The following is a 115,343-nucleotide window of genomic DNA, read 5'->3' on the forward strand; positions in this document are numbered from 1 at the left end:
CATTTTACCGTAGGTAATAATTTGCGCAACTTGGTTTGCTCCGTATTTATTAATTACATAATCCATAACGCGTCCGCGTCCTTCATCATCAAAATCAATATCAATATCGGGCATGGAAACACGATCGGGATTTAAAAAACGCTCAAAAAGTAAATCGTACTGAATAGGATCTAAATTGGTAATCCATAAACAATAAGCAACGGCAGAGCCTGCTGCGGAGCCACGGCCCGGACCAACAGAAACGCCCATGCTGCGTGCGGCAGCAATAAAATCTTGCACGATCAAGAAATAGCCCGGGTAGCCTGAATTGGCAATAATTTGCAATTCAAAATCTAAACGTTCTTTAATTTCGTCGGTAATTTCTGCGTATCTTTTTTCGGCTCCTTTATAGGTTAAATAACGTAAATATGCATTTTCACCACGTTTACCACCATCTTGATCGTCTAACGGGTCAACAAATTCTTCAGGAATATCAAATTTTGGTAATAAAATATCACGAGCTAAATCGTAAACTTCAATTTTATCTACAATTTCCTGAATATTTATTATAGCTTCTGGAATGTCGGCAAATAGTGCTTTCATTTCGTCTTGCGTTTTAAAATAATATTCAGAATTTGGTAAGCCGTAACGGTAACCTCGGCCTTTGCCAATTGGCGTTGCTTGTTTTTCTCCGTCTTTTACACAAAGCAAAATATCGTGCGCATTGGCGTCAGATTTGTTCATGTAATACGTATTGTTTGTTGCCACCAATTTAACCTGATGTTTGTGCGCCAATTCGATTAAACTTATGTTGGCACGATTTTCATCTTCTTGGTTGTGGCGCATAATTTCGACATATAAATCATCTTGAAAATGCGTTTTCCACCACAATAAAGCTTCTTCAGCTTGTTTTAAACCGGTGTTTAAAATTTTATTCGGAATTTCACCCATTAAGTTTCCGGTTAGTACAATTACATCTTCTTTGTACTGCAATAAAATTTCTTTATCAATACGCGGAACGTAATAAAAACCGTCAATGAATGCAATGGATGAAAGCTTGGCTAAGTTATGGTAGCCTTTTTTGGTTTTAGCAAGCAAAACAACTTGGTACCCGTTATCTTTTTTGGTTTTATCTTTATGGTTTTCGCATATATTAAATTCGCAACCTACAATGGGTTTTATTTCGGTTTCGGTTGGTTCTTCACCATTTTCTTTAGCTGTTTTAATGCTATTTGCTACCGATTTGTTATGTCCTAAAATGGCGCTTACAAATTTAAAAGCTCCCATCATGTTACCATGATCGGTCATGGCAATTGCTGGCATTTTATCGGCAGCTGCTTGTTTTACCAACGCACCAATATCAATGGTTGATTGTAAAACCGAAAATTGGGTGTGGTTGTGCAAGTGCGCAAAAGCATGTGTGCTTAAATCAACTTTTGTAGTTTGGCTTGGTTCTTTCTTTTTTTGTAAAGCTTCAATTTCTTTTCTAATTTCTTCTGAAGCTTTTTTAAGATTGATGTGCTTTAAGCCAATTAACTCAAAAGGTTTTGGGTTTTGGGTTTTAAATTGTTTTAAATAGGATGCATCTTCTAGTAATTCGTCAGCTGTAAAAACATCTTTTCTAATCAATTCAAAAAAACAACGCGTAGTTGCCTCAACATCGGCTGTTGCATTGTGGGCTTCAGCAAATGGCTGATTGAATAAAAATTGATGCAACTCGGTTAAAGTTGGTAATTTAAAACGTCCACCACGTCCTCCAGGTAGTTTTAATAAATTAGCTGTTGTTTCGGTACAGGTATCTAAAACAGGAAGTTCGTTTAAATCAGTATCTAAATTGGCGCGGTAAAATTCGGCACCCATAATTTTTAAATCGAAGCCAACATTTTGACCAACTACAAATTTGGTTTTAGATAAGGCAATATTAAAATGCTCTAAAACTTGTTGTAAAGCTGCTCCTTTTTGTTGTGCCAAAGCTGTTGAAATACCGTGAATTCTTTCAGAATCATACGGAATGTCAAAACCATTAGGTTGTACTAAATAATCCTGATGCTCAATTAAATTACCCATTTCGTCATGCAATTGCCAAGCAATTTGTATGCATCTTGGCCAATTGTCTGTATCTGTAATAGGGGCATTATAATCGCGAGGTAATCCCGTTGTTTCTGTATCAAAAATTAAGTACATGAATTTAAATTTATGTGTAAAAGTAAGTAGGTAAAGATAATAAATTATTGGCTAATGCGGTCTTAAAGAAAGCTTGTTAAAAATACAAAATACTACAGACGAACTAAGGCTTTGGCTTTTATAAATTTTGATTTTTAATTGTATGTAATTCAGTTGTTTGTGGTTTTTGAAATAGATGTAAAAAATGTTGTAATAATTAGGTTAAAAGTATTATATTTGCAACCTATATTTATAAACGAGGTCGGGTACCTCAAATTTAATCACAAAGATTATGTCAGTAAAAATTAGATTACAAAGACACGGTAAAAAAGGAAAACCTTTTTATTGGGTAGTTGCTGCAGATGCACGCGCTAAAAGAGATGGTAAATTCTTAGAAAAAATCGGAACTTACAATCCAAACACTAACCCTGCAACTGTTGAATTAAACATGGATTCAGCTGTTAAATGGTTATTTAACGGTGCTCAGCCAACTGACACAGCAAGAGGAATTCTTTCTCAACAAGGTGTGTTGTTAAAACACCACTTAGAAACTGGAGTGCGTAAAGGTGCTATTACAGCTGAAACTGCTGAAGCTAAATTTACTGCTTGGGTTGAAGAAAAAAACAACAGAGTTGCTGCAAAAGTTTCAGGTTTAGCTGATACTAAAGCTGCTGCTAAAGCTGCTGCTTTAAAAGCTGAAAAAGAAACTAGCGCTAAACGTGCTGCTGCTATTGCTGAAAAAGCTGCTGCTGCCTACGGCTGCTGCTGCATCAGAAGAAGCTCCTGCAACAGAAGAAACTGCTGAAGGTACTGAAGCATAATTTATTGAGCGATTATGCGTAAAAAAGATTGTTTTTATTTAGGTAAAATCGCGAAAAAATTTAGTTTCAAAGGTGAGGTTCTGGCGTATTTAGATACTGATGAACCTTATTTATACGAAAATTTGGAATCAGTCTTTGTTGAAAGAAACAAAGACTTGGTTCCTTTTTTTATAGAAAGATCTTCAATTCATAAAAATGATTTTTTACGAATTAAGTTTGAAGATATTGATTCTGAAGAAGAAGCCGATCAAGTGATGGGCTGCGCGATATATTTGCCATTATCTTTATTACCTAAATTAGAAGGCAATAAGTTTTATTTCCATGAAATTGTTGGATTTAAAGCTGTTGATGAACGTTTAGGTGAAATTGGGATAATGCAAGGAGTAAACGATAGCAATGCACAACCGTTATTCGAAATTTTAAATGGAGAAAAGCAAATTTTAGTGCCAATGGTTGATGAGTTTCTTGTTAAAGTTGACCGAGAAAATAAACAAATCATTTTAAAAACCCCACCGGGATTAGTAGATTTGTATTTAGAAGATTAAGAGAGATTGAGGCAACTTAATCTCTTTTTTATTTACCATTTATTTTATACTTATGTTTCAGTTTAAGCAATTCAGCATTCAACAACAACGTACCGCAATGAAAGTAGGTACAGATGGTGTTTTGTTAGGGGCTTGGGTTCCGTTAATTAATAATCCTTACACCGTTTTAGATATTGGTGCCGGTACCGGAGTAATTTCGCTAATGGTTGCACAACGCGCGCCTGAAGCGCAAATTGATGCAGTAGAAATTGATGAAGCAGCTTACGAAGAATGTGTAGACAATTTTGAAAATTCTCCGTGGAAAGATCGTGTGTTTTGTTATCATGCCGATTTAGAAGAATTTGCTGATGAATTTTACGAGGAAGAAGAAGAAGAATACGATTTAATTGTATCTAATCCGCCTTTTTACAGCGAAAATTATTCGTCAGGCGATGCGCAACGTGATCAAGCTCGTTTTCAAGAAGCGATGCCGTTTGATTTGCTTATCGAAAGTGCACAAGCTTTACTATCCGATAACGGTATTTTAGCCGTTGTTATTCCGCATAAAGAAGAAGAAAATTTTATAGCCTTATGTGCCAGCGTGAATCTATTTCCTTTAAAAATTACTCGTGTAAAAGGTACGCCTACCGCCGAAATTAAACGATCTTTATTGGCTTTTACCCGAATTGATCAACAACCGTTGGTTGATGAATTGGTTATTGAATTAGAACGTCATGTTTACACCGATGCATACAAAGCTTTAACCCACGAATTTTATTTAAAAATGTAGATAATTATTTGAAATAGCTTAGTTTAGCATTACTTTTTTTTTACCTTTAGTATTAAACTAACAAACTAAAATATATTATGAAACAGGATTTATTTCAAGCTCCAGATTATTACTTATTAGACGATTTATTGACTGAAGAACATAAGTTAATTCGTGAATCTGTTAGAACTTGGGTTAAAAAAGAAGTTACTCCTATTATAGAAGATTATGCACAACGTGCAGAATTTCCACAACATTTGGTAAAAGGATTGGGCGAAGTAGGTGGTTTTGGTTGCTATATTCCTGAAGAATATGGTGGGGCAGGGCTAGATCAAATTTCTTACGGATTAATCATGCAAGAAATTGAACGTGGCGATTCGGGTATTCGTTCAACATCATCAGTACAAACTTCATTAGTTATGTATCCGATTTGGAAGTACGGAACCGAAGAACAACGTAAAAAATACCTACCTAAATTAGCTTCTGGCGAATGGTTGGGAAGCTTTGGATTAACCGAACCTGATTTTGGATCTAATCCAGGCGGAATGATTACCAATTATAAAGATATGGGCGATTATTATTTGCTAAACGGAGCTAAAATGTGGATTTCTAACGCACCATTTTGCGATTTAGCTGTTGTTTGGGCTAAAAATGAAGAAGGACGTATTCATGGTTTAATAGTTGAACGCGGTATGGAAGGTTTTACTACGCCAGAAACGCACAACAAATGGTCGTTACGTGCATCCGCAACGGGCGAATTAATTTTTGATAATGTAAAAGTGCCTAAAGCTAATTTATTACCTAACAAATCGGGCTTAGGTGCACCGCTTGGCTGTTTAGATTCTGCTCGTTATGGCATTGCTTGGGGCGCTATTGGTGCAGCAATGGATTGTTATGATACAGCTTTACGTTACAGCAAAGAGCGCATTCAGTTCGGAAAACCAATCGGAGCTTTCCAGTTACAGCAAAAAAATTAGCCGAAATGATTACAGAAATAACCAAAGCTCAATTTTTAACTTGGCGCTTAGGTGTTTTACGTAACGAAGGGCGTGCAACATCCGCTCAAATATCTATGGCAAAACGTAACAATGTAGATATGGCAATTAATATTGCTCGCGAAGCCAGACAAATGTTAGGCGGAATGGGTATTACAGGTGATTATTCACTAATGCGCCATAGCATGAATTTAGAATCGGTAATTACTTACGAAGGTACACACGATATTCATTTATTAATTACCGGAATGGATGTAACCGGTTTTTCTGCCTTTTCATAGAAATTGTAATCTTTTAAGATATTTATTAAAAAAGCTTCGTTAATTAAACGAAGCTTTTTTAATTTTACAATATTAATTAAATGCTGTTTTATGAGTTCTATTCAAGCGGTTAACCAAGCGATTTCTGGTTACAAAAGTGCGTTATTAAAACACCCGTTATATAACGAAATTACTAATATTCAAGATTTACATGCTTTTACCGAAGGACATGTTTATGCCGTTTGGGATTTCATGTCGCTTTTAAAAGCTTTACAAATAAAGTTAACCTGCGTACAAACACCCTGGTTTGCAAGCGAACATACTGAATTGCGTTATTTAATCAATGCAATTGTTTTGGGCGAAGAATCTGACGAAACTTTAAGCGGATCGCATCAAAGTCATTTTGAAATGTATTTAGATGCCATGCAAGCTTGTGGTGCTTCTACCCAAAAAATAACCGCTTTTTTGCAAGAAGTTGTTCAAACTCAAAACATATTTGTGGCCATTAAAACGGCAAACTTGCATCCAAACATTAAACGTTTTTTAGATTTTACTTTTAATGTAATTGAACACGGTAAAACACACGAAATTGCTGCAGCTTTTACCTTTGGTCGCGAAGATTTGATTCCGAAAATGTTTACCGAAATTTTAAAAGAGTTTAAAGTAAATTTTCCGAACCACGATTTATCTAAATTGATTTATTATTTTGAACGTCATATTGAATTGGATGCCGATGAACATGGCCCAATGGCATTTAAAATGTTAGAAGTTTTATGTGGAACTGATAATCAAAAATGGAAAGAAGTTGAGGCGGTTGCTATTGAAGCTTTAGAATGCCGTATGGAACTTTGGGATGCCATTTTAGAAAATATTACTGCCGAAACCATGGCATAAAAAAATCGACCATAAGGTCGATTTTTTTTTATAATTATTTCTATTTAAAAGAAAAGATGATTTTCTAGAAAAATTTATAATTCTTCTGCTCCGTTACCCATGTAGTCAACAATAAACTGCTTGTTTTGGCAAAACGCAGCAAGTTCGGTTTCAATAAAATGCAAAACCGTTTCTTTGTTTGCTTCAGGGTATAAAACATGTACGTTAGCACCAGCATCTAAAGTAAAACAAACCGGTGTGTTGGTTGCTTTTCTAAATTCCCATATTTTATTAATAATTTGTAAGGTATTTGGTTTCATTAAAATAAAATACGGCATTGAGGTTAACATCATGGCATGCAAGGTTAAAGCTTCGCTTTCTACCAAGGCAATAAACTCGGTTAAATTACCCGTTTCTAAAATGTTTTTTAGTTGGGTTAAGTTTACGTGTGCCTGTTCAAAGCGTTGTGCTGCAAACGGATGATTGTGCATCAAATCGTGACCAAGGGTGCTAGAAACTTGTTTTTCACCTTTATCTACTAATAAAATGGTATCCTGAAAGTTATTAAAAACAGGATGCATTGGGAAAGGAAATGATACTCCGAATAAATCTGAACTTTCTGGAATATCTTGTTGTTTACCCCAAACTACCACATTGCCTTTTACGCTTCGGCAAGCCGAGCCCGAACCTAAACGCGCTAAAAAAGATGCTTTTTCATAAAAATAAGCATCACTCATGTTTGGGTTTAGTCGTTTTTCTAAACTCATAATATTCATAGCCAAGGCGCTCATGCCTGATGCAGATGATGCAATGCCCGAGCTATGCGGAAATGTGTTTTGTGAGTTTATAGTAAAATGAAAGTTTTTTAAATACGGGCAATAGCTTTCTATGCGTTTAAAAAACGTGTTTATTTTAGGTTTAAAATCTTCTTTAGGTTTGTTTTCGAATAAAAAATCAAATTGAAAAGTACCATTATCTGTTGTAGGTTCGTATGCAACCGATGTTATGGTTTTACAATTGTTTAATGTAAAACTTAACGATGGGTTTGCCGGAATTTGATTTTCTTTTTTTCCCCAATATTTTACTAAGGCAATGTTGCTGGGTGCACTCCAAGTGCTTTTTCCGGCTGCTGTAGTAAGTTGGTTGTGTGTGTAAATAAAATAATTGTTTGTAATCATTTTTTTTATTTTGTGTGCTACGTTGGCTTTTAGCCCTGATAGAGCCGATATCCTTTTATTTTTAAGCTGAGATTACGAGGCTAAAAATAAAAGATTAAGGCGAAAGCAGGAAATGCGATTATTTTATGCCCGAAATATTACTGCTACAAATATAAAAATTAATTGTTTGCAATATGGGTTGCTGCCAGGTAACTGGTTGTCCATGCGTTTTGAAAGTTGAATCCGCCCGTAATGGCATCAATATTTACAACTTCGCCTGCAAAATATACGTTAGGTAAAATTTTGCTTTGCATGGTTTTAAAATTTATTTCTTTTAAATCTACGCCGCCTGCGGTTACAAATTCATCTTTAAATGTGCTTTTACCATTTACTTGGTATTCATCTTGGGTTAAAATTTGTGCTAACGCTTGCATTTGTTTTTTAGATAAATCTGCCCATTTTGCATCGGCATCAATTTCGGCTTTGTTTAAAAAATAATGCCAAAGGCGCGTAGGAAAATTGAATTTATTTTTTTTGTAAATGTTTTGTTTGGCGCTTTCGGTCTTACATTCTTTCAGCTCATTTTCTATTTCATTGGTTTCGTATTCTTGCATCCAATTTAATTGTAAGGTAAAATTGTAGTTTAACTGCGCCAAATCACGAGCGCCCCAAGCCGATAAACGTAAAATAGCTGGCCCGCTAACGCCCCAATGTGTAATAAGTAATGGTCCGCTGGCTACAAGCTTTGTGTTTTTTATGCTTACCGTTGCCGGATGGGCAATGCCCATTAGCTCGGTTAATTTTTTGTTTTTGATGTTGAAAGTAAATAACGACGGAACGGGAGGTACAATTTTATGCTCAAAACTTTGTAATAAATCCCACATTTTTGGGTTTGATCCGGTGGTAAAAACAATTTTTTGCGCTAAATACTTTTGATTTTGCGTATCTAATTTCCAACCTTTTTCGCTTTGAAATACGTTTTGAACGGTTTGCGAAGTTATAATTTGAATGTTGTACTTTTTACTTAGGTTTATAAAACAATCAATTATGGTTTGCGAGCTATCTGATTCTGGAAACATGCGCCCGTCTTCTTCAATTTTTAAATTAACCTTGTGTTTTTCAAACCAAGCAATGGTATCGCCCGAGCAAAATTGATTAAATGGTCCTTTTAGTTCTTTTTCACCACGAGGGTAAAATTTAACCAAATCGTTTGGTATAAAACAAGCATGGGTAACGTTGCATCGGCCACCGCCAGAAATTTTTACCTTGGTTAAAACTTCTTTACCACGTTCTAAAATAGCAATAGTAAGTTTTGGATTTTGTTCGGCAATGTTAAGGGCTGTAAAAAATCCTGCTGCACCGCCTCCAATTATTATAATATCAAAGCTTTGAATCATTTTTTGCATTCTTGAATTGCAAAGTTACTATTTTTGTATAGTTTTATAGTTTTAATGTTAGTATTTTGTAATAATTAACGTTATTTGATAGTTTATTTACTAATCAAACAAATATTTAAATTATGAGTTTTGAAAAAAGGAAACTAATTAAAATTGTTGCATGGACCTTTGGGAGCATTATTGCTTTGGTTTTGCTGGTAAATGCTGTTTTTTTCTACTTGTTGCATTCTAAAATTCCTGAATCTTTAGCTAAAAACGATTTAGATTATAGCATTACTTATTCTGATTTATCTGTTTCTTTTTTTAGTAATGAAATTGTGTTGAAAAATTTGGTAATTCATCCTTTAGATACAACCGCTCGAGAAAAAACCGGAATTTATGCAACAATTGATAAAGTAAAATTATACGACGTTTCGTTATTAAATATTGTGCGTACCAACCAAATTAAAGTTGGTGGTTTTGATATTGAAACACCAGATATTAGGTTATATCCGTTAAAAAAAGATTCGGTTAAAGTTAAAGATCAGTTTGACAAAATTTTAAAGCTTGAGGTTTTTAACATGAACAATGGCAATTTAAAAGTTTATAAAGATTATGCTGCGCATCCCTTTTTTACGGTTGCTAATTTTAATTTTAAGTTGAATGATATTGGCATTTCTAAGCAAAGCTTGACTGATAAAATTCCGTTTACGTTTTCGGATTATAACATTACAGCCGATTCATTTACGTTTGTTATGAATCGTTTTTATACCATTACCACGGGTGCGTTTAAAACCGACTTTTCTACCTTAAAATTAAACGATATTCATTTAAAACCCAATTATACCGAAAAAGAGTTTTTAAGCCGTGTTAACCATCAGGTTGATATTTACAACGTTGCCGTAAAAGAAGTTAAGTTAGACAGCTTAAATTGGGGATACAATAAAGACCGTGAATTGTTTGTTGATATTGCTAGCGTAACTTTAGATCAGATTGATGCGCGAATTTCGCGCGATAAAGGATTACCGCCCGATACGTCGTTCAAACCTTTGTACAGCCAAATGCTGCGTGAAATACCATTCTATTTATCGGTAAATAATATAGCAATTAACAACTCGAACATTGTTTATAAAGAAGAGCAAGATGCGCGCCCGTTGTACGGAGCTGTTTCGTTCGGTAATTTTAACGCAACCATACAAAATTTAGCTTCTGGATTTAAACAAACGCATTTACCCGATGTGTTAATTGATGTGGATTGTTTGTTTTATGAAGTTGCTCCTTTGCATGTGACTTGGAATTTTAATGTTTTAAATCGCAATGACGATTTTAATATTCAAGGTGTTTTAGAAAACTTACCGGCCAATCGCGTAGATAAATTTATCGAACCAAGTTTTAACGTTACCACGCAAGGTAATTTTAAAGAGCTTAAATTTAATTATTCTGGAAATAATGAGTTAGCCAAAGGTGAGTTTGCGATTGATTATTCAGAATTACAAGTAATTTTTTTGCGAAAAGATGGTAAGAAAAATCACTTTTTATCTTTTGTAGGAAATTTATTGGTAAAAAAAGATACCGATGATCGATTTAAACATACGTACGTGAAGTTCGATAGAATCAAGGATAAGAGCTTTTTTAATTTAGTTTGGAAAACTACTGCTCAAGGCTTAGAGCATACTTTATTAGTTATTTAACATTTGAAGCCGTTTTTTATGTTTATTTTTAAAATAAAAAAACATGAGAAAATTATATTATTTTTTTGTAGGATGCCTTTTACTTGCAAGTTGTTCTACAACTAAAACGGTTACCATACAAAAAAATGGTAAGGAAGAAACGGTTGAGGTAGTACCAAGCAATGTTCAGTTTTTGGATGATTTTAGACATGTGCCTGAAGCTACAAAAGAAGCTTTTTTAAAGAAAAATAAGGCATTAAGTGATAAAACTTCGATTCTGTTTTTAACCTTAGGTTATAAAGGCGAAGTTGTAAAAGTTTACAATGCATCAAAAAATATTTACAACGGTACAACATATACGCTAAAATCTAACGGAGTTGCGGGTTACATGACGGTGCCAAATACTGAAGATATTTTAATTACTGATGATTATACCAAAGCAACAGCTTTGCTAGAAGCGAAGTATTTAGAAAAATATAAGTTTGTTTATGTTAAAAAAGATAACAATAAAAAAGACGAACCTTATACGATTTCTTACAGCAATAAGTTAAGACCATTATAAAATAAAAAAACCTCAGATTATATCTGAGGTTTTTTTATACGAAGCAAGTAAAGTCAATAAAAAAAGCTTAACCAGTAGATTAAGCTTTTTGTGTGCGTAAAAGGACTCGAACCTTCACACCTTGCGGCACCAGATCCTAAGTCTGGCGTGTCTACCAATTTCACCATACGCGATTTGGTGCGAAACAAGCTTAAACATTGTTATTCTTGTTCCTTTAAGACGTTGCAAATATACAAGCATTTTTATTTTCTGCAAACTTTAATTTAAAAAAATAGTAACTTTTATTTCAAGTTTTTTCTAACGTTTTGTAAGTAAATCAATTAAATGTTTTTAAAAAGTAGATTATTTGTTTCCTTTTTATAAAAATTAGTTATTTTTATATTTCATTACAACAAAAATTGGGTTTACCTTATAATTATACGGGGTTATCTAGTTTTTATTATCTTTACAACTTTCTATTCAATATAAATATGAACAACATAAAACAATACGTTCAGGAAAATAAAGAACGTTTTTTAAATGAATTAATTGACCTGTTAAAAATTCCATCAGTAAGTGCTGATAGCGCTTATTCACAAGATGTAATTGATGCTGCAAATGCTGTTAAAGCAAGCTTGTTGGATGCAGGATGCGATTTTGCAGAATTGTGTGAAACGCCAGGTTATCCAATTGTTTACGGAGAAAAAACAATTGATCCGGATTTACCAACCGTTTTAGTTTACGGGCATTATGATGTACAACCGGCTGATCCTATTAACTTATGGGATTCGCCACCGTTCGAACCGGTCATTAAACCAACAGCAATTCATCCTGAAGGTGCAATTTTTGCTCGTGGTGCATGCGACGATAAAGGGCAAATGTTTATGCACGTAAAAGCTTTAGAATATATGGTTCGTACTAACAACTTACCATGTAACGTAAAGTTTATGATTGAAGGAGAAGAAGAAGTAGGATCTGCATCTTTAGCTTGGTTTGTAGAACGCAATCAAGAAAAATTAAAAAATGATGTGATTTTAATTTCTGATACCGGCATGATTTCTAACGAACAACCTTCTATAACAACAGGTTTACGTGGATTAAGTTATGTTGAGGTTGAAGTTACAGGACCAAACCGCGATTTACATTCAGGTTTATACGGTGGTGCAGTAGCAAACCCAATCAATATTTTATCTAAAATGATTGCTTCGTTACATGACGAAAACAATCACATTACCATTCCTGGTTTTTATGATAAAGTTGAAGAGCTGTCTCAAGAAGAAAGAGATGAAATGGCGAAACGCCCATTTTCATTAGATAAATATAAAGAAGCTTTAGATATTGCTGATGTTAGTGGTGAAGCTGGTTATACAACCAACGAGCGCAACTCAATCCGTCCAACATTAGATGTTAATGGTATTTGGGGTGGTTATACGGGCGAAGGCGCAAAAACAGTTATTGCATCAAAAGCTTTTGCTAAAATTTCTATGCGATTAGTTCCTGGACAAGATTGGGAAGAAATTACAGATTTATTTGCCAAGCATTTTGAAGCTATTGCTCCAAAATCGGTTAAAGTTGTTGTAAAACCACATCACGGCGGACAAGGTTATGTTACACCAATTGATTCTATTGGATATCAAGCAGCAGCAAAAGCTTATACCGAATCTTTTGGAGTTACACCAATTCCGGTTCGTTCAGGAGGATCAATTCCGATTGTTGCTTTGTTTGAGAAAGAATTAAAATCAAAAACAATTATGATGGGCTTCGGGTTAGATTCTGATGCAATTCACTCTCCAAACGAACATTTTGGAGTATTTAATTACTTAAAAGGTATTGAAACGATTCCGTTATTCTATAAAAACTTTGTAGAATTATCTAAATAAAACAAAACCCCGTTACAAAACGGGGTTTTTTATTTTAAGGCATAAAGCCATTGCTTGCATTGGGCGGTGTTATTTGATTGTACAGTACTTGTTGCTCTAAAGTACTTACATTTATAAAAGGCGGTATGTGTTTTTTAATTTCTGCCTGATTCTCGGTTAAAACATTTTTAACAAAAAAAACTTCATAGCAGGTTACGCAACTTTCTAAAGTTTTTAAAACTACTAAAATAGAAGTATTTGCTACCAAATGAATGCTTTCTATTTGGCAATGCGTTTTTTCGGCAATATTAAAAAGTAAATTTTCTAAATCGTTACCAAAAAATGTTTTTAAAATGGCTGAATAATTGTTGGCACCAAGCGGAAAAGCTTCTTCTTGCGTACTAAACTTAATAATGCTTTCAATTTCTGCGGTTGATTTATTAGATAACGAATATAGGATTGAAGTAATGCAGGCTCTTAAACCTTCTTCAATTTTATACCTTTCTTCCCCAGTAAGGGTGCACAAATTTTGTATCGTATTTTCGCAAACTATTTCGTTTATTTTCTTTAATATTCGCATAACAAACCAAGTTTAGTAATAAAATTAACATTTTTTGCGAAATAAAGAATGCTTTAACTTACAAAATTTGATATAAAATGGGTTTGCTTGGAGATGCATCATTCTCAAACGATGCAATTTGTAAGTTTAAAACGTAAGTACCGTCAGGAATTTGGTTGCTAACAAAAATAAGTTCGGTTATGGTACAATCCCAACGGGCATCGCTATTTACAGCAATAACATTGGTTAAGTTCCAAAAAGCTTTGTGCGCAACTAACGCCCCGTTATCTTTTTCTTTATCTACGCTGGGTAAATCAATCAATAAATGGCTAACGTTAATTTCTTTAATATATTGAGCGGCAGCCTCAGATAAATAGGGCGGATTGGTGTTAGAATAATTTTTATGCTTTTTTTCTGATAAGTTTGGTAAGGTTCTAATTATTAAAGCTTCGGGCTTTTTTCCGTTTAAAGCTTTTTGAATTTGATTCGCTGTTAGTACATAATCTCTGTTTTGTAATTCTGGAGTTATAGAAATTAACTCGGCTACAAATACAAATTTTTTTAAGGTTTGGTTTATAGAATAAAAGTTTTGTGTAATATGTCCTAAACATTCGGTATGCGTACCGTGTCCATGCGGATTAAATAAAATGTTGTTAAAGTTGGTTGCCGATTTTCCTGAACGAACGCTGCCCACAAAATCTCCCATAACAACCGGGGTAATTTCGGGCTGGCTCAAATACCAAGCAATTGGGTTTTTGGCTGTATTTTCAATCGGTAATGAAATATCTAGCGGGTTAGCTAAATCAATTACTAATTTTTGGTTTTGATGTTCAAGTGTTGCTTTCATTATTCGTTAATTCTAAAAAGTTCTGAGGCAATGCCATCGCAAAAAAACTTGCCTTGTAAGGTAGTTTTTAAAACATTATTTTCTATAACTAATTTATTTTGCGCAATAAACGGTGCTGCGTTTGTTTTTACATACGCTAAATAATCAGCACCAAATTCGGCTTCAATTCGAGGTAAATCAACGCCCCAAATGGTGCGCAAGCCCGTCATAATATATTCGTTGTACCGATCTTGTTTGGTTAAAACTTCAACTTCGTTTGGTAAAATGTTTGCTTGTATTTGCTGAATATATAAAGAATTGTTGGCAACATTCCACGAACGATCCGTTCCGTTAAAGCTATGCGCCGATGGACCAATAGCTAAATATTTTTTACCCAACCAATAAGCCGAATTGTTTTTAGAAAAATAATCAGGTTTACTAAAATTAGATAATTCGTAATGAATATAACCTTGGTTTTCTAAGGTTTTTACTAAATGTAAAAAATGCTCGTGCGCAACGGCATCATCTGTGTTGTCAATTTTACCTTTTTTAATTAAGGTTGCTAGTGCCGTTCTTGGTTCTACAGTTAAGGCATAGCTAGAAATATGCGGAATGTTTAAGCTTAAGGCTGTTTGTACGTTTGCATCCCATTTTTCTAGGCTCATGTTTGGAATGCCGTAAATTAAATCAATCGAAATGTTATTAAAATACTGCGTTGCAATTTGTAAACATTGTAAAGCTTCGGCAGCATTATGCGCCCGATTCATCAGCTTTAAATCATCTTCAAAAAAAGATTGAATGCCAATGCTTAATCGGTTTATTTTAGATTGTGCTAAGCTGATAATGCGTTTCTCGTTTAAATCGTCCGGATTAGCTTCTAAAGTAATTTCGGGGTTGGGAACAACAGTAAATAAATTAAAAATTTGAGCTAATATTTTATCTATTTCGGCATTGGTTAATACGCTCGGCGTTCCTCCTCCAAAATAAATAGTTTCTACCGGTTCCTGAATTTCGTTTTTGCGTAATTCAATTTCACGAATGAGCGCATCAATCATCTCATCTTTCTTTTTTAAAGAAGTAGAAAAATGAAAATCGCAATAATGACAAGCTTGTTTGCAAAACGGAATATGAATATAAATACCTGCCATATTTATTTTTTTACGCGTTCTTGGTTTTGACTTACAAACGATGCCCAACCGGAATACGATTTGCCTACTACTTGGGTTTTACCAGTATTAAAATAATGGCAAACTGCTGCAGCTAAGCCATCGGTTGAATCTAGGTTTTTGGGTAGTTCTTTTAAACCGGTTAACAATTGTTGCAACATTTTGGCAACTTGTTCTTTGCTGGCATTACCGTTACCGGTAATGGCCATTTTTATTTTTTTGGGTTCGTACTCGGTAATCGGAATATCGCGCGATAATCCGGCAGCCATAGCTACGCCCTGAGCACGCCCTAATTTTAACATAGATTGTACATTTTTACCAAAAAATGGTGCTTCAATAGCAATTTCGTCGGGGTTGTATGTGTCAATTAGTTCAATGGTTCGGTTAAAAATAATTTGCAAACGTTTGTAGTGATTGTCGTATTTAGAAAGTTGCAGCTCGTTAAGTTGCAAAAATTCCATTTTGTTATTAATCACTTTAATTAACCCAAAACCCATAATGGTTGTTCCGGGATCAATTCCTAAAATAATGCGTTCGTTTGCCAAAATAATTGTTTTAATTGATGATGCGATGTGAGATAACTCAAAAAATTGCATCTTTGCATCATGACATTTTTATCTCCCAAAATTAAGCATTTATTAGTTCTAATAGCAAAAATCGTTATTGTTGTCGGGGCGTTTTATTTTATATACAACCAATTGATGTATAACGAGCAAATTGATTGGAATGAATTTAAAAAAATAGTTGTTGCCAAACAATCGTTTGGAGTAATTGCTTTGTTGTTGGTGCTTACTTTTTTAAATCGATTTTTAGAGATTTTAAAATGGCAAAATTTAATTCAGTTGGTAAAAAAAATAACCGTTTGGCAAGCTACGCAACAAGTTTTGTCTGCTATTACGGTTGCTATTTTTACGCCGAATGGCATTGGCGAATATGCGGGCAAAGCGCTTTATTACGATAAAAAAGATTCGGGACGCGTTATTTTTTTAAACTTGATTTGCAACGGAATTCAGATGGTTTTAAGCATAACTATTGGTTTTGCTGGGTTGTTATATTTAAATGCACATTATAAAATTATTGGTTGGGACAAAATTTTTATTGGCTTTTGTATGTTATCCTTACTAATAGGAATTATTTTGTTTACCAAACAAATTACCGTACGTGGTTATTCTTTACAAATGTTGTTTCAAAAAATTAATGAAATACCTAAACGTATTCATCGCAAAAATATATTTTTAGCTTTATGTCGTTATGCCTGTTTTTCGCATCAATATTTTATATTGTACCGTGTGTTTGATGTAGAGGTGCCTTATTTGTTATTAATGTCGGCTATAACAAGCGTTTATTTGTTATCTTCATCGTTACCAACCTTTCAAATTTTTGATTTTGCTGTAAAAGGCAGCGTTGCTGTTTTTATGTTAGGCATTATTGGCGTGAACGATTGGATTGTTATTTTTATTACTACCATTATTTGGTTTTTAAATATTGTTTTACCGGTAAGCATTGGTAGCATTTTTGTTTTTAAATACAAACCGCAATGGAAATAGTTGTTTATTTTATAGCAGTTGTACTGGTTTATTATAGCATTCAGCTGGGGCTATTAATTTATGGTGTTTTAAAAGCTAAAAAGTTTGCATATTCAACTTTTCCCGAAGTTGCTATAAAATTTACTATTGTTATTCCTTTTAAAAATGAAGCTAACAATTTACCGCATTTGCTTGCTTCTATAACAAACTTAAATTACGATAAAAACAATTTTGAAATTATTTTAGTAGATGATGCAAGTACCGATGCATCTGTACAAGTAATTGCTGATTGGCGGTTAGCAAACCCATTTATTCAAACTACCATATTAACCAATGTTGTAGTAAGTAAATCTTCTAAAAAAGATGCTATATCGCGTGCAGTTTCTGTAGCCAAAAACGATTGGATTATTACTACGGATGCCGATTGCATTTTACCTGCTAACTTTTTAGCTTGTTATGCTGCTTATGTTTTTCAAAATTCTGAACAATCTTTTATTATTGGTGGAGTAGGGGTGGAACCATCCCACAAATTTTTATTTCAATATCAAGCTTTAGATTTTGCTTCGTTGCAAGCAGTAACTTTAGGCAGTTGTTTTATTGATGAAACTTTTATGTGTAATGGTGCAAATTTGGCTTTTACAAAGCAGTTTTTTGCAAAAGTGAAGGGTTATGATGGGGTAAATCATATTGCAAGCGGAGATGATGTTTTTTTGCTGCAAAAAGCATTGCAGTACAAATCAAACTGCGTGGGGTATCTTTTACATCAGGATGCTACGATAATAACAGAACCTGTTTTAAGTTGGAGTGCTTTAGTAAAACAACGTGCCCGTTGGGGAGCAAAAGCTACGGCTTATCAAAGTGCTTATCCTAAAGTTTTAGGCATTATTACCTTGCTTGCTAATTTTAGCGTTATTTTTTTATTGGTTGCTTTATTTATTCCGAGCTATTTTGCAATTAGTTTGTTGTTACTAACTATTAAGTTTGTTTGTGAACTTGCGTTGCTTACATGTTTTAAAAAACATACCGAATGGGTAAGTTTACGTTATTTTCCCATTTCATTTTTACTTTATCCGTTTTTTACCTTGTTAGTAACCTTACGTATGCTTTTTTTTACGCCACGTTGGAAATAATTATTCCTTAACAAAAGTAATTGGGATGTTAATCTGGGTTCTAACCGGAATTCCTCTTTTAATTGCGGGATATGCCGCAGGTAATTCAGTTATTAACTGATTTACGGCTGTTGTAATGTTTTGTCGCGTTTCAGCGTTCGAAATTGTGGTAACGTCGGTTATAACGCTGTAGCTTGAATCTGGGTTAATGGTTAAGGCCAACCAAATTTCATTTACGTTTAAATCAATCGTTTTAATGGTTTGACTATTTAAGTTGGTTTGCAGTTGGCTTTGCAGGGTTTCTTGTAAGCAATTTGTTTTCGCATCTTCAGTAAAAAGGCTATCACAAAGCACTAAACCTGCAGGTTCATCTACTTCATTCCAATTAATTTTAGAAATTTCTTCGTTATATAAATCATTTGCATCTGGGCTCTTTTTTAAAAACTCATTACATGAAGTTGTTGTTACCCCCAAACAAAATGCATAAATTAGATATTTCATAGATTGATTAAGTTTTACTAAATATACAAAATATATTATTTAATGGATTATATACTATTAACAATTTCTTTGGTTTTAATGTTGGCAGGAATAGCTGGCAGTTTATTACCGGCTTTGCCTGGTCCGCCTTTATCGTGGTTAGGTATTTTGGTTTTTTATAGCATTCCAGAAGTTCCGTTTAATTATTATGTTGTATTTATCAGCTTGTTTTTAACGCTTGTTATCACTGTTTTAGATTATACCATCCCTGCACAAGGCACTAAGCGTTTTGGTGGTTCTAAACACGGTATTTGGGGTACTAATATTGGATTGGTTGTTGGAATTTTTGCACCCATTCCTTTTGGTTTTATTATTGGCCCTTTTGTAGGTGCTTTATTGGGAGAATTGTTGTTTGATAAAAAGGGAATTACACATTCGCTTAAAGCAGCATCTGGTTCTTTTTTAGGTTTTTTAGCGTCAACCTTTATGAAGTTTGTTTTTACCATGTGCTTTTTGGGGTATTTTGTTTACCTGGTTATTAGTTACCGAAGCATCTGGTTTTAAATAGATACAAATAAAAAAAGCTTTGAACCAAATCAAAGCTTTTTTGTTTTACTGTGCGGTCTGGACGGGACTCGAACCCGCGACCCCATGCGTGACAGGCATGTATTCTAACCAACTGAACTACCAAACCAGTAAAAAAATATAAAATAATGTAACTTGCTTAAAATTTAGCGGTCTGGACGGGACTCGAACCCGCGACCCCATGCGTGACAGGCATGTATTCTAACCAACTGAACTACCAAACCAAAGGTTTACAATAAAATTTAAGCAAGCTTAGCTTGCGGTCTGGACGGGACTCGAACCCGCGACCCCATGCGTGACAGGCATGTATTCTAACCAACTGAACTACCAAACCAATTTGCAATCAGATAACCGTTTAATCTTAGAAAAGATTTAGCGGTCTGGACGGGACTCGAACCCGCGACCCCATGCGTGACAGGCATGTATTCTAACCAACTGAACTACCAAACCCTTAATCTGATTGCGGTGCAAATATAGTAAGTTTTTTCAACTCTAAAAACATTTTTTTACTTTGTTTGTAAAGTTTTTTATAAGTGTTTGATTCTTAGTTTGTATGTTTTATTATTTCTTTTTAAATAGCTGTTTTACCTAGTAAATAACCGCTACGAAACCTATAAAAATCAAAAAAGCTCTCCAATTTAGAAATGGAAAGCTTTTCATTGGTCTAACTACTAAACCTTTTGGCACCAACGTGCCTAAACAACACAACTAATTTTAAATATTTTAAGACAAAAGAATTGTTTAGATTCTTGATCCTTGTTGCGGTCTGGACGGGACTCGAACCCGCGACCCCATGCGTGACAGGCATGTATTCTAACCAACTGAACTACCAAACCAACGTGTAAAACTTATATCCGTTGGGATAAAAGCCGAATGCAAAGATACGCCCGAAAATGAAACTACCAAACAAAATGTGTTTTTTTTGTGTAAATAAAATGTAATTTTATTTAAATTTTTGTTTTTCAATAAGATACGTAACTAAGTTTTTTTGCATATTTTCATTTATATCGCTCATTATGTAATCTATTTGATATTGTTTACATAATTCTATTGTTTTTTGCACCTGTTTTTGTGCTAGGGTTTTGTACGTTTCTTGCAGCAGATCGGTATGAATATTTATAACTTCTCCAGTTTCTAAATCAACAAATTTTTTTGCTTCGGCCTCAAAATTAAAATCCATTTCTGTTTTTTTATCTAAAACGTGAAATAAAACTACCTTGTGTTTGTTGTGTTTTAAATGTTGTAATGCTTGCAGTAAAGCTTGTGTTTGTGTATTTGCGCTAAACATATCACTAAAAATAATTATTAAGCTGCGTTTGTGAATTTTTTCGGCAATTAAATGTAATGTTTCTGCAATATTGGTTTGAGCTTTTTTAGGAGTTGAAAAGCAAACTAGATTTAATTGTTCTATTAAAAGATTATGATGCCTTTCGTTGCCTTGTTCTTTTGTTGTAAAATCTATTTTATCACTAAAAATGGTTAAGCCGGCTGCATCACGTTGTTTTTTAATCAATTTTAATAAAGCTGCTGCCATTAAGGCTGCGTACTGAATTTTGTTGGCCGGAAATACTTGGTTTGCATTTGTTTTAGGATAATGCATGGATGAAGAATTATCAAAAATGATATGGCATCTTAAATTGGTTTCGTCATCGTAAGTTTTTACATATAATTTGTCGGTTTTGGCGTAAACTTTCCAATCTATATTTTTAGTGCTTTCGCCGGGGTTGTATATTTTGTGCTCTGCAAATTCGGACGAAAAGCCATGAAACGGACTTTTATGAATACCCGAAATAAAACCTTCAACCACTTGATTGGCTAGTAAATTAAAATGATTTAAAAAATCGAGCGCTTCGGTTTGCGTTTGTAGGTTTTTCATGCGTAGGTTTTTATTAAAAATAAAAAAAGGATTTCAATTGCTGAAATCCTTTTTGGTAATTCTTATTTTAAACCACGTTTTTTACGTAATGCGTCTGTTTTAGGTTCGAAACCACGGAATTTTTTGTACAATTCCATTGAATCTTCACTTCCGCCTTTTTCTAATACGTTTTCGCGGAAAAGTTTTGCTTTTTCTGGGTTGAATAAATCTCCCGTTTCAACAAACGCTTCAAATGCATCCGTATCTAAAACTCCTGACCAAATGTAGCTGTAATATCCTGCTGAATATCCGCCTGAGAAAATATGGCTGAAATAGGTTGATTTGTAACGAGGAATAATTTCATCCATTAAATTCATGTTTTTAGTAGATTGTGCTTCGAATGTTTCAGCATCAACAACAATAGGTTGTTTTGTTGTGTGATAATCCATATCTAATTTAGAAGCAGCTAAATATTCTACCGTTTGGAATCCTTGATCAAAAGTTCCTGTGTTTTGAATTTTAGTGATTAATTCGTCAGAAATAACTTCGCCTGTTTTGTAATGTTTTGCATACGTTTTTAAAACTTCTGGTTCTAAAGCCCAGTTTTCCATAACTTGAGATGGTAGCTCAACAAAATCGCGTGAAACGCTTGTTCCTGCAATACTTTGGTAGTTTACGTTAGATAATAATCCGTGTAACGCGTGCCCAAACTCGTGGAAAAATGTTGTTACTTCATCTGTTGTTAATAATGCTGGAGCATCACCCGATGGTTTTGTAAAGTTACAAACAATAGAAATTACTGGAATTTCACGTTTACCATCTTTAATGTATTGCGCGCGGTATGATGTCATCCAAGCACCGCTGCGTTTTGATTCGCGGGTGGAAATCCATATATAAAATCCCAACTAAATCACCATTTTTTTCGTAAACTTCCCAAGCAGTTGCATCTTTGTGGTAAACCGGAATATTTTTGTTTTCTTTGTACGTTAAACCAAATAAGTTGTTGGTTACGTTAAAAATTCCTTGACGTACGCTTTCGATGCTGAAATACGGTTTTAATTCTTCTTCAGATAAATCGTATTTTGCTTTTCTGATTTTTTCGGTGTAATATCTCCAATCCCATGGCTCAACAGTTTTAATACCGTCTTTTGCAGCTAGTTCTTGAATATCTTTTAATTCTTCACCTGCTTTTGTTAACGCTGGCGTCCACAATTCATTTAATAAATTGTTTACGTTTGTTGCGTTTTTAGCCATTGTGTTTTCTAGGGCATAAGCAGCGTGCGAATCGTAACCTAAGATTTTAGCTTTTTCTAAACGTAGGTTTGCAATTTCGATAGCGATTTTTTTGTTATCGAATTCGTTATTGTTGTTTCCTTTGTTTTGAAAAGCAGTCCAAATTTCTTTTCTTAATTCGCGGTTGTCAGCAAATTGTAAAAACGGAATTACGCTTGGGTTTTGTAAGGTAAAAATGTATGTACCTGGTTTGTTGTTTGCAATTCCTGTTAATCTTGCTTCTTCAATTAATTCTGGAGATAAACCTTTTAAATCGTTTACGTTAGTAACTTCTAGTTTATATCCGTTAACTTCTTTTAATAAATTGCTTCCGTATTGTAAGCTTAGTAATGAAAGTTTAGAATTGATTTCTGATAATTTTGCGCGATCGGCAGCGTTTAATTTCGCACCGTTTCTTACAAATGCATTGTAAGTTCTTTCTAATAAAACAGCTTCTTCAGATGTGTATTCTCTTTGTCCTTTGTTGTTCCAAACCGTTTCTACACGTTCAAACAAATCGTCGTTCATGTAAATTTTGTCGTTGTGTTTAGACATGGTTGGTGCTAACTTTTTAGACAAATCTTGTAATTCCTGATTTGTGTTTGCACTTGTTAAGTTGTAAAACACAGAAGAAACGCGTTTTAAATCTTTACCAGAATTTTCTAAAGCAACAATAGTGTTTTCAAAAGTTGCTTCTTCTGGATTAGCAGTAATAGTTTCGATTTCTACAACCTGATCATCTAAACCTTTTAAAATAGCTGGTTCAAAATGACTGTTTTGGATTAAGTGAAAAGGTGGAACTTGGTACGGTGTGTTCCAATCTGCTAATAACGGGTTGGTTTCAGCAGTTTTCTTTTCTGTTTCTTTTTGCGTTCCGCAAGAAACAGCTCCTAATCCAACGGTAGTTAAAATAATGATACTTTTTGTGTTCATCTTTTTAATTTGTGTTAGTGAGAATTTTATATCCTAGCAAGTTACTAATATTTTTTATGTATCAAAATACTAACGCAAAAAAAGCCCAAACAAAAGTTTGGGCTTTATGTGGTACCTCCAGGAATCGAACCAGGGACACACGGATTTTCAGTCCGTTGCTCTACCAACTGAGCTAAGGTACCAGTAATAGGTTTATTTCAAAAAAAAGTGGTACCTCCAGGAATCGAACCAGGGACACACGGATTTTCAGTCCGTTGCTCTACCAACTGAGCTAAGGTACCAGTAATAGGTTTGTTTCAAAAAAAAGTGGTACCTCCAGGAATCGAACCAGGGACACACGGATTTTCAGTCCGTTGCTCTACCAACTGAGCTAAGGTACCAGTAATAGGTTTGTTTCAAAAAAAGTGGTACCTCCAGGAATCGAACCAGGGACACACGGATTTTCAGTCCGTTGCTCTACCAACTGAGCTAAGGTACCAGTAAGTTTTGCACAACTACTTTGTTAATGCGAGTGCAAATATAGTACGAAATTTCATTTCTACAAACATACCGAAATAAAAAAATCTATTTATATCTTTGAGTTACCTAATTTTGAATTATGTTGTTAGTTATTGATGTTGGAAATACACGTGTCAAACTATTTGTATATGAGGATAATGAGTTGATTTCACAACAAGCCTTATTGCATGATAATTTTTATGAAAATTTTTTAATTTTTTTTAAACAAAATGCTACAATCAGCCACGTTATTCTTTCTTCTGTCGGAAATTTAGATCTAAAAGTGATTGAATTTCTGAAAAAGCACACTGCTTTTACTCAGGTAACCTATCAATCAGCATTACCTTTTGTAAACGATTACGCTACGCCTGCAACTTTAGGTGTTGATCGTATTGTTTTAGCGGCTGGTGCAGTTTTAGATTATCCAAACCAAAATAGATTGGTGATTGATTTAGGGACTTGTATTACCTATGATTTTATTACGGCTGATAACCATTATAAAGGTGGTGCTATATCGCCCGGATTACAAATGCGTTACCAAGCTTTAGCTCATTTTACGGCTAAATTACCTTTGTTGTCGTTTGAAGAACCTGATTATTTAATAGGAAACACCACAAACCAATCTATACAGAGCGGGGTTTTTAATGGTTTTGTGAATGAAATTAATGGATTTATAGCCGATTATGAAAAACATTTTACTAATTTAGCCGTAATTTTAACTGGCGGTGATTGTGAGGTGTTGTCTAAAAAAATAAAAAGCAACATATTTGTTACCCCAAACTTTTTAACCGATAGTTTAAAAAAATTACACGATTATATAGCAACAACTCAATGATTAAAAAAATAATTTTTAGCGCAAGCATCCTATTTTCAACGGTTGCCTTAGCACAAACAGATGCCGGATCGCCTTATTCATTTTTTGGTTTAGGAGATCAAAAATTTATCGGAACAAACGAACACAGAGCCATGGGTGGTTTAAGCGTTATTGGAGATAGTATTCACTTAAATTTAAACAATCCTGCTTCGTACGCCGATCTTGCGCTTACTACGTTTTCTTTTGGAGGTAGTAATAAAAGTTACAGCTTACAATCGGATCAAGGAAAAGAAAGTATTAACCGCACAGCATTAGATTATTTAGCTATTGGGTTACCTATTACTAAAAAATCTGGGGTTAGTTTTGGCTTAATGCCGGTAACATCGGTTGGATATAAAATTCAGAATCAAGGCGTTTTTGACGGATTAGCGCAATCTGTGCAATATTCTGGATCAGGTGGGTTAAATAAAGTTTATGTTGGTTTTGGTTACAAAATAACAAAAGAACTTAGTGTTGGTGCAGATGCACAATATTACTTTGGTAGTGCAGATACCAAAACATTATTGGCTACGCAAGGCGTGCAATATTTAAGCCGCTCTACAAACGTAAACGAAAACCGTGGGGTAGCATTTAATGTTGGGGCAATGTATCAAACAAAAATTAAAAAATACGATTTTCACTCAAGCGCAACTTTTACGCCGCAATCTAACTTAACATCAACGCATGTACGTAATATTGGTACAGTAATTTTAGGTAACGATTTAAGTGAATTTTTAATTGAAGAACGTCGTATTGATGTGCCAGATAGCAAATTTAAATTACCTGCAACTTATAGTGTTGGTACTTCTTTCGGGTTAATCCGCAAATGGATGATTGGCGCGCAAGCAACTTTTTCTGATTCAAAAGGAATTGTTGATGGTGTTTCGTTATCTAATTTAAAATACAACAATTCAAGCCGTTTTACTTTAGGTGGCTATTATGTGCCTAAGTACAATTCTTTTAATAGCTATTTTAGTCGTGTAACCTACCGTGCTGGTATTCGTTATGAAGATACTGGAATGGAACTTAACAATCAAAAAATTAATGATTTTGCAGTTTCTGCTGGTTTAGGTTTACCTTTAGGATTAAGTTTTTCTAACCTAAACTTAGGTTTTGAATACGGAACGCGCGGTACACAATCAGCCGGATTAATTAAAGAAAATTATTTTATGATAACCCTAGGTTTATCATTTAACGACAGATGGTTCCAAAAAGTTAAATACAACTAATAGTGAATTTTCCTTTTACACAAATCAAAAACATTTTAGTCATGGCTAGCGCTATGACTGTGTTTTTTTCATGTACTAACGATTTTAAAGAGATACAGCAATTAAATGCCACAACTTTTGAACCGCAAACCGAAGCCGAAAATATACATTTAAAATATACGGATTCAGGAGCGGTACGTGCCATTTTAATTAGCCCGTTAATGTTAGATTATTCTAACGCAAAGTTTCCGTTTTCAGAATTTCCTGAAGGAATAGATTTAACTGTTTTTGATAGCGATAATAAAGAAAACTACGTAACCTCTAAATACGCAATATCGCATTCTAAAAATGAATTGATTGAATTGCTAGATAGCGTAGTTATTACAACGCATGACGGAAAGAAATTATTAACCGATCAGTTGTTTTACGATCAAAAAAGAGAATGGTTTTATACCGAAAAGCATTTTACTTTTATTGATGAAACAGGAAATTACATTCAAGGACCAGGAATAGATTTTAGTAAAGATTTTAAAATATTTAATACCCAGAAAAATTCTGGTGAATACCTAAACACACAAAATACCAATTTATGATCAAAGTAGCCCAAATTATACCTTACGTATATTTAGTACTTGCCGTATTATTTATATATGATGCGGTTGATAAATACTTAACCGACCAAAATTATATTTTATCTGTTGCCTTTGCGGCGGTTGGTATATTTATGTTTTTCTTTAGATTACGTTTTTTAAAGAAATTAAAAGAAGAACAACAACAAGGTTCTAAAAATAAATAATATAACATAATCAAAAATCTTAGGTCGAAAATTTTATTATTTAACAGATAATTGTATTTTCGCTACCTGAAAAAAATAATACACATAATTATAAATGGCAGTTTTATCGAAAATTAGAAAAAATTCTGTTTTACTTGTAGGTGCTATAGGAGTTGGTTTGTTTGCTTTTGTAATCGGTGACGTATTTCAAAGTGGCGGATTTGACCAGAACTCAAGATACATCGGGAGTGTAAATGGTACTGATATTTTAGCACAAAACTTTTTAGCTAAAGTAAATAACTTAGAAAGCAACGGACAAGGATCATTGTCTCAAGTTTCTAATCAAGTTTGGAATCAAGAAGTTAAATCTATCATTTTAGACGAACAATTTGAAAAAATTGGTATCGTAGTAGGTAAAGACCAATTGTTACAATACATTGTAAATTCTCCAGAATTTAGCCAAAATCCTCAGTTTTTAAACAGCGCTGGTGTTTTTGATATTAATAAGTTTAAAGAATTTTTAGCTACCATTCGTAAAACTTCGCCAGAACAATGGCAAGCTTGGTTAGGTTACGAAGCACAATTAGAGCAATTTGCAAAAGAGCAAATGTACAATTCGTTAATCTCAGCTTCAATTTATACTACTAAATTTGATGCGCAAACCGTTAATTTCCGCGAAGCAACTTTCGTAGATTTTGATTATGTAACTTTACAGTATTCTACTGTAGCTGATGATCAAGCACAGGTATCGGATGCAGAAATTACAGCTTATGTAAAAAAACATGCTAAATTATTTAAAACGGTACCAACACGCAGTTTTGAATATGTTTTTGTTGAAAACAAACCATCTGAAAACGACATTAAAGATGTAAACGCAGAAATGATGGATTTGTTAAACGGTAAAGTTGTTTACAACGCAGAAACCGGACAAAACGAAAATCAAGAATCATTTAAAACAACAACAAATGTTGCTGAATTTGTAAACGCAAATTCTGAAATGCCATTCGATTCTTCATACGTTACTAAAGCTTTATTGCCTTTAGAATATCAAGAACAATTAGCAAACTTACCAGTAGGTGAAGTTTTCGGACCATATGATTTTGACGAATATGCATTACTTACTCGTAAATTAGAAGCTAAGAAAAATGCAAGTGCAAAAGTAAGCCACATTTTAATTTCTCACGCTGAAGCAAATTCTCCTATTGGTTCTACACGTACTAAAGAAGAAGCAAAAGTTTTAGCAGATAGCTTATTAAACCAAGTGCGTACAAACCCAGCAGCTTTAGGTATTTTAGCAATGCAATACACAGACGATCCGGGTTCTAAACAAACAGGTGGTGTTTACGATAATGTACAACGCGGACAAATGGTTCCAGAATTTGATAAATTTTTATTTAATAATGCAGTAGGAGCAACCGGTGTTGTAGAAACTGATTTTGGTTACCACGTAATGCGCGTAGATGAGTTTTATGATGGAATGAAGTTGGCAACTATCGTACGTCGCGTTCAACCATCTGCAGAAACACAAGACGAATTATTTAAAACAGCTAATTTAGTTTTTGCTGAAGCTTCAGAAGGTGCTAATTTAGCAGATGTTGCTAAAAAACATCAAGTTGTTGCAATGCCTACCGTTGTTGGTAAAAACGATGATCAAATTAACGGATTAGGTTCAAGCCGTGAAATTGTACAATGGGCTTTTAACAAAGCAACAAAAGTTGACGAAGTTAAAAAGTTTGATATTGCTACTGGGCAAGTAATTGTAAAAGTTACTGAGAAAAATGATAGCGATTTAATGACTGCTTCTCAAGCAAAAGCTTATGTAGAACCAATTTTACGTAACGAGAAAAAAGCAGCTATTTTAAAAGCTAAATTAACAGGATCTACTTTAGCAGATATGGCTAAAAACGCTCAAACTGCAGTTTCTGTTGCAAACAACATTACTTTAGCTAATCCAAACATTGCTGGTTTAGGTATTGAACAAGAAGTTGTTGGTGCAGCTATTGGTTTAGGAGTTGATAAAATTTCTCCGGTAATTGCTGGTAACACTGGTGTTTTTGTAGTACAAGCAAAAGCTATTAAACCTGCAACTCCGTTAGTTAATCCATTATCTAAAACAATGCAAATTAACCAACAAGTTCGTGGTACTGCTGCTGCAAGAGTTTATCAATCTTTAGAAAATAAAGCTAAGATTGAAGATAATAGATACATTTTTAGATAGTAATCTAATTCAAATATATAAAAAAGCTCAATCGTTAGATTGAGCTTTTTTTATTCTATAAAATCATATCTTGATAGCTAAGTATGGTTTTGTAACCTTTTGCTTTAAAATAGGCTGTAGGATCGGTTTCAGAGGCAACTAAAACAAAATCTCCGCCCCAACCACCTAAGCTTTTTACAACGCCATTAAAATCACTAAATAATTGCTGTTGTATGGTTGGTGTTTCTAAAACCAAACTTAAGTTATTTTCGTACTCGGTTAATAAGTTAGTAAAAGCAGTAAAATTTGTAAGCTGTAAAAGCTGATCGGTTTGTTTAGAAACTTCTTGCACTTCGGTAGTTAAATTTTTTTGTTTCTTTTTAAAATTAGCAATCGCTTCTTTACTGTCTTTTTTCTGATTTAAATAAATAAAATAAATTTTATTTGTAAATTCTGGATTGAAAGAAACCGGATGAACCAATGGTAAATTTGCTGTCATTTGATACGTTATTGGTGTGTTGTTTTGGGCACAAGCAATATCATAACCGCTACCACCAAACGATTGTTTAAGCAAAACAAAAGCATTAATTGCAAACCACTGTGCAATGTTGTTTATTAAGGTTGATGACGAACCTAATCCCCAATTTCTCGGAAAAGTAAGTTTGGTTTCAACCGTCCAGCCGTTTTTTAAAATTTCAGGATTTAGTTGATGTGCATGATATAAAATATCAATTAACGTATTGGATACGTGGTTAGCAAAAGTTTGTTTGCGTTGTAAAACATCGTAAACTGTAAAGCTTTCTTGGTACCAAACGGTTGCATCTGCATCGTAACTAACCCAATGTATTGTTGCATCGCTATTTTTTGTAACATGCAAATATTGTCCAAATTTTGTAGGTAAGGCAAAAACTTTTGCACCTTCAAGCACGTAATATTCGCCTAAAATAAAAAGCTTTCCGTTGCTGTAAAAAGTTTCCATAGCAAGCTATTTTCTTAAGTTTTCTAAAAAACGTACTACGCCGGCATGGGTTACCGTTTCGGTTTCAAAATGCTTAATGGCTTTTTTTTTTTCGGTTTCAGTTGCTTCAAACTGATTTAAAATATTCATTAAATGCATTTTCATGTGCCCTTGCTGAATTCCGGTTGTAGTTAACGAATTAAGCGCGGCAAAGTTTTGTGCTAAACCAGCAACTGCAATTATTTCCATCAATTCTTTAGCATTTGGTTTGCCTAAAATTTCTAAAGCAATTTTTACCATAGGGTGTAAAGAAGTTAATCCACCAACGGTTCCTAAAGCTAATGGAATATCCATCCAAAATGTAAAAATTCCATTTTCTACGCTGGCATGCGAAAGGCTGCTGTACATGCCGTTTTTAGCTGCATAAGCATGTGCTCCGGCTTCAATAGCTCTAAAATCATTACCGGTAGCAATTACAACCGCATCCACTCCGTTCATAATTCCTTTATTGTGGGTTACCGCGCGGTAGGTTTCTACTTCGGCAATTTTTACTGCGTTTACAAATTTCTCTGCATATTCTTGCGGATTGCTGATTTTTTTATCGGCCAAATCTTCTACCGGGCACGAAACTTTAGCACGAACCAAACAATTAGGCACATAATTGCTTAAAATGCTCATAATAATTTGAATGTTTTTTTCTTCTTCCGTAAAAGAAGTTTCTTGTTCGGCTAAAGCAACCAACGTTTTGGCAAATTGCTCTAAGCAGGTATTTATAAAATTAGCACCCATGCTGTCAACTGTATTAAAAGTTGCATGCAATTGGTAGTAATTAGGTAATTTGTGAGATTGATTTAGTAGTTGAATATCAATAATTCCCCCACTACGCTTTTGCATGTTTTGGGTAATATGCAACGTATCTTCAAAAAAACGTGATTTGTAGGTGTCAAACAACAATTCTAATTTATTAAAGGCACCATAAAAATTAAAATGTACCTGACCAATTTTTTCAGTATCGATTACTTGAGCCGTAAATCCGCCACGTTTTGCCCAAAATTTGGCTGCTTTACTTGCAGCGGCAACAACAGAACTTTCTTCAATGGCCATCGGAATGGTGTATGTTTTGCCGTTAATTAAAAAGTTGGGTGCAATACCAATTGGTAAGTAATAATTAGAAATAGTATTTTCTATAAATTCATCATGCAGGTTTTGTAACTGCAAATCTGAGTTCCAATATTTTTTTAAGGTTGCAATACCATCTTCAGGATTACTGAAATGTTGTGTGGCAAGCCATTCAATTTTTTCTTCTTTCGATAATTTAGAGAAACCGTTTATTGACATTTTGTATTTTTTTAGCAAAGATAACTAAATATACATGTTTTTAGTTTTGAAATTCAATAATCAGAAAAGGTTAAAATGTAAGATTTTAAGTAAGAAATGTTTTTAGTAGATTATTTTTTTTATTTTTAGCCATTCGTTTTTAGAACATTACCTCAATTTTGTATTCAAATAAAAAAACTATAAAAAAAACCCCACTATGCGTCAAACTATTTTTATTTTTATTGCTTTACTAACAAGCTATTTTAGCTTGGCACAGCAGCAAATTACTTTAGAAGAAATTTGGTCTGGTCAGTTTAGCAACAAACGTTTAAATGCGATTAACTCGTTAAACAACAGCAACGAATATGCTGTTTTAGAATATGATCGTGGTACAAACAGTGCAAATATTACTTTGTACGATTTTGTAAACCAACAACCCACACGTACCGCTTTTTCTGGTAAAGATGTGCCAGAAATTAAAGGATTACATTCTTACACATTTGATAAGGCAGAAAAGCAATTGCTTTTAGCAAGGAATTCTAAACCTATTTTCAGACGTTCATCAACCGCGTTGTTTTATGTGTACAACATTGCAACTAAAAAACTTACTCCGGTAGCTAATTATCCCATTCAAGAACCAACTTTTTCTAACGACGGAAAAAAGGTAGCTTACGTATATCAAAACAATATTTATATTTTTGACGTTGCATCACAACAACGTACGCAAGTTACTACGGACGGAAAAGTTAACGAAGTAATTAACGGGGTTACCGATTGGGTTTATGAAGAAGAATTTGGTTTTGTGCGTGCTTTTGATTGGAGCGCTGACGATACCTATTTGGCTTACATTCGTTTTGATGAAACCGATGTGCCACGTTTTTCTATGGATATGTTTAACCAACAACTTTATCCGTCGCAACACGTTTTTAAATACCCAAAAGCGGGCGAAAAAAATGCAGATGTATCTTTACACATTTATCAAGTAAACGATAAAAAAACAACCAATATCAACTTATCTCAATATCATGATTTTTACATTGCACGCATGCAATGGACAAATGATAATAACATTTTATCTGCTCAGGTTTTAAATCGCCATCAAAACAATTTAGATTTATTATTTGTTGATGCTAAAACAGGCACAACAAAAGTTGTTTTAAACGAAACGGATAAAGCTTATGTTGATGTTACGGATGATTTAACTTTTTTAGCTGATAATAGCTTTATTTGGACCAGCGAAAAAAACGGCTACAACCATATTTATCATTACGATAAAAACGGAAAGCTAAAAAAACAGTTAACCAATGGCAAATGGGATGTAACCAAATATTACGGGTACAATCCAAAATCACAAACTATTTACTACCAATCGGTAGAAAACGGATCTACCAACCGCGATGTTTATAGCGTTGGTTTAAATGGAAAAAACAAAAAGCGTTTGTCTAAAAAAGCCGGAACCAACAACGCAACGTTTAGCCCGGATTTTGAAAACTTTATCTTATCGTATTCATCGGCACAAAATGCGCCAGAATGGGTAATGGTTGAAACAAAAACTACAAACCCAATTAAAACCTTAGTAGAAAATTCTGCTTTAGAAAATAAATTGGCTGCTTATAATTTACCAAAAAAAGAATTTTTTGAGGTAGAAACCGAATCAGGAAACAAATTAAATGCTTGGATGATTAAACCTGCTGATTTTGATCCGAATAAAGAATATCCGGTTTTTATGTACCAATATTCCGGACCAGGTTCACAACAAGTTGCAAATACATGGAATTCTACTAACGATTATTGGTTTATGATGTTGGCACAAAACGGTTATATTGTTGCTTGTGTTGATGGGCGTGGAACTGGTTTTAAAGGTGCGGATTTTAAAAAATCGACTTATTTAGAATTAGGAAAATTAGAAGTACAAGACCAAATCGAGGCAGCTAAAGCTTTAGGTAAATTACCTTATGTAGATGCCAATCGTTTCGGAATTTTTGGTTGGTCGTACGGTGGTTTCATGTCATCTAACGTTTTATTTCAAGGCAATGATGTGTTTAAAATGGCTATTGCTGTTGCTCCGGTAACATCATGGCGCTATTATGATTCTATTTATACCGAACGTTACATGCGCACGCCGCAAGAAAATGCTTCGGGGTACGATAACAATTCACCAATTAACCACGTAGATAAGTTAAAAGGTAAATTTTTACTAGTACACGGAACGGCAGATGATAATGTGCACGCACAAAATGCATACGAAATGGTAGAAGCCTTAGTTCAAGCCAATAAACAATTTGATTGGGCCATGTATCCAGATAAAAATCATGGCATTTATGGCGGAAATACACGTTTGCACTTATACCAAAAGATGACAGATTACATAAAAGATAATTTATAATTTTATATAAAAAGCTCTCTCTAAGTATTAGTTGAGAGCTTTTTTTTGTTAGAATGGTATTATAGCTAAACTTGAGTTACTTTTAATTTTAGCATTAAAAAATTGTTAAGTTCCTTTTTTTTAGTAAATTTCCGACACCAAAAAAATAGCTTTTCTAAAAAGCAAACAAAAAACTGTACATTAAACTTCAACAATAACATAAATTTTTAACAATGAGTAATAAAATTACTTTAGAACAAATTCAGAATTTCGAAGGGAAATATCCTAAGCAATTGTGGTATTTGTTTTTAGTAGAAATGTGGGAACGTTTCTGTTTTTACGGCATGCGTGGTGTTTTGGCCATTTTTATGGTAGATATGCTATTGCTTTCTAATAAAGAAGCCAATTTAAAATACGGTGCCATTCAGGCCTTTGTTTACGCTTTTACCTTTATTGGTGGAGTTTTTGCTGACAAAATTTTAGGTTTCAAAAAATCTTTAGTTTTTGGCGGTATTGTTATGATATTAGGAAACTTGTTAATAGGTATTAATCCAGAACAATTTTTTTATTACGGAATTGTATTAACCATTATTGGTACCGGATTCTTTAAACCAAATATTTCATCAATGGTGGGTGAATTGTATAAAGAAGGAGATCCACGTCGTGATGCTGGTTTCAGTTTGTTTTATTCAGGTATTAATATTGGTGCTTTATTAGGTGGTGCTTTATGTGTGTACTTAGGTAAATTTCACGGTTGGAACTTAGCATTTTTAGCTGCATCTTTTGTAATGGTAATTGGGGTTGTACTTTTCTTAGCCATCCAAAAACAATTAGGACCAATTGGTAACTCTCCATTATTACACTTAGAACCAAAAAAACGTTCAACTCGCGAAATTGCTGTTTACGTAGGTTCTTTTCTATGTATTCCACTAATTTATGCCATGATTAAAAATACCGAGTACACCGATTACTTTATGTACACGATTGGGCCGGTTGCTTTAATTTACTTTTTTTATGAGTTAACAAAACAAAAAAGCGAAGCAGTTAAGAAAAAATTAATCGCGGCTTTATTATTTATTTTATTTGCCATTATCTTCTTTGCGTTTTTCGAACAAAGTGGTGGTTCATTAGCTTTATTTGCTAAAGATAACTTAAATGATAAATTGTTGTTCTTCACTATAGATCCAAACATTGTAAATAACATTTCAAATGCCTTTTTCGTAATTTTATTTGCACCAATAGTTGGATTAATTTGGGTAGCTTTAAGTAAAAAGAAACTAGAACCAAATACTGTGGTAAAATTCGGATTCGGATTTTTATTCTTAGCAGGTTCATTCTTTATTTTATATGCAACTAAGTTTTTTGCTGGTCCAGACGGAATCACATCATTAAACGTATTTACATCTGCTTATTTAATTATGACTTTAGGAGAATTGTGTTTATCTCCAATTGGTTTATCAATCATTACCAAATTATCTCCAAACCGTTTAGTGGGAATGATGATGGGGTTATGGTTTTTAGCAAGTGCGTACGGACAATATGTTGCTGGTTTATTAGGTGCAGGTATGTCATCACCAAGTGAAAGTGCAACCAACCTACAAAAATTAGATTTGTACACCGAAGGATATTTTCAATTAGCGGTTTACGCATTAATTGCTGGAGTATTATTAATTGTTATTTCTCCTATAATTCGCAAATTAATGCAAGAAGTAAAATAAGATTTCTTAGTATATTTGTTTAAAAGCGACTGAAAGGTCGCTTTTAATTTTTTAAACGTTTATTTATGTTAACAAATTTAAAAGGCATGTTTGCCACGGTTAGCTCATTTAACAAAAACTTCTGGGTTGGAAGTTTTATGGAGCTAATGGAACGCTGGGCTTGGTACGGTATTTATACGCTTTTCGGACTTTATTTGGTAGGTTCTACCGATATGGGCGGATTAGGTTTTGATCACGTACAAAAAGGAAGCATTATGGGAAACATTGTAGGAATTTTATATTTCTTGCCGTTGTTTTTTGGGGTTATAGCCGACCGCATTGGTTATAAAATATCTCTAGCCATTGCTTTTATAATTATGATTTGTGGGTATTATTTGCTAGGTCAAGTAACATCTTATGGCAATGTATATTTAGTTTTCTTACTTGTTGCAATTGGTGCAGCTTTTTTTAAGCCCGTAGCGTCTGCAATTATTGCACGTAATACTGACGAAAGAACCGGAACCATGGGCTTCGGTATTTTTTATATGATGGTTAATATTGGTGGATTTATTGGTCCTGCTATGTCATCAGGTTTGCGTACAACCTACGGTTGGAAAATTATTTTTATTCAAGCAGCGGCTGTTATTGCAATCAACTTAGTGGTTTTACTATTGTTTTATAAAGAACCTAAAGTTAAAAAACCAAAAGAATCTGCTGGCAAAGCTATTTTGAATTCGATTAAAGGAATTTACGAAGCTTTAAAAGATGTTCGCTTAGGTATTTTGTTAATTTTAATGATTGGCTTCTGGACTATGTTTAATCAGTTATTTAATACCTTACCAAACTTTATTGAAGATTGGGTAAACTCAGCTGTATTAAGTAATTGGCTGAATCAAAATCTTCCTTTTTTAGGTACCTTATTAACGCAAGACGGGCAAGTTAAGCCAGAGTGGTTTACCAATATCGATTCGTTAATGATTATTTTATTACAGGTTCCGGTTTCGTTTGCTGTAATCAAAATGCGTCATATTAATGCTGTTATACGTGGGGCATTAATTGCTTCTATTGGTATTGCCTTAACTTTTTATTCGGGTAACGTTTGGTTTACCATTATTGGGACCATGATTTTTGCAGTTGGAGAAATGATGTCAAGCCCAACCGTATCTTCGTTTATTGCTTTAATTACGCCAAAAGGTAAAGAAGCTCTGTACCAAGGAACGTACTTTTTACCCGTTGCCGCAAGTTATTTTGCAACAAGTTTTATTTCTGGCGGATTGTACCAATCGTGGTCTGATAAATTATCATTACTTAAAAAAGAAATGGCAACTCGAAATATTGCGATGCCCGAGGTAGTAACCAAAGAACAATTTATTGAAGAAGGAGCAAAAGCTTTAAATATGCCAATTGCAGCATTCGAAAAGCAATTTAATTTAAAAGCAGATGCTATTGATTGGCAAACCGTTTCAACTTCTTTAAACGATTATGCATTGGCACATAATATTGATATTTCGCAAGTGCATTTACCGTTTTCAAAAAACGAATATTTTGCTTTAGCCGAACAAAAATTGCAAATGGGCCATTGGGAATTGACTGATATGTTATGGAATACATACAGCCCCAACAAAATTTGGTTCGTTATTTTTGCAATTGGAATTGTTTCGGTTGTGTCTTTAATAATTTATGACCGCGTGGTTGTAAGACCATTAGAAAAAAAGTAAAATAAAGTGCGAAAATTTTTATTTACTATAATTATAGCAGATAAATTCTTATAAAAATTGACGCAATGTCTTTTTTTATAAGAATTTGTTTTATTTTAGCGAATCTCAAACTATACTTAATCAATTATTACTAACAAATGAGTAACTCAGTTTCTAATCACAAGTTTTTAGATACAAAAGTTCTGGGGCATCCTTCTGGTCTTTTTGTATTGTTTTTTACTGAAATGTGGGAGCGTTTTTCGTTTTACGGAATGCGTGTTTTATTAATTCAGTTTTTAACAGCCCAAGTTATTTTTGGTGATTCATTTTCAGGTTGGGGATGGACAGCAGAACAAGCTGGTGCTTTATATGGTACGTATGCCATGATGCTTTATTTAACTCCAATTTTAGGAGGTATTATTGCTGACAAATATATGGGCTCACGTATGGCCGTAATTATTGGTGCGCTTATTATGACGTTAGGTCACGCTGCCATGGCTATCGATTCACCAATTATGTTCTACATCGGTTTAGCCGGTTTAGTTATTGGTACAGGTTTCTTTAAACCAAACATGCCATCTATTTTAGGAGAAATGTACAAATCACTTCCAGATAAAAAAGACGGTGCATATACCATATTTTATATGGGCGTAAACGCAGGTGCCTTTTTTGGTATGATGCTTTGTGGTTATGTTGCAGAAACGCAAGGTTGGCATTACGGATTTGGATTAGCAGGTATTTTTATGTTATTAGGAACTATTCAGTTCTGGGCTGCTAAACCGTTAATGGGTAACTTAGGTGTTTTAGAAAAAGACCAAAAAGATGCAGACAAAACTGAGGTTAAAAAAACCGAAGAAGACGATGTTAAAAATCCATTTACAGTTACTGATATTGCTTTAATAGCTATTGTTGCAATAATTGGTTTCCTATACGCATTTAACGATCCGTTATCTAAAAACGGAATTATTGATATTTTTGCCTTTTTAGATACGTCAATTTTACGCGGACAAACCATTATGGTGCTAATAGCTTTGGTACTTTTTGTAGTGCTTATCGTTGGTCGTATTATGCGTTATCCTAAAGTTGTTCGCGATCGTATGTTTGCTGTAATCATGTTAGCATTCTTCTTAATTTTCTTCTTTATGAGTTTTGAGCAAGGAGCAACTTCATTAGTTTTAGTAGCACGTGATTATATTGACAGAAGTTTAGAGGGTAGTGCATTAACTATTTTTAATACGGTAAACACCTTATTAACTATTGTACCGTTGTTAATTATTACCTACATTTTATTTGCCTTAGCTAAAGCAACCTGGAAAACAATTGCTTTTTCAAACATTGTTTTACTTGTTTGTTTTGCTTTAATTTGGGCAGCTGCAATTTGGATGTTAAAAAATGAATATGCTAAAGAAACTTCAGAAATTACGGTTTCTTGGTTTTCAACTTTAAACTCATTCTTTATTATTGCTTTTGCATCAACCGTTTCTAGATTGTGGGAATCTAAATACAATCCATCAGCTGCGTTTAAATACGGGTTTGGATTAATTTTAGTTGCAATCGGATTCTTAATTTTAGCTTTAGGATCAAATAATATTAGTGACGGGGTTAAAATTCCAATGGTGTTTTTAATTTTAACTTACTTATTCCATACGTTAGGTGAATTATTTATTTCTCCAGTTGGGTTATCATACGTTTCTAAATTAGTACCTGCAAAAATGCTTGCGTTTATGTTTGGTATGTGGTATTTAGCTATTGCTATTGCTCAAAAATTAGCTGCAATTGTTGGTGGTCAGGTAGAAACCATTCAAGAAAATTATTCGTTAAGCGGATTCTTCTATTTGCTTACGTTAATCCCTGCTGTTGCTGGGGTGCTTGTAATGCTTTTAAATCCGGTGATTAAAAAATATATGCACGGAATCAAATAAATCAAAAAAAACCTTCTATTTTTATAGAAGGTTTTTTTAAATAATTTTTCAAACTAACTTTTTGGTACTCTATTTGCTATAAGTTAGGTTTCTATTTTAACGCTTATGAAGTTGAAATTTTTTATTGTATTTTTAGGGTTGCTTGTACAAACATCGTTTGCGCAAACAGCCAATTGGTACGAAGATGCGCATCAAGCAGTTGCTGCATCTAATAAAGCAAATAAACCGTTGCTTATATTTTTTACTGGCAGCGATTGGTGTGGCTGGTGTAAACGCTTACAAAAAGAAGTTTTTAACACGCAAGAATTTAAAACTTGGGCGGATAAAAACGTTGTTTTATTAGAACTTGATTTTCCACGCAAAAACAACCAACCAAAAAATATACAAATTCAAAATCAACAAATTCAGGCTGCATTTAGTATTCAAGGTTATCCAACGGTTTGGATTGTTACGCCAGAAGTTAATGATGGTAAAACCAATTTTGTACCTTTAGGTAGAACCGGATATGAAGCAGGCGGCGTTTCTAAATGGTTACTAACAGCAAATTCAATTCTTAAAAATAAATAATCATGAAAAAATTTTTATTTACTATATTTCTTTTCTCTTTAACAATTGTTGCAACAGCACAAACTGCCGAAATTAAATGGTTTACTTTAGAAGAAGCTTTAACCATGCAACAAAAAGCAGGTAAAAAAGCCAAACCTATTTTTATGGATATTTACACCGTTTGGTGCGGCCCATGTAAATTGCTTGATAAAACTACGTTTGTAGATCCGGCTGTTGTAAAAAAAATAAATACAGATTATATTCCGGTTAAGTTTAATGGGGAAGGAGCTGACGTTATTACTTATTTAGGTAAAAAATACGCAAACCCAAATTATAATCCTAGCAGAAAAGGACGTAACGCAACGCATCAATTAACCGATTTTTTAGAGCTTCAAGGCTACCCAACTTTGTTTATTTTAGGTCCTAACGGAGAAAAACAAAAAACAATTATGGGCTATAAAACTGGTCCAGAATTATTACAAGAAATTTAATTCGAATTTATATTATAATATCCCATTTTATACGTGTTGTAAAATGGGATATTTTTTTTACTTGCTGTTTTTCCCCATCTTTCCACGTACATTTTATAATTGTTTGCATCGCTAATAATTTGTTTAGGTTGGTACATTTCTATAACGCGCTCTAAGTTAATTTTAGGCGATTGGGTTAATATTAAATAATCGGAATCGGTTGCTTGGCCGTTGTTGTAATAATTCGCATCGTTAATAATTGCAATTTTTTTATGCTGATGCAACAAATAGTTGGGTGTTTTTGTAAGTTGAAGCGGTTTTATAAAATGATTTTGTAGCAAGCCGCTGGTGTAATAGGATACCGAATCGGGGTTATTTGTATAAACCAATATTTCAGTATTATCTTCTTGCGTAAGCAATGTTAATTTGGGAGCATTCCATACAATAAATTCAGCTTTTTTATTTTCATTTATAAAAACAATTCCAAACAAAATACTGCTCAATAATACAGAAGTTAATAATAAGGTAACTCGTTTGTAATTCGGTTTAAAAAACACGCAAAATAAGATTACAATTGTTAGGCTTATGGCTATAAAAGTTATTTTGTTAAACGGTATGTTTTGTATAACAGCATATTTAGTTGTAGCAATCCAGGTTACGTATGCATTTAAATTAGCAATAAACCAACCAACTAACTTTCCGAAAATTATAGCTAAACCTGGAGCTAAATAATTTAAAAACACTAAAATAACTAAGGCATATAAAAGTAAAGTTGCTAACGGAATTACAACCAAATTGGCTAATAAGAAGAATAGCGGAAACTGATTAAAATAGTACAATAGCAATGGCAACAAAAACAGCTGAACCAAAAAGCTAATAGCTAACAAATCGGTTATATAATTTAAAATTTTGTTTTTAGTTATATGTAATTTTTTTAATAACGGACTGCTAATTACCAGGCATAAAACGGCCAAATAGCTTAGCTGAAAGCCAACTTCAAATATTATATTGGGATTAAATAATGCAATTAAAAGTAAAGATAACGCCATAGCATTGTAAATATTTGCATTTCGACTAAATGTCATGGCTAAAGCAATTACTCCAAACATGGTTACGCATCGTATTACCGATGGAGATAATCCGGTTAATAGAGCAAATCCTCCCAAAAACAATAAGGTAATAACCAATTTTAGATACCGTTGTTTATGGCCTAAACCTAAAGCTTTAAAAATCAGCAAAACCATGCCATATAAAATTCCTATGTGCAAGCCGGAAATAGCTAAAATATGTACTACGCCTGCTTGTGTATATTGCTTGTTTAAATCTTTATTAAGTTCTTGCCTTTGTCCAAATAAAAAGGCGTTTATAAATTGTTGGGTATTTTGTGGGTATTGATGAATAGCAAAACTCTGAATTAAACTTTTACGAAGTTGCTCTATATAATAATTCAAGTTTTTTTGTATGCCAATGTTTTTGTAATTACTCGCTGTTAACCGTATTTGCCCATAAAGGTTTTGGTTAGCTAAATAAGCTGCGTACGAAAATTGATACGGATTTTTACTCTTTTCTATGCTATATAACGGTGCATAAATTAATAAAACACTTCCAATTTCAACTGCAATATCTTCATTTATTGGTTTTGTAATAATTACATTGCCTTGCGCAATATGGTTGTTCATGTTTTTAAATTGAGCTATGTACCTTGCTGTTTTGGTGCCATTTTTCAACCTTTCAGTAACAACAACAAGCATTTCATTTTTTGAGTCAATATTTTGTTGTTGGGTATAATGAAAAGGTTTGTTTGTATCTGTTGCTAAATAATGAGTTAAGCAACCCAGAATTGCCCAAAATAGTAAAGAACAATACGAAGCTAAACGAATGTTCTTATTTCTTTCAAAAACTATAAAAGCAATTCCAATACCAGTAAAAAGTGCACAAATAGTTGCTAAAGCCCATGAAAATTGCGCTTGTAGAATAATGCCAAGGCATAAAAATAAAGCTACTGAAACTGAAGGGAAAAAAAACACTTTCATACTTATATAAAGTAGAAAGTGCTGAATTATTATAATTTATAGTAAGAAGATTAAAATACGCGGTTTGCTTGTGCAAACGATTTTTTATAATAAGGTTCTGTATTTGAGGAAATGATTACGCCTCGTGAGGTAGAAGAATGAATAAATTTAAATTCATCTCCAATAACATCAACCACAATACCAACATGATTTATTACCGATCGGCCATTGGTTTTAAAAAACACCAAATCACCAGGAGCAATATTTTTTTTAGTAACAACGGTTCCTACTTTAGCCATATCTCGAGATGATCTAGGTAAGCTAAAATCAAACTCTTTAAATACGGTAGTTACAAGACCAGAACAATCCATGCCCGAACGGGTGGTACCAGCAAATTTATAACGAACGCCTAAATAATTTTTTGCTTCATTAATTACATCAACGGTAAAAACAGATGCTGTAGTATTTGCTTTCGCATTATTTTCACTTAAAATAATTTCTGATGTTGTATTTTCTATAGTTCCTACGGGTTTAACAGCTGGTTTTTTAAACGTAACTGCTTCCATAGTATTAGTGCTTTGCGTTGACGAAACTTTGCTATACATGCCTTTTCGTTTTGCTTCGCTTTTAGAAGTTACAATTCCTGAATTTGATTTGCAGGAAACCATAACTGCACCTACTAATGCTATAAATAAAAACCTTTTCATAATAAATTTAAACAAAATAATAGTACAATGTACAAACAAAAATTAATTTTTGCTAAAACTTTTTACAATTAATTCGGCTGTTTTTAAACTTGCTCCTTTACCACCTAATTTAGCTTCTACTAAATCGTATTTATTTTGTAGGTTTTCTCGGTAGGTTGGATCAATCAGTTTTGCCAATTCTTGTTTTACCCTTTTGGTATTACAATCGCTTTGAATAAGTTCGGTAACCACCATTTCATCCATAATTAAATTTACTAATGAAATGTATTTTAATGTAATGACGCGCTTAGCAATTTGATAAGAAATTTCGTTGCCTTTGTATAAAACTACTTCCGGAACTTTAAACAAAGCAGTTTCTAAGGTTGCGGTTCCGCTGGTAACTAAGGCTGCCGAAGCTACGCTTAATAAATCGTAGGTTTTGTTAGTTATAAAATGCACTTGTTCTGAAGTAATAAATTTTTCGTAAAACGATTTATCCTGACTTGGCGCACCTGCAATTACAAATTGGTGATCTGGAAAATCTTGAATAACCGATAACATAACCGAAAGCATTTTTTCAATTTCTTGTTTGCGGCTGCCCGGTAATAAAGCAACAATAGGACGATTATCTAATTGATGTTCTTTTCTAAACGCATCGGCATCAACAATTGCTCGGTTTTCAATAGCATCAATAAGCGGATGCCCAACAAAATGAACCGGGAAATGATGTTTTTTCTCATAAAAATCTTTTTCAAAAGGTAAAATAACATACATATGATCTACATCACGTTTTATCGCTTTAATTCTACCTTCTTTCCAAGCCCATATTTGTGGTGAAATGTAATAATGAGTTGGAATGTTTTTTTGTTTTGCCCATTTTGCAATACGCATATTAAAGCCCGGATAATCTATAAAAATAATAGCATCAGGATTAAATTGCTCAATATCTTTTTTACAAAATGAAATGTTATTTAAAATGGTTTTTAAATTCATTATAACTTCGGCAAAGCCCATAAAAGCTAAGCTTTTATAATGTTTTACCAAGGTGCCACCAACTTGTTGCATTAAATCGCCGCCCCAAAAACGAATATCGGCTTCAGGATCAAGTTGGTATAAACTTTTCATTAAGTTGGCTCCGTGTAAATCGCCCGAAGCTTCACCAGCAATTATATAATATTTCATTAATCTACGTCTTTTAAATCCCAGTTTGTAATGGGCTGAATGGCATGATAAGCGGTTAAATCAAATTGTACCGGTACGATAGAAACGTAATTATTTTCTAAGGCATAAACGTCGGTATCTTCTCCCACATCGTGGTTAACAAACTGACCCGATAACCAATAATATTCTTTACCATGCGGGCTTAAACGTTTGTCAAAACTTTCTTCCCAAGATGCTTTTGCTTGTCTACAAACTTTAATTCCTTTAATATTTTCTTTAGGTAAATTTACATTTAAAACTACGCCTTTTTGTATGCCTTGCGCTAAAATTTGTTCTGCTATTTTTTTAACGTACGGACGCGTATGAGTAAAATCAGCATTCCACGAAAAATCAAGTAAAGAAAAACCTACGGCAGGGATGCCTTCAATTCCAGCTTCAACCGCTGCGCTCATGGTTCCTGAATAAATTACGTTTATAGATGAGTTAGAACCGTGGTTAATTCCCGAAACACATAAATCTGGGCGACGATCTAAAACTTCAGCTAACGCAATTTTAACACAATCAACCGGCGTGCCCGAACATGCATATTCTGGAACTTCAGTGTTTTTTATTTTTTCTAAACTTAATGTGCTATTTATAGTAATGGCATGGCCCATGGCAGATTGTGGGCTATCTGGAGCCACAACTACAACCTCACCAATTTCTTTCATTACATCAATCAAAAATCGAATTCCTGGTGCATTAATTCCGTCATCGTTTGTTACTAAAATTAAAGGTTTTTGGCTCATTTATGAATCTAAATTTTTATTTTAGCTAAAATAAACATAAAATATATTACCCGTACAATTATTTAAGTTTTAACCATATTTTAGTAAATAATTTGCTAGGTTAGTAAATAAAAAATTATACATTTAAGTTGTACATTATTTATATGTATTTTAGTTAAAAATTTAGAATGAGAGGTCTAATACGATTTATGAAAAAAAATTATAAAATTATTTTAGCTACCTTATTGCTTTGTGCAGGGCTGTGGAGTTTTAAAGCCTTTAAAAAGGAAGACACAGAAAAAGACAAAGTTTTAATAGAGCTATTGGTATTTGTTTTAAAACAAGCCCATTATAACGCAGTTCCGGTTGATGATGAATTTTCTAAAGCTATGTTTGATACGTATTTAGAAAATATGGACCCATATAAACGTTATTTTTTAGAATCAGATATTAATGAATTTTCTAAATATAAATTAGCTTTAGACGATTTAATGTTAAGCTCAGATTTAAGTTTTTTTGACTTAACTTATAACCGTTTAAACAAACGTATTAAAGAATCTGAATCTATTTATAAAGAAATTTTAGATAAACCAGTCGATTTTGATATTGAAGAAATTATTAATACCAATTACGACAGCATTGGTTATGCAAAAACGCCAGCTGAATTAAAAGACAGATGGCGCCAGCAATTAAAACATTCTTTAGCAAGTTCAATTTATACAACTCAAAAAATTGAAGAAGATAAAGTAAAGAAAGACTCAACTTACGTAGCCAAAACTTTTGTTGAAATTGAGAAAGATGCACGCGAAAAAAGTGCTAAAAACTTAAATGATTTTTACGAAATTATTAGCGAGCTAGAGCGTAAAGATTGGTTTTCGGTTTATATCAATTCATTTACAGAAAATTTCGATCCTCATTCTCAGTATTTCGCGCCAAACGATAAAGAACGTTTTGATTCTTCAATTTCAGGTACTTTAGAAGGTATTGGTGCACGTTTACAAAAGAAAAATGATTATGTAGAATTAAACGAATTAATTCCGGGTGGTCCTGCATGGAAAAATAAAGAAATAGAACAAGGTGATATTATTATTAAAGTTGCTCAAGCAAACGAAGAACCAATTGATATTGGCGGAATGCGTTTAGACGATGTTGTGAGTAAAATTAAAGGTAAAAAAGGTACCGAAGTTCGCTTAACCGTTCGTAAAGTTGATGGTACAATTAAAGAAATTTCTATTATTCGTGATATTGTTGAGTTAGAAGATACGTATGCAAAAAGTTCTATAATCAATTTAAACGACGAAAAATACGGAATTATTCATTTACCTAAATTCTATATTAACTTTGAAGATGCAAACGCGCGCGATGCATACAAAGATGTAGCTTTAGAAGTACAACGCCTTAAAGAAGCGGGAGTTGATGGTATTGTTATGGATTTACGTAACAACGGCGGTGGTTCTTTGCAAACGGTGGTAGAAATGGTAGGTTTGTTTATTGAACAAGGACCGGTGGTACAAGTAAAAGGTTCTGGTAAAAGCAAACAAGTTTTAACCGATGATAATCCGGCAACAACTTGGGACAAGCCTTTAGTTGTACTTGTTAATCAATTTTCAGCATCAGCTTCTGAAATTTTTGCTGCTGCAATTCAAGATTACAACCGTGGTATTGTTATGGGATCTAAACATACCTTTGGTAAAGGTACCGTGCAAAACATGATCGATTTAAATAGTTTAATGCGCCGAAACACATTTGGTGATATGGGCGCGTTAAAAACAACGATTCAAAAATTTTATCGTGTAAACGGTGGTTCAACACAAATTAAAGGAGTTGAAAGTGATATTATTTTACCAGACCGTATGTCTTATATTGACACGGGCGAACGTGATATGAAAAAAGCGTTACCATGGGATAAAATTGAACCTGCTAATTACAAACCATTAGCTAACGATTTTTCTGGTATTATTGAAGCAAGTAATGAACGTGTAAAAGCAAATCCTCAATTTATTTTGATTGATGAAAATGCACAATTAATTAAAGAACGTCAGAGCGACGATTTTGAAAACTTGCAATACACAGCATATAAAACAAAGCAACAGGATAACGAGAAAAAGATTAGTCGATTTAAAGAAATTAACAATTACGATAACAATTTAAAATTTACATCTTTACCGTACGAAGTTGAAATGTTAGCAATTGATACAACATATAAATCTCGTATCGAAGATTGGCACAAACAACTTAAAAAAGATGTTTATGTTGAAGAAGCTGTAAACGTTTTACATGATTTAGCCACACAAAAAACGCAACCTAAAAATACTGCGGCAACAAAACCAAAAAAGTTTTTAGGTATATTTTAAATAATTTATGACCCAATATTCAAAGTCATTAACAAGTTTAGCGCTCCAAAAATTTTTTAAAAGTTTTTGGGGCGTTATTAGTTTATTTTTTATTTGTATCTGTACATTTATTGCAGTATTCGGTTATTTTTTTATTACTGATAAAAGCGAAAATGCCAATCAGATGCATTTGGTAATTCATTCTAAACCACCAGGATTTAAGGTACAAATGTTAGTGGTTCCTAATCCAGAAAAAACGCATAAAACCTTTGCTGAATATTTTACTGGAGAAAAGATAACAGATAGTTACATTCCCATTTCATCTTATTCTATAAAAAATGATTCTGTTTATTATACTGAATATTCAGATTCTGATTTAGTTCAAATAGAAAAAGTACTTCCTTTACATATATTTCCGGAGGCACAATCTGAAACCGCATTTAAAGAAAATTATATTGAGCAATTTAACTATGTTTTAGGTACAGATAATTACGGCCGAGATTTGTTATCTAGATTAGTTATTGGTAGCCGCGTTTCATTAGCTATTGGTTTTGTTGCCGTTTTTATCTCGTTGGTAGTTGGAGTGTTTTTTGGATCTATTGCTGGGTTTTATGGTGGTAAAATTGATGCAGCAGTTATGTGGTTGGTTAATATTGTTTGGTCTATACCAACTTTGTTGTTGGTCATTGCCATAACATTGGCTTTAGGAAAAGGTTTTTGGCAAGTTTTTGTTGCTGTTGGACTAACTATGTGGGTTGAGGTTGCTCGCGTTATTCGCGGACAAATTATATCTGAAAAACAAAGCCAATATATTACAGCAGCACGTGCTTTAGGATTTTCTGACTGGCGAATTATTACCAAACATATTTTACCTAATTGTATGGCTCCGGTTATTGTTATTTCGGCTGCTAACTTTGCATCGGCTATTTTAATGGAAAGTGGTTTAAGCTTTTTAGGTTTAGGCGCACAACCGCCCGTTGCAAGCTGGGGTTCTATGATTAAAGATCATTACAGCTATATTATTTTAGGAAAAGCTTATATGGCTATTTTGCCTGGCATTACGATGTGTTTATTAGTTTTAGCATTTATGTTAATCGGAAATACGCTTCGCGATGTTTTTGATGTGAAAAATTAAATAAAAAAAGGCTCGAATTTCGAGCCTTTTTTATTATTGTAATGTTTCAAGTTTATTTAAAAACTGTTGTTTTTCTTGTTCTAATTTTGCTTTCTCTAATTCTAGCTTTTGGATGCTTAAATTAACTTTACCTTCTTTAGCTTCATCTCCAGCAGCTTTAGCTAATTTATCTTGCTCCTTAACTAACTTTTGTTCGTTTTTAGCTAACTTTTTATCAAGAGCATGCACTTTTTTAGCGTGCTTTTCAATCGTGCTTACGCGTTTTTCAGCAGCTTTTAATTGGCTATCTGCCACCTTTTTTTGCTGATTTAATTGTTTTAATAAACTATTTTCTAGTTTTGTTTTTTGCTTCGCACTTTTTAAAACATTGTTTGCACTTTTCTCTGCACTTTCTGCCATCTTTAATTCCGCACGTTTTTGGTTGTATTGCGTAGTTGCAGTAGCTAATGCATTAGATTCTTGCATCACGTTTTCTTTACCATTTGCTTTAATAGCATGTTTAAGTTTTGTATTGGCTAATTTTTTGCTCTGATTAGCAATTTTAACTTGTGCTTTTAATTGCTTTGTTGTTAGCTTACGCGTGTTTAAAGTACTTTGAGCATTAGTTTCATTGGTTTCTGCAGTTCTAACCGCATTGGTTTGCGAAACTATTTTTTTATTTAAATCGTCAACCTTAATTTTTTCAGACGTAGTATCTCTATTTAAGTTTAAATCAGATAAGTTGGTAACTTCGGTTTTATTAACTTGTGCAAATGTTGCAGTTGTTGCTAATAAAAATACGTATAAAATTTTTTTAATCATAAATTGAATATTTGTTATTGCTTCGGTTATCTTTGTTTTTCTGCTTAAATCAATAAACATGCCTAAAATTATTTTAGTACTAAGTTTTTTTACTTTATTTATTTTTTCAAGTTGTCGCAAAGATACGCAAAATGCAAATGAAAATGCATTTTTGGTAGATGAGCGTTCTGATTTTATCGATGAAAACAACTCGTTTGATGCTGTTTTACCTACTGAAGCAGTTTCTTTCCCGGTTTTTACGCCAAGTTCTACAACCGGTGTAGTAATAGCTCGAGAAACTTTTACATTTTCATACAACGAAGATCATGAACAAGCAGAATGGGTTGCTTATTATTTAACACGTAAAGATATTCAACCTAAAAAATATAAACGTCCGTATTTTAATCAAGATCCGTTGGTTAAAACAAAATCTGCTGATTGGAAAAATTATAAAAACGTGATTTACAATCGTGGTCATTTATTGCCTGCAGCTGATAGAAGAGCGAGTTTTGAAGATTATCAAGAAACGTTTTATACCTCTAACATTTCGCCACAATTGCCCGAATTTAATGCTGGCGTTTGGAATGATTTAGAACAAAAAGTTAGAAACTGGGCTTCTAAATACGATAGCTTGTATGTAGTTACCGGCGGAGTTTTATCAGACAATTTGCCACATATTGGTTATGAAAAAGTTTCGGTACCTAATTATTTTTATAAAGTTGTTGCTACCAAAGATGCTAGTAAAATGATTGCTTTTTTGGTTCCGCATCAAGCACAAAATAAAAAACAATTAAAAGAATTTGTTGTTGCTGTAGATTCTATTGAAAAGTTGACAGGAATTGATTTTTTTGAACAATTACCAATAAATTTTCAAGCTGAAAAAGAAAGCCAAACTAATTACAACGAATGGTAAATTACCATTCGTTTATTTTATTTGCATCTAATTTTAAAAATACAAATAGCAAAATAGTAAAAGCCCATAAACTTGATCCACCATATGAGAAAAACGGCAACGGTACTCCAATGGTTGGAAACAGGTTAATTAACATGGCTATGTTTACAAAAAAGTGAACAAATAGAAAGGTTACAACGCAATAACCATATACCCGGCTAAATTGTGTTTTTTGCTTTTCGGCTAAATATATTAATCTAAAAAATAGCGAAACAAAAGTAATAATTACAACGGTTGTACCTACAAATCCCCATTCTTCACCAACAGTGGTAAAAATATAATCGGTGTGTTGTTCGGGTACAAAACCGCCTTTGGTTTGTGTACCTTCTAAATAGCCTTTTCCGAACCAAGATCCAGAACCAATTGCAATCATGGATTGATTTAAGTTGTAACCTTCACGCTGTAAATCTACTTCTTCACCAATTAAAATTCCAATTCTGTCTTTTTGGTGTGGTTCTAATATATTGTTATAGATATAATCTACCGAAAGCGTAAAGCCAACAATAACAAGGTAAAGCAATCCGTAAACAATAGGATTTCTAGAAATGCTTTTGTTCAAGAAATAATGTAATAATACAACAGCTAATATTACCGCAGCTAAAAAGTACGGCTGAATTATTAATGCTAAAAAGAATAATAAAATGGCTATAAATCCGGTCCATAAATACCATGATGGTAGTCCTTCACGATTTAAAACTAATACCAAAGAGAAAAACAGCATGGCCGATCCGGCGTCTGGTTGAAGTAAAATAAGTACTACCGGAATAAATATAATACCCAATGTGATTACCTGAGATTTAAAATTACTCAGGTTTATTTGGCTGTCGCTTACAATTTTAGCTAAAAATAAAGCTGTTGATATTTTAACAAATTCTGAGGGTTGTATAGAAAAACTACCAAATTGGTACCAATTGGTTTGCCCTTTAATGGTTTTTCCGAATACAAACAATCCCATAAGCGATAAAATACCAACGATATAAAAAATGCTGGAATATTTTTCGTAAAACTTAGCATCAATAGTTAAAATGACCACAATTAACGGAACAGCTAAAATGATGAAAAAAAGCTGTTTGCCATAGGTTTGTGACATATCAAAAACCGGTGTAGGATCTAGCGGCAAAGAAGATGAATAAATATTCATCCATCCCATAATCACTAAAATTATGTATAGCAATACAGAAAGCCAATCTAAATTATTTACTACGCCTTGGTTTTTCATTTATCTATTAATTACAAAAGGTTGGTTGCTAACGGGTTTATCATATTCAAATTGTAAACTTGCATTTAGCATTCTTTTTTCTAAATCTTTACGTTTAATGCTGTCGCGGCTGCCACGCAAGTATTTTTCAACCATTAGAGTTGCAATAGGACCTGCATAACGGCTTCCCCAATATCCGTTTTCAACAAAAACTGCAATTGCAATTTTAGGATTATCTACCGGAGCAAAAGCAACAAATACGGAGTGATCGGTTAATTGTACGCGTTTACCATTAATTTTTGTAAAGTTTTCTACCGTTCCGGTTTTACCAGCCATTTGTATGTCTGGCGTTTTTAACGAACGTGCTGTTCCTACGTTATATACATCGGCTAAACCAGCTACAATAGGTTCAAAATGTATAGGATCAACCGTTGTTTGATGTTTGGTTGTAAACTTTTTATCTATTTCTTGATTTTCGATTTTTTTAATTATATGAGGCGTGTAATAATGCCCTCTGTTTGCAACCGTTGCCATCATGTTAGCTAATTGAATTGGAGTCATTAAAACTTCTCCCTGTCCAATTGAATTTGAAATTACGGTTGTAGAGCGCCATCCGCCGCTTGGATACCAACGATCGTAATAATCTGAAGTTGGAATATGTCCTTTTCGTCCTGCAGGTAAATCGTATCCCATAAATTGACCTAAACCAAAGCTTTTTAAATGATTTGCCCAGGTATTAACGCCTTCTTTTGCGCCGTGTTTATCTACAACTAACTTAAATGTGTTTGCAAAATAGGTGTTACATGATTTGTAAATGGCACGATGTAAATCGATAGCCCCTGAATCGTGGCATTTCATAAAAGCACCTTTACCGTAAAAAAAGCCATGGTTGCACATAAATGTAGTGCGTTCGTCCACAACATTTTCTTGCAACCCGATTAATGCTGTAAGAATTTTAAATGGAGATCCCGGAGGATACTCGGCTAACAAACCTCGGTCGTATAATGGCATACCAATGGTATCGTTCCATAATTTGGTGTAATTTCTAGAACGTTGTCTACCAACCAATAATGCCGGATCGTAGTTTGGTGCGGTTACTAAAGCTAAAATTTCGCCAGTGCTAGGTTCTAAAGCAACAATTCCACCACGTTTATTCACCATTAATTCTTCACCGTATTTTTGTAAATCGATGTCCAAACTTATGGTAATATCTTTACCTTGTACAGCGGTGGTATCGTAAATACCATTTTTGTATGATCCGATATCTTTGTTGAACTTATCACGCTGTCTGTATTTTACGCCTTTTACTCCACGTAAAACATCTTCGTACGTTTTTTCAACACCTTGCATTCCAATTAAATCCCCACTTTTATAGTACGGATTTTCTTTAATTATTTTGTCGTTTACTTGGGCAATATAACCAAAAACGTTTGCTGCTGCGTTTACTTGGTAATCGCGCAAAGCTCTTTTTTGAATATAAAAACCTTCAAACTTTCTTATTTTTTCTTGAAATGCTGCGTATTCTACTTTGTTTAATTGTGGTAAAAAAATAGAAGGTAGGCGTGGGCTGTAAACTTTTGCTTTGTTTAAGATGCGATTAAAATCGTCAATGGTAATATCTAATAAATGGCAAAGTTCTAGGGTATCAATATTTTTTACTTCTCGCGGAATAACCATAATATCATAAGAAGGTTGATTGGCAACAATCAACTTTCCGTTTCGGTCATAAATGTACCCACGCTCAGGATATTCGTAAACTATTTTTATTGCATTGTTTTCTGATTTTTTCTCGAAAGAATCGTCTATAACTTGCAAATAAAACAATCTACCTAAAATCACTAAGGTTACTAAGGTTATAATTGCGGGAAGTAGCCCTTTTCTGATCATTTATTTGGTTTAATTAGATATATGATTAATACGCAGATGATAAAAGTTAATAAGGAAGAAAATAAAATTCGAATTAAAATTCCCCAAATAAAACTAAAGTTAAAAATTTCTAAGGTAAATAATACCGTACTGAATAACAAAATAGATGATAATAGATATACCAATCTTTCGGTAGAAATTTTATCTGCTATTTTAACGGTTTGATATTCGTAACTTAAACCAAAGGTATATTTTAAAATGGTTGGTCTAAAAAATGCTAATACCAAACAAGCGCTTGCATGAACGCCGCCTGTGTTCATAAAAAAATCTACAGTTAACCCTAAAAAAAAGCTGGCTAACAAAAATAAATTTCTGTTTGCGGTTACCGGATATAACAAGATAAAAATGATATAAGGATTCGGATTTATATACCCAAAAAGGTTTATATTATTAAAAATAAAAACCTGTAAAATTATCAGTGATATAAACCTGAAAATATTTAAAAACAGTGTATTATTCATTTTTGTTGGTTTCTTGTTCTAAAGCTTTAATTTCGGCCTTATTAATATTATCCAAAATATAAATATTTCCTAGGTTGGTCATGTCATTAAACAAACGTACTTCTATGGTATAATTGTTTGTGTCGGTATCTAAATATACCTTTTCTACTTGTCCAATCGGAATATCTTCAGGAAAAATTTCAGATTTACCACCGGTAACAATTGTATCTCCTTTGCGTAACTGCGCTAAACGCGGCACGTCAATTAGTTGAACAAAAGCAACATCTTTAGCATTCCAAGTTAAAGATCCAAAATGGTTAGAGTTTTTAACTTTGGCATTAATTTCAGATTTTATATTTAAAATACTTTGTACCGTAGCGTAATTTGTTGATGTTTTTTCTACAATTCCAACTAATCCTAAGCTATTAACTACGCCCATATCTTGTTCAATATGATGCTTGTTTCCTTTATTTATGGTTAAGTAATTGTTGGGTTTGTTGTATGAATTGTTAATTACTTTGGCCGATGTTACACGATATAACGTATCTGTGTATGTAATTTTTTGAGGAAAAAAATCTAGGTGATTTAAGGTAGTATCGCTTGTGTTGTATAAGATGCCTTTTAAATACATATTTTCCTGAACCAACTGTTCGTTTTGGTTCTTTAAATTAAAATATTCATTTAAATTACTTACTTGTTGGTAAGTTCCTCCTGTAACAAAATTTGCCGAATTAACCACCTTGCTGCGATGGTACGAATGTGACTGAAACGTTAAACCTAACGAAATGCACAAAAGCAGCAAAAACAGCAACAAGTTGCTGTTTTTATAGATAAAATTTATTATTTGCTGCATATGTTTTAAGCTATTTGATTAAAATGCTTTTGAACTTATTAATGTTTTTTAATGTCATTCCAGTTCCGCGTACAACCGCACGTAACGGATCTTCTGCAATATATACAGGTAAATCTGTTTTTTGAGAAATACGTTTGTCTAAGCCGCGTAACATAGATCCACCACCTGCTAAGTAAATACCAGTGTTGTAAATATCGGCAGCTAATTCTGGCGGAGTTCTAGATAAAGTTTCCATAACTGCATCTTCAATACGTAAAATAGATTTATCTAATGCTTTTGCAATTTCACGGTAAGAAACGTCAACTTGTTTTGGTTTTCCGGTTAACAAGTCACGCCCTTGTACTGACATATCTTCTGGCGGAGAGTCAATATCTTCTAAAGCTGCTCCAACCTGAATTTTAATTTTTTCTGCTGTTCCTTCTCCTACAAATAGGTTATGTTGCGTACGCATGTAGTAAATAATATCGCTTGTAAATACGTCACCGGCAATTTTTACCGAGTTATCACAAACAATACCACCTAAAGCAATTACTGCAATTTCAGTTGTACCACCGCCTATGTCAACAATCATGTTTCCTTTAGGTTGCATAATATCTACACCAATACCAACTGCTGCTGCCATTGGTTCGTGAATTAAGTAAACTTCTTTTCCGTTTACGCGTTCACAAGATTCTTTTACGGCACGCATTTCTACCTCAGTAATTCCTGAAGGAATACAAACAACCATGCGTAAAGCAGGCGTGAAAATTTTCTTTTTTAAAGCAGGAATACTGTTAATAAACAAGCTAATCATTTTCTCTGATGCATCAAAGTCAGCAATTACCCCATCTTTTAACGGACGTATGGTTTTAATGTTTTCATGTGTTTTACCTTGCATTTGGTTTGCCTCGGCTCCAACTGCAATAATTTTTCCAGAAACGCGGTCTCTGGCAACGATAGACGGGCTGTCTATTACAACTTTTTCGTTGTGTATTATTAATGTATTCGCTGTACCAAGGTCAATAGCAATATCCTCGGTCATGAAATCAAAAAATCCCATATGTTTTTAAATGGTTATGTTATTAAAAATAAGCCTGATTTATAAAATTAGTGTTTAAAATGGCGTACTCCAGTTAAAACCATTGCTAAGTTATTTTCATTACAATAAGTAATGCTTAACTCATCTTTAATTGAACCTCCAGGTTGAATAACTGCTGTAATTCCAACATTTTTTGCTAATTCAACACAATCCGGGAATGGAAAAAAAGCATCACTTGCCATTACCGCTCCGTTAAGGTCAAAGTTAAAAGAATTTGCCTTGTCAACTGCGTGTCTTAATGCATCAACGCGTGATGTTTGACCAGTTCCTGAAGCAATTAACTGCCCGTTTTTAGCAAAAACAATGGTGTTAGATTTGGTGTGTTTACTTATTTTAGAAGCAAACAACATATCGTCTATTTCCTGCGCAGTAGGTTCTTTTTCTGTAACTACTTTTAATAAATCGCGACTATCTGTTATTAAATCTTTATCTTGAACTAAATACCCGTTTAAACAAGTACGCACTTGTGTAGTAGGTAATTCAATATTTTTCTGAACTAAAATAATTCTGTTTTTCTTTTCTTGTAAAATAGCTAATGCTGCATCTTCGTAACCAGGTGCAATTACAATTTCACAAAATAGTTTGTTTATTTCCTCTGCAGCTGGTACATCTATTACAGCATTAGCAATTAAAACACCACCAAATGCCGAAGTAGGATCACCTGCTAAAGCATCTAAATACGCTTGTTTAATGGTATTGCGTGTTGCTACACCACAAGCATTGTTATGTTTTAAAATAGCAAATGTTGGATTATCACCTTTAAACTCGTTCATTAAGTTTACCGCTGCATCAACATCTAATAAATTATTGTAAGATAACTCTTTACCGTGTAATTTAGTAAAAATATTATCAAAATCACCGAAAAAAGTTCCTTTTTGATGTGGATTTTCTCCGTAACGTAAAACTTGCGCTTGATCAACACTAATTTTTAACGTATCGTTTGCATCAGTATTAAAATAATTAAAAATAGCACTGTCGTAATGTGATGATGTGTGAAAAGCTTTGGTAGCTAAAAACTTTCTGTTTTCTAATGTTGTTGCACCGTTGTTTTGCGTTAACATATCTAAAAACGTTGCGTATTCGTTTACAGAAGCTACAATAACCGTATCCTTAAAGTTTTTAGCTGCAGCACGAATTAATGAAATACCACCGATATCAATTTTTTCAATAATATCAGCTTCGTCAGCACCCGATGCAACTGTTTTTTCAAAAGGATATAAATCAACAATCACCAAATCAATTTGCGGAATGTTAAATTCTTGCATTTGTGCTACGTCACCTTCATGATCTTGACGGTTTAAAATACCTCCAAAAATTTTTGGGTGTAAAGTTTTTACGCGTCCTCCTAAAATTGACGGGTACGAGGTAACCTCTTCAACCGGAACAACATCAATTCCTAAATTTTTAATAAAAGTTTCTGTTCCGCCTGTCGAATAAATGGTAACTCCATATTCGTTTAACTTTTGTAGAATTGGTTCTAAACCTTCTTTATCAAAAACTGATATTAAAGCCGATTTAATAGATTTAGTAGTATTCATTTTTTGTTGTGTGTGTATTAAGGTGCAAAAGTAGATATTGTTACGATAATAATCAAAATATTACGAGCCGATTTCTTTTCAATTTCAATGTTTTTTTGTCACACAAAAATATTATTAACTAATTTGTAACAAATGCGCTATTTTTTCTACTTATAAGATATCAACTATTCGATTTATATGTTTTTATATTTAAGATTACTTAGCGAAAGTTTTAAGTTTGCCACCAACGCGTTGCGATCTAACAAACTGCGTACTTTTTTGTCGCTGTTGGGGGTAACCATCGGAATTTTTTCTATCATTGCCGTTTTGGCCGCTGTAGATTCGTTAGATCATAAAATAAAAAATGATTTATCAAACTTAGATAAAAACACCATTTATTTAATGAAGTACAGCTTTGGGCCGAGCGATATTCCTGATTGGAAAATTCAGCAATTTCCGAATGTTACGTACGACGAATTTGAATTTGTGCGTAAAAACTTACGCGGTATCGATAAAGCTTCGTTCAACATGTTTGTTCCTAGTCAAAATGTAAAATCAGATTTTGGTAGCGCAAGCGGTGTTAGTATTTCGCCGTGTACCAACGAATACGAAGATTTAGATGTTTTAAATATTGAAACGGGACGTTTTTTTAATGAATCTGAATCCAATTCAGGCGCTCCTGTTGTTGTTTTAGGTAAAACCGTTGCCGAAACTTTGTTTCCAGGTGTTGATCCGTTAGGTAAATACATTCGCGCTTATGGCAAACGTTTGCAAGTTATTGGCGTTTTAGAAAAAGCCGGATCTATTAACGTGGGCGGTAGTACCGATATGAAAGCTATTTTACCAGTAAATTTTATTCGACAAATTTATGGTGATAACAACAAAGGCGCAACGCCAGCTATAATTGTTAAACCCGTAAAAGAATATGACATTAATTTGTTTCAAGATGAATTAACCCAAAAACTGCGAACGTATCGTGGATTAAAACCGTCTGATGATAATAACTTTTTTGTGAATGTTTTTTCTGGATTTACCGATTTGATTGATAACATTGTAGCACAATTAAATTTTATGGGTTGGATTTTAAGCGGATTTTCTTTGCTTGTTGGTGGGTTTGGTATTGCAAACATAATGTACGTTTCGGTTAAAGAACGTACAAACTTAATAGGTATTCAAAAATCTTTAGGAGCTAAAAGTCGATTTATTTTGTATCAATTTTTATTCGAAGCTGTTATTTTATCTTTATTTGGCGGTTTGGTTGGTTTGTTATTGGTTTGGCTAATTGCTATTGCAGCATCTTCAGCTTTAGATTTTGAGTTTATTTTAAGCCTTAAAAATATTATTATAGGAAGTAGTTTAGCAGCAGTTATTGGATTGATTTCTGGAATTTTGCCTGCTATTTCGGCATCTAAATTAGATCCTGTTGAAGCAATTCGAAGCGGAATGTAATAAGTGAAAAATATAGATATAAAAAAAGGAGCAATTTAAATTGCTCCTTTTTTTATCTTACTTCTTGATTTAAAATTAAATCGATATATAAGTTTATTTTGTTTTTTAAATCTTTTCTGTGTGTTACAAAATCTAAAAAGCCGTGTTCTAATAAAAACTCAGATGTCTGAAAACCTTCTGGTAATTCTTTACCTGTTGTATCTTTTACAATGCGTGGGCCAGCAAAACCAATTAAAGCTCCCGGTTCAGCAATATTAATATCACCTAACATTGCGTATGATGCAGTTGTTCCTCCTGTTGTTGGATCTGTACATAACGAAATGTATGGAATTTTAGCTTCTGCTAATAAAACTAATTTAGCCGATGTTTTAGCCATTTGCATTAAAGAAAAAGCAGCTTCCATCATACGAGCACCACCCGATTTAGAAATCAAAACAAAAGGCGTTTTGTGCTCAATACAATAATCAATAGCACGCGAAATTTTTTCGCCAACTACTGATCCCATTGATCCACCAATAAAAGCAAAGTCCATACAAGCAACAACTAAATCATTTCCTTTAGATTTACCTACAACAGTTGTAATAGCATCTTTAAGCTTTGTTTTAGCTGTAACTTCTGCCACACGATCGCTGTATTTTTTTGTATCAACAAATTCTAACGGATCTTTAGATGTAATGTTTGAGTTAAGTTCTGTATATTCATTATTATCAAACAAAACTTTAAAATATTCTTTAGAACCGATTCTAACGTGAAAATCATCTTCTGGTGAAACCCATAAATTTTTTTCTAATTCGTCAGCATCAACAATTTTTCCAGTAGGTGATTTGTACCATAGACCTTTAGGAATATCTTTTTTATCTTCTGTAGCAGTTTGTATTCCTTTTTCTGTTCTTTTAAACCAAGCTAAAGCCATATTAATTTTCTTTTTTAACGTAGTATTAAACCAACTACGGCATTGTTACTATAAAGTATTTACGTTGTTTAAATCAGCAAATGCTTGCTCTAAACGGTTATTAAATGTTATTTCAGCCTCACGAACCCATTTGCGCGGATCGTAGTATTTTTTATTCGGTAAATCTTCACCTTCTGGGTTACCAATTTGCGTCATTAAATAATCTTTTTTTGCTAAAATATAATCTCTTGCTCCTTCAGTAAATGCAAATTGCAAATCTGTATCAATATTCATTTTAATTACTCCGTAAGAAATAGCTTCTCTAATTTCTTCTAATGAAGAACCTGATCCACCGTGAAAAACAAAATCAACAGGATTTGTTTTTGTACCGAATTTCTTTTCAACAAATTTCTGAGAATTGTCTAAGATTTTTGGAGTTAACTTTACGTTTCCTGGTTTGTAAACCCCATGAACGTTTCCAAAAGCTGCTGCAATAGTAAAACGCGGAGAAACTTTCATTAGTTCTTCGTACGCATAAGCAACTTCTTCTGGCTGGGTATATAATTTAGATGAATCTACGTCTGAATTATCAACCCCGTCTTCTTCACCACCTGTAATACCTAATTCAATTTCTAATGTCATACCTATTTTACTCATACGAGCTAAGTATTTTTTAGAAATTTCAATATTTTCTTCAATTGGTTCTTCAGACAAATCAATCATATGCGATGAAAACAAAGGTTTACCGGTTTCAGCAAAATGTTTTTCACTAGCATCTAATAAACCATCAATCCATGGTAAAAGATTTTTTGCACAATGGTCGGTATGTAAAATTACCGTTGCACCGTATGCTTCGGCTAACGTATGTATATGTTTTGCACCAGCAATTGCTCCTAAAATAGCAGATTGTTGGTTCGCGTTTGACAATCCTTTTCCAGCAATAAACGATGCTCCACCGTTAGAAAACTGAATGATAACTGGCGCATTTAATTTCGCAGCAGTTTCCAAAACACCGTTAATAGTGCTTGAACTAGTTACGTTTACAGCAGGTAAAGCAAAACCTTTTTGTTTTGCATAATCAAAGATTTCTTGTATTTGATCCCCAGTAGCTACTCCTGGTTTAATGTTGTGTGCCATTGTATGTTGTTGTTTAAATAGTTTACAAAAATAATAAATTTGCGGTTTAGAATGGATAATTGATTCCAATATTTATAACGGCCTTAGAAAAATTGTAATCACGCAGCCATCTTCGCTCGTATTCATAGGCTGGATTGTAGGTTTTAAAACCAATATCTAACCTAAAAATAAAGAAATTAAAATCGTATCGCGCTCCAAAACCGGTTCCTACAGCCAATTCTTTTAAAGAAGAAAGATTCTGAAACTTGTATTTCGGATTTTTAACTTCGTCAAAAACATTCCAAATGTTTCCAATATCTGTAAAAATTGCTCCGTTAAGATTGCCTGAAATATTAAAACGATATTCTAATGAAAAAGCTAATTTCATGTTTGCTTCATTAAAATCGTTTACACCGCCAGAACTTCCCGGACCTAACGAATAAGCTAGCCAAGCACGGTTATCGTTTGTTCCGCCGGCGTAATAACTACGTATAAACGGAATGCTACTCGAGTTGCCGTACGGAATAGCCAAGCCTGCAAAAAAACGGGTAGCTAAAACTTTTTTGCTAGATAATTGCCAGTTTCTAATAAATTCTACTTCGCCTTTTACGTATTCGGCATAAGCAACATTAAAAATGGTGCTGTTATCGTTTTGATTGGTTTTAGATTTATCTCGATCTAAAAGCGAAAGTAACGCACCTGCAGATTCAAATTTAGTTCGTAACGACCAAAAGTTGTAATCGGTTAAATTTTTTCGTGTTGATTTTTGATAGGTAATATTTGATGCAACAATTAAATTGTTTTCGGTTAAACGGTCGTAACGTTCGCTAATGCTGCGTACCACGGTTCTGTCTTCTGGCGAAACAGGAATGCTGTTGTTTAATACCGAATTCATAAAATCAATCGTTCCGCGTTGTTCTTCTAACGTTCCGTTTTCATTCAAATAACTCGGATCTATTTCGGCTGTGTATCTTTCTGCAATGCTGTTTAAACGGCGGTACGTGCTGCGGTAAACTAAAAAGTAATTGTAGGGATTTAAGTTATTGATGTACTGAATGTTTAACAAATCAATACGAATGTTGTTGTAGCGTTTAGGAAACCACGAATAACTTAGAATCCCGGTAAAACTTTCTTTATCTAATCCAATGTTTCGCTGTCTAGAAACTCCAGCACTAATTTGTGTGGTAGGAAACATGGTTTTAGGTATAAAACCAGTGGTTTTAAAAGGCATTAAAATTTTAGGAAAGGTAAGTTTTACATCACCACCAAACTCAGATAAGTTAAAAAACACATCGTCCGGATTTGCTAATTCACGTGAAGATCCAATATTGGCTTTCCCCGAAATTTCTAATATTTCGGCACCTTTAAATACATTTCTAATCGTTAAACCAGCTGTTCCTAAAATACCAAAATCCTGAATGTTAGAATGCATCAAATCAAACCCCGCATTAAACGTATATTTTTTTAGCGGAACCAAATAAATATTACTTATTAAAGCATTTTTTGTGCTATCGCTAACATCTTCAATATATTCAATACGTGGATAATTAAATATTTTTAGGTTTGATAACGATTGCGTGGTTATAGAACGGCGGTAATCGCTATAAACATTTCCTGGGTTTATAAAAATGGCATCGGTTATGGCTTTAGGTTTAAAGTTTAGTTTAGCCGATGAATAAATGTTGATGTTGTTGTATGAAATACTGTCTGCAGAATATTCTTTTTTACCTGCATTGTCGGTAAAAACATTTACTTGGCTGATTTTGTAAATATCAAAAGGTTCTTTTACTAACGAATCGCCCGATTTTTTAGAATACTGATCAATTATCAAATCAACATTTAACTTATCCGAATCGTCGTTTCTGTAAATGTTGTAATTAATGTAGTTTTCTTGAAATTTATAAACGCCGTGATTTCTAAAAAACGTTGTAAGGCGGGTTCTTTCGTTTGCAAAGTCAGATAAGTTATATTGCTTTCCGGTACCAATTACCATTTGGTTTTTGGTTAATTGATATAACGAATCTATAATAAACGAGCTAGGTTTGTAGGTAATGCTGTCAACAAAATACGGATTTCCTTTTGTTACCGAATAGGTAATTGTAGCTTTTTTAGGAGCAACCGAATCTATTTTAAAACTTGAAACGGCATCCAAATAACCGTGATCAAAATAATAGGTTTCAAATTTGTCGGTAGATTTTATTGTTTTTAACGTATCTAAAATTACTGGTGGTTCTCCATTTTCTTTTAAAATATTGCTTAAGCCCGAAACAAAAAATGCTTGCCCTAAACGTGCAACTTGTTTTTCAGATAATAATTTTGATAAACGGTCGTAACGTTCTGGTTTTTTTAAAAGCCAAGCTTGGTATGATGAGTCTGCATTTACCTTTGCTAAATTGTACATTTCTAGCTTTAACGGATAACCAAAAATAAACGTGTTATTGGGTTTCTGAAGCATTAAATTTAAAACTTCTTCTTTGGTTACCTTTTTGCTGTCAACAAGTACTTCAGCTTTAGTAAGCAAAAAAATATCTGCTGCAACTCGTTTGGTCGGGTTACAGGCAAATAAAAAGCTTACTAATACAAATATTAGTAGTATTTTTGAACACGTTTTTATCAAAGCAAAATAATATTATTCAAAAGTACATTTTTTTATGGTTAGTAAAAACCAAATCAAGTTAATAAGAAGTTTACAGCAAAAAAAATACAGAAAACAAACGCATCTATTCCTTGCAGAAGGTGTAAAGGTAATTCAAGAACTTATAACTGCCAATTTTGAATTGCAAAACCTTTATGTTACCGAAGATATTTTTACATCGGTAGCACAAAATGTGCGCGAAGTTATTTCTAAATCGGATTTAGAAAAAATGACTGCGTTAAAAACAGCCAATAATTGCTTAGCAATATTTAAAATTCCGACTGAAAATGCAACACGACCTAAAGGAATTCAAGTAGTTTTAGATGATGTTCGTGATCCGGGAAATTTAGGTACCATTTTACGTTTGTGTGATTGGTACGGCGTAAGCCATTTAATTTGTTCTGAAGATACGGTAGATATTTACAATCCAAAAGTTGTGCAAGCAACCATGGGTTCTATTGCACGCGTACAAGTAATTTATACCGATTTACAAAACTACCTTTCGCAATATAACGGACCGGTTTTTGGTACGTTTATGGATGGCGAAAATATTTATACCGCTAATTTACCAACCGAAGGTTTAATTGTTTTGGGTAACGAAGCAAATGGTATTTCAGAAACCGTTCAGAATTTGTGTACCAACAAACTTACAATTCCTAGATTTGGTAATTTACAAGTTACCGAAAGTTTAAATGTAGCTAATGCAACAGCAATTGTTTTAAGCGAATTTAAACGTAGAATATATTAATGAAACGCAAAGTTGATAAAAAAACCGCGCGTTTGCATTTTTGTTACGTTTCCGGTCCAAGGGCTGTATGGCGTGTTATCATCAATAATTTCATTATCTAAACCAAAAACGCCACGAATAGAAGGTGAAAATTTAAAGTATTCAAAATAAATATCAATACCTAAACCTGCTTCTAAATTGCCTGTACCGCGTTTCATTCTAAATTTCCCGTTGTAATTATCATCGGTAGCATTGTAATTGCTTGATAAGTTCATGGCGTACGAATAACCACCAATTAAGTACGGTTTAATATTACCTGTACGTTTTGCCGAAAATTTTAATAAAAATGGTAAATTAATATAGGTTGATTTTACTTCGCGTGTTTTATCAAAATCATCAAGGATATACGGGAAAATTAAATTTCGACTACTAAAACTTACTCCCGGTTCAAACCTAAAATCTAAATGTTCGGTAAGTTTTAAGTTACCAATTATTCCAACATTAAACCCAACCGACGATTTAACTTCAATATCTTCAGCTACATCTTTATAATCAAATTTAAAATCGTAGCTGTTTAATCCTAAATAAAACCCGTAATGAATTCTTTTCTGATCAAAGTTTTCAAGGTTTATAATAGGGTTTTTGCCAAACATGCCTTGTGCTTGTGCTAATATGCCGATAAATAGTAGGAGTAGGGTTAGTTGTTTTTTCATGGTTATTTTGTAGCTGTATATATGGTTGCAACACCAAATGTTTGCGGCTTAGCTGTGGCATTTTTAAATCCAACTTGATTTAAAATAGCAACTAATGCCGGGCCAAATGGGAAATTTTGTGCCGATTCTGATAAATATGAATATGCTGTTTTATCTTTAGAAAACATTTTACCAATTAAAGGTAATATGTTGTTGGTATATAAATTAAAACCTTGTTTGAACGGAAATTTTACCGGAACAGAAGTTTCTAAAATAATAAAAATTCCGTTTGGTTTTAAAACGCGTAAAATTTCGGCTAAACCTTTTTCTAACGTTTCAAAGTTTCTAATACCATATGAAACGGTTATTGCATCAAAATGATTGTCTGGAAACGGAATGTTTTCAGAATCACCTAAAACCAATTCAATTTTATTTTCTAATTTTTTGTCGGCAACTTTTTTTCTGCCCACTTCTAACATACCTTCAGAAATATCTAAACCAATAATTTTTGATGCCGTTGTTTGGCTTAATAAAATCGCTAAATCACCGGTTCCGGTTGCAATATCTAAAATGGTATTGGGTTTGGTTTTGGCAACTAAGTTTAAAACATTTTTACGCCATCCGGTATCTAAACCTAATGAAATAACGCGATTTAAACCGTCGTAGTTTTCAGAAATGTTATTAAACATTTGAGCAACTTGTTCTTTTTTACCTAAATCAGAATCTTTATATGGGTTGATGTTATTTTTCATGCTTGTAATTTTCAGCAAAGATATAAGTTACGTATCATTTTTGGTACGAAAGCACTTAATTTTTCCGTACAATTTGTTAAGCTACTTTCTTACTAAGGTTATAAATTCGTAATCAAAGGCGTGTTTGCTGTCTTTTTCATGTTTTTCGTGAGCAATGGTTTGCCATTGGTCGTAATTTATTTCTGGAAAAAACGTATCTGCATCCTCAAACGAATAATCTACCTTTGTAAGTTCTATTTTATGAGCAAACGGTAAAGCTTGCTTGTATATTTCGCCTCCGCCAATTACATAAATTGTTTCGTTCGGATAACTTTTTAAAACGGTTTCTAAATCGGATGCAATCCAACAACTTTCGGGAGCTTGGTATGCGTTGTCACGCGTAACAATAATATGTTGTCTGTTCGGTAGTACGCCGGGTAAACTTTCAAACGTTTTGCGGCCCATAACAATTTTATGATTGTATGTTTTATTTTTAAAATGTTTAAAATCATTAGGTAAATGCCACATCATGCTGTTGTTTTTGCCCAAAGCTAAGTTGTTGGCAACCGCTGCAATTAAAATTATCATGGTTGGTTTTGTTCGTCTAACATTTGTTTTTCAACTTGCTTTTCTAAAACAGCCATTTTTTCTTGTTGTTTTTTTACAAGTTTTTCTATTTGTGCTTGTTCCCATTTTTTACCCATAAATCGGTTGGTAATAAATACCTGAATTACGTGCAAAATAAAAATGAAAAGCCATGCAAAAGATGCCCAAATGTACCATTTGTATTCTGGAAAAACACCTAACCAATTGTTAGCAATGTACATAAAGGCACAACCTATTAGTAAGGTTATGAAATGGTAGTACACATTTTTTTTGGCTTGTGTACGTTTTCTGGCATATTCATATTGCTGAAATTCTTCGCTGTTTGGTTTCATACTTTTTTAAATAAAAATACAAAAAAAAGAGCTTATTTATAAGCTCTTTTTAATATTTATACTGAAACAGATCCTTTAATATGTGGATGCGTTTCGTAATTTTCTAAGGTGAAATCATCAAAAGTAAAATCGAAAATATTTTTGATGTTTGGGTTTAAAATCATTTTTGGTAATGGTTTCGGTTCTCGGCTAACTTGTAACTGCAGTTGTTCGATATGGTTGTTGTAAATATGTGCATCACCAAAGGTATGAATAAATTCACCCGGTTGTAAATTACAAACTTGTGCAATCATTAAAGTTAATAACGCATATGATGCAATATTAAATGGCACACCTAAAAAAATATCGGCGCTGCGTTGGTACAATTGGCATGATAACTTACCGTTTGCAACGTAAAACTGAAAAAACGCATGGCAAGGCGGTAAAGCTGCTTTGTTGTTAGCCACATTTTCGGCAAACGAAACTTTATCGTTTGGTAAAGATGACGGATTCCAGGCAGAAACTAACATGCGTCTAGAATTCGGATTGGTTTTTAAAATTTCAATTACTTCGGCAATCTGATCAATTTCTTCCGAGTTCCAATTGCGCCATTGATGCCCGTAAATTGGCCCTAAATTTCCGTTTTCATCCGCCCAAGCATCCCATATTTTAACGTCGTGTTGTTTTAAATACTCAATGTTTGTTTTTCCTTTTAAAAACCACAGTAATTCATGAATAATAGATTTTAGATGAAGCTTTTTTGTAGTTACCATCGGGAAACCTTCTGCCAAATCAAATCGCATTTGGTAGCCAAAAACGCTTAATGTTCCGGTTCCGGTACGATCACCTTTTTGGGTTCCATGTTCTAAAACATGATTCACTAAATCTAAATATTGTTTCATAATTATGCTTCTCGGTTGTTAATTTCGTCTCTAATATACGCCGCTTTTTCGTAATCTTCGTTTTGAATTGATGTATCTAATAAAACATAAAGCTGTTCTAACGTTTGATTTTTAAATTCATTTTTAAAATGATCAGCTTCTTTATTATCATCTAAAATATCATCTAAAAGCGAAATGTCGTCTAAATCTAAATCGTCATCATCTTGATATTCTTCATCAGCATCTTCTTTTTCGGTAATTTCATTTTTAGGTTTAAAAATAATTCCGGCTTTATCTAAAATGCCTTTGTAGGTAAAAATCGGTGCATCAAAACGTAAAGCTAACGCAATAGCATCTGATGTTCTAGCATCAATAATTTCTTCTATACCGTCGCGTTCACAAATTATGCTTGAATAAAAAACACCATCTACTAATTTATGAATAATAATTTGTTTGATTTTGATGTCGAAGCGATCGGCAAAGTTTTTAAAAAGATCGTGGGTTAATGGGCGTGGTGGTGTAATATCTTTTTCTAAAGTAATTGCTATTGATTGTGCCTCAAAAGCACCAATAACAATGGGTAATTTACGGTCACCGTCTGCTTCGTTTAAAATTAAAGCATAGGCGCCGTTTTGGGTTTGGCTGTAAGAAATACCTTCTATTATTAATTTAACTAAACTCATTATTCAATATTTTGATGGTCGGGTTTGTATTTCTCTAAAAAAAAAGAGAGTTCCTTGCAAATATAAAAATTTAAACAAGTAACTCTCTTAAATGATTTTTAAAATATTATCAAACTAATTTAAACTGATTAATGATTTGCAGCTTTAAATTCTTTTAATTTTTTAATTAATTCTGGTACAACCTGAAATGCATCACCAACCACACCGTAATCTGAAACTTTAAAGAAAGGAGCTTCTGGATCGTTATTGATTACAACTTTAACTTTTGATGCATTGATTCCGGCAATATGCTGAATAGCTCCCGAAATACCGATTGCAATATATAAGTTTGCTGCTACCGGTTTACCCGTTTGCCCAACGTGCTCAGAATGTGGTCTCCAATCTAGGTCAGATACTGGTTTAGAACATGCTGTTGCAGCGCCTAAAACTTCGGCTAATTCTTCAACCATGCCCCAGTTTTCAGGTCCTTTTAAACCACGTCCTGCCGAAACAACAATTTCTGCATCAGCAATGGTAACTTTACCTGAAACTTTTTCTACGTTTTCAACTTTTATTTGATCTAATGTTACGGTTGGATTAAAATCCTCTGCAGTTGCAGTGCCGTTTGCTTCGATCAATCCAAAAGAATTTTTACCTAAAGCAATAACTTTTACATCACTTTCTAAAGCTGTAAAAACAAAACCTTTGTTAGAAAATGCTGTGCGTTTTACAATAAATGGCGCAGTAGATTCTGGTAAAGCTACAACGTTAGATGCGAAGCTTGCATCTAAATCCATAGCTGCTAATGGTGCTAAATATTTAGCATCGGTTGTAGATGATAAAACAACTAATTTTGCTCCTTCTTTTTGAGCTGCTTGTTTTATTACATCAGCATATGCTTTTGCGTTAAAAGTTTTTAAATCAGCTTGATTAACTTTTAAAACCTTATCAACGCCGTATTTTGCTAAAACGCTTACATCGTCTGCATTAATAGTTAATGCGGTAACGGTTGTGCCTTGTTGTTCTGCAACTTTTTTAGCGTAAGAAGCCAATTCAAAAGCTACTTTTTTTATTTTTCCTTCTGCAGATTCTGCATATATTAAGATTGACATATGTACTTGTTTTTAAGTTTGTGAAAATAGAGATTAAATTACTTTAGCTTCGTTATGTAATAAGCTGATTAGTTCGTCTAAATTATCAGCGCTAACCATTTTACATGCCGATTTAGGAGCTGGTTTTTCGAACTTAACTGTTTTTGTTTTTGCATCTACAGCTACAGGTTCTTTTACAGCTAAAGCTTTAGTACGCGCTTGCATAATTCCACGCATGTTTGGTATGCGTAAATCCTTTTCTTCTACAATTCCTTTTTGTGCACCTAAAACAACAGGTAAGCTTACGCTTAAAGTTTCTTTACCACCGTCTATTTCACGTACAACTTTTGCTGTGTTTGCCTCAACTTCAATACCAATACAAGCATTTACAAAGTTAAAGCCTAACATAGCTGCTAACATGCCCGGAACCATTCCACCGTTATAATCTAAAGATTCTTTCCCTGCAATTACTACGTCGTAACCACCTTCTTTTACAACTTCAGCTAATTGCTTTGCAACGAAAAAGCCATCAGAAGGAGTAGCATTAACGCGAATAGCTTCATCAGCACCAATAGCCAATGCTTTACGTATAGTTGCTTCACTTTCTGGTCCGCCAACATGCACTACATGCACGGTAGCACCTTGCTTTTCTTTAAACCAAATTGCGGGTTAAACCAAATTCGTCATTCGGATTCATAACAAATTGAACGCCGTTTGCGTCAAATTCTGTATCTCCATTCGTGAAGTTAATTTTTGAAGTAGTATCAGGTACATTACTGATGCAAACCAATATTTTCATATTTTAAATTTGTTTATTAGTTATTATTTGTTTTTACTAAGATATAAAAAAAAAATAACGAATTACTATGCATGCATATAAAATTTGATTTTTCTAAATTTTTCACTATTTATCTGTTTTTATTGTATTTAATAGATGTTTTGTACAGTGTAAGTTAAATAAAGTTTAGTTTTTTTGTAAAAATGATAATGTATGTACGTGGTTTTACATATTATTTAATATATAGTAGTAAACTTTACCGTTTTTTAAACATATAAATTTGTTATTTTTGTTAAGTCAAATTTTTGAATAAACAAACATTTATGAGAACGATTCAATTTAGAGAAGCTATATGCGAAGCGATGAGCGAAGAAATGCGTCGCGACGACAAAGTATATTCAATGGGTGAGGAAGTAGCTGAATATAACGGTGCTTACAAAGCTTCAAAAGGAATGCTGGATGAATTTGGACCAAAACGTGTAATTGATACTCCAATTGCTGAGTTAGGATTTGCTGGTATTGCTGTAGGTTCAACCATGAATGGTTTACGACCAATTGTTGAATTTATGACTTTCAACTTCTCGTTAGTAGGAATTGATCAAATTATAAACAACGCTGCTAAAATGCGTCAAATGTCAGGCGGACAATTTACTATGCCAATTGTTTTTAGAGGACCATCAGGATCTGCAGGACAATTAGCAGCAACGCACTCTCAATCTTTTGAAAGCTGGTTCGCTAACACACCAGGTTTAAAAGTTGTAATTCCATCAAACCCATATGATGCAAAAGGATTATTAAAATCAGCAATCCGTGATAACGACCCAGTTATCTTTATGGAATCAGAGCAAATGTACGGGGATAAAGGTGAAGTGCCAGAAGGTGAATATTTAATTCCACTTGGTGTTGCAGATATCAAACGTGAAGGTAAAGATGTTACTATTGTATCTTTCGGTAAAATTATTAAAGAAGCATATAAAGCTGCAGATGAATTATCTAAAGAAGGAATTTCTTGTGAAATTATCGACTTACGTACCATCCGTCCAATGGATCAAGAAGCTATTTTAAACTCGGTTAAAAAAACTAATCGTTTAGTTATTTTAGAAGAAGCTTGGCCATTTGCATCTGTGTCGTCAGAAATTACTTATTTAGTGCAAGAAAAAGCATTTGACTTTTTAGATGCACCAATTCAACGTATTACAACGGCTGACACACCAGCACCATTTTCACCAGAATTGTTGAAAGAATGGTTGCCAAATGCAGATGATGTGATTAAAGCTGTTAAAAAAGTGATGTACAAATAATTATTTCAATCGAAATATTAAATATCTTTGAACTTCGTTAGTATAAATACTAGCGAAGTTTTTTTTATGAAGTATTTTTTTAGTTTTTTTTTCTTAGTTCAATCTATTTGTCTTTTAGCACAAACAAAAGTTGGTGGTTATGTTTATGATGAAGATGGTATTGAGGTGCCTTATGCCAGCGTTTACTTTAAAAATTCTACCGTAGGTGTTGTGGCAGATGACAATGGTAAGTTTTATTTAGAATCTCCAGATAATTACAGCACATTAGTAATTTCGTTTATTGGTTATAAAACGCTAGAATTGCCTTTAAAACCAGGTAGTAATCTTAACTTAAAGGTTGAACTTGTTGCTGATAACTTTTTAGATGAGGTTAAGGTTTACGTAGGAAAAACATCTAAAAAAGACAATCCTGCTTTAGATATTTTACGCAAAATTTGGGAACGCCGTAAAAAGAACGGATTGTACATGTACGACCAATACCAATACGATAAATACGAAAAAATTGAATTCGATTTAAATACCATTGATAGCGCTTTTATGCAAAAAAAACTATTTAAAGGTATGGAATTCGTTTTTGATCGTATGGATACGTCCAGCGTTACAGGTAAAACTTTTTTACCTATTTTTTTAAACGAATCGCTAAGTGAAGTTTACGGAGATAATCTGTTAAATAAGAAAAAAGAAATTATTCGTGCCAACAAAAACTCCGGCTTGGGCGAAGGCGATATGGTAAACGGATTTTTAAAAGATTTGTATGCCGATTACGATATTTACAAAAACTACCTAAAATTTTTTGACAAAGATTTTATTTCTCCATTATCACGCACCGGTATTAACGTGTACAACTACGTGTTAGCAGATACTGCTTTTATAGATAACAAATGGTGTTATAACATTGTTTTTTACCCGCCGTAAAGGTGAATTAACTTTTAAAGGTGATTTTTGGGTAAATGATACCACATTTGCTATTAAAAAAATTAATCTTCAGGCATCTAAATCAGCCAATATTAACTGGGTAAAAGATATTTACATTGAGCAAGAATTTGATGTTATAAGCGATTCAGTTTTTTTACTTAAAAAAGATTACATGATGACCGATTTTTCTTTTTCTAAAAAAGAAGAATCAAAAGGATTGTATGGGAAACGCTCAACCTTATATAAAAACTACGTTTTTGATAAGAAAAAAGAACCTAACTTTTATAAGTACGAAGTAAGCGAAACCGATATGGCCGTTTACAACCGTACAGATGAATTTTGGGAAGCCAATCGTTTTGAAAAACTAAACAAAAACGAAACCGATATTTATACCTTGCTTGATACGTTAGCTACGGTACCTAAGTTCCGAATGTACATGGATGTGGCAACGGTATTAGCCAGCGGTTATTACGAAATTCCAAAATATAAGTTTGATTTCGGACCAATATTCTCAACCATTGGTTACAATGAAATTGAAGGATTGCGTTTGCGTGCTGGTGGTCGTACCTATTTTGGTCCTAATGATAAATGGCGTTTGCAAGGATATATGGCTTATGGATTTAAAGATGATAAGGTAAAATATGGCGTTTCGGGTAAAGTTTTATTAGAACCTAAAAACCGTGTAATTGTGCACCTTGGTAACCGACGTGATGTTGAGCAAATGGGAGCAAGTTTAACAGCAACGCAAGATGTTTTAGGCCGTAGTTTAGCATCTTCAACCTTATTTTCATCTGGAGTAAACCACAACCTTACCGATATAAATTTAACCACCGCTGGTATCGAAGCAGAATTGGTTAAAAACTTAACGTTTAAACTCAATCTATCGTACCGCACTCAAAAAGCTGCCGATCCTAATTTGTTTAGTTTAGCTTATTATGATGAAAACGGAGCAATTAAAAATTCGGTTAAAGAATACGAAACCCAATATGTAATAGATTATACGCCAGGCCGCCGTATGGTAAATCATGGCGTAGAACGTATTGAGGTTGATTCTAATTATCCGCGCGTTTTAGTAAGTTTAACGCAAGGGTTAAAGGGGGTTTTTGATTCTGATTTTAATTACGATAAATTGCAGTTTTACTACCGTCAACCTATTTTAATTGGCGGATTTGGCCGATTTACTTCTACCATAGAAGCAGGTAAATTTTTTGGTACCGTTCCTTTAGCGCTTATTGGAGTAATTCCGGGTAACCAATCGTGGTTTGCTATGGAAAATACATTTCAGAACATGAATTACTACGAATTTGTGGCCGATGAATATGTTTCTGCGCATTTAGAACATAATTTTGGCGGACGTTTATTTTCACGTATTCCGTGGGTTCGTGATTTAAATTTACGAGAAATTATTAGTGTGCGTGGGGTTTATGGTGATGTAAGTGATAAAAACAGAGCCATTAACGCATCTGGATTGGTTTACCAATCACCAACCGATGTTTATTGGGAATACGGTGCTGCTATTGGTAATATTTTTAAATGTTTTAGATTAGATTTTTCTTGGCGTGGTTCGTATAATCATCTGCCAGATGTAAATAAATTTACAATTAAAGGATCTTTTGGATTTTACTTTTAAAGAATTTCATACCTTTGCAGTCGCTTAATTTGAATTATTAAATAAAAAAGTATAATGAGTGCAAGTGTAAAAACTTTCGATGCTTTCATCGAAATTCCAAGAGGAAGCAGAAATAAATACGAATACGATTTTGATAAAAAAAGAATTCGTTTTGACCGTATGTTATATTCTGCTATGTTTTACCCAGCTGATTATGGTTTTATTCCTGAAACTTTAGCTTTAGACGGTGATCCGTTAGATGTTTTAGTTTTATTTACAGAGCCATCAACTCCTGGTTGTTTGGTAGAGGTAAAACCAATTGCTGTTTTTAAAATGGCTGACGATAAAGGTCCTGATGAGAAAATTATCTGTGTACCGGTTGCAGATCCAATTATGAATAAGTTAAACAACATTTCGGATATCAACGAACATTTAATTAAAGAGATTGAACATTTCTTTAAAGTTTACAAAGATTTAGAAAATAAATCGGTTGATGTTCAAGGTTGGGCGGATGTAGATGTTGCTTTAGAAATGATTGACGAATGTTCGGCTCGTTTCCAAGCGTTAACAAATGCAGAAAAAGCTAAATATTCTATCGAATTATAATAAAAAAGCTATCCATTTAGGATAGCTTTTTTATTTCTATTTGGTTTCAAATAAACCATTTAATTCAGCATCTACGCGTGTAATAATGCTTCCTAAATCTTCTGGATTATCTACAAAATCTAACGCATCAACATCAACTATTAAAAGTTTGCCTTTATCATAGCTGCTAATCCAATCTTCATACCTGTCGTTTAATTTACTTAAATAATCAATAGAAATTGAATTTTCGTAATCACGACCGCGTTTCTGAATGTTTTTTACCAAATTCGGGGTAGAACTGCGTAAGTAAATTAATAAATCTGGAGCAGAAACCAAACGTTGCATCAACTCAAACAAAGAAACGTAGTTTTTAAAATCACGTTCGCTCATTAATCCCATAGCGTGTAAATTGGGTGCAAATATTTTGGCATCTTCATAAATTGTTCGGTCCTGAATAATGTTTTTTCCGCTTTCTCTAATCTCAAGCACTTGTCTAAACCTGCTGTTTAAAAAATAAATTTGTAGGTTAAATGACCAACGATCCATGGCATGGTAAAAATCATCTAAATAAGGATTATCTACTACATCTTCAAAATGCGGTTCCCAATTAAAATGATGGGCTAAAGCTTGGGTTAAGGTTGTTTTTCCTGCGCCAATATTTCCTGCTACAGCTATGTGCATAGTTTTACTTTTACTAAAATTAAAAAAACAAAGTTACTTAAAACTTCTGGCTTTTTTGTGCTTGTAATTTTAAAATAAGTTTAGTAACAAAGATTAGGTAAATGTGCTTTTGTGTAAGTTTTATTGTACATCTAATAAAATGTATTATTTTGCGTTAACTTGTTAAAGCATGATTATGAAAGGATTACTAACCCGTTTTTTTTTATTTTTTATTAGTTTTTGTTGGGCGCAAAGTAATTATCCCGTTCCAAAAGCTGCTGCAGGGCAATTGTTTTACATTCAGCATAGCGCAAGCACAAATACCTACGTTTACGAAGTTCGGTTACGTGATGGAAAAATTGACGCGAATAATCCAATCGAAGTTTATCGTATTTTGTTTGAAGAACGTGGACAAAAAGCTAATTTAACTTTAACCCAACGTAAGCTGGCTTATGGTTATACGGCCCAAAAAATAACTGATAATAACTATAAGTTTAGCTTGGCAGCAGAAAAAAAACACTTTATGACTTTGGTTTATTTAAACGGAAAATATGTGGTTGAAACAACCGTAAATAATAAAAAAATTATTTTACATAAAATGTTTATCAAAATAAAAGATAATACAAATCCATTAAAGTTTGAAGTAGATTATATTTTGTTTTACGGTAAAGATTTAAAAACAAATAAAGAACTTGTAGAAAAACTCATGATTACTAATTAATTAGATTGTTTTACAACAAATACAAGGTTCATAAACGAATTAAGACCAAAATCTAAACTTAAAACATCTAAATTTAAAATACCTTGTGGTGTAATGGTGTTAACTTTTATTGTTTTTATATCATAATGTATTATTACATAATCTAATTCTTCTCTTAAATATTCTTTTTTTACTCTTATTGTTTCTGGATTTGATGATATGAATTGAGGATTAGAACCTTTAATAAATTGTTTTTTATATACATCTTCGTATAAATCTATTTCTACTCCTTGTTTTTTCTCATCCAATTTTGTTACAAAATAGGATGCGTAAAAAAATAACTCTTCTTGTTTAATAAAGGTTTTCCATGCTTTTCCATTAAAATAATAATATCCAGGCGTAATAATTACTCGAGTACTTTTAGTTTGCGGTGCATCAATGGCATTTATATATATTAATGTTCCTTTATGATTTAAATTATATAAATTTTCTTTTTTATTAAGTTCACTTAATTTCAAAATTGGCGCAATTACTCCATCAGAAATGTCATTTAATTTTAGGCTATTTGTATGTAAACTTACCTTTGGATTCGGATTGTTAATTCCTACTTGGCTGTACGTTATAGATGTACATAGTGCTATTAAACTAATGATTATACGCATATTATTAACTTTTAAATTCACCTCTTATAAAAGGATTAACTTTAACTGAGCAAGAATTAATTATAAGTGTTTTGTCAAAACTGGTAAATACTGTATTATCTGCTTTGTAGGCATCCATTTTTATATTGTACATTCCTGGATTAGAATAGGTGTGTTTTTTAGAATGAATTCCTGGTGTTAATGGAACTAAATCTGTTTGCGTAATGCCATCGCCATAATCTACAGTAATTTTATCTACTTGTTCATAGCCTTCTCCATCAACAATGTAAAAATCTATTGGTATTTGTTTGTTAGCACATAAGCTGTTCGGGTCTTGATTAATTTCTACACCAGTTGTAAACCATGGTACAGCAAAATTAGGTAATCCATATCTTGTAGCTCCTGCTGTAGGCAGTTCATACAATCGCATATTTACTGGATCTTTTGGATTATCAATTACTAATACGGAGTTTTTCCACATGTTAGCAATGTACATTCTCCCATCCGGACTTGTTTGTAAAGCTCCGTAATATAAGTTTGGAGATGTTGTTATGACAGCAGCTGGAGTTGATATTACTTTTAGAGGGGCTACTTCTAATAATTCTTGTTCTGAATTTGTATTTAATAATTCTTCAAAATCATATACAATTAAATGACTTGTCCATTTTCCAAGCGGACCTGGTGGTGATAAAGTAATATATAAATATTTATTATCGTTAGTGAATTCAACACCATATCCGTTAGATGTTTCATCTATCTGAACGTTTCTTTTTATACGAACATTTGATATTGTACCCGTTTCGTTATCAAAATCTCCAATACATAAAAAAACTTCTCCGTTCGGGTTTGGAAAGTCACCGAAATTTATCCAGGCAAAATGTTTGGTATCGTTTGTAAATCTAATATATCCTCCTGGATTATTTGGAAAAGTTATTACGTCATCTAATTCAAAACTACTATGCACTGTGTTTTGAAATTCTGATGCATTGGTACTGTTAATAGCCCAAACTTCTAAAGCAGTTTTACCCGGGTAAGCTGCGCTTGTTCTACTTGGAGCAAGTACCCAAATATCTTTTCTGTTAGCGTGGCGACCTGCTGTAACAGTTTCGCCTAAAATTCCTTTAGCACCTGTAAAAGGTAAATGTCTTAGCGGAGTGGCAGTACTTGGATAATTAGGAATACCTCCTAATCCTCCATTCAAATTCATATCAATTATGGTATAGAATAAGCCTTGATAAACACCATTTCCAAATCCAGCGGAAATAGCAATGTATTTGTTTACTTCACCAGGATATAAAACAATACTACCTGATTGAGTTGAAGTTGAATTTCCTCCTAATCCGCCTGAAATTGCGTCATTGTTTTTGTTATATATATTTGCACCGTCAGAATATAAAAGCAAATTACCGTTTAAATCAGATATGGTAAATGTACCTTCAACTGTATTTAACATAGGGTTACTTAAACTTGTAGGTAAATCTGTTAAAATAGCATCTGGTGTGCCAAATAAGCCTTTGACTTTTATGTGTTGCTTTTCCTTCCAAGTCAAACCATTATATACACCAAAAATCCAATTGTAATTTTGTTTTTGTGCATTGCCAATTGTAAAAATAAATACGAAAATGCTTACGATTGTTTTTTTCATATTCTACTTATTTAATTACAAGTAAAATGTTGATAAAAGAACTAGTACTTGGGTTTGTGTTTAGTACATTGTAGTTTAAGACACCAGTTGCTGATATGCTATTAACCGTTATGATGTCAGGGTCATAGTAAGTAACAATGTAATCTAACTCATTAGCTTCATAAACAATAGGAAGCTGAGTTAAACTTTGATTACTACTTACAAAAGTTTGATTATTTGCTTTTGTATATTGTTTTAGATATACGTTGGTGTATAAATCAAAAGTTACGTTGTTTGCAATGTGTTCTACAGGTAAATTAAATGAAGGTAAATAAATACTTTCGTCATTTCCAGCAAGTATTTGCCAAAATTGTCCATCAAAATAATAATATCCAGTAGTGGAAATTTTTGAAGTTTTAGGAGTTGTGGATTCAGCCCCAATTTCACTTATATAGATTATTGCCCCAGCTTCAGTTGAATTATATAATGGATCTTTACTTATAATTTCGCTTCTGGTTAATGTAGGTAAAATTAATCCATCAGCTAAATTTAAGTTTGCTGGATCAGATTTTATATGTAACGTAGATTTTGGGGCAGTTGTATTTATACCAACTTGTCCATAACAGAAATTACAAGCTATTATGGGGACTAATAACATGATATTTTTCATAAACAATTTAATTATTTGTATATATAACGCATAAAGTCAATGAAATTGTTTTAAAATTAACGAATAATTGGATTTATTTTTGTTTGTTTATATTTTTTGTCGTTAGATTGTTTTTTTTTAATTACAAAAAAAACACCGCTTTTAAAGCGGTGTTTTTGTTTATATTTTTAGTTTAATTTACTATGCTTTTTTCCGTACATAAAATATATAATAATACCTAAAGCAAGCCAAATAGCTAATCTTAACCAGCTTTGAATATCAAGCGAACTCATTAAAAATACGCAAACCAAAGCTCCTAGAATTGGAATAAGTGGTACAAACGGAACCTTAAATTTTCGAGTTGCATCCGGTAATCTTTTTCTCATAATAATAATACCAATGCAAACTAATGTAAAAGCAAATAGGGTACCAATGCTTACCATATGCCCCAATTCTTTAATTGGTACAAATCCTGCAAAAAGGCTTACAAAAATTAAGAAAAAGATATTAGTTTTCCACGGTGTTTTAAATTTTGGATGAATATCCGAAAAAAACTTTGGCAACAATCCATCATTACTCATGCTATAAAATACACGGCTTTGTCCTAATAACATTACTAAAATAACCGACGTATAACCTGCTAAAATGGCAATGTTTAACATGGTTTGTATCCATGAATATCCGGTAACTCTAAAAGCTGTTATTGCAGGTGATGCATCGTCTTTAAATGTTGTAAAAGGTACTAAACCTGTCATAACATACGAGAACAATACGTATAATAAGGTACAAACTACTAAAGAACCTAAAATACCAATTGGCATGCCTTTTTGTGGGTTTTTAGCTTCTTGTGCTGCTGTAGAAACAGCATCAAAACCAACAAAAGCAAAGAAAAGCAAGGCAGCGCCAGCGGCAATTCCAGACCAACCAAATTCGCCACGTACTCCGGTGTTTGCTGGAATAAAAGGTTCATGATTTGCCGGTGTCATAAACTTCCATCCTAAAACAATAAATAAAATTACTACGGCAACTTTAATCACTACCAAAATGTTGTTTACAATAGCAGATTCTTTTGTACCTCGAAGTAAAAATAACGAAAGCAAACAAACGATTAAAATTGCAGGCAAGTTCACATAACCACCATCGCTAGGAGAATTAATAAATTCAAAAGGTAAATGAATATTAAACGAATTAAGTAATTCATTTAAATAAGCCGACCAACTTACGCTTACAGTTGCTGCTGCCAATGCATATTCTAAAACTAAATCCCAACCTATAATCCAGGCAATAAATTCTCCCATGGTTGCGTAAGAATAGGTATAAGCACTTCCAGCAACCGGAATCATAGATGCAAATTCTGCATAACATAAACCAGCAAATGCACAAGCCAATGCAGCTAAAACAAAAGATAAGGTTACAGCAGGGCCAGCATGTTCGGCAGCTGCAATTCCTGTTAAAGAAAAAAGGCCAGCTCCGATAATGGCTCCAACACCAAGTGCTACCAAGGCACCGGCAGATAAGGTACGCTTCAGGCTATTTTCTGTTTCTATGGATTCTTGAATTAAAGAATCTAATTTTTTTACTCTCCAAATTGACATAATCTAAACTAACGGTTAATAGAAAACAAATGAAAGTAATTTTTCAAAAAAAACAAATTAAAAGTAATAGTTTGCTAAAAAAAAATAATTTTTGATGCGATATTCGGATGTGTTATAATTAAAAAAAATCAGATTAGTAAATTACTAATCTGATTTTAATATATTTAACAACAATAAAAAGGGATTATTTTAAATCAAATGCTTTTTTAATAGCATCTACATAATCTAATTTTTCCCATGTAAACAATTCAACTTCAATAGTTTTTGTATCTCCGTAAGGGTTTTTAAACGTTTTAATAACTAATTCTGGAGTTCTACCCATATGACCATAAGCAGCCGTTTCAGAATAAATTGGGTTACGTAATTTTAAACGTTGTTCAATTGCGTAAGGACGCATATCAAAAATACCTTCAACAACTTTAGCAACTTCACCGTCGGTTAAGTTTACTTTAGCTGTTCCGTAGGTATCAATAAAAATACCCATTGGTTTTGCTACACCGATTGCGTATGAAACTTGAACTAAAACTTCGTCAGCAACACCAGCTGCAACTAAGTTTTTAGCAATGTGACGTGTTGCATATGCTGCAGAACGGTCAACTTTAGATGGATCTTTGCCTGAAAAAGCTCCACCGCCGTGAGCACCTTTACCACCATATGTATCAACAATAATTTTACGACCTGTTAATCCGGTGTCACCATGTGGTCCACCAATAACAAATTTACCTGTTGGGTTTATGTGGTATTTAATAGCATCGTTAAATAAATGTGCATATTGAGGATTTTTTGCAATAACGCGAGGAATTAAAATCTCAATAATATCTTTTTTAATTTTAGCCAACATTTTTTCTTCCTGATCAAAATCGTCATGCTGTGTAGAAATTACAATAGCATCAATTCTAACCGGTTTGTTGTTGTCATCATATTCTAAAGTAACTTGCGATTTTGCGTCTGGACGTAAATACGTAATTTCTTTTCCTTCACGTCTAAGTTCAGCTAACTCTTGTAAAAGTTTGTGAGATAAGTTTAGAGCAAGCGGCATGAAATCTTCCGTTTCGTTGGTTGCATAGCCAAACATCATTCCTTGGTCACCAGCACCTTGTGCGTTTGCTTTAGTTTCAAAATCTTTAGCTACAACCGCACGATCAACCCCTTGGTTAATATCTGCAGATTGTTCGTGAATGGCTGACAAAATACCACAAGAATTTGCATCAAACATATACTCGCTTTTGGTATACCCAATTTTACGAATTACCTCGCGTGCAATTTCTTGCACATCTAAATATGTTTTAGATTTTACTTCGCCCGCTAAAACTACCTGACCAGTAGTTACTAAAGTTTCACAAGCAACCTTAGATTGTGGATCAAAAGCTAAAAAATTGTCTATTAACGCGTCCGATATTTGGTCTGCTATTTTGTCTGGATGTCCTTCACTAACAGATTCCGACGTAAATAAATATGCCATATGAAATGTAGTTTTAATTGTTAGGGAGGAAAAAATACTGCGCAAACAATGCTTAAAGAAGAATAACCTGCTTTAGCATTTTTTAATGAGGTTGCAATCAGTTCAAATTTTTCCTCTAAATATTTAGAGTACAAAATTACAGAACAAAAAAATAACAGCAAAGCAATTCTATATTTTTATTTTTCAATGCTATAATGCAATAACTTATTCAATATAATTACTATTATTTAGTGTTTTGAATATTTTTATAAAAAAACTGAAGCAGATATAAAAAAGTTTTATATATTTGTGAAATCAACAAATAAAAATAATGAAAAAATTAATGCAAAATTGTAACATGTTTATGTGCTTTTTAAGCGCAGAGGTTGTTATTGCATAATTTTTTTTTAAAATATAGTAATCGCCTCTGCTTTTCGCAGGGGTTTTTTTTTCTTTAGTAAAATTGTTATAGATAATATATGAGATTTTTAAGCTTACAAATGATGGTAATGTGTATGATGTGTATGAAAGTACGCACCGCATTGCTATGGCTTAAAGTCTGAATTTGATATAGTATATTTTTAGTATGTTCAAGTTAAGTCCTTTTGGTAGCAATGCCAAAAGGACTTTTTTTATTCCAATATTTAATCTTTTTTTAAAATTTTAGTTATGAGTCAATTTCATTTTTCTACACAAGCATTACACGAAGGACATAATGTTGCAAATACGCAAGGAACACGTGCTGTGCCTATTTATCAAACGACATCGTATGTTTTTGATGATGCTCAAGATGCTGCATCTAAATTTAACCTTTCTAAAAGCGGGTATATTTATACACGATTAAATAATCCTACTACCGACGTTTTAGAACAGCGTTTAGCTGCTTTAGAAGGTGGTATTGCTGCGGTTGCTACGGCTTCAGGGGCTGCTGCAATATCAACTACATTATTAACTTTATTAAAATCCGGCGATCATATTGTTGCATCTAACAGCCTTTATGGCGGAACCTACAACTTGTTAAATGTTACCTTACCGCGTTTAGGTATTACTACTACGTTTGTTGATCCTGATCAGGTTTCAAACTTTCAAGATGCTATTCAAACTAATACCAAAGCAATTTTTGGCGAATCTTTAGGAAACCCAAAATTAGATGTTTTAGATATTGAAGCTATTGCTAAAGTTGCACAAGCCAATAAAATTCCGTTAATTATAGATAATACGGTTGCGACGCCTTATTTGTTACAACCTATAAAACACGGAGCAAATTTGGTTATTCATTCGTTAACCAAATATTTAACAGGAAACGGAACTTCGTTAGGCGGTGTGATTATTGATGCAGGAACTTTTGATTGGAGCTCAGGAAAGTTTCCTGAATTTACAACACCGTCTGCCGGATATCATGGTTTAGTTTATCACGAAGCTTTGGGTAATGCAGCTTTTATTGCAAAGGTTAGAATTGAAGGCTTACCCGATTTAGGCGCTGCACTATCTCCTTTCAATGCGTTTCAAACTATTCAAGGCATCGAAACTTTAGCGGTTCGTGTTAAACAACATGCGCAAAATGCGTTAGAACTGGCAACTTGGTTGCAAAACCAATCGCAGGTTGCTTGGGTTAATTATCCGGGGCTTTCATCTTCACCCTATCATAATTTAGCTCAAAAATATTTACCAAAAGGCAGTAGCGGTATTGTAACATTTGGTTTAAAAGGTGGATTTGAGGCTGCCAAGCAAGTAGCAAATAAAACGCAACTATTTTCTTTATTAGCGAACATTGGAGATACCAAATCATTAATTATTCATCCAGCATCTACTACGCATCAGCAGTTATCCGAGCAAGAACAAAAAGCTGCGGGCGTAACTCCTGATTTAATTCGCCTTTCTGTAGGATTAGAAGATGTAGCCGATTTAAAAGCTGATTTACAAAACGTTTTTAATCAATTATAAAATGGCACTATCCCAACTCACAATTGTTTCGCCAACAAATGCAATACAAAAAATCGCATTAAGTTATGAGGTTTTTGGTCCAGCTTTAGGTACAGCACCCGTTGTTGTGGTAAATCACGCGTTAACCGGAAATAGCAATGTTGCTGGTCTGAACGGTTGGTGGACAGATTTAATTGGAGAATGCAAAACAATTAATACCCAAAAATTTACAGTGCTTGCCTTTAATATTCCTGGCAACGGATATGATAATGAACCTAAAAACCTGGTAGTTAATCTAAAAAATTTCACAACGCAAACAATTGCACGTTATTATTGGACAGCATTAACAGCTTTAGAAGTGAAACAAGTTTATGCAGTAATTGGTGGCAGTTTAGGTGGAGCAATAGCATGGGAAATGGCGTTTTTAGAACCCAATCGGATTCAGCATTTAATTCCTATTGCAACCAATTACAAGGCATCCGATTGGTTAATTGGCAACGTATTTATTCAAGAGTCTATATTAAATAATTCCAAGCAACCAATTCAAGATGCGCGTAAACATGCTATGTTTTTATATCGTTGCCCAGCTGGAATAAACGCCAAGTTTAAAGGTGATTTTTTAGCGGATAAAAACGAATATAAAGTAGAAAATTGGTTACGTTTTCATGGCGAAAGTTTGCAAAACCGATTCAAGCTTGCTGCATATAAAGCCATGAATCATTTGCTTAAAACCATTGGTGCATCCAAACAAGAATCAGATTTAAAAAGCTGGGCTCAAACCTTTACCGGAAAAATTCAACTTATTGCTGTTGATTCCGATTTAATGTTTACAGAAGCCGAGCAAAACCAAACATTTCAAACCATTCGCTCTTTTTCCAAAAGTGAATTTGCAACCATTCATTCTATTCATGGGCATGATGCATTTTTAATTGAATTTGAGCAAATTACTAAAATTATAAAAAAATATTTTTAACATGGAAACCTTAGTACAAGCCTTACATAAACAGCCAACTGCAGTTAATACAGAAGTTAAAGTAATTAATTTAGCCTTATTTGGGCACGGATTAGTTGGCGGAACTTTAATAAGTCAAATTTTAGAATCTCAGCAAAACATTGCCAAACGCAAAGGCATTTACTTAAACATTTTTGCTGTTGCTAATTCTAAACGTTTGTTGTTGAATGAAAATGGAATTTCTAACCAATGGTTGGATCAAATTTCGCAACAACCCGAAGGTTATTCGGTGCAACAAGTTATTGATTTTGCCAAACAGCATCAACTAGAAAATTTAATTGCGGTTGACAATACGGCATCTACAACCTTTATAAATAATTATGAGCTTTTGGTTAACGGTGATTTTCATTTAATTTCATCAAACAAAATTGCCAATACCATTTCGTTTAAATTTTATCAATCGCTTCGCGAAACTTTACATAAAAACAATAAAGAATATTTGTACGAAACCAACGTAGGTGCAGGTTTACCTTTGATTGACACCATTAAGTTGCTGCATTTATCGGGCGAAAATATTACTAAAATTACAGGTGTTTTTTCGGGCACGTTATCGTATTTGTTTAATAACTTTTCGGTGGAAAATCAACCTTTTAGTGCCATTTTACAACAAGCCATTGCTAACGGTTATACCGAACCCGATCCGCGCGAAGATTTATCAGGAAACGATGTTGCACGTAAATTGCTGGTTTTGGCTCGTGAATTGGAGTTAGAAAATGAGTTTGACGAAATTAAAATTCAAAACTTAATTCCTGAGCCGTTACAAGCTTTATCGGTAACCGAATTTTTAAATCAAACAGATAAGTTAGATCCGTATTATCAAGATCTAAAAAATAAATTAGAACCCAACCACGTTTTGCGATATGTAGGCGAACTTTCGGGCGATTTACAACAAGCAAAAGGTATTTTAGAAACTAAACTAATTGCTGTTTCTGCATTTACCGCTTTAGGACAATTAAAAGGATCTGATTCAATTTTCGAAATTTATACCGAATCGTACGGAGATAATCCGATTATTATTCAAGGAGCAGGAGCAGGAGCCAAGGTAACTGCCCGAGGCGTTTTTGGTGATATTTTACGTTTAGCATCTAAAAATTAATTTATGGAAAAAGATACCTTAGCCATTAAAACCCAAATAGAACGTTCGCAATTTCTAGAACACAGTGCGCCGTTGTATTTAACGTCAAGTTTTGTTTTTGAAGATTCTGAAGATATGCGTGCATCATTCGCAGAAGAAAAAGATCGAAATATATATTCGCGCTTTAGTAATCCTAATGTTTCTGAATTTATAGAAAAAATTGCGTTGCTTGAAGAAGCTGAAGATGGTGTTGCGTTTGCTACCGGCATGGCTGCTGTTTACAATACTTTAGTACCGTTTTTAAATGCGGGCGATCATGTGGTTTCTGCTAGCAGTATTTTTGGTTCTACCCATACGTTGTTTACTAAATATTTACCGAAGTGGAATATTTCTACCACGTATTTTGATATCAACAAACCAGAAACTATTACAGCTGCTATTCAACAAAACACAAAAATCTTGTTTGTTGAAACGCCAACAAATCCTGGAGTTGATGTGATTGATTTACAATTGTTAGGGCAAATTGCTAATAAGCATAATTTGTTATTGGTGGTAGATAATACGTTTGCTACACCATTTGTTCAAAATCCTATTTCATTAGGTGCACATTTAGTTATTCATTCTGCAACCAAATTAATAGACGGACAAGGTAGGGTGCTTGGCGGCGTAACTGTTGGTTTTAAAGATTTGATTCGTGAAATTTATTTATTTTCACGCAATACCGGACCTGCTTTGGCGCCATTTAACGCTTGGTTGTTATCTAAAAGTTTAGAAACGCTAAGTTTACGTGTCGAAAAACAAAGTCAAAATGCATTACAATTGGCAACGTATTTAGAGCAACATCCAAAAGTTAAATCGGTAAAATATCCGTTTTTACCTTCGCATCCGCAGTATGCCATTGCAAAAAAACAAATGCAAACCGGCGGAACCATTGTTGCGTTCGAGTTGCACGACGGTAAAGATGCTGGAAAAGCGTTTATAGATGCAAATTCCTTTTTCTCTGTTTCGGCAAATTTAGGAGATACGCGTACTATTATTACTCATCCGGCATCATCTACGCATAGTAAATTAAGTAAAGAAGAATTAAAACAAGCGCATTTAACCGAAGGATTAATCCGTATTTCTGTCGGTTTAGAAAGTTATAAAGATATAGTAACCCACTTTAATTTAAATTTAAAGTAACTCAAAATTTAACAAGCCACAAACCTTGTAAACTTGCAGATTTAAATAATAAAACGTAATTTTACAAGGTTCTTAAACATTTTGATGTTATCACGAAAGGCAGAGGGATTAGACCCAATGAAGCCTTAGCAACCCTCTAACTTTAGAGAAGGTGCTACATTCTACCTATTATAATAAGGAAAGATAACCCACATTTTTTAGCATTCCGCTGCAATTTTCACTGATAACATTTTATTTTTTTAAGAAGCTTATACGTTAGCGAATTGTATTCACTAAGTTCCCGCTTTGCGCTAAATCTTTATTTGTTTAAACCAACAAATAAAGGATATCGTTGCAATCGGGGCTAAAAGCCAACGTATTACATTAACTTAATACGATATAAAATGTCTGATTCTCACTGTATTTTGCATAAAGCGCCAATTCAGGAAATTATTAAACACAAAACTTTAGTGCTAGACGGCGCTATGGGAACCATGTTACAACAATATAAATTTTCTGAGCAAGATTTTCGAGGCGATTTGTTTAAAAATTTCCCATATCCATTAAAAGGAAATAACGATTTGTTGTCGATCACCCAACCGCAAGCGGTGCAAGAAGTGCATCGTAAATATTTAGAAGCTGGGGCTGATATTATTGAAACCAATACGTTTTCTAGTACTACCATTGGAGTGGCAGATTATCATTTGCAAGATTATGTGTATCAGTTAAATTACGAATCCGCAAAAATTGCCAAGCAAGTTGCCGACCAATTCACACAAGTAAACCCGCAAAAACCGCGCTATGTTGCTGGTGCTATTGGGCCAACCAATCGTACGGCATCTATGTCGCCCGATGTGAACAATCCGGGCTATCGTGCTGTTACGTTTAACGAACTGCGTTTGGCATACAAACAACAAGTAGAAGCTTTGCTTGATGGTGGGGTAGATGTTTTGCTGGTCGAAACTATTTTTGATACCTTAAACGCAAAAGCTGCACTTTTTGCAATCGATCAAGTTCGTGAAGAACGTAATATTGACGTGCCAATAATGGTTTCAGGAACCATTACGGATGCATCGGGTAGAACCTTATCCGGACAAACGGTTGATGCTTTTTTAATTTCAATTTCTCATATTCCGCTTTTAAGTATTGGTTTTAACTGTGCTTTAGGAGCAGATCAACTTAAACCTTATTTAAAACAACTTGCAAAACATACCTCGGTAAGTATTTCTGCACATCCCAATGCAGGTTTGCCTAATGCGTTTGGCGAATACGATCAAACGCCGCAAGAAATGCAAGTGCTTATTCAAGAATATTTAGATGATAATTTAGTTCAAATTATTGGTGGTTGTTGCGGTACAAGCCCAGAACATATTAAAAAAATTGCTGAGGCAGTTGCAGCTACCGAAAATAATCGAGAGCTAAAAAATACTATTCAAGCAACGTTTATACCTCCGGTTTTAGCTCTTTCGGGGTTAGAACCTTTGTTTGTAACCAAAGAATCTAATTTTATAAATGTTGGTGAACGTACTAATGTTACCGGATCTAAAAAGTTTTTACGTCTAATTAAAGAAGAAAAGTTTGAAGAAGCCCTTGATGTTGCTCGTACACAAGTAGAAGGTGGTGCACAAATTATTGACATCAACATGGACGAAGGTATGTTAGATGGCGTACAAGCTATGGTAACTTTTTTAAATCTTATTGCATCAGAACCTGATATTGCTCGAGTACCGATTATGATTGATAGCTCAAAATGGGAAATTATAGAAGCTGGTTTGCAAGTAATTCAAGGTAAAGGTATCGTAAACTCAATTAGTTTGAAAGAAGGCGAAGCTTTGTTTGTTGAGCACGCAAAACTTATTAAGCGATACGGCGCTGCTGTGGTAGTAATGGCTTTCGATGAGGTTGGACAAGCAGATAACTTAGAACGCCGCATCGAAATTTGTAAAAGATCTTACGATATTTTAGTAAATCAGGTACATTTCCCTCCACAAGATATTATTTTCGATCCGAATATATTCCCGGTTGCAACCGGAATGGAGGAGCACAACAACAACGCGCTCGATTTTTTTAATGCAACAAAATGGATTCGCGAAAATTTACCCTACGCCAATGTTTCAGGCGGAGTAAGTAATGTTTCGTTTTCTTTTCGCGGCAATAATAAGGTACGCGAAGCTATGCATGCTGCATTTTTATATCATGCCATTCAACACGGTATGAACATGGGCATTGTAAATCCTGAAATGTTAGAAGTTTACAATCAAATTGATGCTGAACTTTTAGAATATGTAGAAGATGTACTTTTAAATAGAAGGGAAGATGCAACCGAACGATTGTTAACTTTTGCAGATTCACTCATTCAAACCGATAAAGTTACCGAAACTAAAGTTTTAGAATGGCGTAGCTATCCGCTGCAAGAAAGAATTACATATGCCTTAGTTAAAGGCGTTGACGAATTTATTTTAGAAGATATTGAACTAGCGCGACAAATAGCGCCACAACCCATTCAAGTAATTGAGCAGAATTTAATGATCGGAATGAATGAAGTAGGTGATTTGTTTGGCTCGGGTAAAATGTTTCTACCTCAGGTAGTAAAATCGGCTCGCGTAATGAAAAAAGCTGTAGCTTATTTATTGCCGTTTATAGAAGAATCTAAAAAAAATAATCCAACACAAATTATCGAAAATCAGGTGCCAAAAATACTTATGGCAACCGTTCGTGGTGATGTTCACGATATTGGTAAAAATATTGTTGCCGTTGTTTTGGCTTGTAATAATTTTGAAATTATTGATTTAGGCGTTATGGTGCCGCCCGAAAAAATTATTGAAGAAGCAATTAAAAACGAGGTTGATGTTATTGGTTTAAGCGGATTAATTACGCCGTCGTTAGACGAAATGGTGCATCTTACCAAAGAACTAGAAAAAGTTTCGAGTAAAATACCAGTGCTTATTGGTGGGGCAACAACTTCGCGTGCACATACCGCCGTTAAAATTGCACCAGAATATTCTGGATCGGTGGTGCATGTAGTTGATGCTTCTCGTTCGGTAACCGTTGTAAATAGCTTATTGCAACCCGAAACCAATCAAGAATTTAAAAATGCCATTCATGAAGAATATACCAAACTTAAAAGCGATTATTTAAACCGTGCACGCGATAAAAAATATTTAAGCATTCAAGCAGCACGCGAAAATAAATTTAAAATCGATTGGGCAGCACAGCAAATTGTTAAACCCAATTTTATAGGTAAAAAGCAAATACAAGTTTCGGTTCAACAATTAGTACCTTATATAGATTGGACGCCGTTTTTCAGATCGTGGGAATTGTACGGTAAATATCCAGCCATTTTAACCGATGAGGTAGTGGGTGAACAAGCAACGGAATTGTTTGCTGATGCGCAAGCCATGTTACAAACTTGTATTGCAGAAAATTGGTTTCAGCCACAAGGAATTTTAGGCATTTTTCCTGCAAATACAATTAATGATGATGATATTGAATTGTACGACGAAAATGGGCAAGTACTTAGTACATTACTAACATTACGCCAGCAATCACAAAAAACAGCAGGAGCGCCCAACATTGCTTTGTCCGATTTTGTTGCGCCCAAAACTGCAAATGTTACCGATTATGTGGGTATGTTTTGCGTAACCACAGGAATTAAAGTGGAAGAAAAAGCAAAATATTTTGAAAGCTTGCACGACGATTACAATGCCATTTTAGTAAAAGCTTTAGGTGATAGATTGGCCGAAGCTTTTGCCGAATATTTGCACGAACAAGTTCGCCAAAACATTTGGGGCTATGTAACCAATGAAACATTAAGTAATGAAGATTTAATTCAAGAAAAGTACCAAGGTATTCGTCCGGCACCAGGTTATCCGGCTTGTCCTGATCATTTAGAAAAAAGAACCATTTTTAAAGTGCTCGATGTAACCCGAGCAATTGGTGTTGAGGTTACAGAAAGTTTGGCTATGTGGCCCGCATCATCGGTTTCTGGTTATTATTTTGCAAATGCCCAAAGTAAATATTTTGGTTTAGGTAAAATAAAGCCCGATCAGGTGGCTGATTATGCTCAACGTCGTGATATTAGTTTAGATGAAGCCAACAAATGGTTAAGCCCAATTATTACCGAATAATTTAAAAACGAATGCCAATTTTTTTAGGAAGGAAGCTAAACCTAAAAACAGAAAACTTATCATGAAAATTACCGAACATATAGAACAAGCCAAAGGGAAAACATTATTTTCGTTAGAAATTTTACCTCCTGTTAAGGGCCAAGATATTAATTGCACATTTAAAACCTTAGATCCGTTGGTTGAGTTGAAACCTGCGTTTATAGATGTAACCTATCACCGTCAAGAATATATTTATAAACAAAAAGAAAACGGATTGTTAAAAAAATATTCGGTACGTAAACGTCCGGGTACCGTGGCTATTTGCTCGGCCATTCAAAATCATTATAAAATTGATGCCGTTCCGCATCTTATTTGCGGCGGATTCACAAAAGAAGATACCGAAGATGCCTTAATCGATTTAAATTTTTTAGGCATTGATAATGTTTTGGTTTTACGTGGTGATCCGATTAAAACCGAAAAAACATTTGTACCCGAACCTGGCGGTCATGCCTTTGCTAACGAGCTGGTTCAGCAAGTTGTTGGTTTAAACCATGGTAAATATTTAGATGATGAGTTACAAGAAACCCATGCAACCGATTTTTGCATTGGCGTAGCCGGTTATCCCGAAAAACATTTTGAATCGGCTAACTTAAGTTTAGATATGCATTATTTAAAACAAAAGGTAGATTTAGGAGCAAACTACATTGTAACGCAAATGTTTTATGATAATCAAAAATATTTTGATTTTGTTACTAAATGCCGTGAAAATGGTATTCAGGTTCCTATCATTCCAGGTATTAAACCGTTAACTGCTGTTGGACAATTAAGTTCCATTCCAAAAAATTTTTATATTGATTTGCCAGAAGCTTTGGTGCAAGAACTATTAAAAGCAGATTGTTCGTCAACCATTTCTCAAATCGGATTAGAATGGTCGGTAAACCAATGTAAAGAATTAATCAAGTTTGGAGTGCCTGCATTGCATTTTTACACCATGAGTAACTCCAAACACACCAAATTTATAGCGCAGCAGCTTTTTTAGCAGTTGCCTTTCGCATTTTTTTGTTAAATTTAGTGAAATAAAAAAAGAACCTATGCTATATCACGAAATCCATTCCAAAATGAAAGCGGCTTTTGATGCAACTACGCAAAATGCCGTTTATCCAGAATTGGGTGTTTCAATCCATAAAAAAACATTTAAATCTATTGGTGCTCACGGTATTTTACATGGTTCAGATATGTTAAGTTGCGCCGAACATCAACTCGATTTTCAAAAATTCAATTCAAATGATAAAGTTTCAGATCATCATTCTTTAGATGTTCCTGATTACTTTATTCAAGAAAATTTATCTTACACCATTTCGTTAATAAAACCGGATGATGTTGATGTGGTTGATGATTTGGTGATTTTATTTCATGGTTTAAACGAAAAAAAATGGGATAAATATTTGCCTTGGGCGCACGAATTAGCCACCCGATCAAAGCGTGGCGTTTTGTTGTATCCTATTTCTTTTCATATGGATCGTGCGCCAGAGCAATGGAGCGATCGAAAATTAATGTTTCAAATTGCGCAAATCCGAGCAACCGATTTGTTCGAAAATTCAGATTCATCTTACGTAAACGCAGCTATAAGTTCTAGAATGGAAACCCAGCCGCAACGCATGTTTTGGTCGGGTTTACAATCTTACCACGATATTATAGAAATTGTAAATAGTATAAAAGCAGGCCAATTCAACTTAATTAAACCTGAGGCAACTATTAACTTGTTTGGCTATTCTATCGGTTCTTTTTTATCCATTATTTTAATGATGTCAAACCCAAACAATATTTTTTCAAACTCTAAATTGTTTTGTTTTTGTGGCGGAATGACAATAGATCGTATGTTTCCTATTTCTAAATATATAATGGATGCACGCGCTGCCATTGCCATGCAAAAAGTTTTTGCGCAGTTGCTAACAACTAACTTTAGTTCCGACTCCAGATTAGGGCATTACCAAAATCCAAGTATGCATCCTGAAGAAAGTTGGTTTAAAACCATGTTGCGTTACAATCATTTTCAAGCCGAACGCGAAGAGCGTTTTAAAGATTTAGAAGGCCGAATTAAAGCTTTGGTTTTAGAGCAAGATGAGGTTGCCCCACCGGTAGAATCTTTAAATACATTAAAAGGCGCTCGCCGATCTATTGCTATTGAGGTAGAGGTAAAAGATTTTGATTTTCCGTATACGCATATGGTTCCTTTTCCGTTAACTACTAAAAATGGTGAACAAGTGCACCAAGCGTTTACCCAAACGATGCAAAGTGCGCTGACGTTTTACAACAGTTAATACATGAGGTTTTTTATTTTTACGATTTGCTTTATTCCACTAATTGCCTTTACGCAGGTAAGACAACATACAATAGAAGCCAATTATTTTTACGGTAGTTTTTTACCACACAATAAAAATATTTTGCATTTAATAACCGGTATGCCAGAAGGCGTACAACTTAGTTATAACAAAAAAACTTTTGGTACCCAAGCTTGGCAGACATTGTATAATTACCCTGACTACGGTGTTTCTTTTCAATATCAAAATAATAAAAATGAGATTTTAGGAAATTTGTATGGGCTTTATGCCCATATGAATTTTTATTTTTTGAAACGCAATTTGCAATTTCGGGTAGCACAAGGTATTGCATATAGCACATATCCTTTTAATAAAAATACCAATTATTTAAATGTTGCATACGGCGCCCGAGTTATGCCGTCAACTTATTTTTCTTTAAGCTATTCTAAACCTAATATTTTTAAAAATGTTGGAGCGCAAATTGGTGTTAATTTTGTGCATCATTCTAACGCCAATACCAAGGCGCCAAATACAAGCACCAATACGTTAGCCTTAGCGGTTGGATTAAATTATACATTTACTAATAATCAGCCAGTAAATTATATAGAATATGATAAACCGAGTTTTAGTAAAAAAATAAAATATAATTTATTTTTTAGAACCGGTTTTAACGAAAGTGATGTTCCTAATAGTGGCACCAAGCCTTTTTACGTTGCAAGTTTTTATGCAGCCAAACAAGTTTCGCCTAAATCTGTTTTTCAGCTTGGTGCTGATATGTTTTGGATGCGTTATTTAAAAGAACTTATTGTTTACGAAGCAACTGTTTTTCCGGAGTTGGGTTTAGATCCGAATAAAGATTACAAGCGCGTTGGGGTATTTTTGGGTTACGAAATGTTAATCGCCAAACTTTCGCTCGATATTCAGGCGGGAGCTTATGTTTACAATCCTTCAAAAAAGCAAGGTGATATATACCAACGTATCGGATTGCGTTATCACATTAGTCCCAAGTTTTCTGGCGGAATCAGTTTAAAAACGCATTTAGCACAAGCCGAAGCGTTAGAATTTTCATTAGGATATCAATTATAACATGCGTAAATTTTATATTTTACTTTTTGGCCTTTTTTTTATTACTTGTTCACCCGATAAGTTAGACGACTGTTTGGGTGCAACTGGAGCTATTACCTCGCAAGTTGTTCAATTATCTGATTTTTCAAAATTAAATGTTGGTGAAGGAGTTGAGGTAGAACTTATTGAGCATCCTGTTCATAAAATTGAAATTCAAACCGGTCATCATTCTCAAAAATATGTTTCGTTTCAAGTTACAGATGGTGAGCTTTTCTTAAAAAACAGTTTAACCTGCACTTTAGGTTATGTCAAGCCGGCCGTCATAAAAGTTTATACACCAAATCTTATCCATATATATTCTAATTCTCAGTTTAATATGTATGCCAAACAAACTTTATTTTTCCCAAATTTAACAATCGAACATGGATTAACAATGAAAAATGCTTCAAGTGTTTTTCATATTAATATCAATACAAACAATTTAATTATTCAAACCAATAATTTATCGTCATTTGTTCTTACTGGGCAAGCTAATAATTTATCTGTTTCGTTTTGGGGTGGAGGTTCTAGGTTAGAAGCATATAACTTTCAGGCAAATCATGTTCGTATCATTCAACGTAGTACAAATAATATGTACATAAATGCTTTGCAAAGTATTAAAGGTACCATTTATGGATATGGTAATGTTTACCTCAAACAAGCTCCACTAACTATTGATGTTGTTGAGTTGTATAAAGGCAAATTAATTGTTGACTAATAATTATTTATGGCGTGTCCCTTGTATCCTCGGGCCGGGCTTTCCGCTTTATCTTTTCGGGGCAATTTCAAAAAGTATCGCTTTTTATTACCATAAGCTAGCTTCAAAACACAAATTGTTCCCCCATTTTTTACCCCTCAAAGGATGCCGCTTCAATCCCTCACGCGCGCTGCCAACCAAAAAAGTATTTTTTTTGAGGGCTAACCCTTCACAAAATGAACGTTTTAAAAAATAGTTTTTAAAAAGATGCATTTTTATTTGTTTGCGATAAAAAAAAGGTACTATCTTTGCCATCGCAAACAAGGATATATGCCTTGTTTTTTTATCTCAAGTTCATAAACCTATTGTAATCTTCAAAACGCTTTTAAAATCGGCTAAAACCGGTTAAAAAAGAAAAAAAAAATATTTTTCTAAAAAAGTTTTGTAAGATTAAAAATAAGTTTTACTTTTGCACTCGCAACTGTGAAAAACACGGGATGCGTTAAAAAAGAAGTAACGATTACGTTCATTGATATATTGAATTGACAGCAAAAAAGTAAGAGAGTAATCTCGTATTAAAGAAAAAAAGACCTAGCAATCGTACAATAATAAAAATATACGATGAAGAGTTTGATCCTGGCTCAGGATGAACGCTAGCGGCAGGCCTAACACATGCAAGTCGAGGGGTAGAAGCAGCTTGCTGCTTTGAGACCGGCGCACGGGTGCGTAACGCGTATGCAACCTACCTTATACTAAGGAATAGCCCAGAGAAATTTGGATTAACGCCTTATGGTGTTTTAGATTGGCATCAATATAAGACTAAAGATTACGGTATAAGATGGGCATGCGTCCCATTAGTTAGTTGGTAAGGTAACGGCTTACCAAGACGATGATGGGTAGGGGTCCTGAGAGGGAGATCCCCCACACTGGTACTGAGACACGGACCAGACTCCTACGGGAGGCAGCAGTGAGGAATATTGGTCAATGGAGGCAACTCTGAACCAGCCATGCCGCGTGCAGGAATAAGGTCCTATGGATTGTAAACTGCTTTTGTATAGGAAGAAACCATCCCTTGCGAGGGGTCTTGACGGTACTATACGAATAAGGATCGGCTAACTCCGTGCCAGCAGCCGCGGTAATACGGAGGATTCGAGCGTTATCCGGAATCATTGGGTTTAAAGGGTCCGTAGGCGGCCTAGTAAGTCAGTGGTGAAAGTTTGCAGCTTAACTGTAAAATTGCCATTGAAACTGCTGGGCTTGAATTTTTGTGAAGTAACTAGAATATGTAGTGTAGCGGTGAAATGCATAGATATTACATGGAATACCAATTGCGAAGGCAGGTTACTAACAAAGTATTGACGCTGATGGACGAAAGCGTGGGTAGCGAACAGGATTAGATACCCTGGTAGTCCACGCCGTAAACGATGGATACTAGTTGTTCGGTTTTCGGACTGAGTGACTAAGCGAAAGTGATAAGTATCCCACCTGGGGAGTACGAACGCAAGTTTGAAACTCAAAGGAATTGACGGGGGCCCGCACAAGCGGTGGAGCATGTGGTTTAATTCGATGATACGCGAGGAACCTTACCAGGGCTTAAATGTAGATTGACGTATTTGGAAACAGATATTTCTTCGGACAATTTACAAGGTGCTGCATGGTTGTCGTCAGCTCGTGCCGTGAGGTGTCAGGTTAAGTCCTATAACGAGCGCAACCCCTGTCGTTAGTTGCCATCGAGTGATGTCGGGAACTCTAACGAGACTGCCAGTGTAAACTGCGAGGAAGGTGGGGATGACGTCAAATCATCACGGCCCTTACGTCCTGGGCCACACACGTGCTACAATGGCCGGTACAGTGAGCAGCCACTACGCGAGTAGGAGCGAATCTACAAAACCGGTCACAGTTCGGATCGGAGTCTGCAACTCGACTCCGTGAAGCTGGAATCGCTAGTAATCGGATATCAGCCATGATCCGGTGAATACGTTCCCGGGCCTTGTACACACCGCCCGTCAAGCCATGGAAGCTGGGGGTACCTGAAGTCGGTGACCGCAAGGAGCTGCCTAGGGTAAAACTAGTGACTGGGGCTAAGTCGTAACAAGGTAGCCGTACCGGAAGGTGCGGCTGGAACACCTCCTTTCTAGAGAAGTATTGATAGGTTCAACTTTATATTGAAATTACTCTCGCTGTTAGTTCAAAAATTTATAAGTAAAATACAGAGTCTCGTAGCTCAGCTGGTTAGAGTACTACACTGATAATGTAGGGGTCCCCAGTTCGAGTCTGGGCGGGACTACTATTTTGTTTATAGATAAAAAAAGGAAATTCTAGGGTTGGGTGTTGAGATACTATCAACAAGGATTCAACATTCACATAGAAGAATGGGGGATTAGCTCAGCTGGCTAGAGCGCCTGCCTTGCACGCAGGAGGCCATCGGTTCGACTCCGATATTCTCCACGATTTTAGATAAATATCTAAATAACCGTTCATTGACATATTGCAATAGAAAATACAAACAAAAAGTAGAAAGAAAAAAAATAATTTTTTTACAGTAGAACGCAAGTTCTGTGTAGAAAACTCATACATAAGCAAATTAAGGGCGTATGGGGGATGCCTAGGCTCTCAGAGGCGATGAAGGACGTGATAAGCTGCGAAAAGCTACGGGGATTGGCACACACGAATAGATCCGTAGATATCCGAATGGGGCAACCTGTCTAGTTGAAGACTAGTCACATCGAAAGATGAGCAAACCCGCTGAACTGAAACATCTAAGTAGGCGGAGGAGAAGAAAACAAGAGTGATTCCGTAAGTAGTGGCGAGCGAACGCGGAACAGCCCAAACCAATATTGTTACGGCAATATTGGGGTTGTAGGACCACGATATTTTATGCAAAGCGAATTAGAATAACCTGGAAAGGTTAACCGAAGAGGGTGATAGTCTCGTATAAGTAAGCGATGTAATAGATAGTGGTATCCTGAGTAGGTCGGGGCACGTGAAACCCTGATTGAATTTGCCGGGACCATCCGGTAAGGCTAAATACTCCTGAGAGACCGATAGTGAACCAGTACCGTGAGGGAAAGGTGAAAAGAACCGTGAATAACGGAGTGAAATAGATCCTGAAACCATACGCTTACAAGCGGTCGGAGCCCTTTTATGGGGTGACGGCGTGCCTTTTGCATAATGAGCCTACGAGTTACCGTTGCTGGCAAGGATAAGCACTTTAGGTGTGGATCCGTAGCGAAAGCGAGTCTTAATAGGGCGCTTTAGTCAGTAGTGGTAGACGCGAAACCGTGTGATCTACCCATGGACAGGTTGAAGTTTAGGTAACACTAAATGGAGGACCGAACCCGTTGACGTTGAAAAGTCTTGGGATGATCTGTGGGTAGGGGTGAAAGGCCAATCAAACTCGGAAATAGCTCGTACTCCCCGAAATGCATTTAGGTGCAGCGCTGTTTTAGTTTATTAGAGGTAGAGCTACTGATTGGATGCGGGGGCTTCACCGCCTACCAATTCCTGACAAACTCCGAATGCTAATAAATGTTTTACAGCAGTGAGGGCATGGGTGCTAAGGTCCATGTCCGAGAGGGAAAGAACCCAGACCATCAGCTAAGGTCCCCAAATGTATACTAAGTTGAAAAAACGCGGTTTGTTTGCTTAGACAGCTAGGATGTTGGCTTGGAAGCAGCCATTCATTTAAAGAGTGCGTAACAGCTCACTAGTCGAGCGAACGAGCATGGATAATAATCGGGCATAAGTATACTACCGAAGCTATGGATTTGCGCTAAGCGCAAGTGGTAGGGGAGCATTCTAAACTGGGTTGAAGGTGTACTGTGAGGTATGCTGGACTGTTTAGAAAAGCAAATGTAGGCATAAGTAACGATAAGGAGGGCGAGAAACCCTCCCGCCGTAAGACTAAGGTTTCCTGAGCTATGCTAATCAGCTTAGGGTTAGTCGGGACCTAAGGCACACCCGAAGGGGGACGTCGATGGCCAACGGGTTAATATTCCCGTACTTCTAATAATTGTGATGGGGTGACGGAGTGATGAAAGCACCGCGGACTGACGGAATAGTTCGTTAAAGTACGTAACTATAGGACTTGTAGTAAAATGCGCAGGTCTTGGTGAAATACGATAGTACACAAAATCTTCGGATGGCGTGATAGTGTGCCTAAGGGCTTCCAAGAAAAACCTCTAAACATAGATTATTAGAACCCGTACCGTAAACCGACACAGGTAGTCGAGGAGAGTATCCTCAGGCGCTCGAGAGATTCATGGCTAAGGAATTAGGCAAAATAGACCTGTAACTTCGGGAGAAAGGTCGCCAGCAGCAATGCTGGCCGCAGTGAAAAGGTCCAGGCGACTGTTTATCAAAAACACAAGGCTTTGCAAAATCGTAAGATGACGTATAAGGTCTGACACCTGCCCGGTGCTGGAAGGTTAAGAGGAGATGTTATTCGCAAGAAGAAGCATTGAATTGAAGCCCCAGTAAACGGCGGCCGTAACTATAACGGTCCTAAGGTAGCGAAATTCCTTGTCGGGTAAGTTCCGACCTGCACGAATGGTGTAACGATCTGGACACTGTCTCAGCCATGAGCTCGGGTGAAATTGTAGTAACGGTGAAGATGCCGTTTACCCGCAGTGGGACGAAAAGACCCTGTGCACCTTTACTATAGCTTAGTATTGTTCTTGGATAAGTGATGTGTAGGATAGGTGGGAGACTATGAAGTGGCGTCGCTAGGCGTTGTGGAGTCATTGTTGAAATACCACCCTTTGCTTATCTGAGGTCTAACTCTGCGTTGCAGAGGACATTGCTTGGTGGGTAGTTTGACTGGGGTGGTCGCCTCCAAAAGAGTAACGGAGGCTTCTAAAGGTTCCCTCAGTACGCTTGGTAACCGTGCGTAGAGTGCAATGGCATAAGGGAGCTTGACTGAGAGACATACAGGTCGATCAGGTACGAAAGTAGAGCATAGTGATCCGGTGGTTCCGCATGGAAGGGCCATCGCTCAAAGGATAAAAGGTACGCCGGGGATAACAGGCTGATCTCCCCCAAGAGCTCATATCGACGGGGGGGTTTGGCACCTCGATGTCGGCTCGTCACATCCTGGGGCTGGAGAAGGTCCCAAGGGTTGGGCTGTTCGCCCATTAAAGTGGCACGCGAGCTGGGTTCAGAACGTCGTGAGACAGTTCGGTCTCTATCTACTGTGGGCGTTAGAAATTTGCGTGGATCTGATTCTAGTACGAGAGGACCGAATTGGACTAACCTCTGGTGTATCAGTTGTGCCGCCAGGTGCATCGCTGAGTAGCTACGTTGGGCAGGGATAAGCGCTGAAAGCATATAAGCGCGAAACCCACCACAAGATTAGATTTCTTTAAAGGGTCGTTGTAGATGACAACGTTGATAGGCTATAGATGTAAAGGCAGTAATGTCATAGTCGAGTAGTACTAATAACCCGTAAGCTTATGTATTTGTCTCCTGCTGAAATTAAGTAGGCAGGAGGACTTCTTTCTAATAAAAGTAGAAGAGTTTGTATAGAACAACTATTGTAATAGGGTCAACCATATATTGCTAGATATAGCAAACCGATTTAAGGTGGTTATTGCAACGAGGCTCACCTCTTCCCATCCCGAACAGAGAAGTTAAGCTCGTTAGCGCAGATGGTACTGCATTTATGTGGGAGAGTATGTCGCTGCCTTTTTTTAAAAACCTTAATGTATTTAAAAATAGATTAAGGTTTTTTGTATCGGGCGATTAGCTCAGCTGGTTCAGAGCACCTCGTTTACACCGAGGGGGTCAGGGGTTCGAATCCCTTATCGCCCACCGAGAGAAGAACTCCTCATCAGAAATGATGAGGAGTTTTTGGTTATATTATTTTGTGAAGTAATGTTTTGTTATTGCTAGTCTCTTTGTCAATTTATAAAACATCATGTAAATGGTTTAGCCAATTAATATGTTTTTTTTATTTAATAGTTTCCACTTGTTATTTTTTTTTTCAAAAAAATAAATATCTTTTGTCATTGAATTTCCTATCACTTTTGTAACAATAATGCTTGCAAACTTATTCGATTCTGTTATAAATAAATTGGAAAAATATATTGTAAGCGTATAAATGTCATTCGTACTCTTTTCGACTAGTTTAATAGATTTTGTTTTTGGTTGTTGTATAAAAGTAGAATCTAATTTATATGTGTAAAAATTATAATTTAGATTGTTAGCGTTTATTTTAGATCTAAATATTTCTTTATAATTTGCTTCATATAAAATTGTATCTATAACTTCTACCTGAAATTGTTTATCAGAAAAGTTATTTTGTATTGGTGTTGGAATTTGTGTCCAATCAAACATATCTATCGAATCTAATAAAACCTCCATATTGGTTTTAACTATAATAATGCTTTCGTATGTTCTAGTTTCAGTTTTACAACTAATTAAAGATACCATTACAACAGTATAAAATACTGCTTTATAGTAAATTTGTATTTTCTTTATATTATTCATTTCAAACCGTTGTAAGTTATTTATATTTCTAACAGAAAATTTCATTCCTAATTTTCTTATTCTATTTTATCACCATTTTAATCTTAACCCTTCAGGGTATTCTTCTGTTTTATAACCAATAAAATAATCGTTTTTAATGTATTCAACTTCAACTTCTGAATAATGATTTAGTTTTTCGTTATCAAAATAAATTCTATAAACATAAAAATCATTAGGTGGTACTACGTATATATAACTTTTTATTGTTCCTGCGGCATAACTTTTACGTGTCTCGCTATAGTTTTTAAATATATGACTATTTTTTTCAACTACTTTTACAGCGCGATCGTGTGCTGTTTTGTAAATTTTTGTTCTATATTTTTTTTCATTATCACTAATAAATTCTCTTCGTTGTGGAGGTAAATTAGCATATATCTTGCTTAAATAAGTAACATTAAATTTGTTTTTTAGAATAGTTTCTCCGTTTTTTACTTTGTATTCTATATCTTTTTCTGAAAAAAATAGCGTGTCTTTCGTGTTGTTTTCAATATAAAATTCTAAAGTATAATATTTTTTACTAAAATCTTTTTTATATCTATATCCAATATATTTAGCTTCAACCTGTGCAGTAGCCGCTGTACTAAAAATTATGATGCTTGCCGCTAGTTGTAATATTTTATTTATCATGATTTTTTTTTGAAGCTTATACCTTAATATATAACTATGTTTAATTATAAATATATTCAATATTTTTTGTTTTTTAATTCTAGGATGGTATTTATAATTAAGAAGTTTCCTTTCGGTCAACGAGAAATTTTTGTTTAGTTTTAATCAGTTTTAATTTTGCATAGTTATAAGAGTTTGAACTCTTGCTTAAGAGTTGCCGAAGTCTTGCTTAAGAGTTTACTTAAACCTGCGCAGCTTTTGCGTTAGGGATAGCAGCGATATCCTTTTATGTAACGCAGTGGAATAAAAGATAAAGCGGATAGCCCGACCCGAGCAATCCGCTTTATGCATTTTTGTGTTATTTTGTGTGCGAGGGTAACGCGCTTAAAACATTCCTGATTTGTTAGATTCGTTATTTTCGCGTGCTTTGCGTTGTAAAGCTCTGTTTTTACCGCCACCAAACATTACGTTAAAACCAACGAATAAAGACTGACTTTCCCAATGAAAGTTACCATAACCTGGATAGGGGTTGGTTGTATTTACACGGTAGCGTAGGGTGTTAAAAACATCATTAAAGCGTAAGTTAATGTTTGCTTTTTGGTCCCAAAATGAGTAACGTGCTCCAATATCAGTCTTATACATTGGCTTTGCTTCGGCTTGTAACTCTTTAACAGACGATCTGTAAAAGCCAAACCAAGTTAAACGTAAGTTTTTGGTTATTTTAAAATTGTTGTTTAAACGTGCGTTTAATGGTGTTGTGTTTACAGTGTGTTTTTCTATTACATATTGGTTTATTGTTGGGTTGTAAACGGCTAATTGTCCGTTTTGCTTCATGCTAGATAAATCTAAGCTGGGTTGCATGTCCCACCAATCTGTCACTTTTAGGTTGGCTGATAATTCGAATCCGAATGAATTGTTACCTGAAAAGTTGGTGTAGGTTTGAATCATTTTAAATTCGTCTGGGTTAGCATTTTCGTCGTTTAAAAACACTTGCGAAATTTCGTCGTGAATGTCGCGGTAATACACGTTTGCGTTTATGCTGCTTTTGTTAATTTTTTTGGTGTATGCCAATTCTATCGAGTTGGTAAACTGCGGTAATAACTCTGGGTTACCAATTCCGGTTACGCGTGGGGTAGAAAAGGTTCTGATTGGTTTGGTTTGTGATATAGACGGGCGGTCTACACGACGTGATATGCTTAAGTTTAAGCTGTTGGTTTCGTTTACTTCGTAATTTACGTATGCCGATGGGTAAACGGTAAAATATTTGTTTTTAAACGGTTCGTTTTGTGTGGTAGTTTGGTAATCGGCTTTTACCTCGTAACGCTCTAAACGTGCACCCAATTTGTACGATAATTTATCGAACTTTTGCCCTAAGGTTGCGTATGCCGAAAATATATTAAAGTTATAGCTAAAGTCAGCATTTTCTATACCTGCACGATTGGTTAGATAATGATTGGTTGTGTTGGTAATGCGGGCTTCGGCTCCTAATTCTAAATTAATTTTTTCTGTTAATGGATTCACATAATCTAAATTGATTATAGTAGATTCATCTTTAGCTTTTGTATGATCTTGTTGGTTGGTGTCAATGCCGTTTAATACAAAAAAGCTGTTTTGATTGCCTTTTGCATGGTTGTAAGTTGCTTCAAAATCTAAAGTTTCGCCTTCTTTTTTAAATAACTTTTTATAGGCTACGTTGTAAATGCTGTTTCTGTTTTTGTTTTTAAACGAATCGTCTGAGTAAAAAGATAAGGTTGGATCTGCCAACAAAACATCAGAATTCACGCTGAAACGTTGGTTACCGTACGATTGATTGGTGTAAACCGAAACTGTGTTTTTATCGTTAATGTGATAATCTACCCCAACTTTAAAAAATTCATTTCTGTTTTTACTTCTTACATCAATTAGCTGTGTAGATTCGTCTTGATCAATATATAAATACCCACCGTTTAAGTATTCGCCCGAATTGTTACCTAAGGTTGCAAAAAAGTTTACTTTACCTGTGCGGTAATTGGCATTAAATGAGTTGTTAAATTTTGCTCTTTTAGCAAAGGTAATGCCTGATGAAAACGAACCGTTAAACCCGTCCATCGAGTTTTTGTGCAGAATGATATTAATAATTCCAGACATACCCTCTGGGTTGTATTTAGCCGAAGGATTGGTAATAATTTCGATTGATTTAATGGCGGTTGATGGTATTTGTTTTAACAACATCGCAACATCCATATTGCTTGGGCGCCCGTCAACTAAAACGCGTACATTGCTGTTACCGCGTAAAGAAAGTTTTCCATCCTGATCTACGTTTACCGATGGAATGTTATTCATAATATCTGAAGCAGTTGCACCTACGGTAGATAAATCTCGACCTACGTTAATAACCTTACGGTCAATTTTTTGTTCGGTTGTAGAGCGTTCAGCAACAATGGTTACTTCTTCTAACTGAATATCTTGGCTTTGTATTAAAACGTTGCCTAAGTTAAGGTCCTGAATGTTTTGTGATAACACAAAAGGTTTTGTAAGGTTTTGGTACCCAATAAACTGAATGGTAAGTTGTAACGGTTTTAATGGTAAGTTACGTAAAGTAAAATTACCGTCTAAATCGGTAACGTCAGTAAGTAAAACAGCCCCGTCAGAAAGTACTTGTAAGGTTGCAAACGGAATAGATTCGCTAGTTTCACTATCTATAACTTTACCACTTACTTTACCATTGTTTTGTGCAAATGCCACCCCAAGGTTAAGCATAAACAAACTAAGCAATAATTTAATGTTCATGTTTTTTGATTTATTTGATTGTGATTGATTTACCTATAAGACAAATTATTTAATAAAATGTTACAATAATTTTTACATTTTATTATTATTTTTTTTGCAATGCTATTATAAAAATATGGGTGCTAAAAGTTACTATTTACTCTAAATAAGCGTATCTTTGCTTGTTCAAAAAATTAAATTCATGACGTTAACGCAACTCCTTACAGATCAAATTCAAAAAGCCGTACAAAATTTATTCGAAGTTTCTATTGATAAAGTAGAATTTCAGGCAACACGAAAAGAATTTGAAGGCGATATTACCGTTGTAATTTTTCCATTACTAAAACAAGTAAAATCTAATCCGGTAGAATTAGGTAACAAAATCGGAACCTATTTGGTAGAAAATCTTTCAGCAATTTCACGTTTTAACGTGGTTTCTGGTTTTTTAAACCTGGTAGTTTCTGACTCGTATTACGTAAACTTTTTTAACACCATTAAAAGCAATGCATCTTTTGGTACGGTAGCACCTAATCCTTCAGACAAAGCAATTATGGTAGAATATTCGTCGCCAAATACCAACAAACCGCTGCATTTAGGCCACGTACGTAACAACTTGTTAGGTTACTCGGTAGCCGAAATAATTAAAGCATCTGGTAAAAAAGTATATAAAACCCAAGTAATTAACGACCGCGGTATTCACATTTGCAAATCGATGCTGGCATGGCAAAAGTTTGGCGAAGGCGTAACTCCGGCATCATCTGGTAAAAAAGGCGATAAATTAGTGGGCGATTTTTATGTAGCTTTTGATAAAGAATATAAAGTTCAAATTAGCGAACTTATGGCGCAAGGCCTAAGTGAAGATGATGCCAAAAAAGAAGCACCTATTTTTAAAGAAGCCAAACAAATGTTGGTTGATTGGGAAGCTGGTAAACCTGAGGTTATTGAACTTTGGAAAACTATGAACCAATGGGTTTACGACGGGTTTGCTGTAACCTATAAAAATTTAGGAGTAGATTTTGATAGCTATTATTACGAATCAAATACCTATTTATTAGGAAAAGATGTAGTAGAAGATGGTTTAGCACGTGGCGTTTTTTATCGCAAACCAGATAACTCAGTTTGGATTGATTTAACCGAAGAAGGTTTAGATGAAAAATTGGTTTTACGTTCTGACGGAACTTCAGTTTACATGACTCAAGATATTGGTACGGCCATTCAGCGTATTAAAGATTTTCCTGATGTTGGTGGTTTGGTTTACACCGTAGGTAATGAGCAAGATTATCACTTTAAAGTACTTTTCTTAATCCTTAAAAAATTAGGATTTGATTGGGCCGATCATTTATACCATTTATCATACGGAATGGTAGATTTACCAACCGGAAAAATGAAATCGCGCGAAGGTACTGTAGTTGATGCCGATGAATTAATGGATGATATGACACAAACCGCTCGTGAAATATCTGAAGAATTAGGCAAATTAGATGGCTATACCGACCAAGAAAAAAATGAATTGTTTACCATTATTGGTTTAGGTGCCTTAAAATATTACATTTTAAAAGTAGATCCTAAAAAACGCATTTTGTTTAACCCGAAAGAATCTATTGATTTTGCTGGTAATACAGGGCCGTTTATTCAATATGCATACGCACGTATTCAATCTATTTTACGTAAAGCTGATTTTGATATTACTCAAAATATAGAATTACCAGAATTGCATGAAAAGGAAAAAGAACTAATTAAAGTAATGGAACTTTTCCCGAATGTAATTCAAGATGCAGCCAAAAATCATAGCCCAGCATTACTAGCTAATTATATTTATGATTTGGTACGTGAATACAACTCATTCTATCAAACCGTTTCTATTTTAGGGGAAGAAGATGAAGTTAAAAAAGTTTTTAGAGTACAAATTTCTAAAAAAGTAGGCGAAATTATTAAGTTGGCTTTCGGATTGTTAGGAATCCAGGTGCCAAATCGAATGTAATTCCTTATTTTTACTATTCCGAATTTTATAAGTTCAATCATATAGTGAAACAAAATAAAACAAAATATTTTTTACAAACATTAGCAATTATGGTACTTTCCATAGTTGCTTTTGTTTTACTAAAGCCTTTTTTACCAACAAAACTTTTTCCAGAAGCGCAAGCATCTTTAAAAAATATTGTGGTAGATAGCTTAATGTTAGAAGCATTAGCGGAAGAAGAAGTTGTAACACAAGTTGTAGTTTCGGATTCGGCCTCAACTTCAAATGCTTCTTCACGCAAACCCAACAACTACGCGTTTACCGAAACCGATTATGTGGGCTACCAACATTTGGTTGCATTTTTCGAAAAACTACATCGTTTAGAACAAACCGGAAAAGGCAATGTTCGTATTGCTTATTATGGCGATTCTATGAACGATGGCGATATGATTGTGCAAGATTTTAGAGCCAATTTTCAGGATCGTTTTGGCGGTAATGGTGTGGGTTTTGTAAATATTGCTTCAGAATCTTCTGCATCTCGTGGTACTGTTAAACATCAGCATTCTAAAAAATGGAAAACCGTTTCGTTCGTAAACACCAAAAGTTATTCATCACCTTTTGGGGTAAGCGGTAATGTGTTTTTTGCTAACGATACCAATGCATCGTATTGGGTAAATTACGAAGCATCATACTTTAAACATTTAACCAGTTTAGCTAAACCGGTTTTATATTACGGAAAGTCAAAAAACAAAAACGGTAAGTTATTGGTAATTCAAGATAAAGATACGGTGTACAAAACGCTAAATCCGTCACAATTACTTAACGTTTTACCGTTAACAGATTCTGGTAAAAAATTAAAATTGGTGTTTCAAAACGCAGATTCCATTCCGTTTTACGGAGTTGATTTTGAAAGCGAGTCAGGGGTTTATGTAGATAATTTTTCTAACCGAGGCAATTCTGGCTTACCATTAACCAGTTTAAAATCGGATGTTTTAAAAGCTTTTGATGCTAAGTTGCAGTATGATTTAATAATTTTACAATACGGAACTAACGTTTTAGGTAACGGTTCTAAAAATTTTGGTTGGTACGAAAACCGAATGAAAACCGTTATTGCACATTTACGTGCTGCCATGCCTAATGTTGCTATTGTTGTTGTTTCGGTTGCGGATAAAGCAACCAAATACAACGCACAAATGCAAACCGATTCTGCTGTTGTTCCTTTAATTCAAGCGCAACAAAATTATGCTCGCGATACCGAATCAGGTTTTATTAACCTGTATCAATTAATGGGCGGTTCGGGTGCTATGGTGAAATGGGCTGACGGAGAACCAGCCAAAGCCAATAAAGATTATACGCATTTTAATTATCGCGGTTCTAAATTAGTTGCCGATTTATTATATGATAAGTTTATGTTGGGATACGCCGAGTTTTTAAAACAACAAAAACCTGATGTTGCCACACCAATTGATAGTTTAACCGTTTCTGCCAAATCAAATTAGTTTGTATGCCTTTTAAAAATTGTATTTGTATTTTCGTTTTTAGCATAATTTTATCTACTTATGCACAACCTTTTCAAGATTTAATTGCTGAACCTGTAGCTGCAGATTCTGCTTTTATTTCACCTTTACAACCGGAACCAACTAACGATCCGATTGTAAACGCAGCTGCGTTAAATTCTTTTTTTAAACAATTACAAGATTTAGAAACTACGCAAAAAGGCAAGGTTAGAATAGTACAGGTTGGTGATTCACATATTCAAGCCGATTTTTTAACCAATGCAGCTAAAGCTGATTTGCAACAAAAGTTTGGAAATGGCGGTTTGGGTTTTGTTTTTCCGCACAAATTAGCCAAAACAAACGGACCTAATACCATTACATATAAAACCAATGCCATGTTTACATCAAGCCGAAATGTACGTCCGGTTGATGAACATCCTATCGGAATTGCTGGTTATTTGTTGTTTACAACCAATAAAAATTCGGCTATTGAAGTTACCATTCGCAACGAACAAGATTATGTAAATACCATAAAGCTTATTCAACCCAATAACAATCGTTTTTTTGATGTAGGTTTAAGCACCGGTAAGTTAATTCCGTTTCAAAACTACGCATCCAAGCCCATTACACACAAAGTAAAAGCTGGTGAAACCTTGTCGGCCATTGCACGCAATTACAAAACAACGGTTGATTTTATTAAAAAAAATAACGGATTAAAATCGAATACCATTGCCATTGGTAAAGTTTTAAAAGTTGGTAACGAGCAACAAGTAATTATTGATATCAATACGTCAGATTTTGAAATTATTGATTTAAAAAATGATGGCACAAGCTACGCATACAATTCAGATAAGTTATTAAGTACCTTTTATTTAATTCCTAATCAAGTAGGTAATGAATATTTTATAAACGGCTTGGTGTTAGAAAACAATAAATCTGGAATTACTTACAGCGGAATTGGTGTAAACGGAGCAAAACTTTCTGATTACAACAAGTTTGATTTGTTTTTTGAGCAGATGCAAGCTTTAGCACCTAATTTATTAATTGTAAGTTTTGGTACTAATGAATCTTTCGATAAAGTTTCGGTAACCGATTTTATGAATCAGCTAGAAATTTTTACTACCAAAGTAAAACAAAACAATCCTAATGTTGCCATTTTGGTTACTACGCCACCGCCATCAACCTTATATAAAAAATACGAAAACACGTATATTAATGAATATACACAAGCGCTTGTAGCTTTTGCTCAAACCAGCAATAAAATTGCTGTGTTTGATATGTACCATGCAATGGGAGGCAAGCAAGGCGTTCAGCAAAGTAAAGAAAAAGGTTTTTTAGCTAAAGACGAAGTACATTATACCAAAGCTGGTTATGAACAACAAGGAAAAGTTTTAGCTGATGCGCTTTTACAAGCTTATCAAAATTATATTTCTAACAAGTAGTTTAGTACTAAATGAAAAATTGGTTTAACCAACATATTATTCCGCAATTCGAGTTTTTAAATGCCGAAACCGTTCAAGCTTGGTTTACTTACAATCCGGCCGAACCTATGTTATTTAACACGGCTCGATTTTTTGCCATGTTTTTGGTGTTTTACAGCATTTATATTGCCTTACGTAAAACTTTTTACCCCCGTTTAATTTATGTAATTTGTTTTTCGTTATTTTTTTACTATTTATCTAGCGGAGCTTTTTTTATTCTTATTGTAGTTTCTTCACTGTTTGATTATGTTGTAACGAAACGCATGTATTATGCCAAATCTGAAGTTACCAAAAAAGTTATTGTTACGCTTAGCGTGATTGTTAACTTAGGGCTTTTGGGGTATTTTAAGTACATGAACTTTTTTATAGATTCTATAAACACGGTAAGTAATTCGTTTATAGAATTTCAAAAAATTGCACTTCCGGTCGGAATTTCTTTTTTTACTTTTCAATCTATAAGTTATGTAGTTGAGATTTACAGAAAAGAAATTAAACCTACCAAATCGTACATAGATTATCTGTTTTTTATATCCTTCTTCCCGCAATTGGTTGCCGGACCTATTGTTCGCGCCAAAGATTTTCTTTCGCAAATCTATACCGATTTAACCATCACGAAAGAGGATATGAATCAGGGAATGCTATTAATTATTGGAGGATTAATTAAAAAAGTTGTTATATCCGATTACATTTCATCCAACTTTGTTGATCGTGTGTACGATTTACCAACGGCTTATACTCCGTTTGAAAATTTAATGGCTTCTTACGGATATGCTATTCAAATTTATTGTGATTTTTCGGGTTATTCAGATATGGCCATTGGTATTGCTTTGTTATTAGGTTTTAAGTTACCAACTAACTTTAATACGCCATATCAATCGAAATCGATTACCGAATTTTGGCGCCGCTGGCACATTTCGTTATCTACTTGGTTAAAAGATTTTTTATATATTTCAGTAGGAGGGAACCGAAACGGAACCTTTGCTGGTTTTTTATTTCCGGTTTTGTTTTTTGCAGCTGTTTTAGGTTGGGGAATTTACATGTTAGATGCATCTATAATTCCATTACTTATAGCAATCGGTTCGTTGGTAGTTTTCTGTTTATCCTTTTTATTATCTAAAAACAAAGAACGCACCATGTTTACCGACGTAAACTTAATGACTACCATGTTGTTAGGTGGTTTATGGCACGGAGCAAGTTTGCGTTACATTGTTTGGGGTGCATTGCACGGGGTTGCTTTAGCTGTGCATAAATTGGTTTTAGAATATTTTCCTGAAACTGATAAAAAATCGTTTGGCAAAACTTTATGGCAAATATTCGCTGTTATTTTAACCTTTAACTTTGTAACGTTTTGTTGGATTTTTTTCCGAGCTAAAGATTTTGATACCGCATTACAAATTATAACCAATATTGGTAAACTAACGTTTGATTTTAACCAATGGTATATTATTTATCAAGGGTATGCCAATGTGTTTTTAGTAATGTTAATTGGTTTAGTTTGGCACTTTTTACCAACAGCCTGGTTACAAAAAATTCAAGCTGTATTTATTCAAGCGCCTTTGGTTGGTAAGGCTATTATTTTAGCTTTGGTTTATTGGTTGGTTTTTGCAACTGCACAAGAAGGCCCCCAACCATTTATTTATTTCCAGTTTTAAATCTACTATTCGTATAAATGCAATTACAAACATGTAATTGCATTTTTTTATTAAAAAAAACTTTGGTTTAACTGTTTTTTTATTGTTTTATGTAAAAATAAAGTCTTTATAATTATTGTTAAAATTTTGAGTTATAGGTTATAGTCTTTTATTCATCGTTTTAAATATTGTTTTATGAGTACTTTATTGCATAAAAAAATTAAAGTTGCAGCAGTAGATTTTATTCCTAAATGGGGAAGTTTTAATGAGAATTTAACCAATTTGGTTGATGCGGTTTCTGAAGTTGCAAAGCAAAATGTTGATTATGCTGTTTTTCCTGAAACCATTTTAAGTGGTTATTTGTTTACAGATAGCAACGAAATGGCTCCGTATTTTGATACCATTCCCGGAAAAACAACAGAAGCATTGTTGCCTTTGGTAAAAAAGCACAACATGTACATTAGCGTCGGAATTGCCGAACGTGATATTGAAAACAATGTACCGTACAACTCAGCTGTTTTATTAGGACCAGAAGGAATTGTTGGAGTTTACCGTAAAAACGGATTAAACTCACAAGATCAAAAAGTATTTGCTCCGGGTAATACCGGTATTCCTGTTTTTGATACAGCTCTTGGAAAAATTGGATTACTAATTTGTTACGACGATACGTATTGGCAATATGCACGTTTGGCTATGTTACAAGGTGCTCAAATAATTGGTTGGCATTCCGTTTCAGATCGTATTATGCCAGGTTCATCAAAAGCAGAATTAATTGGAGATCATTCTACCGTTTCACACGTGCAACATATGAGTGCTTTAAATGGTGTTTTTACCATTTGTGCAACACGTACCGGAATAGAAACAAATCCATTAACTAAAAAACAATTGTATTACAACGGCGGTTCTAGTATTTGGAATCCAATGGGGCAAAAAATAGCACAAGCACCAATTGTTGGTCCAGAAGAATTGCCTTATGGGCTTCATGGGGTTTACACAGCAATCATTCAGCTTGAAGAAGCTGCTGTACGTCAACAACAAATTTTAAAAAAACGTAAAACAGATTTATACAATCCATTACTTTCTTTTCATCGTTCTCCTACCGATGCAAACGCAACTACTACAACGTGTACAACTTCATTAAAAGCGGTTCAGTGGTTAACAAACGAATCAAAACTTGCTGGAGTTAAAGTTGCTAAAAACGAAATTTTAGTATTACCTGAACTCTCTGCATTACCACATACAAACACAATAAATGCAATATTAAATGCTGCAGAAAGCCAAAATGGCCCTTTTGAGCAACAGCTTTGTGCCATAGCAAAAGCAGGTGCTGGTTATGTAGTAGGCAGTTATCCTGAAAAAGATGCAGATAAAGTTTATCATACTGTTGTTTTAGCCGGACCAGACGGATCTGTTTTGGCACGCTACCGAGCAACGCATTTAAATGAACGTGATTTAGGCTGGGCAACGCCAGGAAATGAAGTTAGCGTTACAAGTACTCCAATTGGGCGCATTGCGTTGGCTGTAGCTTATGAGTTAGAAATAACCGAACTTGGCGGAATGTACGCTGCGTTACGTGCAGATGTTTTAGCTGCACCGGCTGGTTTGCCGCATCCGCTTAAAGTACAAATTGATGCGAATTTATATTCAATAAAAAATCCACCAACAAATAAGGCCGATTATTATCCGTATGCTGCTGCAACTTTAAACCAAATGTGGGTTATTTGTGGCGGACGTCGTGAAGGTGCATTTACAAGTGCTGCTATTTATGGACCAGAACCAGTTGTACTTACCGAAACTTTATTAGCTGCAGAAAATGAAGATGCAGTGCAACTTACAAGTACTATTCCTGCTCCATATTCTTGGCTGAATCAAGAACGATTAATTACGGGGCAAGTTGCTGCTTTATTTCCGCCAATTGTAAAAAAGTAAATTGAAAATTTGCAATATTCTTTTTAAAAAAGTAAATTGGTTGTACGTGGTAGAATAAAAAATATTTTTTAAACCAAGAATAATTATGAATCAACCATTTTATTTAACTAAAAACTTCATGCTTTTATCCTTGTTTTATTGGCTTTTTTGTTTATATATCACATAGGAAAAGCTACCGGAAAGCTTATTTATTGGCTTGGACAATAATAATTTTAAACTGAAAACAATCTTTCTATCTTTTAAATAAAAAAAGTGTTGTGTTTTTTGCAGCACTTTTTTTTATATGTTACTTTTTATTTTATACTATCAATCAAATTATTAAATTTGCAGTTCTAAAATTCGATACAAAAAATTATGTTTGATAATTTAAGCGATAAACTTGATAAAGCCTTTCATATTTTAAAAGGCCATGGTAAAATTACCGAGGTAAACGTAGCAGATACATTAAAAGAAGTTCGAAGAGCTTTATTAGATGCCGACGTAAACTTTAAAATAGCTAAAGATTTTACTACACGTGTAAAAGAAAAAGCAATTGGTGCAGACGTATTAACTACCTTGCAACCAAGTCAATTAATGGTTAAAATTGTAAAAGACGAATTAACCGAATTGATGGGTGGCGATGCTGTTGGCGTAAACTTATCAGGTAATCCTTCAGTTATCCTAATGTCGGGGTTACAAGGTTCGGGTAAAACTACCTTTTCTGGTAAATTAGCTAACTTTTTAACTACTAAAAAAAATAAAAAAGTTTTATTAGTTGCTTGTGATATTTATCGTCCGGCAGCTATTAACCAGCTTCATGTAGTTGGAGAACAAATTGGGGTAGAAGTTTATTCGGAACCAGAAAATAAAAATGCAGTTGAAATTGCTCAAAATGCAATTAAACACGCAAAAGCAAACGGATTTAATGTTGTAATTGTCGATACAGCAGGGCGTTTAGCGATTGATGAAGAAATGATGACCGAGATTGCTAACGTTCATAAAGCTATTCAACCGCAAGAAACGTTATTTGTTGTAGATGCTATGACAGGGCAAGATGCTGTAAATACAGCTAAAGCTTTTAACGATCGTTTAGATTTTGATGGTGTTATTTTAACTAAATTAGATGGTGATACACGCGGTGGTGCTGCTATTACAATTAAATCGGTTGTAAATAAGCCAATCAAATTCATCGGTACCGGTGAAAAAATGGAAGCGATTGATGTGTTCTATCCAGATCGTATGGCCGACCGTATTTTAGGTATGGGTGACGTAGTTTCGTTAGTAGAACGCGCGCAAGAACAATACGACGAAGAAGAAGCACGTAAGCTTCAGAAAAAAATTGCCAAAAACGAATTCGGTTTCGACGATTTCTTGTCTCAAATCCAACAAGTTAAAAAAATGGGTAACATGAAGGACCTTGTAGGAATGATTCCTGGTGCTTCTAAAGCCTTAAAAGATGTAGAAATTGAAGATGATGCTTTTAAGCACATCGAAGCTATTATATTTTCAATGACGCCAAGTGAACGTAAATCGCCTGCACTTATAGACCCAAAACGTAAAGCACGTATTGCTAAAGGTTCTGGAACAAGCATTCAGCAAATTAATCAATTGCTGAAACAATTTGACCAAATGAGCAAAATGATGAAAATGATGCAAGGCTCTGGCGGTAAAAATTTAATGCGCATGATGGGCGGCATGAAAGGAATGATGAAATAACTAGAATAAAGACGCGTGCAAACGCGTCTTTCTACTTTTATCTATAACAACAACACAATTCATTACAACACACAACTATGCAACTACTAGACGGAAAAAAAGTTTCTGAAGAAATTAAAAATGAAATCGCAATCGAGGTGCAAGCTCTTTTAGATCAAGGCCAAAAAGTACCTCATTTAGCTGCGGTATTAGTAGGTTCTAACGGAGCAAGCTTAACTTACGTTGGTTCTAAAGTTAAAACCTGTCAAAAAATTGGTTTTAAATCTACCTTAATAGAACTGCCTGAAACCATTACTGAATCCGAATTATTACAAAAAATTGACGAGTTAAATACTGACGATGAAATTGACGGATTTATTGTTCAATTACCTTTGCCAAAACATATAAATGAGCAAACCGTTTTAATGGCAATTGATCCGGATAAAGATGTAGACGGGTTTCATCCAACCAACTTTGGTCGTATGGCTTTAGAATTAGAAGCTTTTATTCCAGCAACACCGTTCGGAATTTTACAATTATTACACCGTAATGCTATTGAAACTAAAGGTAAACACGTAGTAGTAATTGGCCGATCTAACATTGTTGGTCGTCCAATGAGCATCTTAATGTCGCAAAAAGGCATGGCAGGTAACGCTACTGTAACTTTAGCCAATTCGTATACCAAAAACTTAAACGAATTATGTCAAGAAGCTGATATTATTGTTACTGCATTAGGCGTTCCAGAATTTTTAAAGGCAGATATGGTTAAAGACGGCGTTGTAATTGTAGATGTAGGTATTACACGCGTGCCTGATGCAACGAACCCAAAGGGTTATGTAATTAAAGGCGATGTAGATTTTGATAATGTTAAAAACAAAGCATCTTGGATTACGCCCGTTCCTGGTGGAGTTGGCCCAATGACCATTGCTATGTTAATGAAAAATACTTTATTCGCGCGTCAGCG

At 34.2% G+C, this 115,343-nt stretch carries 85 protein-coding genes, 13 tRNA genes, 3 rRNA genes, 6 pseudogenes and 1 riboswitch (2 of these 108 cut by a window edge); of the genes and pseudogenes, 53 read left to right on the forward strand and 54 right to left on the reverse strand.

Features of this window, described 5'->3' with window-relative positions; genetic code table 11:
• Window positions 1-2,163: the beginning of a DNA polymerase III subunit alpha gene (dnaE, locus tag K5I29_RS12800; RefSeq protein ID WP_264433746.1), read on the reverse strand. It extends 2,343 nt beyond the left edge of the window; 2,163 of the gene's 4,506 nt are visible here — the first part of the coding sequence; the start codon lies at window positions 2,161-2,163; its stop codon lies beyond the left edge, outside the window.
• Window positions 2,164-2,434: 271 nt separating this feature from the next.
• Between dnaE and K5I29_RS12805 the strand changes: the two are divergent.
• The 5 genes and pseudogenes from K5I29_RS12805 (at window position 2,435) to K5I29_RS12825 (ending at window position 6,405) form a co-directional block, all read left to right on the forward strand.
• A pseudogene (locus K5I29_RS12805) lies at window positions 2,435-2,963 on the forward strand (30S ribosomal protein S16).
• Between the two features lie 14 nt (window positions 2,964-2,977).
• Window positions 2,978-3,508 (forward strand): ribosome maturation factor RimM, encoded by a 531-nt coding sequence (rimM, locus tag K5I29_RS12810; RefSeq protein ID WP_264433747.1) that lies wholly within the window; start codon window positions 2,978-2,980, stop codon window positions 3,506-3,508.
• Between the two features lie 52 nt (window positions 3,509-3,560).
• Window positions 3,561-4,277 carry a tRNA1(Val) (adenine(37)-N6)-methyltransferase gene (locus K5I29_RS12815; protein ID WP_264433748.1) on the forward strand — a complete coding sequence of 239 codons (717 nt, stop codon included), beginning with the start codon at window positions 3,561-3,563 and terminating at the stop codon, window positions 4,275-4,277.
• 77 nt (window positions 4,278-4,354) lie between these two features.
• Window positions 4,355-5,532 (forward strand): annotated as a pseudogene (locus K5I29_RS12820) (acyl-CoA dehydrogenase family protein).
• Between the two features lie 90 nt (window positions 5,533-5,622).
• On the forward strand, window positions 5,623-6,405 hold the full coding sequence (locus tag K5I29_RS12825) for a DUF3050 domain-containing protein (RefSeq protein ID WP_264433749.1): 783 nt from the start codon (window positions 5,623-5,625) through the stop codon (window positions 6,403-6,405).
• A 74-nt stretch (window positions 6,406-6,479) separates the two neighbouring features.
• On the opposite strand, the gene mvaD is transcribed toward K5I29_RS12825, so the two are convergent.
• Together mvaD and K5I29_RS12835 are read right to left on the reverse strand one after the other, a co-directional pair.
• Entirely contained in the window at window positions 6,480-7,562 is a 1,083-nt protein-coding gene (gene mvaD / locus K5I29_RS12830) for a diphosphomevalonate decarboxylase (RefSeq protein WP_264433750.1), read from the reverse strand.
• A 158-nt stretch (window positions 7,563-7,720) separates the two neighbouring features.
• Window positions 7,721-8,938, reverse strand: coding sequence for a BaiN/RdsA family NAD(P)/FAD-dependent oxidoreductase (locus K5I29_RS12835; RefSeq protein ID WP_264433751.1), 1,218 nt, complete (start codon window positions 8,936-8,938; stop codon window positions 7,721-7,723).
• Window positions 8,939-9,060: 122 nt separating this feature from the next.
• Here K5I29_RS12835 and K5I29_RS12840 point away from each other — a divergent pair, with 122 nt between their 5' ends.
• The gene (locus K5I29_RS12840) at window positions 9,061-10,608 is read left to right on the forward strand and encodes an AsmA family protein (protein WP_264433753.1); all 1,548 of its coding nucleotides are present in this window, start codon (window positions 9,061-9,063) and stop codon (window positions 10,606-10,608) included.
• Between the two features lie 43 nt (window positions 10,609-10,651).
• On the forward strand, window positions 10,652-11,149 hold the full coding sequence (locus K5I29_RS12845; RefSeq protein ID WP_264433755.1) for a putative periplasmic lipoprotein: 498 nt from the start codon (window positions 10,652-10,654) through the stop codon (window positions 11,147-11,149).
• A gap of 91 nt (window positions 11,150-11,240) precedes the next feature.
• On the opposite strand, the gene K5I29_RS12850 is transcribed toward K5I29_RS12845, so the two are convergent.
• A tRNA-Leu gene (locus K5I29_RS12850) sits at window positions 11,241-11,320 on the reverse strand.
• Window positions 11,321-11,619: 299 nt separating this feature from the next.
• Here K5I29_RS12850 and K5I29_RS12855 point away from each other — a divergent pair.
• Window positions 11,620-13,008 (forward strand): dipeptidase, encoded by a 1,389-nt coding sequence (locus K5I29_RS12855; RefSeq protein WP_264433756.1) that lies wholly within the window; start codon window positions 11,620-11,622, stop codon window positions 13,006-13,008.
• 34 nt (window positions 13,009-13,042) lie between these two features.
• Here K5I29_RS12855 and K5I29_RS12860 read toward each other — a convergent pair whose 3' ends face one another.
• The 4 genes from K5I29_RS12860 to ruvC are packed head-to-tail and all read right to left on the reverse strand — an operon-like array spanning window position 13,043 to window position 16,083.
• Window positions 13,043-13,567 (reverse strand): hypothetical protein, encoded by a 525-nt coding sequence (locus tag K5I29_RS12860; protein ID WP_264433757.1) that lies wholly within the window; start codon window positions 13,565-13,567, stop codon window positions 13,043-13,045.
• Window positions 13,568-13,625: 58 nt separating this feature from the next.
• Window positions 13,626-14,393 (reverse strand): cyclase family protein, encoded by a 768-nt coding sequence (locus K5I29_RS12865; protein WP_264433759.1) that lies wholly within the window; start codon window positions 14,391-14,393, stop codon window positions 13,626-13,628.
• Complete coding sequence (gene hemW, locus K5I29_RS12870) at window positions 14,393-15,520, reverse strand: radical SAM family heme chaperone HemW (protein WP_264433760.1); 1,128 nt, start codon at window positions 15,518-15,520, stop codon at window positions 14,393-14,395. Before hemW ends, K5I29_RS12865 begins: the two co-directional genes overlap by 1 nt.
• Window positions 15,521-15,522: 2 nt before the next feature.
• Complete coding sequence (ruvC, locus tag K5I29_RS12875) at window positions 15,523-16,083, reverse strand: crossover junction endodeoxyribonuclease RuvC (protein ID WP_264435201.1); 561 nt, start codon at window positions 16,081-16,083, stop codon at window positions 15,523-15,525.
• Between the two features lie 60 nt (window positions 16,084-16,143).
• Between ruvC and K5I29_RS12880 the strand changes: the two genes are divergently transcribed.
• Together K5I29_RS12880 and K5I29_RS12885 are read left to right on the forward strand one after the other, a co-directional pair.
• On the forward strand, window positions 16,144-17,085 hold the full coding sequence (locus K5I29_RS12880; RefSeq protein ID WP_264433761.1) for a hypothetical protein: 942 nt from the start codon (window positions 16,144-16,146) through the stop codon (window positions 17,083-17,085).
• Complete coding sequence (locus K5I29_RS12885) at window positions 17,076-18,194, forward strand: glycosyltransferase (protein WP_264433762.1); 1,119 nt, start codon at window positions 17,076-17,078, stop codon at window positions 18,192-18,194. The genes K5I29_RS12880 and K5I29_RS12885 overlap by 10 nt, the downstream gene beginning before the upstream one ends.
• On the opposite strand, the gene K5I29_RS12890 is transcribed toward K5I29_RS12885, so the two are convergent.
• On the reverse strand, window positions 18,195-18,674 hold the full coding sequence (locus K5I29_RS12890; protein WP_264433764.1) for a hypothetical protein: 480 nt from the start codon (window positions 18,672-18,674) through the stop codon (window positions 18,195-18,197). It abuts the gene before it with no gap.
• 42 nt (window positions 18,675-18,716) lie between these two features.
• On the opposite strand from K5I29_RS12890, the gene K5I29_RS12895 reads away from it, so the two are divergent.
• Window positions 18,717-19,217 (forward strand): DUF456 domain-containing protein, encoded by a 501-nt coding sequence (locus K5I29_RS12895; RefSeq protein ID WP_264433765.1) that lies wholly within the window; start codon window positions 18,717-18,719, stop codon window positions 19,215-19,217.
• A gap of 56 nt (window positions 19,218-19,273) precedes the next feature.
• On the opposite strand, the gene K5I29_RS12900 is transcribed toward K5I29_RS12895, so the two are convergent.
• The 11 genes and pseudogenes from K5I29_RS12900 to K5I29_RS12955 form a co-directional block, all read right to left on the reverse strand.
• Window positions 19,274-19,347, reverse strand: a tRNA-Asp gene (locus K5I29_RS12900).
• Between the two features lie 41 nt (window positions 19,348-19,388).
• Window positions 19,389-19,462: transfer RNA gene (locus K5I29_RS12905), tRNA-Asp, on the reverse strand.
• Window positions 19,463-19,498: 36 nt separating this feature from the next.
• A tRNA-Asp gene (locus K5I29_RS12910) sits at window positions 19,499-19,572 on the reverse strand.
• A gap of 42 nt (window positions 19,573-19,614) precedes the next feature.
• Window positions 19,615-19,688: transfer RNA gene (locus tag K5I29_RS12915), tRNA-Asp, on the reverse strand.
• Between the two features lie 312 nt (window positions 19,689-20,000).
• A tRNA-Asp gene (locus K5I29_RS12920) sits at window positions 20,001-20,074 on the reverse strand.
• Window positions 20,075-20,181: 107 nt separating this feature from the next.
• Window positions 20,182-21,114: a DUF58 domain-containing protein gene (locus tag K5I29_RS12925; protein WP_264433767.1), complete on the reverse strand. Its 933-nt coding sequence runs from the start codon at window positions 21,112-21,114 to the stop codon at window positions 20,182-20,184.
• 62 nt (window positions 21,115-21,176) lie between these two features.
• A pseudogene (locus K5I29_RS12935) lies at window positions 21,177-23,298 on the reverse strand (M3 family metallopeptidase).
• Window positions 23,299-23,407: 109 nt separating this feature from the next.
• Window positions 23,408-23,480 (reverse strand) — tRNA-Phe (locus tag K5I29_RS12940).
• 26 nt (window positions 23,481-23,506) lie between these two features.
• Window positions 23,507-23,579, reverse strand: a tRNA-Phe gene (locus tag K5I29_RS12945).
• A gap of 26 nt (window positions 23,580-23,605) precedes the next feature.
• Window positions 23,606-23,678: transfer RNA gene (locus K5I29_RS12950), tRNA-Phe, on the reverse strand.
• A 25-nt stretch (window positions 23,679-23,703) separates the two neighbouring features.
• Window positions 23,704-23,776 (reverse strand) — tRNA-Phe (locus tag K5I29_RS12955).
• Window positions 23,777-23,896: 120 nt separating this feature from the next.
• Here K5I29_RS12955 and K5I29_RS12960 point away from each other — a divergent pair.
• From K5I29_RS12960 to K5I29_RS12980, 5 genes are all read left to right on the forward strand, one after another.
• The gene (locus K5I29_RS12960) at window positions 23,897-24,631 is read left to right on the forward strand and encodes a type III pantothenate kinase (RefSeq protein WP_264433773.1); all 735 of its coding nucleotides are present in this window, start codon (window positions 23,897-23,899) and stop codon (window positions 24,629-24,631) included.
• Window positions 24,628-25,878 carry a hypothetical protein gene (locus K5I29_RS12965; RefSeq protein WP_264433775.1) on the forward strand — a complete coding sequence of 417 codons (1,251 nt, stop codon included), beginning with the start codon at window positions 24,628-24,630 and terminating at the stop codon, window positions 25,876-25,878. Before K5I29_RS12960 ends, K5I29_RS12965 begins: the two co-directional genes overlap by 4 nt.
• 41 nt (window positions 25,879-25,919) lie before the next feature.
• Window positions 25,920-26,450, forward strand: coding sequence for an LPS export ABC transporter periplasmic protein LptC (gene lptC, locus K5I29_RS12970; RefSeq protein ID WP_264433776.1), 531 nt, complete (start codon window positions 25,920-25,922; stop codon window positions 26,448-26,450).
• Window positions 26,447-26,653 carry a hypothetical protein gene (locus K5I29_RS12975; protein WP_264433778.1) on the forward strand — a complete coding sequence of 69 codons (207 nt, stop codon included), beginning with the start codon at window positions 26,447-26,449 and terminating at the stop codon, window positions 26,651-26,653. The genes lptC and K5I29_RS12975 overlap by 4 nt, the downstream gene beginning before the upstream one ends.
• 94 nt (window positions 26,654-26,747) lie before the next feature.
• Window positions 26,748-28,850, forward strand: a complete 2,103-nt coding sequence (locus tag K5I29_RS12980) for a peptidylprolyl isomerase (RefSeq protein ID WP_264433780.1) — start codon at window positions 26,748-26,750, stop codon at window positions 28,848-28,850.
• Between the two features lie 55 nt (window positions 28,851-28,905).
• Here K5I29_RS12980 and K5I29_RS12985 read toward each other — a convergent pair whose 3' ends face one another.
• Together K5I29_RS12985 and K5I29_RS12990 are read right to left on the reverse strand one after the other, a co-directional pair.
• Window positions 28,906-29,808, reverse strand: coding sequence for a GYDIA family GHMP kinase (locus tag K5I29_RS12985; protein WP_264433781.1), 903 nt, complete (start codon window positions 29,806-29,808; stop codon window positions 28,906-28,908).
• A 6-nt stretch (window positions 29,809-29,814) separates the two neighbouring features.
• On the reverse strand, window positions 29,815-31,125 hold the full coding sequence (locus tag K5I29_RS12990; RefSeq protein WP_264433783.1) for a hydroxymethylglutaryl-CoA reductase, degradative: 1,311 nt from the start codon (window positions 31,123-31,125) through the stop codon (window positions 29,815-29,817).
• A gap of 196 nt (window positions 31,126-31,321) precedes the next feature.
• On the opposite strand from K5I29_RS12990, the gene K5I29_RS12995 reads away from it, so the two are divergent.
• The 6 genes from K5I29_RS12995 to K5I29_RS13020 all read left to right on the forward strand — a co-directional run bounded on the left by K5I29_RS12995 (window position 31,322) and on the right by K5I29_RS13020 (window position 39,822).
• Window positions 31,322-33,490 carry a S9 family peptidase gene (locus K5I29_RS12995; protein ID WP_264433785.1) on the forward strand — a complete coding sequence of 723 codons (2,169 nt, stop codon included), beginning with the start codon at window positions 31,322-31,324 and terminating at the stop codon, window positions 33,488-33,490.
• Window positions 33,491-33,702: 212 nt separating this feature from the next.
• A complete protein-coding gene (locus K5I29_RS13000) occupies window positions 33,703-35,187 on the forward strand; it encodes a peptide MFS transporter (protein ID WP_264433787.1) in 1,485 nt (494 codons plus the stop codon).
• A gap of 65 nt (window positions 35,188-35,252) precedes the next feature.
• A complete protein-coding gene (locus K5I29_RS13005; protein ID WP_264433789.1) occupies window positions 35,253-36,884 on the forward strand; it encodes an MFS transporter in 1,632 nt (543 codons plus the stop codon).
• A gap of 137 nt (window positions 36,885-37,021) precedes the next feature.
• Window positions 37,022-38,785 (forward strand): peptide MFS transporter, encoded by a 1,764-nt coding sequence (locus K5I29_RS13010; RefSeq protein ID WP_264433791.1) that lies wholly within the window; start codon window positions 37,022-37,024, stop codon window positions 38,783-38,785.
• Window positions 38,786-38,890: 105 nt separating this feature from the next.
• The gene (locus tag K5I29_RS13015; RefSeq protein ID WP_264433793.1) at window positions 38,891-39,352 is read left to right on the forward strand and encodes a thioredoxin family protein; all 462 of its coding nucleotides are present in this window, start codon (window positions 38,891-38,893) and stop codon (window positions 39,350-39,352) included.
• A gap of 2 nt (window positions 39,353-39,354) precedes the next feature.
• A complete protein-coding gene (locus K5I29_RS13020) occupies window positions 39,355-39,822 on the forward strand; it encodes a thioredoxin family protein (protein WP_264433795.1) in 468 nt (155 codons plus the stop codon).
• Here the strand turns inward: K5I29_RS13020 and K5I29_RS13025 are convergent.
• The 4 genes from K5I29_RS13025 to surE are packed head-to-tail and all read right to left on the reverse strand — an operon-like array spanning window position 39,819 to window position 44,448.
• Window positions 39,819-41,834, reverse strand: a complete 2,016-nt coding sequence (locus K5I29_RS13025) for a ComEC/Rec2 family competence protein (RefSeq protein WP_264433797.1) — start codon at window positions 41,832-41,834, stop codon at window positions 39,819-39,821. The genes K5I29_RS13020 and K5I29_RS13025 overlap by 4 nt on opposite strands.
• Window positions 41,835-41,884: 50 nt before the next feature.
• Window positions 41,885-42,520: a C40 family peptidase gene (locus K5I29_RS13030; RefSeq protein ID WP_264433798.1), complete on the reverse strand. Its 636-nt coding sequence runs from the start codon at window positions 42,518-42,520 to the stop codon at window positions 41,885-41,887.
• A 42-nt stretch (window positions 42,521-42,562) separates the two neighbouring features.
• The gene (gene lpxB, locus K5I29_RS13035) at window positions 42,563-43,681 is read right to left on the reverse strand and encodes a lipid-A-disaccharide synthase (protein ID WP_264433799.1); all 1,119 of its coding nucleotides are present in this window, start codon (window positions 43,679-43,681) and stop codon (window positions 42,563-42,565) included.
• Entirely contained in the window at window positions 43,681-44,448 is a 768-nt protein-coding gene (gene surE / locus K5I29_RS13040; RefSeq protein WP_264433800.1) for a 5'/3'-nucleotidase SurE, read from the reverse strand. The genes lpxB and surE overlap by 1 nt, the downstream gene beginning before the upstream one ends.
• A 167-nt stretch (window positions 44,449-44,615) precedes the next feature.
• Here surE and K5I29_RS13045 point away from each other — a divergent pair, with 167 nt between their 5' ends.
• Together K5I29_RS13045 and K5I29_RS13050 are read left to right on the forward strand one after the other, a co-directional pair.
• Window positions 44,616-46,781, forward strand: a complete 2,166-nt coding sequence (locus K5I29_RS13045) for a carboxy terminal-processing peptidase (RefSeq protein ID WP_264433801.1) — start codon at window positions 44,616-44,618, stop codon at window positions 46,779-46,781.
• Window positions 46,782-46,788: 7 nt separating this feature from the next.
• Window positions 46,789-47,895: an ABC transporter permease gene (locus K5I29_RS13050; protein WP_264433802.1), complete on the forward strand. Its 1,107-nt coding sequence runs from the start codon at window positions 46,789-46,791 to the stop codon at window positions 47,893-47,895.
• A 33-nt stretch (window positions 47,896-47,928) separates the two neighbouring features.
• On the opposite strand, the gene K5I29_RS13055 is transcribed toward K5I29_RS13050, so the two are convergent.
• Window positions 47,929-48,696: a GumC domain-containing protein gene (locus tag K5I29_RS13055; RefSeq protein WP_264433803.1), complete on the reverse strand. Its 768-nt coding sequence runs from the start codon at window positions 48,694-48,696 to the stop codon at window positions 47,929-47,931.
• Between the two features lie 58 nt (window positions 48,697-48,754).
• On the opposite strand from K5I29_RS13055, the gene K5I29_RS13060 reads away from it, so the two are divergent.
• Window positions 48,755-49,588, forward strand: a complete 834-nt coding sequence (locus K5I29_RS13060; protein ID WP_264433804.1) for a DNA/RNA non-specific endonuclease — start codon at window positions 48,755-48,757, stop codon at window positions 49,586-49,588.
• Between the two features lies 1 nt (window position 49,589).
• Here K5I29_RS13060 and rodA read toward each other — a convergent pair whose 3' ends face one another.
• From rodA to purH, 6 genes are all read right to left on the reverse strand, one after another.
• A complete protein-coding gene (gene rodA / locus K5I29_RS13065; protein WP_264433805.1) occupies window positions 49,590-50,846 on the reverse strand; it encodes a rod shape-determining protein RodA in 1,257 nt (418 codons plus the stop codon).
• Window positions 50,847-52,709, reverse strand: a complete 1,863-nt coding sequence (mrdA, locus tag K5I29_RS13070; RefSeq protein ID WP_264435202.1) for a penicillin-binding protein 2 — start codon at window positions 52,707-52,709, stop codon at window positions 50,847-50,849.
• Complete coding sequence (locus K5I29_RS13075) at window positions 52,709-53,089, reverse strand: rod shape-determining protein MreD (protein ID WP_317134285.1); 381 nt, start codon at window positions 53,087-53,089, stop codon at window positions 52,709-52,711. Before K5I29_RS13075 ends, mrdA begins: the two co-directional genes overlap by 1 nt.
• A 115-nt stretch (window positions 53,090-53,204) precedes the next feature.
• On the reverse strand, window positions 53,205-54,044 hold the full coding sequence (mreC, locus tag K5I29_RS13080) for a rod shape-determining protein MreC (protein ID WP_264433807.1): 840 nt from the start codon (window positions 54,042-54,044) through the stop codon (window positions 53,205-53,207).
• A 10-nt stretch (window positions 54,045-54,054) separates the two neighbouring features.
• A complete protein-coding gene (locus tag K5I29_RS13085; RefSeq protein ID WP_264433808.1) occupies window positions 54,055-55,083 on the reverse strand; it encodes a rod shape-determining protein in 1,029 nt (342 codons plus the stop codon).
• A gap of 47 nt (window positions 55,084-55,130) precedes the next feature.
• On the reverse strand, window positions 55,131-56,660 hold the full coding sequence (gene purH / locus K5I29_RS13090) for a bifunctional phosphoribosylaminoimidazolecarboxamide formyltransferase/IMP cyclohydrolase (RefSeq protein ID WP_264433809.1): 1,530 nt from the start codon (window positions 56,658-56,660) through the stop codon (window positions 55,131-55,133).
• Window positions 56,661-56,837: 177 nt separating this feature from the next.
• Between purH and K5I29_RS13095 the strand changes: the two genes are divergently transcribed.
• Window positions 56,838-58,088: an ABC transporter permease gene (locus K5I29_RS13095; RefSeq protein ID WP_264433810.1), complete on the forward strand. Its 1,251-nt coding sequence runs from the start codon at window positions 56,838-56,840 to the stop codon at window positions 58,086-58,088.
• Between the two features lie 52 nt (window positions 58,089-58,140).
• Here K5I29_RS13095 and accD read toward each other — a convergent pair whose 3' ends face one another.
• From accD to tamL, 3 genes are read right to left on the reverse strand one after another with little or no spacing between them, the layout of a single operon-like run.
• Window positions 58,141-59,001, reverse strand: coding sequence for an acetyl-CoA carboxylase, carboxyltransferase subunit beta (gene accD, locus K5I29_RS13100; protein WP_264433811.1), 861 nt, complete (start codon window positions 58,999-59,001; stop codon window positions 58,141-58,143).
• A 48-nt stretch (window positions 59,002-59,049) separates the two neighbouring features.
• Entirely contained in the window at window positions 59,050-60,117 is a 1,068-nt protein-coding gene (fbaA, locus tag K5I29_RS13105) for a class II fructose-bisphosphate aldolase (protein ID WP_264433812.1), read from the reverse strand.
• Between the two features lie 46 nt (window positions 60,118-60,163).
• Window positions 60,164-62,713 carry a BamA/TamA family outer membrane protein gene (gene tamL / locus K5I29_RS13110; RefSeq protein WP_449404057.1) on the reverse strand — a complete coding sequence of 850 codons (2,550 nt, stop codon included), beginning with the start codon at window positions 62,711-62,713 and terminating at the stop codon, window positions 60,164-60,166.
• Window positions 62,714-62,747: 34 nt separating this feature from the next.
• On the opposite strand from tamL, the gene K5I29_RS13115 reads away from it, so the two are divergent.
• The gene (locus K5I29_RS13115; protein ID WP_264433814.1) at window positions 62,748-63,479 is read left to right on the forward strand and encodes a TrmH family RNA methyltransferase; all 732 of its coding nucleotides are present in this window, start codon (window positions 62,748-62,750) and stop codon (window positions 63,477-63,479) included.
• Here the strand turns inward: K5I29_RS13115 and porT are convergent.
• The 8 genes and pseudogenes from porT to K5I29_RS13155 form a co-directional block, all read right to left on the reverse strand.
• On the reverse strand, window positions 63,476-64,171 hold the full coding sequence (gene porT, locus K5I29_RS13120; RefSeq protein ID WP_264433815.1) for a type IX secretion/gliding motility protein PorT/SprT: 696 nt from the start codon (window positions 64,169-64,171) through the stop codon (window positions 63,476-63,478). The genes K5I29_RS13115 and porT overlap by 4 nt on opposite strands.
• A 2-nt stretch (window positions 64,172-64,173) precedes the next feature.
• Window positions 64,174-64,902: a bifunctional demethylmenaquinone methyltransferase/2-methoxy-6-polyprenyl-1,4-benzoquinol methylase UbiE gene (gene ubiE, locus K5I29_RS13125; protein WP_264433816.1), complete on the reverse strand. Its 729-nt coding sequence runs from the start codon at window positions 64,900-64,902 to the stop codon at window positions 64,174-64,176.
• An 81-nt stretch (window positions 64,903-64,983) separates the two neighbouring features.
• Window positions 64,984-65,469, reverse strand: coding sequence for a dihydrofolate reductase (locus K5I29_RS13130; protein WP_264433817.1), 486 nt, complete (start codon window positions 65,467-65,469; stop codon window positions 64,984-64,986).
• On the reverse strand, window positions 65,466-65,819 hold the full coding sequence (locus K5I29_RS13135; protein ID WP_264433818.1) for a 2TM domain-containing protein: 354 nt from the start codon (window positions 65,817-65,819) through the stop codon (window positions 65,466-65,468). Before K5I29_RS13135 ends, K5I29_RS13130 begins: the two co-directional genes overlap by 4 nt.
• Before the next feature lie 56 nt (window positions 65,820-65,875).
• Window positions 65,876-66,700: a thymidylate synthase gene (locus K5I29_RS13140; protein ID WP_264433819.1), complete on the reverse strand. Its 825-nt coding sequence runs from the start codon at window positions 66,698-66,700 to the stop codon at window positions 65,876-65,878.
• 2 nt (window positions 66,701-66,702) lie between these two features.
• Window positions 66,703-67,362, reverse strand: a complete 660-nt coding sequence (locus tag K5I29_RS13145; protein WP_264433820.1) for a bifunctional nuclease family protein — start codon at window positions 67,360-67,362, stop codon at window positions 66,703-66,705.
• Window positions 67,363-67,490: 128 nt separating this feature from the next.
• Window positions 67,491-68,453 carry an electron transfer flavoprotein subunit alpha/FixB family protein gene (locus K5I29_RS13150; RefSeq protein WP_264433821.1) on the reverse strand — a complete coding sequence of 321 codons (963 nt, stop codon included), beginning with the start codon at window positions 68,451-68,453 and terminating at the stop codon, window positions 67,491-67,493.
• 33 nt (window positions 68,454-68,486) lie between these two features.
• Window positions 68,487-69,231, reverse strand: a pseudogene (locus K5I29_RS13155) (electron transfer flavoprotein subunit beta/FixA family protein).
• Between the two features lie 284 nt (window positions 69,232-69,515).
• Here K5I29_RS13155 and K5I29_RS13160 point away from each other — a divergent pair.
• The 3 genes and pseudogenes from K5I29_RS13160 to K5I29_RS13170 all read left to right on the forward strand — a co-directional run bounded on the left by K5I29_RS13160 (window position 69,516) and on the right by K5I29_RS13170 (window position 73,641).
• A complete protein-coding gene (locus K5I29_RS13160; protein ID WP_317134286.1) occupies window positions 69,516-70,511 on the forward strand; it encodes a pyruvate dehydrogenase complex E1 component subunit beta in 996 nt (331 codons plus the stop codon).
• 66 nt (window positions 70,512-70,577) lie between these two features.
• Window positions 70,578-73,056 (forward strand): annotated as a pseudogene (locus K5I29_RS13165) (DUF5686 family protein).
• A 54-nt stretch (window positions 73,057-73,110) separates the two neighbouring features.
• On the forward strand, window positions 73,111-73,641 hold the full coding sequence (locus K5I29_RS13170; RefSeq protein WP_264433823.1) for an inorganic diphosphatase: 531 nt from the start codon (window positions 73,111-73,113) through the stop codon (window positions 73,639-73,641).
• A 36-nt stretch (window positions 73,642-73,677) separates the two neighbouring features.
• Here the strand turns inward: K5I29_RS13170 and K5I29_RS13175 are convergent, their stop codons facing one another.
• Entirely contained in the window at window positions 73,678-74,301 is a 624-nt protein-coding gene (locus K5I29_RS13175) for a deoxynucleoside kinase (RefSeq protein WP_264433824.1), read from the reverse strand.
• Between the two features lie 175 nt (window positions 74,302-74,476).
• Here K5I29_RS13175 and K5I29_RS13180 point away from each other — a divergent pair, with 175 nt between their 5' ends.
• Window positions 74,477-75,001, forward strand: coding sequence for a DUF4833 domain-containing protein (locus tag K5I29_RS13180; protein WP_264433825.1), 525 nt, complete (start codon window positions 74,477-74,479; stop codon window positions 74,999-75,001).
• Here K5I29_RS13180 and K5I29_RS13185 read toward each other — a convergent pair.
• From K5I29_RS13185 to metK, 5 genes are all read right to left on the reverse strand, one after another.
• The gene (locus K5I29_RS13185) at window positions 74,998-75,642 is read right to left on the reverse strand and encodes a hypothetical protein (protein ID WP_264433826.1); all 645 of its coding nucleotides are present in this window, start codon (window positions 75,640-75,642) and stop codon (window positions 74,998-75,000) included. The genes K5I29_RS13180 and K5I29_RS13185 overlap by 4 nt on opposite strands.
• A 4-nt stretch (window positions 75,643-75,646) precedes the next feature.
• Window positions 75,647-77,266, reverse strand: a complete 1,620-nt coding sequence (locus tag K5I29_RS13190) for an NHL repeat-containing protein (RefSeq protein ID WP_264433827.1) — start codon at window positions 77,264-77,266, stop codon at window positions 75,647-75,649.
• Between the two features lie 7 nt (window positions 77,267-77,273).
• On the reverse strand, window positions 77,274-77,915 hold the full coding sequence (locus K5I29_RS13195; RefSeq protein WP_264433828.1) for a hypothetical protein: 642 nt from the start codon (window positions 77,913-77,915) through the stop codon (window positions 77,274-77,276).
• A 167-nt stretch (window positions 77,916-78,082) separates the two neighbouring features.
• Complete coding sequence (locus tag K5I29_RS13200; RefSeq protein WP_264433829.1) at window positions 78,083-79,489, reverse strand: amino acid permease; 1,407 nt, start codon at window positions 79,487-79,489, stop codon at window positions 78,083-78,085.
• A 184-nt stretch (window positions 79,490-79,673) separates the two neighbouring features.
• Window positions 79,674-80,951 (reverse strand): methionine adenosyltransferase, encoded by a 1,278-nt coding sequence (gene metK / locus K5I29_RS13205; protein ID WP_264433830.1) that lies wholly within the window; start codon window positions 80,949-80,951, stop codon window positions 79,674-79,676.
• A gap of 648 nt (window positions 80,952-81,599) precedes the next feature.
• Here metK and K5I29_RS13210 point away from each other — a divergent pair.
• The 9 genes and pseudogenes from K5I29_RS13210 to K5I29_RS13250 all read left to right on the forward strand — a co-directional run bounded on the left by K5I29_RS13210 (window position 81,600) and on the right by K5I29_RS13250 (window position 94,350).
• Window positions 81,600-82,874: an O-acetylhomoserine aminocarboxypropyltransferase/cysteine synthase family protein gene (locus K5I29_RS13210; RefSeq protein WP_264433831.1), complete on the forward strand. Its 1,275-nt coding sequence runs from the start codon at window positions 81,600-81,602 to the stop codon at window positions 82,872-82,874.
• Between the two features lies 1 nt (window position 82,875).
• Window positions 82,876-83,826, forward strand: a complete 951-nt coding sequence (locus tag K5I29_RS13215; RefSeq protein WP_264433832.1) for an alpha/beta fold hydrolase — start codon at window positions 82,876-82,878, stop codon at window positions 83,824-83,826.
• A gap of 22 nt (window positions 83,827-83,848) precedes the next feature.
• Window positions 83,849-84,961 (forward strand): annotated as a pseudogene (locus K5I29_RS13220) (bifunctional aspartate kinase/homoserine dehydrogenase I); the annotation flags it as partial.
• A gap of 3 nt (window positions 84,962-84,964) precedes the next feature.
• Window positions 84,965-86,122: a trans-sulfuration enzyme family protein gene (locus K5I29_RS13225; RefSeq protein ID WP_264433833.1), complete on the forward strand. Its 1,158-nt coding sequence runs from the start codon at window positions 84,965-84,967 to the stop codon at window positions 86,120-86,122.
• Window positions 86,123-86,206: 84 nt separating this feature from the next.
• Window positions 86,207-86,312: riboswitch (SAM riboswitch) on the forward strand.
• Window positions 86,313-86,505: 193 nt separating this feature from the next.
• Complete coding sequence (gene metH / locus K5I29_RS13230; RefSeq protein WP_264433834.1) at window positions 86,506-90,228, forward strand: methionine synthase; 3,723 nt, start codon at window positions 86,506-86,508, stop codon at window positions 90,226-90,228.
• 61 nt (window positions 90,229-90,289) lie between these two features.
• Window positions 90,290-91,246 (forward strand): methylenetetrahydrofolate reductase [NAD(P)H], encoded by a 957-nt coding sequence (gene metF / locus K5I29_RS13235; RefSeq protein ID WP_264433835.1) that lies wholly within the window; start codon window positions 90,290-90,292, stop codon window positions 91,244-91,246.
• Window positions 91,247-91,298: 52 nt separating this feature from the next.
• Window positions 91,299-92,528 carry a DUF6051 family protein gene (locus K5I29_RS13240; protein WP_264433836.1) on the forward strand — a complete coding sequence of 410 codons (1,230 nt, stop codon included), beginning with the start codon at window positions 91,299-91,301 and terminating at the stop codon, window positions 92,526-92,528.
• A gap of 3 nt (window positions 92,529-92,531) precedes the next feature.
• On the forward strand, window positions 92,532-93,614 hold the full coding sequence (locus tag K5I29_RS13245; protein ID WP_264433837.1) for an acyloxyacyl hydrolase: 1,083 nt from the start codon (window positions 92,532-92,534) through the stop codon (window positions 93,612-93,614).
• A gap of 1 nt (window position 93,615) precedes the next feature.
• Window positions 93,616-94,350 (forward strand): DUF2807 domain-containing protein, encoded by a 735-nt coding sequence (locus K5I29_RS13250; RefSeq protein WP_264433838.1) that lies wholly within the window; start codon window positions 93,616-93,618, stop codon window positions 94,348-94,350.
• 87 nt (window positions 94,351-94,437) lie between these two features.
• Here K5I29_RS13250 and K5I29_RS13255 read toward each other — a convergent pair whose 3' ends face one another.
• Window positions 94,438-94,644 (reverse strand): hypothetical protein, encoded by a 207-nt coding sequence (locus tag K5I29_RS13255; protein WP_264433839.1) that lies wholly within the window; start codon window positions 94,642-94,644, stop codon window positions 94,438-94,440.
• Between the two features lie 303 nt (window positions 94,645-94,947).
• Between K5I29_RS13255 and K5I29_RS13260 the strand changes: the two genes are divergently transcribed.
• The 6 genes from K5I29_RS13260 (at window position 94,948) to K5I29_RS13285 (ending at window position 100,137) form a co-directional block, all read left to right on the forward strand.
• Window positions 94,948-96,463 (forward strand): 16S ribosomal RNA (locus K5I29_RS13260).
• A gap of 79 nt (window positions 96,464-96,542) precedes the next feature.
• Window positions 96,543-96,616 (forward strand) — tRNA-Ile (locus K5I29_RS13265).
• Window positions 96,617-96,703: 87 nt separating this feature from the next.
• A tRNA-Ala gene (locus K5I29_RS13270) sits at window positions 96,704-96,777 on the forward strand.
• Between the two features lie 125 nt (window positions 96,778-96,902).
• Window positions 96,903-99,785, forward strand: a 23S ribosomal RNA gene (locus tag K5I29_RS13275).
• 120 nt (window positions 99,786-99,905) lie between these two features.
• Window positions 99,906-100,015 (forward strand): 5S ribosomal RNA (gene rrf / locus K5I29_RS13280).
• The 16S, 23S and 5S rRNA genes sit together here with 3 tRNA genes alongside, the layout of an rRNA operon.
• Window positions 100,016-100,062: 47 nt before the next feature.
• Window positions 100,063-100,137: transfer RNA gene (locus K5I29_RS13285), tRNA-Val, on the forward strand.
• 117 nt (window positions 100,138-100,254) lie between these two features.
• Here K5I29_RS13285 and K5I29_RS13290 read toward each other — a convergent pair.
• The 3 genes from K5I29_RS13290 to K5I29_RS13300 form a co-directional block, all read right to left on the reverse strand.
• Window positions 100,255-100,860 (reverse strand): hypothetical protein, encoded by a 606-nt coding sequence (locus K5I29_RS13290; RefSeq protein WP_264433840.1) that lies wholly within the window; start codon window positions 100,858-100,860, stop codon window positions 100,255-100,257.
• Between the two features lie 24 nt (window positions 100,861-100,884).
• Window positions 100,885-101,481 (reverse strand): hypothetical protein, encoded by a 597-nt coding sequence (locus K5I29_RS13295; protein ID WP_264433841.1) that lies wholly within the window; start codon window positions 101,479-101,481, stop codon window positions 100,885-100,887.
• A gap of 363 nt (window positions 101,482-101,844) precedes the next feature.
• A complete protein-coding gene (locus K5I29_RS13300) occupies window positions 101,845-104,229 on the reverse strand; it encodes an outer membrane beta-barrel family protein (protein WP_264433842.1) in 2,385 nt (794 codons plus the stop codon).
• A 181-nt stretch (window positions 104,230-104,410) separates the two neighbouring features.
• Here K5I29_RS13300 and argS point away from each other — a divergent pair, with 181 nt between their 5' ends.
• The 7 genes from argS to K5I29_RS13335 all read left to right on the forward strand — a co-directional run.
• Window positions 104,411-106,189: an arginine--tRNA ligase gene (argS, locus tag K5I29_RS13305; protein ID WP_264433843.1), complete on the forward strand. Its 1,779-nt coding sequence runs from the start codon at window positions 104,411-104,413 to the stop codon at window positions 106,187-106,189.
• An 89-nt stretch (window positions 106,190-106,278) separates the two neighbouring features.
• A complete protein-coding gene (locus K5I29_RS13310) occupies window positions 106,279-107,667 on the forward strand; it encodes a GDSL-type esterase/lipase family protein (RefSeq protein ID WP_264433844.1) in 1,389 nt (462 codons plus the stop codon).
• A 5-nt stretch (window positions 107,668-107,672) separates the two neighbouring features.
• On the forward strand, window positions 107,673-109,106 hold the full coding sequence (locus K5I29_RS13315) for a GDSL-type esterase/lipase family protein (protein ID WP_264433845.1): 1,434 nt from the start codon (window positions 107,673-107,675) through the stop codon (window positions 109,104-109,106).
• Between the two features lie 11 nt (window positions 109,107-109,117).
• The gene (locus K5I29_RS13320) at window positions 109,118-110,797 is read left to right on the forward strand and encodes an MBOAT family O-acyltransferase (RefSeq protein ID WP_264433846.1); all 1,680 of its coding nucleotides are present in this window, start codon (window positions 109,118-109,120) and stop codon (window positions 110,795-110,797) included.
• A 174-nt stretch (window positions 110,798-110,971) separates the two neighbouring features.
• Entirely contained in the window at window positions 110,972-112,705 is a 1,734-nt protein-coding gene (locus tag K5I29_RS13325; protein ID WP_264433847.1) for a carbon-nitrogen hydrolase family protein, read from the forward strand.
• Window positions 112,706-113,059: 354 nt separating this feature from the next.
• Complete coding sequence (ffh, locus tag K5I29_RS13330) at window positions 113,060-114,400, forward strand: signal recognition particle protein (protein ID WP_264433848.1); 1,341 nt, start codon at window positions 113,060-113,062, stop codon at window positions 114,398-114,400.
• A gap of 77 nt (window positions 114,401-114,477) precedes the next feature.
• Window positions 114,478-115,343, forward strand: partial view of a bifunctional 5,10-methylenetetrahydrofolate dehydrogenase/5,10-methenyltetrahydrofolate cyclohydrolase gene (locus K5I29_RS13335; protein ID WP_264433849.1) — the 5' portion only. 22 nt of this gene lie beyond the right edge of the window; 866 of the gene's 888 nt are visible here — the first part of the coding sequence; it begins with the start codon at window positions 114,478-114,480; its stop codon lies off the right edge, out of view.

Origin of the sequence: Flavobacterium agricola (assembly GCF_025919725.1) — a bacterium.
In the GTDB taxonomy this organism is placed as follows: Bacteria; Bacteroidota; Bacteroidia; order Flavobacteriales; family Flavobacteriaceae; genus Flavobacterium; species Flavobacterium agricola.

Excerpts from the sequence above, each read along its gene's own strand:
- mvaD (WP_264433750.1), bottom strand. The coding sequence starts at position 7,562 with ATGATTACAAACAATTATTTTATTTACACACACAACCAACTTACTACA.
- hemW (WP_264433760.1), bottom strand. The coding sequence starts at position 15,520 with ATGGCAGGTATTTATATTCATATTCCGTTTTGCAAACAAGCTTGTCAT.
- K5I29_RS12980 (WP_264433780.1), top strand. The coding sequence starts at position 26,748 with ATGGCAGTTTTATCGAAAATTAGAAAAAATTCTGTTTTACTTGTAGGT.
- K5I29_RS13025 (WP_264433797.1), bottom strand. The coding sequence starts at position 41,834 with ATGAAAGTGTTTTTTTTCCCTTCAGTTTCAGTAGCTTTATTTTTATGC.
- K5I29_RS13010 (WP_264433791.1), top strand. The coding sequence starts at position 37,022 with ATGAGTAACTCAGTTTCTAATCACAAGTTTTTAGATACAAAAGTTCTG.
- K5I29_RS13005 (WP_264433789.1), top strand. The coding sequence starts at position 35,253 with ATGTTAACAAATTTAAAAGGCATGTTTGCCACGGTTAGCTCATTTAAC.
- purH (WP_264433809.1), bottom strand. The coding sequence starts at position 56,660 with ATGAATACTACTAAATCTATTAAATCGGCTTTAATATCAGTTTTTGAT.
- porT (WP_264433815.1), bottom strand. The coding sequence starts at position 64,171 with ATGAAAAAACAACTAACCCTACTCCTACTATTTATCGGCATATTAGCA.
- ubiE (WP_264433816.1), bottom strand. The coding sequence starts at position 64,902 with ATGAAAAATAACATCAACCCATATAAAGATTCTGATTTAGGTAAAAAA.
- K5I29_RS12995 (WP_264433785.1), top strand. The coding sequence starts at position 31,322 with ATGCGTCAAACTATTTTTATTTTTATTGCTTTACTAACAAGCTATTTT.
- K5I29_RS12865 (WP_264433759.1), bottom strand. The coding sequence starts at position 14,393 with ATGAAAGCAACACTTGAACATCAAAACCAAAAATTAGTAATTGATTTA.
- K5I29_RS12880 (WP_264433761.1), top strand. The coding sequence starts at position 16,144 with ATGACATTTTTATCTCCCAAAATTAAGCATTTATTAGTTCTAATAGCA.
- metK (WP_264433830.1), bottom strand. The coding sequence starts at position 80,951 with ATGGCATATTTATTTACGTCGGAATCTGTTAGTGAAGGACATCCAGAC.
- rodA (WP_264433805.1), bottom strand. The coding sequence starts at position 50,846 with ATGAAAAACCAAGGCGTAGTAAATAATTTAGATTGGCTTTCTGTATTG.
- K5I29_RS12840 (WP_264433753.1), top strand. The coding sequence starts at position 9,061 with ATGAGTTTTGAAAAAAGGAAACTAATTAAAATTGTTGCATGGACCTTT.
- K5I29_RS13020 (WP_264433795.1), top strand. The coding sequence starts at position 39,355 with ATGAAAAAATTTTTATTTACTATATTTCTTTTCTCTTTAACAATTGTT.
- ffh (WP_264433848.1), top strand. The coding sequence starts at position 113,060 with ATGTTTGATAATTTAAGCGATAAACTTGATAAAGCCTTTCATATTTTA.
- K5I29_RS13000 (WP_264433787.1), top strand. The coding sequence starts at position 33,703 with ATGAGTAATAAAATTACTTTAGAACAAATTCAGAATTTCGAAGGGAAA.
- K5I29_RS13255 (WP_264433839.1), bottom strand. The coding sequence starts at position 94,644 with ATGGCAAAGATAGTACCTTTTTTTTATCGCAAACAAATAAAAATGCAT.
- K5I29_RS13030 (WP_264433798.1), bottom strand. The coding sequence starts at position 42,520 with ATGAAAAGGTTTTTATTTATAGCATTAGTAGGTGCAGTTATGGTTTCC.
- K5I29_RS13295 (WP_264433841.1), bottom strand. The coding sequence starts at position 101,481 with ATGATAAATAAAATATTACAACTAGCGGCAAGCATCATAATTTTTAGT.
- K5I29_RS13140 (WP_264433819.1), bottom strand. The coding sequence starts at position 66,700 with ATGAAACAATATTTAGATTTAGTGAATCATGTTTTAGAACATGGAACC.
- K5I29_RS13085 (WP_264433808.1), bottom strand. The coding sequence starts at position 55,083 with ATGGGATTTTTTGATTTCATGACCGAGGATATTGCTATTGACCTTGGT.
- K5I29_RS13320 (WP_264433846.1), top strand. The coding sequence starts at position 109,118 with ATGAAAAATTGGTTTAACCAACATATTATTCCGCAATTCGAGTTTTTA.
- K5I29_RS13050 (WP_264433802.1), top strand. The coding sequence starts at position 46,789 with ATGACCCAATATTCAAAGTCATTAACAAGTTTAGCGCTCCAAAAATTT.
- mreC (WP_264433807.1), bottom strand. The coding sequence starts at position 54,044 with ATGCAGCAAATAATAAATTTTATCTATAAAAACAGCAACTTGTTGCTG.
- surE (WP_264433800.1), bottom strand. The coding sequence starts at position 44,448 with ATGAGCCAAAAACCTTTAATTTTAGTAACAAACGATGACGGAATTAAT.
- K5I29_RS13055 (WP_264433803.1), bottom strand. The coding sequence starts at position 48,696 with ATGATTAAAAAAATTTTATACGTATTTTTATTAGCAACAACTGCAACA.
- K5I29_RS13170 (WP_264433823.1), top strand. The coding sequence starts at position 73,111 with ATGAGTGCAAGTGTAAAAACTTTCGATGCTTTCATCGAAATTCCAAGA.
- K5I29_RS13175 (WP_264433824.1), bottom strand. The coding sequence starts at position 74,301 with ATGCACATAGCTGTAGCAGGAAATATTGGCGCAGGAAAAACAACCTTA.
- K5I29_RS13115 (WP_264433814.1), top strand. The coding sequence starts at position 62,748 with ATGGTTAGTAAAAACCAAATCAAGTTAATAAGAAGTTTACAGCAAAAA.
- K5I29_RS13150 (WP_264433821.1), bottom strand. The coding sequence starts at position 68,453 with ATGTCAATCTTAATATATGCAGAATCTGCAGAAGGAAAAATAAAAAAA.
- K5I29_RS13215 (WP_264433832.1), top strand. The coding sequence starts at position 82,876 with ATGGCACTATCCCAACTCACAATTGTTTCGCCAACAAATGCAATACAA.
- accD (WP_264433811.1), bottom strand. The coding sequence starts at position 59,001 with ATGGCTTTAGCTTGGTTTAAAAGAACAGAAAAAGGAATACAAACTGCT.
- K5I29_RS12925 (WP_264433767.1), bottom strand. The coding sequence starts at position 21,114 with ATGAAAAACCTACAAACGCAAACCGAAGCGCTCGATTTTTTAAATCAT.
- K5I29_RS13290 (WP_264433840.1), bottom strand. The coding sequence starts at position 100,860 with ATGAAATTTTCTGTTAGAAATATAAATAACTTACAACGGTTTGAAATG.
- K5I29_RS13210 (WP_264433831.1), top strand. The coding sequence starts at position 81,600 with ATGAGTCAATTTCATTTTTCTACACAAGCATTACACGAAGGACATAAT.
- K5I29_RS12960 (WP_264433773.1), top strand. The coding sequence starts at position 23,897 with ATGTTGTTAGTTATTGATGTTGGAAATACACGTGTCAAACTATTTGTA.
- K5I29_RS13315 (WP_264433845.1), top strand. The coding sequence starts at position 107,673 with ATGCCTTTTAAAAATTGTATTTGTATTTTCGTTTTTAGCATAATTTTA.
- K5I29_RS13250 (WP_264433838.1), top strand. The coding sequence starts at position 93,616 with ATGCGTAAATTTTATATTTTACTTTTTGGCCTTTTTTTTATTACTTGT.
- K5I29_RS13300 (WP_264433842.1), bottom strand. The coding sequence starts at position 104,229 with ATGAACATTAAATTATTGCTTAGTTTGTTTATGCTTAACCTTGGGGTG.
- K5I29_RS13185 (WP_264433826.1), bottom strand. The coding sequence starts at position 75,642 with ATGCGTATAATCATTAGTTTAATAGCACTATGTACATCTATAACGTAC.
- K5I29_RS12885 (WP_264433762.1), top strand. The coding sequence starts at position 17,076 with ATGGAAATAGTTGTTTATTTTATAGCAGTTGTACTGGTTTATTATAGC.
- K5I29_RS13240 (WP_264433836.1), top strand. The coding sequence starts at position 91,299 with ATGCTATATCACGAAATCCATTCCAAAATGAAAGCGGCTTTTGATGCA.
- K5I29_RS12815 (WP_264433748.1), top strand. The coding sequence starts at position 3,561 with ATGTTTCAGTTTAAGCAATTCAGCATTCAACAACAACGTACCGCAATG.
- K5I29_RS12965 (WP_264433775.1), top strand. The coding sequence starts at position 24,628 with ATGATTAAAAAAATAATTTTTAGCGCAAGCATCCTATTTTCAACGGTT.
- K5I29_RS12985 (WP_264433781.1), bottom strand. The coding sequence starts at position 29,808 with ATGGAAACTTTTTACAGCAACGGAAAGCTTTTTATTTTAGGCGAATAT.
- K5I29_RS13015 (WP_264433793.1), top strand. The coding sequence starts at position 38,891 with ATGAAGTTGAAATTTTTTATTGTATTTTTAGGGTTGCTTGTACAAACA.
- metH (WP_264433834.1), top strand. The coding sequence starts at position 86,506 with ATGTCTGATTCTCACTGTATTTTGCATAAAGCGCCAATTCAGGAAATT.
- K5I29_RS12890 (WP_264433764.1), bottom strand. The coding sequence starts at position 18,674 with ATGAAATATCTAATTTATGCATTTTGTTTGGGGGTAACAACAACTTCA.
- K5I29_RS12855 (WP_264433756.1), top strand. The coding sequence starts at position 11,620 with ATGAACAACATAAAACAATACGTTCAGGAAAATAAAGAACGTTTTTTA.
- K5I29_RS13310 (WP_264433844.1), top strand. The coding sequence starts at position 106,279 with ATGGTACTTTCCATAGTTGCTTTTGTTTTACTAAAGCCTTTTTTACCA.
- K5I29_RS12990 (WP_264433783.1), bottom strand. The coding sequence starts at position 31,125 with ATGTCAATAAACGGTTTCTCTAAATTATCGAAAGAAGAAAAAATTGAA.
- K5I29_RS13135 (WP_264433818.1), bottom strand. The coding sequence starts at position 65,819 with ATGAAACCAAACAGCGAAGAATTTCAGCAATATGAATATGCCAGAAAA.
- lptC (WP_264433776.1), top strand. The coding sequence starts at position 25,920 with ATGGCTAGCGCTATGACTGTGTTTTTTTCATGTACTAACGATTTTAAA.
- K5I29_RS13190 (WP_264433827.1), bottom strand. The coding sequence starts at position 77,266 with ATGAAAAAAACAATCGTAAGCATTTTCGTATTTATTTTTACAATTGGC.
- K5I29_RS13325 (WP_264433847.1), top strand. The coding sequence starts at position 110,972 with ATGAGTACTTTATTGCATAAAAAAATTAAAGTTGCAGCAGTAGATTTT.
- K5I29_RS13245 (WP_264433837.1), top strand. The coding sequence starts at position 92,532 with ATGAGGTTTTTTATTTTTACGATTTGCTTTATTCCACTAATTGCCTTT.
- K5I29_RS13195 (WP_264433828.1), bottom strand. The coding sequence starts at position 77,915 with ATGAAAAATATCATGTTATTAGTCCCCATAATAGCTTGTAATTTCTGT.
- argS (WP_264433843.1), top strand. The coding sequence starts at position 104,411 with ATGACGTTAACGCAACTCCTTACAGATCAAATTCAAAAAGCCGTACAA.
- K5I29_RS13225 (WP_264433833.1), top strand. The coding sequence starts at position 84,965 with ATGGAAAAAGATACCTTAGCCATTAAAACCCAAATAGAACGTTCGCAA.
- K5I29_RS12895 (WP_264433765.1), top strand. The coding sequence starts at position 18,717 with ATGGATTATATACTATTAACAATTTCTTTGGTTTTAATGTTGGCAGGA.
- lpxB (WP_264433799.1), bottom strand. The coding sequence starts at position 43,681 with ATGAAATATTATATAATTGCTGGTGAAGCTTCGGGCGATTTACACGGA.
- K5I29_RS12860 (WP_264433757.1), bottom strand. The coding sequence starts at position 13,567 with ATGCGAATATTAAAGAAAATAAACGAAATAGTTTGCGAAAATACGATA.
- K5I29_RS13045 (WP_264433801.1), top strand. The coding sequence starts at position 44,616 with ATGAGAGGTCTAATACGATTTATGAAAAAAAATTATAAAATTATTTTA.
- K5I29_RS13180 (WP_264433825.1), top strand. The coding sequence starts at position 74,477 with ATGAAAGGATTACTAACCCGTTTTTTTTTATTTTTTATTAGTTTTTGT.
- K5I29_RS13060 (WP_264433804.1), top strand. The coding sequence starts at position 48,755 with ATGCCTAAAATTATTTTAGTACTAAGTTTTTTTACTTTATTTATTTTT.
- fbaA (WP_264433812.1), bottom strand. The coding sequence starts at position 60,117 with ATGGCACACAACATTAAACCAGGAGTAGCTACTGGGGATCAAATACAA.
- rimM (WP_264433747.1), top strand. The coding sequence starts at position 2,978 with ATGCGTAAAAAAGATTGTTTTTATTTAGGTAAAATCGCGAAAAAATTT.
- K5I29_RS13130 (WP_264433817.1), bottom strand. The coding sequence starts at position 65,469 with ATGATAATTTTAATTGCAGCGGTTGCCAACAACTTAGCTTTGGGCAAA.
- K5I29_RS12825 (WP_264433749.1), top strand. The coding sequence starts at position 5,623 with ATGAGTTCTATTCAAGCGGTTAACCAAGCGATTTCTGGTTACAAAAGT.
- K5I29_RS13145 (WP_264433820.1), bottom strand. The coding sequence starts at position 67,362 with ATGAGTTTAGTTAAATTAATAATAGAAGGTATTTCTTACAGCCAAACC.
- K5I29_RS12835 (WP_264433751.1), bottom strand. The coding sequence starts at position 8,938 with ATGATTCAAAGCTTTGATATTATAATAATTGGAGGCGGTGCAGCAGGA.
- K5I29_RS13095 (WP_264433810.1), top strand. The coding sequence starts at position 56,838 with ATGTTTTTATATTTAAGATTACTTAGCGAAAGTTTTAAGTTTGCCACC.
- K5I29_RS12975 (WP_264433778.1), top strand. The coding sequence starts at position 26,447 with ATGATCAAAGTAGCCCAAATTATACCTTACGTATATTTAGTACTTGCC.
- metF (WP_264433835.1), top strand. The coding sequence starts at position 90,290 with ATGAAAATTACCGAACATATAGAACAAGCCAAAGGGAAAACATTATTT.
- K5I29_RS13200 (WP_264433829.1), bottom strand. The coding sequence starts at position 79,489 with ATGTCAATTTGGAGAGTAAAAAAATTAGATTCTTTAATTCAAGAATCC.
- K5I29_RS12845 (WP_264433755.1), top strand. The coding sequence starts at position 10,652 with ATGAGAAAATTATATTATTTTTTTGTAGGATGCCTTTTACTTGCAAGT.